This is a genomic window from Methylobacterium sp. B4, assembly GCF_003201865.1.
Classification (GTDB): domain Bacteria; phylum Pseudomonadota; class Alphaproteobacteria; order Rhizobiales; family Beijerinckiaceae; genus Methylobacterium.
The window spans coordinates 110006-225348 of sequence record NZ_QJJJ01000003.1 but is presented as its reverse complement, the minus strand read 5'-3'; the positions used below and the strand labels follow the sequence as shown (position 1 = coordinate 225348).

The window sequence follows — 115343 nt, the reverse complement described above, 5'->3', positions numbered from 1 at the left end:
CATCGACCCAGGTGGCGGGCAGGCCGAAGGTCGGCTCCAGGAGATGCTGGCCGGGCAGCTGCACTTGGCCGCCCATCGGGTCCATCGCCATGAACTGGCCGGGGAAGACCTGGCCCGTGCCGGCCTCGATCTCCTTGACCCGCACCACGTAGGTGTTGGCCTCCAGGCTCACGTTGTCGAGGATGCGCACCGAGGGCATGACGATGCCGAGTTCCGCCGCGAGCTGGCGGCGCAAGGCCTTGATCTGGTCGGTGAGCCGGTCCTGACCCTCGCCGTTGACCATCGCCAGCAGCGCGTATCCCATCTCCAGCTTGAGGTCGTCGAGCTTGAGCAGGTCGGTGACGGTCTCCTCCGCGGGTCCTGCGCCGGGGACGGCGCCGGCCTCGCCCTCCGCCGCGGCGGGAGGCGCCTCCCTCTGGGTCTTGGCGATGCGCCACGCGGCGTAGCCGGCCGCCGCGCCCAGCCCGACGAAGGGCAGCATCGGCATGCCGGGCAGGAGCGCGATCAGACCCATGACGGCGGCCGACATGCCGAGCGCCTTGGGGTAGTTCGCCATCTGCTTGCCGAGCGCCTTGTCGGCCGAGCCCTTCACGCCCGCCTTCGAGACGAGGATGCCGGCGGCGGTCGAGACGATCAGGGCCGGCACCTGGGAGGCCAGCCCGTCGCCGATGGTGAGCAGGGTGTAGGTCTTGGCCGCTTCCGCGAAGCCGAGCCCCTGCTGTGCGACGCCGATGATGATGCCGCCCACCACGTTGATGCCGGTGATGAGCAGCGCGGCCACCGCGTCGCCGCGCACGAATTTCGAGGCGCCGTCCATGGCGCCGAAGAACGAGGATTCCTCCTCGAGCGCCGAGCGCCGGGCCTTGGCCGCCTTCTCGTCGATCAGCCCCGCCGAGAGGTCGGCGTCGATCGCCATCTGCTTGCCGGGCATGGCGTCGAGGGTGAAGCGCGCGGCCACCTCGGCGATGCGGCCCGAGCCCTTCGTGATGACCACGAAGTTCACGATGATCAGGATCGCGAAGACGATGATCCCGATGACGAAGTTGCCGCCCATCACGAAGTGCCCGAAGGCCTCGATGACGTGCCCGGCCGCCGCCGTCCCCTCGTGGCCGTGGCCCAGGATCAGCCGGGTCGAGGCGAGGTTGAGCGCCAGCCGCAGCAGGGTCGCGACCAGCAGCAGCGTCGGGAAGACGGTGAATTCGAGCGGGTTGTCGATGAACAGCCCGGTCATCATGATCAGCACCGAGATGATGATCGAGACGGCGAGCAGCAGGTCGAGCAGAACCGCCGGCAGCGGGAAGATCAGCACCACGAGGATGCCCATCACCGCGGTCGCGAAGAAGAGATCCGAGCGCTTCGAGAATGCCTGGAGGCTCCCCCGGTCCGGCAGGCGCAGGGCCGAGAGCGCGCCGAAGCCACCCCCGCCCACCGGTACGGCCTTGGCCGTCTCGCTCATTTCGACCGATCCCCACGACGAATCGTGCGGTCTCTACCCGGAAGACCCCACCCGGCAGGATTTGCCGGGTTCAGGGTTAGCGAGACGTTAACGCGGCCCGTTGCCGGCGATGCCGGCCCTCCGTGCGGAACCTGAGCGGCGCGGAGGGCTTGGACAGGCAGACCCGTCCCATGAACCGCCGGGACGTCCGGGGAAGTCCGAGCGATGCGTGCCCATTCTCTCCTGATCCTCGCCCTGATGCTGCCCACGGCCGCCCGCGCCGCGCCCGAGCCCCCGGCGGCGCCCGCCGAGAAGGCGCACGGGGCGGTCGGCGCGCAGTTGAAGCCCGGCGCCAACAGCTTCACCGCCGCGCAGGTGCGGGCGCGGTTCTCCGAGATGGGCTTCTCGGACGTCGTCGATCTACGCCTCGACGATCAGGGCATCTGGCGCGGCCGCGCGGAGCATGCGGGCCGCAGCGTCGCGGTCGGCATGGATTACCGGGGCGAAGTCGCCGCCGAGTGAGCGGCGACAAAACGGCCGAGGCCACGGCCCGGACATTGAGATCGAAAGGAACAACCATGGCAGCACGTGCCGTCACCGCCCTGTTCGACAGTCACGAGGATGCCGCCCGCATCGTCGATCGGATCGAGGCGGCGGGCGTGCCGCAATCCGACATCTCCATCCTGTCCCCGGAGGACGCCGGCCGGCCCGCCGCGCAGAATGCGGGCGAGCCCGGGCCGGCGGCACAGGCACCGGAAGGAAGCGCCGCGGACGGGGCCGGGGCGGGGGCGACGGTCGGCACCGTGCTCGGCGGCGGCGCCGGCCTGCTCGCGAGCCTCGGGCTTCTGGCGATCCCCGGCGCCGGGCCGATCGTCGCCGCGGGCTGGCTCGTCGCCGCCCTGTCCGGCGCGGGCGTCGGCGCCGCCGCGGGCGGTCTGATCGGAGCCCTGACCGGAGCGGGCCTGAGTGGGGCCGATGCGGAGACCTACGCCGAGGGCGTCCGGCGCGGCGGTACGCTGGTGACGGTCCGGGCCGACGGAGACATCGCCGACCGCGTCATCGCCCTGATGCAGCGCGGTGGCGCGATCGACCTCGACGAGCGCGCGCAGGGCTGGCGGGCGCAGGGCTGGACCGGGGGAACCGGTGCGGCTGCCCCGGCGATGGCGACCGCGACGCCCTCGCCCCTTCCCGACCCGGCCCTGGCGCCCGAGCCGGGCACGCCGGCCGATCCCGATGCGGCCCCGCCGACCCGGCGGCCCCCCACCGAGATCGTCTGAGGCGCCCGACCCGCTCCGCCCGGAGCGGGTCGCGGGTTTTGTCGTCAGCTGTAGAGATACTTCCGGATCACGACGCTGAGGCCGAACAGGGCCATCGCCACGAGTGCGACGATGCTCGTGAAGAGGTGGCGGCGCGGCTCGATGGCCGAGGCCGGAACGACCGGATTGACCACGGGCGTGAAGAACTCGATCTGGCGGTTGGCCACGATGCGGGCCTGCTCGCTCGCCGCCAGCACCTTGTTGTAATAGAGCAGCGCGTTCTTGCGTTCGGCCTCGAGCGCCTCGAATTCCGTCATCGCCTCCGAGAGCAGGCGGCGCTGCTCCGGATCGGTGCTGGTCATCTGCCGCTCGATCTTCTCGATGTTGTCGTCGAGTTCCTGGATCTGCGCCTTCAGATCCTGGATCTGCCGCCGCTCGGGAGCGAGGTCGCGCAGGCTCAGGGTCAGCTGCACGGAGAGGTCGATGCGCTTCTTGCGCAGTTCCCCGATGACGGTGAGGTTGTTCTTGTTGGCCGATTGCGCGTCGAGCACCCCGGCCCGGTTGCGCAGGTCGCGCAGGGCGCGCTGCGTCGTCAGCAGGCGCGCCTCGGCATTCTTCAGCTCGCGGTTGCTCTCGGCGACGGCGTCGTTGCGCGCCCTGAGGCTGAGTTCGTTTACCATGCGCTCGCTCTCGTCGAGGAGCGCCCGGGTGAGATTGTAGGATTCCTGCGGATCGAAGGCGCTGACCTTCAGGGAGACGATGCCGCCGTTGCTATCGACATGGACGGCGACGCGCTTGCGCCAGTAGCGCATGAACTTCTCGATCGGATCGTCCGCCGTGGCGCGCGAGAAGTAATCGATCGAGTCGCGCGAGAACATCTCACGGACCGGCAGCTGCCGCTCCATGGTCTCGATCATCTGGCGGCTCTCGATGTAGTTCGTCGTGATCAGCGTGTCCTGCGCGATCATCTGCTTGGCGATGGAGCTGTTGGTGCCGGTCTCCTCGCTCTGGACCTTGTCGACCGTGCCGAGGGCGGGCCGCAGCGCGAAGCGCGCTTCGGTGACGTAGCGGTCCGAGGCGATCAGGTAGAAATAGCCGGCGGTGACCAGGGTCGGCAGCGCGAAGAGGAGCAGGAAGAGGACCGGAATCCAGGGATCGCGGCGGATATGCGTCTGGTAGGCGCGGATGCCCCTCTTGTGGTCCGACTGGCGGGCGAGACGGGCGAAGCGCTTGAGCGACTCCGTGACCGCCGTAGAGCGGTCGGCGGTGGTCAGCGGGGCGCCGGAGGGGCTGCTGATCTCGGTGCTCATGGTCTGCGTGCTCGCGCGCCCTTCGATCCGCTCCCCGTCGCCGGTCGTCCGCGGCGGATCGCACGCTGGCGTCTGTGCCGTGCCTCCACGGCGAAACCGTGTCCGAACCCCGGGAGGCGGCCCTCCGCTTCGCTGTGGAATGCGTGGGCGCTCAACTGTTCAGGCGGCGGTAGGCGGTGATGGCGTCGTTGACGTCGTCGTAGACCACGGCTTGACCGTTGATGAGGATGATCGCCTGACTGCAATACTCACGGATCTGTTCCATGCTGTGCGAGATCAGGATCACGTCCGCGGTCTCGCGCCGCATGTTGAAGATGTCCGCGCAACGCTTCTGGAAGCGCGCATCGCCCACCGAAAGCGTCTCGTCGATGAGGTAGCAGTCGAACGGGATCGCCATGCTCATGCCGAAGGCCAGCCGCGAGCCCATGCCGGACGAGTAGGTGTTGACCGGCATGTTCAGGTAGCTGCCGAGTTCGGAGAAGTCCTCGACGAATTCGAGCACGCGGCGCGGGTCTTCCCCGTAGATCCGGGCGACGAAGATGACGTTGTCGCGGCCGGTCATCTTGGGGTTGAAGCCGCCCGCGAAGCCGAGCGGCCACGAGACCCGGAGCTTGCGCACGATGCGCCCGCGGGTCGGCTCCTCGACGCCGGCAATGAGCTTCATCATGGTCGATTTGCCGGCGCCGTTGATCCCCATGATGCCGTAGCTGATGCCCGGCTTCAGGGTGAAGTTCACCCGGTCGAGGATGGTGCGACGGCGCCCGTAGGTGGAATAGATCTTGGTGACGTTCTCGAAGCGGATCACGGTTCGGCAGACTCCGCCGGCGGACGATGCGGGCCGGTTTCCGCAACCAGATCACGCCGGCCAGCCGCGGGCGTAGTGGACGGGCTCCGCGCCCTTCGCACGGGACAGGGCCCGGAAAAAGCGGCGAATCTGAGGATGGGCGCGCCTCACGAGCGCTTGGGAGAGGGTGCTCCGGCGCGGCGGAAGGCGTCGGCGAGCGCGCCGCCCTGCTGCGGGGCGGGCGGCGGCGCGCTCCGCGGCGGCCTCGCGTCCGGCCGGTCGCCGCGCGGGCCGGGCGCGGCGGAGCCGTCGATCGGATCGTCGAGACGCATCGAGAGTCCGATGCGCTTGCGCGCCACGTCCACGGAGAGCACCAGCACGCGCACCACGTCGCCGGTCTTCACCACCTCGGAGGGCGCGGCGATCCGCTTGCGCGCCATCGCCGAGATGTGGACGAGGCCGTCCTGATGGACGCCGACATCGACGAAAGCGCCGAAGGCCGCGACGTTGGTGACGACGCCCTCCAGCTGCATCCCAGGCTTGAGGTCGCCGATCGTCTCGACGCCCTCCTGGAAGCTCGCCGTTCTGAAGGCCGGGCGCGGGTCGCGGCCGGGCTTTTCCAACTCGGCGATGATGTCGCGCACGGTCGGCACGCCGAAGCGCTCGTCGGCGAAGGCGGCGGCCGAGAGCTGGCGCAGGGCGGCCCCGTTGCCGATCAGCACCCGGATGTCGCTCTTCGTCGCCTCCAGGATGCGCCGCACGACGGGATAGGCCTCCGGGTGGACGCCGGAGCGGTCGAGCGGGTCGCTGCCGTCGGGAATGCGCAGGAAGCCCGCGGCCAGCTCGAAGGTCTTGGGGCCGAGGCCCGGCACCTTCTTCAGCGCGGCGCGGGTGCGGAACGGGCCGTGGGCGTCGCGGTGGGCGACGATTTTTTCGGCCACCGCCTCGCCGAGGCCCGAGACCCGGGCGAGCAGCGGTCCGGAGGCCGTGTTCACATCGACGCCCACGGCGTTCACCGCATCCTCGACCACGGCCGAGAGCGAGCGCGACAGCTTCTGCTCGGTCACGTCGTGCTGGTACTGGCCGACACCGATCGATTTCGGGTCGATCTTCACGAGTTCGGCCAGCGGATCCTGCAGGCGCCGGGCGATGGAGACGGCGCCGCGATGCGACACGTCGAGGTCGGGCAGTTCCCGCGTGGCGATGGCCGAGGCCGAGTAGACCGAGGCGCCGGCCTCCGACACCGTGACCTTGGCGCATGTCAGGTCGGGGTTTGCGGACAGGATCTCGGCGGCGAGCCGGTCGGTCTCGCGCGAGGCGGTGCCGTTGCCCACCGCGATGAGTTCGACGCCGTGCTGGAGGCAGAGCCGGGAGAGCGAGGCGACCGCCTCCTTCCAGCGGCGCTGCGGCTCGTGCGGATAGGTGGTCTCCACCGCCACGACCTTACCGGTGCGGTCCACCACCGCCGCCTTGACGCCGTTGCGGTAGCCGGGATCGAGCCCGAGCGTCGCCCGCCCGCCCGCGGGGGCGGCGAGCAGCAGATCCTTGAGGTTGCCGGCGAACACCTTCACCGCGGCTTCCTCCGCACGCTCGAACAGGCGCGCGCGCAGGTCCGCCTTGATGCCGGTGCGGATCTTGGTGCGCCACGCGACCCGCACGGTGTCGAGGAGCCACGCATCCGCCGGCCTAGCCCGGGCCGCGACGCCGAAGCGGCGGCAGACGGCGAGTTCGAACGGCCCCGGCGTCCCGGCCGGCATATCCTCGCCCTCGGCGGCGAAGGCGATGTCGAGCACCTCCTCGCTCTCGCCGCGAAACAGGGCCAGCACCCGGTGCGAGGGCATCTTTTCGAGGCGCTCGCGCCAGTCGAAATAGTCGGAGAATTTCTGGCCCGTCTGCTCCTTGCCCTTGCGGACGCGCGAGACGGCGTCGCCGGATCGCCAAAAGTCCTCGCGCAGGCGGCCGATCAGGTCGGCCTCCTCGGCAAAGCGCTCGATCAGGATGGCCCGGGCGCCCTCGAGGGCCGCCTCGACGCTCGCGATGCCCTTGGCCGCATCCGCGAAGCCCTGCGCGGCGCGTTCCGGGACCGTCTCGGGCCGCGCGAGCAAGGTCTCGGCCAGGGGCGCGAGGCCGGCTTCGCGGGCGCTCTGCGCCTTGCTGCGCCGCTTGGGCTTGAAGGGGAGGTAGATGTCCTCCAGCCGCGCCTTGGTGTCGGCGGCGGCGATGGCGGCGGCCAGCTCCGGCGTCAGCTTGCCCTGGGCGCGGATGCTCTCGACGATGCTGGCGCGCCGGTCACGCAGCTCGCGCAGGTAGCCGAGCCGCTCCTCCAGGCTGCGCAGCTGCGCGTCGTCGAGGGAGCCGGTCGCCTCCTTGCGGTATCGGGCGACGAAGGGAACCGTGTAGCCGCCGTCGAGCAGGTCCACGGCGGCGGCCACCTGCCCCTCCCGCACACCGAGTTCTTCGGCGATCAGCAGGTTCACGCTCTTCACGGATGGGCCTCGGTCGCGGTGGGGCGGGAGGGGAACGAGCGCCAGTCCTTCTCCGATCGGGCCGGAGCGTGCAAGCCTCGCCGCGCGGATCGGTGCGAGCCCGGCTCGCCCGCGCGCCAAGCTGCACCATATGCTGGGCGAAACCCGCTAACCGGATGAGGCTTCTCGTGAGCGTCGGACTCCTGGCCCTTCTCGACGACGTGGTGGCGCTGACGAAGGTCGCGGCCGCCTCGCTCGACGACGTGGCCGCGCAGGCCGCCAAGGCGGGAGCGAAGGCGGCCGGCGTCGTGATCGACGACGCCGCCGTGACGCCGCGCTACGTGGTCGGCTTCTCGCCGGACCGGGAACTGCCCATCGTCTGGCGCATCGCCCGCGGCTCGCTGATCAACAAGCTGGTGTTCCTGCTTCCCGCGGGCCTGCTGCTCAGCGCCTTCGCCCCGTGGGCGATCACGCCGCTGCTGACGCTCGGTGGCCTCTACCTCGCCTACGAGGGCGCGGAAAAAATCTACGAGTCGATCGTGCCGCACAAGGCGCACGCGCACGAGGCGGCGGCCGGCGCCACCGCCCAGGACGCGCAGGTGCTGGAGAACCAGCGTGTCGCGGGCGCGATCAAGACCGATTTCATCCTCTCGGCCGAGATCATGGCCATCACCCTGTCGAGCCTCGATGCCGACACGGTCTGGGCGCGGGCCGTGATCATGGCCGTGGTCGCCATCGGCATCACGGTGGCGGTCTACGGCGCGGTCGCTCTGATCGTGAAGGCCGACGATGCCGGCCTCGCGCTCGCGCAGCGGCGCGCCGGTGTCCTGGCCGCGATCGGGCGCGGGCTCGTGCGCGGCATGCCCGTCTTCCTCAAGATGCTCGCCGTGGTCGGCACGGCCGCGATGGTCTGGGTCGGCGGCGGCATCATCGTCCACAGCCTTGCCCATTACGGCGTTTCCGGCCCCGAGCACCTGATCCACGAGGCGGCCGTCGCGGCGCGCGGTGCGGTCCCGGCGCTCGGCGGCCTCCTGGAATGGCTGGTGACGGCGGCCGGCGCGGGCGTGGTCGGCCTGATCGCGGGCTTCGCCCTGATCCCGCTGGCCGGCAGCGTGCTGGCCCCGGCCTGGAGGGCGATCGCGCGGGTCATCCCGATGCGGAGCAAGGAGGCCTGACAGGCCGACGGGCGAAGCCCAGTGTGCTCCACCCTTCGAAGGGCCGCTGCGGGTGGGACGCGGACGACCGGATTTGCATCGCGAGGGGCGCTATAAGTTTCCGCCTATGTCAGCCCTCAGCACCTCCCATCGGCAGAACGCGGCGTTCGGCGCCGGTGCAATCCTCGCGTCTCAAGCCTCGCAGAACGCCGGCGCCGCCTTCGGCAAGCACCTCTTCCCCATGGTCGGGGCCGAAGGCATGGCGACGCTTCGCATCGGCCTTGCGGCCGTCATGCTCCTCGCGATCCTGCGTCCCTGGCGGTTCCCGGTAGACCGAGCCCACGCCGTCAGTCTCGTGCTGTATGGCGCGACGATGGGGTTGATGAGCTTGCTGATCTACCTCGCCATCGCTCGCATCCCAATCGGGATCGCGGTGGCGATCGAGGTCACGGGGCCCTTGTCTATCGTGCTGCTCGGCGCGCGTCGGCCGCTCGACTTCCTATGGCTCGCGGCTGCCGTCGGCGGCCTGCTGCTGCTGTTGCCGTTGCACGCCACGATCACCCTCGATGCCCTCGGCGTGTTGTATGCCGCCGGGGCTGCCGTGTGTTGGGCGCTGTACGTCGTGTTCGGTCGCCGGGTGTCCGGCCCCGTGGGTCCCCGCGCCGTCGCCTGGGGGATGCTGGTCGCCGCGCTCATCGTTGCCCCGATCGGCTTCGGTCATGCCGGTACGGCCCTCCTCGCGCCCGGCATCCTGCTGGCTGGAGGTGCCGTAGCCGCCCTGTCCAGCGCCGTCCCCTACTCACTGGAGATGTCCGCGATGGGGCGCCTGCCAGCGAGTGTGGTCGGCATCCTACTGAGTACCGCCCCCGCCGTGGCTGCCCTCATGGGCTTCCTGATCCTGGGTGAGAGGTTGGCTATGGTCCAATGGCTCGCCATCGGCTGCATCGTCGCCGCGTCGGCCGGTAGCGCTTTGACCATCAAGCCGCCAGCACGCACGCCGTCCGAAGACGCTGCCCGCTGAGCCGTAACCCGCTCTGCTGCGGGTCCGTCCGACCCACCCCGAGGACGACGCCGCCATCCGGTCGATCATCGGCCCCGTCATCGAGGCCGGTGAAACCAACTCGACTCCGACATGGGCGAGGCGGCGGTATTGGCCTCCTGGCTTGGTGCCGACAAGGAGACGTTCGTGGTCGAGGAGGACGGTGCGATCCTTGGTGCCTACTCCATGCACCCGAACCAGGGCGGGGGGGGACGCCACGTCTGCAATGGCGGCTCCATACGGGTGCGTAAGCGACCGGAAGGAGATTGCCCGGCGAATGTGCGAGCACTCCCGGAAGCACGCCCGCGCTCGCGGCTACCGGGCCAGGCCGTTCAATGTCGTGGTGAGCACCGAATAGCGGGCGGTGCGCCTGCGGCGATTGATTGGGTTCGAGCTCGTTGGGCGGCTATTCCTCGCCTTCGCGCACCCTGACCACGGCGCGGTCGATGCGCCGGTCATGTTTCAGGCCCGTCTGAGGCGTCCCAGACGAAGGCCCGCTCGGGGTGGCAAGCCGGCGTCGTCCCTTCACCCGGCCGCGGACGCTCTGCTCCCGACCAGTTCCTTCACGCGTGCCGCCAGGGCGTCCATCGCGAAGGGCTTGGTAAGCACCTGCAAGCCTGGACCGAGCTGCCTGTCACCGATGGCGGCGCCCTCTGCGTAGCCGGTGATGAACAGCACCTTGAGGTCGCGCCGACGCTCGCGCGCAGCGTCCGCCATTTGCCGACCGTTCATCCCACCGGGTAAGCCGACATCGGTCACGACTAGATCGATCCGTGCATCCGACTGCAGCACCTTCAAGCCCGCCACACCGTCGGCGGCCTCGATGGTCGCATAGCCCATGTCCTCCAAGACCTCGACGACGAGCATCCGCACGGACGGTTCGTCGTCGACGACGAGGACGGTTTCGCCCCGCCCGACAGGTCGCAACGCGAAGGCCTCGCCCGCGATGTCGTCCGAGAGGGCTTCGCCGTGATGTCGAGGCAGGTAGAGGCAGACGCGGGTGCCGAGGCCAACCTCCGACTGGATGCGGACGTGACCGCCGGACTGCTGCGCAAAGCCGTAGATCATGGACAGGCCGAGACCCGTTCCTTTGCCGAGGGGCTTGGTCGTGAAGAAGGGCTCGAAGACGCGGGCGACCACCTCGGGCGGCATCCCGGTTCCGGTGTCCGTCACGCTGACGGACAGGTACTGGCCTTCGGGGAGGTCATACCGGGCTGCGTAGTTGCGGTCGACCCATCGGTTGCCGGTAGCGATGGTGATCCGCCCTCCGGTTGGCATCGCGTCGCGGGCGTTGATGCAGAGATTGAGGAGCGCGTTCTCCAGTTGGCCCGGATCGATCAGTGTCGGCCATAGCCCGGCGGCTCCGACGACCTCCAGATCGATCTGGGGGCCGATGGTTCGGCGCACCAGTTCCTCCATGTCGACCACGAGCCGGTTCACGTCGGTGGGCTTGGGGTCGAGGGTCTGGCGGCGGGAGAAGGCAAGCAGCCGATGCGTCAGTGCTGCCGCGCGCTTGGCCGCACCCTGCGCGACGTCCATGTAGCGCCCGACGTCGCCCAACCGGCCTTGACCCATCCGGATCTGCATCAGCTCCAGCGAGCCGGAGATGCCGGCGAGCAGGTTGTTGAAGTCGTGCGCCAAGCCGCCGGTGAGCTGCCCGATGGCCTCCATCTTCTGCGCTTGGCGCAACTGGCCCTCGGCGGCCAGGAGGTCGTCGGTGCGCGCCCGGACCCGCGCTTCAAGCGTCTCGTTCAGCTCCCGCAGCCGCGCCTCGGACAGCCGGAGGCGCTCCTCGCTCTGGCGCAGAGCGTCTTCCGCCATCGTCCGTTCGAGCAGGTCGGCGGCTTGCCGCGCCAGGATGTCGAGCAACCGAAGATCCCGTTCCGTGGGCTCGTGCGGTGCCTTCCAGTGCGTGGAGATCATTCCCAGCAGCCGGCCGCTGCGCGACATCAGGGGCGTCGTCTGGGCGGACCGGATGCCCGAGCGACGGAAGGCAAGCAGGTCGTCGGTGCCGGCGATGTCGTCCCATGCCTCGAAGTCGGGGATGACGGCTCGTTGCCCGCGCTTGAGCGCCGCCGTGCAACTCGTCACCGATGCGGGATGGACCCACTGCCAGCCCGCTTCAGCCTCGGACGTGAGCCCGCGCGAGTAGAGCATTTCGAGGTGGCCAGGGTGGGACGGATGGTCCGGCGGGCAGAGCCTCTGCATGGTCCCGAACTGAGAACCCGTGATCCGGACGGCGGCATCGACGATCTTCCCGCACAGCGCCCCGAGGTCCTGCTCGCCGATGAGATCGACGCAGATCCCGTGCAGCAAATCGAGGTCGGCTCGGCCGTCTTCCCTCGCCTCGGTGGAACGGCGGGACCATGCCGGAAAGGCGGTGACCGTGGCGGACATGAACGGGCCTCTGGCGCGTGAAGACGGCAATCTGCACCGGAACGAAGACGCCTCTCATGCCCAACGGGTTCCAGCGGCGGCTGGCACATCGCGCCGATCTCCGGCCGATGAGGCGCGACGGTTGCAAACGCGTCACAGACCATCGCCTCGTCACGGCGCTTGCCCCTCGCCAAGGCACCCCGGAAGCGGCCCCTCCCGGACTCCGCAAAAGGGTCGAAAGCCGACCCGCGCGGGCAAGCCTGTCGCGCCTCGATCCTACCGCTCCGCCTCCGGCTCTTCCGCCTCGCCGCGTCCTTCGTAGGGCCATTTCCAGCCCTGGATCACCGGCAAGTCCTCGCCGTGCTCGCGCACGTAGAGCTTGTGCGTGATCAGCTGGTCGCGAAACGCCTGCTTGGCCCGGGCCGCGCGCGTGACCAGCCCCGGCACCCGGTCGATCGCCTCGATGGCGAGGTGGAAGCGGTCGAGTTCGTTCAGCACCACCATGTCGAAGGGCGTCGTCGTGGTGCCCTCCTCGACGAAGCCGCGCACGTGCATGTTGGCGTGGTTGGCGCGGCTGTAGGTCAGCCGGTGAATCAGGGAGGGATAGCCGTGATAGGCGAAGATCACCGGCTTATCGCGCGTGAATAACGTGTCGAATTCGGCATCCGTCAGCCCGTGCGGATGATCCCGGTTCGACTGGAGCGTCATCAGGTCGACCACGTTCACGACGCGGATGCGAAGGCCCGGCACGGCGCGCTTCAACAGATCGACGGCCGCGAGCGTCTCCAGCGTCGGCACGTCGCCGGCGCAGGCCATGACGACGTCGGGCTCGAGCCCGTTCTGGTCCGTTCCGGCCCAGTGCCAGATCCCGATCCCGGCCTCGCAATGGAGCGCGGCCTCGCGTGCGGTGAGCCATTGCGGCTGCGGCTGCTTGCCGGCCACGATCACGTTGATGCGGTCGTAGGTCTGCAGGCAATGGTCGGCGACCCAGAGCAGGGTGTTGGCGTCCGGCGGCAGGTAGACGCGCACGATGTCGGACTTCTTGTTGGCCACGAGGTCGATGAAGCCGGGATCCTGGTGGCTGAAGCCGTTGTGGTCCTGGCGCCAGACATGGGAGGTCAGCAGGTAGTTGAGCGAGGAGATCGGCCGCCGCCAGCCGAGCGTGCGCGAGACCTTCAGCCACTTGGCATGCTGATTGAACATCGAATCGACGATGTGGATGAAGGCCTCGTAGCAGGAGAACAGGCCGTGGCGGCCGGTGAGCAGGTAGCCTTCGAGCCAGCCCTGGCAGAGATGCTCGCTCAGGACCTCCATCACCCGGCCCTCGTGGGCGAGGCTCACGTCGTAGGGCTCGATGTTCTCGATCCAGACGCGGTCGGTCGCCTCGAACACCGCGTCGAGCCGGTTCGAGGCGGTCTCGTCGGGGCCCATGATGCGGAAGTTGCGCGCCTCGGCGTTGAGCGTGAGCACGTCGCGCAGATACCGTCCGAGCGTGCGCGTGGCCTCGCCGACGGTCGCGCCGGGCTGCGGCACGTCGAGAGCGAAATCCTGCCAGCGGGGCAGCCGGAGTTCGCGGCGCAGCAGGCCGCCATTGGCGTGCGGGTTGGCGCTCATGCGCCGGTTGCCCTGCGGTGCCAGGGCGGCGAGTTCCGGCCGCAGCCGCCCGGCTTCGTCGAACAGGGTCTCGGGCGCGTAGCCGCGCATCCAGTCTTCGAGGACCCTGCGGTGCGCCTCGTCGGTGCGGGCGTTGCCGACCGGCACCTGATGCGCGCGCCAGAAGCCCTCCACGCGTTTGCCGTCGACGGTCTTCGGCCCGGTCCAGCCCTTGGGGCTGCGCAGCACGATCATGGGCCAGCGCGGACGCCGGAACCCCGTGCCGCCGCCCCGGGCCTCGGCCTGGATGTCCTTGATCCGGTCCACGGCCCGGTCGAGCGTCTGCGCCATCGCCCGGTGCATGGGCTCGGGATCCTCGCCCTCGACGAAGAAGGGCTCGTAGCCGAGGCCGGTGAACAGGGCCTCCAACTCGTCGTCGCGCATGCGGCCGAGCACGGTCGGGTTGGCGATCTTGTAGCCGTTGAGATGCAGGATCGGCAGCACCGCCCCGTCGGTCACCGGGCTCAGGAACGTGTTGGACTGCCAGGAGGCGGCCAGCGGCCCCGTCTCGGCCTCGCCGTCGCCGACCACGCAGGCGGCGATGAGATCGGGATTGTCGAACACCGCGCCGAAGGCGTGGACGAGGGCGTAGCCGAGTTCGCCGCCCTCGTGGATCGAGCCGGGGGTCTCGGGCGCGACGTGGCTCGGGATGCCGCCGGGGAACGAGAACTGCCGGAACAGCTTGCGCAGGCCCTCCGCATCCCGCGTGATGCCCGGATAGACCTCGCTATAGGTGCCCTCCAGATAGGTGTTGGCCACGATGCCGGGGCCGCCATGGCCGGGGCCGCAGATGTAGATCGCGTCGAGGTCGTGCGCCCGGATCAGCCGGTTCAGGTGCACGTAGATGAAGTTGAGGCCGGGCGTGGTGCCCCAGTGGCCGAGGAGCCGCGCCTTGATGTGCTGCGGCTTCAGGGGCTCGCGCAGCAGGGGATTGTCGAGCAGGTAGATCTGCCCGACCGAGAGGTAGTTGGCCGCCTGCCAGTAGCGGTCGATCAGGGCGAGTTCCTCGCCGCCGAGCGTCGAGGCCGGTCGCTGCGGAGTCGTCTGCTCGGTCACGGGGCTTCTCCTGGCTGACGGGCTTTGCGGGCGCGGCCCGTCGGGTGATGGCCGGAACGGGGCTAGGGGCGTGTCATCCGTTCAGGCTCCGAAGATCACGCGGCGGAAACGGGCGAGGGCGAAGACGAAGTAGACGCTGCCGAGCGCCACGAGCGCGACCAGTTGCGGCCAGACCACCGACGGGCCGGCGCCGCGATAGAGCACCGCCTGGGCCAGCGCGACGAAGTGCGGCGTCGGGCTCACGGTCTGCACCAGGATCTGGAGCCAGTACGGCATGCTCTCCATCGGCGTGCTGCTGCCCGAGAGCAGCTGCATGAGGAGCAGGATCGGGATCACCAGCAGGCCGAACTGGCCCATGGAGCTCGCGATGGTGCCGAGCAGGATGCCGAGCGCGGCCACCGCGAGGGCGTAGAGGCCCGCGCCCAGTAGGAAGAGGGCGATGGAGCCGGCGATCGGCACCCCGAGCCACCCTTCCACCACGACGACCAGCGACAGGCCGGCGCCCACGAGGATGACGAGCCCGTTGGCGATCACCTTGGCGAGCATGATCTCGACGGGCACGAGCGGCATCACCAGGAGGTGCTCCACCGTGCCCTGCTCGCGTTCGCGGATCAGCGCGGCGCCGGTGAGGATGACCGTGAGAAGGGTGATGTTGTTGATCACCTGCATCACGGAGGTGAACCAGCTCGTCTGGAGGTTCGGATTGAACTTGGCCCGCGTCACCACCTGCACGGGGGCGGTGTCGGTGAGGTCGCTGCGCGCGGCGAAGCGCGCGACCTCCTGGGCGATGATGGTCTGGATGTAGATCGAGCCGTTGCCGGCCTGGGTCATGGCCGTGGCGTCGACCCCGAGCTGGACCTCGGTCGGGCGGCCGGAGAGCACGTCCTTCTGCAGGCGCGGCGGCAACTCGACCACGAAGACGAGCCGCCCGGTATCCATGGCCGGGTCGATCTCGGCGGGCGTGATGGGCACAACGGTCTTGACCAGCGGCGGATTGAAGGCGCTCACGATCTGCCGCGAGAGGTCGGACCGGTCTTCGTCCACCACGCCGATGGTCAGGTTGCGCACCTCGGTCGAGGCGCCGGAGGCGACCGAGTGGACGGCGAAGGTGAAGGCGTAGACCACGAGGCACAGCATGACCGGGTCCGCCCGGATGCTGCGCAGCTCCTTCACGACGAGGCGGAATAGATTCGACGCATGCGTCCCGAGGCCGATGCGGAACGGCGCGAATGCGGTTCGGTCGGACGGGGCGGGGCCGCCCATCTCAGGCCTCCTGCTTGCGCAGGAGCAGCTGCGACAGGATCAGGAACAGCAGGGCGAATCCTGCCAGAACCAGGATGTTGAGCCCGAGTTCGGCGAAGGGCAGGCCCTTGGTGAAGGTGCCGGCGGTGACCGGCTGGTACCAGGCCGGCGGCAGCGAGAGCCCGATCAGCCGGGCGCTGCCGGAGAGCGACGAGATGGGGACGAGGAGACCTGAGAAGTTCACGGCCGGAATGATGGAGAGCAGCGCGGTGGCGAAGACGGCCGCGACCTGGGTCTTCATGAAGGTCGAGATGAACTGCCCGAAGCCGGTGGTGGCCGCGACGTAGAAGAGCGTGCCGAGGACCAGCGCGGCGAACGAGCCCTTCACGGGCACGTCGAACACGAACAGCGCGACCAGCACCAGCAGCCCGAAGCTGATCATGGCGATGCCGATATAGGGAAGCTGCTTGCCGAGCAGGAACTCGAACTTGGTCACCGGCGTCGAGCGGAAATTGGCGATCGACCCGGTCTCCTTCTCCCGCACCACCGCGATGGCCGACATGATCGCCGGGATCAGGATGAGCAGCAGCATCATCACGCTCGGCACCATGGCGTTGACGCTGCGGAAGGCCTGGTTGTAGCGGAAGCGCGTCTCTACGCTCACCCGCGTCGCGGACGGGTCGGTGCCTAGACGCTCCATCGCCAGCTGGTGGGCGTACTGGTTCGCCAGGCCCGTGACGTAGCCCCGGCTCGTCTCGGCCCGGAACGGCATCGCCCCGTCGAGCCAGACGGCGACCTCCGGGGCGCGGCCCGACTGGAGGTCGCGGCCGAAGCGCGGCGGAATCTCCAGGGCGATCTGCACGCTGCCGTTGCGGAAGCGCCGGTCGAGTTCGGGCGCCGAGCGGATGGGCGGCTGCTCGCTGAAGTAGCGCGAACTCGTGAAGGCATCGACGAGCTGGCGGCTCTCGGGACTGTTGTCTTGGTCGAAGGCCGAGAAGCGCAGGTTCTCCACGTCGAAGGAGATGCCGTAGCCGAAGGCGATCATCAGCAGGATCGGGCCGATGAAGGCGAAGGCGATGCGGATGGGATCGCGCAGGAGCTCCATCGTCTCGCGCCGGGCATAGGCCCAGAGCCGCCGCGGATCGAAGCGTTGCCGATGCGCGGTACCGCGGGGAGGGGCCGTGACGGTTGCAGGCTGGGCGGGGCTCTTCTCCGGTGCCGTCCCCTTCGCAGCCTTCTGCGCGACCTTGGCGTCGAGGCCGGCCGCCTCGGCGAGGTAGTCGATGAAGCACGTCTCCAGCGAGGTGCTGCCGCGCTCCCGAACCAGCTCGGCCGGGGTGCCGACCGCCAGAACCCTTCCGGCATGCATGAGCGAGATGCGGTCGCAGCGCTCCGCCTCGTTCATGAAGTGGGTGGAGAGGAAGATGGTGACGCCCTCGTCGCGCGAGAGGTCGATCAGGGTCCGCCAGAAGGCGTCGCGGGCGATCGGGTCGACGCCCGAGGTCGGCTCGTCGAGGATCAGCATGGCCGGGCGGTGCAGCACGGCCACCGCCAGCTGGAGCCGCTGCTTGATCCCGAGCGGCAGGCTGTCGGGGCGCGCGTCCTTGACCGGTTCGAGCTCGTAGCGTTCGAGCAACTCCTTGATCCGCACCGGCCGGTCGTGCGGCGGGAGGTGGTAGAGCTGGGCGTGCAGTTCGAGGTTCTGCAGCACCGTCAGCTCGCTGTAGAGCGAGAAGGCCTGCGACATGTAGCCGACGTTGCGGCGCGTCTCCATGTCGTTGTCGCCCACCGGACGGCAGAACAGCTTGGCCGTCCCTTCCGAGACCGGCAGCAGGCCGGTGAGCATCTTGATCGTCGTCGACTTGCCGCAGCCGTTCGAGCCGAGGAAGCCGAAAATCTCGCCGCGCGCGATGCGGAAACTGACGTCGTCGACCGCGATGAAGCGGCCGAAGCGCCGGGTCAGGTGCTCGGCCTCGATCGCCGGCACCGTATCGAGCCGGGGCGGCCGGGGGCGCAGCACCACGGGCCGGTGCTGCGCCTGCTTCTCCGGGGGGAGAAGGGCGATGAAGGCGGCCTCCATGTCGGGCTTGGCCGTCCGCTCCAGCAGCGCGGCGGGCGTGCCGTCGGCGATGACGTGGCCGTCATCCATGGCGACCAGCCACTCGAAGCGGGAGGCCTCGTCCATGTAGGCCGTGGCGACGACGACGCTCATGCCGGGCCGTCCGGCCCGGATCGATGCGATCAGCTCCCAGAACTGCCCCCGCGAGAGCGGGTCCACGCCCGTGGTCGGCTCGTCGAGGATCAGGAGATCGGGATCGTGGATCAGCGCGCAGCACAGGCTGAGCTTCTGTTTCATGCCGCCCGACAGCTTGCCCGCCGGCCGGTCCTCGAAAGGGTCGAGCCCGGTCGCGGTGAGCAGGTCCGTGATGCGGGCGCGCCGCTCCGACGCCCCCTGGCCGAACAGGCGGCCGTGGAAGTCGATGTTCTCGAACACGCTCAGCGTCGGGTAGAGATTGCGGCCGAGCCCCTGGGGCATGTAGGCGATGCGCGCACCCTCCCGCCTGCGGTGGCGCGGCTGCGCCATGTCGCCGCCGAACACCGTGACGCGGCCCGACTGCATTCGGCGCACGCCCGCGACGAGCGCGAGCAAGGTCGACTTGCCGACGCCGTCCGGCCCGATCACCCCCACTATGCGTCCGGCTGGAAGGTCGAGCGACACGTCGTCGAGCGCGGCGACCTTGCCGTAGCGGTGCGAGACGCGCTCGAGCCGCGCGACAGCCGGCGCCCCCGTCACGGCAGCTTCACGGCGAGGTCGTCGGGCCAGGCGACCTCGGGCTTGATGCGCACGAAGCCCAGGCCGCGCACGCCCGTCTTCACCCGCCGATGGTACTTCTTCAGCACCTTCGGATCGATCTGGAGCTTGATGCGGAAGGTCAGCTTCTCGCGCTCCTCCTGGGTCTCGACGCTTTTGGGCGTGAACTGCGCGTCGGCGGCCACGAAGCTGATCGTGGCCGGCACCACGTATTGCGGCACCGGATCGAGGATGATGCGGGCCTCGTCGTTGAGCGCCAGCGGCCCGGCCTGGGAGGCCGGCAGGTAGATCGTCATGTAGACGTCGGCGAGGTCGAGCAGCGTCAGCACGCGGGTGCCCGCCCCCACGACCTCGCCCTCCCGCGCCAGCCTGTACTGCACGCGCCCGTCGCGCGGCGCGCGCAGCACGAGATCGACCAGCATCGCCTGCAGCCGCTGCACGTCGGCCTGGGCGCTCTCGACCGCGAAGGCCGCCTGTTCCTGCTGCGCCTTGGCGGCGTCGAGGCCGGCCTTGGCCGCCTCCGCCTTGGCCTTGCGCTGGTCGAAGATCTGCTTGGTCATGTAGCCCTTGCCGACCAGCTCCTTGCCGCGGTTGTAGTCGGCATCGGCGAAGGTGAGGTCGCTGTTGCGCTGGGCGATCAGGGCCACGGCCTCGGCGAGGCTCTTCTTGGCCCGCAGCACCTGGGCCTGGGCGCCGCGCAGCTGCGCCTCGGTCTCCGGCGAGGAGATCGTGGCGACGACCTGACCCGCCTTCACCTCGTCCCCTTCCCGGACGAGGAGCTTGGTGATCCGGCCCGCATATTTGGCCGCGACATCGACCTGGGTCGCCTCGATGCGGCCGTTCGACTTGGCGATGCCGTCGGGCATGCGCTGCCCGCGCAGCCGGTCGATCAGCTCCCTCAGGGATGGCCGCGCCTGCGACGGTGCGGAGCCGGGAACCACCGCGACGACGGTGCCGGCGGCGACCAGGAGCGCGCAGAGACGGCCGGCCCGCCTCATGCGCCGGCTCCCGGCGCAGTTCGCCCCAACAGACGCATCGTGTGCTTGGCGATCATGAGCTCTTCGTCGGTGGGGATGACCCAGACCTGTGCCCGGCTCCCCGGCGCATCGAGTCGTGCCATGCCGGTCCCGTCGCTGTCGTTGCGCAGGATCAATCCGGCCCAATCGAGCGCGGCCACGATGCGCCGCCGGATCTCGGGCGCGTTCTCGCCGATGCCCGCCGTGAACACGAGGGCATCCAGGCCCCCCAGCGTCACGGCGCATCCCGCCACCGCCTGCGCCGCCCGGCGGCAGAAGAAGTCGAGAGCCATGGCGGCCTCGGGCCGGTCGCTGGCCAGAAGCGCCCGGACGTCGTTGCTGAGCCCCGACAGGCCGAGCAGCCCGCTCTCGTGATAGAGCATGTGGCCGACCTCGGCCGGCGCCATGCCCTTGTGCTCGATGAGGTGCAGCACCACGCCGGGATCGAGACCGCCCGAGCGGGTGCCCATCGGCAGCCCGTCGAGGGCGGTGAAGCCCATGGTCGCCTCCTGGCTGCGGCCCTCCCGCAGGGCGCAGAGCGAGGCGCCGGAGCCGAGATGCGCGATCACCACGCGCGCTCCCGCGACCTCCGGGGCGACCTCCCGCAGGCGCCCGGCGACGTACTCGTAGGACAGGCCGTGGAAGCCGTAGCGCCGCACGCCTTCGTCGTAGAGGTGGCGCGGCAGCGCGAAGCGGTCGGAGAGTTCGGGATGGCCGCGATGGAAGGCGGTGTCGAAGCAGGCGACTTGCGGCAGGTCCGGCCGGCGCTGCCGCAGCACCCGGATCGGATCGAGGTTGCTGAGCTGATGCAGCGGCGCCAGCGGAATGAAGCTTTCGAGCCGGCGCAGCACGGCGTCGTCCACCCGCACCGGCTCCGCGAAATCCGGCCCACCGTGGACCACCCGATGCCCGACGGCGACGATCTCGCGCCCGCCGAGATGCTCCAGCAGCCACTCGGCGAGATGATGCTGGGCGGCCGAGGCATCCGGCACCGCCGCGGCCTCGAACCGGCGTTCCGTTAGGCTGTCGCCGTTCCCGTCCGTGACCCGCAGCGTCGGCATGCCGCCGATGCCGCCGATCGCGCCGCCGAACACCAGGGCGAGCGCACCGCCCACCACGTCGTAGAGCTTGAACTTGATCGACGAACTGCCCGCGTTCACCACCAGGATCGCGTCGCTCATCGCCGACCCCCTCCGCAGCCGGCCCGCCCGCGTGCCCGGCCGTCCAGCCGCGAAGAGGACATTCGATGCCGCATCGTTGCTGCTCCTCGTCGCGATGGCGCGTCGGACTCAATGTTTCGGGTCTGGTTTTACTGATGTATCGGAATAAATCCTTGTTTATCTGCTGCATGTATGGCTGTGCCATCGCGCAAATCGATTGTTATAAAAATATAATCTTCGTTTGACGAAGACTGACACGCAAAACCGACACCGTCCGATTACGTCGCGGGTCGAAAATCGACGCTGCGTCATCCTGGGTGGCATCCCCGAGGACGGAACCGCCATCCCCGGCATACGTTCCTGCGGTTGTGCCGGACGTTGCGCGGGCGCTACCGGTTGATCTGCCCCGCGATGGGGGACGCTGCCTCGATCGAACGGATGCCCCATGCTGCGGCCGCGCCTGATCCCGCCCGACGACATCTTTCCCCCGAACCCCTGGGCGATCGAGGCGATCCGCTACGATGCGCGGCTCAGTCAGGAACTCACCGGACAGGCGGAGACGATGTTCGCCCTGTCGAACGGCACCCTCGGCGTGCGCGGAAGCGTGGAGGAGGGGGCGCCGGTCCGCGAAGTCGGGACCTATCTGAACGGCTTCTACGAGCATCGCCCGATCTCCTACGGAGAATCGGCCTACGGCTTTCCCAAGCTCGGCCAGAGCATCCTCAACTGTCCCGACGGAACGGTCCTCAAGCTGTCGATCGACGGCGAGCCGTTCAGCCTCCTGAAGGCCGAGATCCTGGCCTTCCGCAAGACGCTCGATTTCGCGAGCGGAACGCTGAGCCGGGACGTTCGATGGGCGAGTTCGGCGGGCAAGACCTTGCGCCTTCGGACCCGTCGCCTCGTCTCCCTCGCGAGCCGTCACCTCGTCGCGATCGAGTACGAACTGACGGCGGAGGATGCCGAGACGCAGGTGGTGATCTCCTCCCAGTTGCAGAACGACCAGCCCCTGGCCACCGACACGAGCGACCCCCGCCTGGCGGAGGGCTTCGTCGGACGGGTTCTGCATCCGGCGGGATCTCAGTTTGCGGGACTGCGCGCGCTCCTCAGCTACCGCACGCGCAGTTCAGGCCTCACCCTCGGCTGCGGCATGGATCACGTCGTCAGCGCCGACGGCGCCTTCGTCACGGATGGCGGCGGCGACGACGACTTCGCCGCACAGGTCTTTCGGGGCACGTTGCCGCCGGGAGGCACGATCCGCATCCACAAATATCTGAGCTACCACTATTCCGACGCGGCCAGCCCCGAGCAGGTCCGATCCGAAGTGAGCTGGACCCTGGACAACGCCATCGAGACGGGTCTTCCCTCGATCCTCGCCCGCCAGGAACAGGATGTCGGGCACTTCTGGGAGCGGGCCGACGTGGCGGTGACCAGCGTCAGCCCGCGCACGCAGCAGGCCATCCGCTGGAACCTGTTTCAGCTGATGCAGGCCTCGGAGCGGGTGGAGGGTCACGGTATCCCCGCCCGGGGGCTGACCGGGCGGACCTACGAGGGACATTACTTCTGGGACACCGAGATCTACGTCCTGCCGTTCCTGATCTACACCAATCCGCCGATCGCCCGCAGCCTGCTCAAGAATCGCTACGACGGGCTGGACAAGGCACGGGCGCGGGCGCGCGAACTCGGGCACCGCGGCGCGACCTTCCCCTGGCGGACCATCAACGGGGAGGAGGCCTCGGCCTATTACGCGGCGGGAACGGCGCAGTACCACATCAACGCCGACATCGCTTACGCCTTGCGCAAATATGTCGAGATCAGCGGAGACGACGATTTCTTGCGGCGTTTCGGTGCCGAGATCCTGGTGGAGACTGCGCGCCTGTGGTGCGATCTCGGCTTCTTCTCGGAGCGCCTGGACGGTCGCTTCTGCATCAACGGCGTGACCGGGCCGGACGAATACACGGCACTCGTCAACAACAACTGCTTCACCAACCTGATGGCGCGGGAGAACATGCGCTACGCCGCCCGCACCGTCCGCCGCCTGGAGCGCGACCATCCTGACGCCTTCGCCGCCCTGGTCCGGCGGACGAGCCTCGAACCGGCGGAGCCTTCCCATTGGGAGGCGGCGGCGGAACGGATGTACATTCCCTACGACGAGCGTCTGAAGGTGCATCCTCAGGACGACGATTTCCTCAACCTGCAGGAATGGGACTTTGCCGGCACGCCGGACGAGAATTATCCGCTCCTGCTGCATTATCACCCGCTGAACCTCTACCGCTCGCAGGTGATCAAGCAGGCCGACACGGTGCTCGCCATGTTCCTGCTGGGCGACCAGTTCACGGCGGAGGCCAAGCGGCGCAACTTCGAATACTACGATCCGCTCACCACCCACGATTCCTCGCTCTCGGTCTGCATCCAGAGCATCGTCGCCAACGAGATCGGCCTGCGGGACAAGGCGATCCACTACTTCAACTTCGCCCTGGCGATGGACCTGTCCGATCTCGGCGGGAACATGATGCACGGCGCGCACATCGCGGCCATCGGCGGCACCTGGCTCGCCCTGATCTACGGCTTCGCGGGCCTTCGCGACGGGCAGGGGCAACTGCGCTTCGATCCCTGCCTGCCCGACGCCTGGACGCGCCTGAGCTTCCCCCTGAGCGTCCGGGGGCAGAGGCTGCGCATCGCGATCGAGCACGGCACCGCGAGCTACCATCTCGCGCACGGCGCGGGGCTGAGCCTCTGGCACGGCGACGAACGCCTCGACCTGTCGCCGGCCACACCCACGATCACCCGCGCCGTCCGGCCGCCAGACGCGAGGATGCATGGCCGCTCGCCCAACTCGTAGGCGGCAATCCCGGGTGCCGAGCCTGCCGTCTCTCCGAAGCGCGCTGCGCGCAGGCGGCGCATCCACGGCAGGTAAGCCATGACGCGGAGCCTGCGTGCGGCGATCTTCGACGTGGACGGCGTGCTCGTGAACTCCCCGCACGAGCGGGCTTGGCGCGAGGCGCTGGCCGGCTTCGCCGACCCGGCCGGGTTCACGACCGCCTTCTATCAGGCCCATGTCGCGGGCAAGCGGCGCCTCGACGGGGCGCTGGCCGCACTGGAGGCGCTCGGCGGTGCCGCGACCGCCGCGCAGGCCGCGGCCTATGCCGAACGCAAGCAGGGGGTGATCGATCGCCTGATCGCCGAGAACCGCTTCGAGGCCTTTCCGGACGCGATGCATCTGGCCCTGGGCCTGAAGGGGGCGGGCCTGCGTCTGGCGCTCGCCTCCTCCTCGAAGAATGCGGACGCGATGCTGACCCGGGTGCTCTTGCCGGACGGGCGCACCCTGCGCGACCTGTTCGATGCCGATCTCAGCGGCCGCGAGGTGGCGCGGGGCAAACCCGACCCCGCCCTGTTCCTTCTCGCGGCCGAGGCCGTCGGCGCCCCGCCCGCCACATGTCTCGTGATCGAGGACGCGCCGTCCGGCATCGCCGCGGCACGGGCGGGCGGCATGGCCGCACTCGGGATCGCCCGCCTCGGCGACGAAGCCCTGCTGCGCGAGGCGGGCGCCGACCTCGTCCTGACGAGTCTCGACCGGCTCGACATCGCCGCCCTGAGGTGCGGCCTGCTCCGGGAGCAGCCCGCAACGGACGCGTCCCCGACGACCGAAGGATGAGCGCCGGGCAACAGACCGGGCGACGGCGCCCGCCGCCGTGCCCTTTCGGTGACAGGTCGATTTACCTTTTCCGGTTAAGGTCCGAGCTTCACAGCGACGGACCACCATTCCCCATGAAGCCTGTTGCAGCCGCGCTGGCGCAAAAGCCCGATTCGACCAAGCATCGCATCCCGGCCGCCTACGATCCGTATTTTCCCTCCCGGTCGGTGTCGACGGAAGCCAGCGGCGCGCCCGTCGCCACCGTGTTCAACCGCAGCAACAGTCCGGCCTTTCCGAACACCGCGCGCGAACCGCGCGGCCGGTGATCGCCCAAGCGCGCTAAGCCGGTAGCGCGATCGCCCTCGCGTCCAGGCTCGGCGGTAGCCGCGGGCGCGGCATCCGCGCCGCCGGACAAGGCGGCGGATCATCGTCGTCGTCCCGACGTCCGGGGCGGTTGTGGCGGCGAGGGCCCGGCAGGCGGCCCGGGCGCCGCCGCGGCAAGGCTCCGAGCGTTCGCCGCGCTTTCGTCGGCGCAGGCCCGAAATCGAGTTCGGCCAGGGCGTCGAGTACGGCGTCGACGCAGACCGGCTCGGCCCGGCAGCCGGGCAGACAGCGCAGGGCTGGCGCGTTCTCCAGCGCGCAGGCATCCGAGGCCCAAGAGGCCAGGATCCGGCGCTTCTCCTCCTCGGACAATCCGGGATGAGCCAGCACGTCCCGCGGATGGCGGAACACGTCGCCGGGCGCGACGAGCGCCTGCCACGCCTCGAACGAGACCGGCGGCGGCGCAGCCCCGTTCACGGGGCCGGAACGGAACGCTTGCATCTCCATCATCGACATGAGGCATCCTCCCTCAAGGCACACATTGGGGCGCGTAAGGGTGAGACCCTCGCGGGCCCAAAGGCCCCCGAGGGGTGCTGATCGTCGGCCGAAGCCGGATCGGCTCAGGCGGCCGCAGCGCGGCTTTCGATCGGGGCGGGCGCGTTGTCCTGACCGAGGGCGGCCTGCGCGCCTCCGATGGCGATGCGGCGGGGCTTCAGGGCCTCCGGAACCTCGCGGGTGAGGTTCACGGTGAGCAGGCCGTTCTCGAGGGTCGCGCCGGTGACCTTCACATGGTCGGCGAGATTGAAGGTCTGGCGGAAGCTGCGTGCGGCGATGCCGCGATGCAGGTACTGGCGCTCGCCCTCCTGGCTCGTCCTCTGGCCGACGACGTGGAGCGCCGTGTCGTGCTGCGTCAGTTCGATCTCGTCGGAAGAGAAGCCCGCCACCGCCATCGTGATGCGATAGGAATCCGCGGCCACCCGCTCGATGTTGTAGGGAGGCCAGGTGGCCGAGGGATCGGCCTGAGCCGATTGATCGAGAAGCGAGAAGAGGCGGTCGAAGCCGACCGTGGAGCGGTAGAGTGGGGCGAAATCGAACGTCCTCATGACCACATCCTCCTCGTGAGCAACGTGATGACGAGAGCCGCCGGACACCGTGTCCGGCGCCCAATCCGCGGGCCTCTATCGGGCCCCGCACGCGCGAAACGCGGGAGCCGAAGCCGGGTTCCGGCTTGGGAAACGATTTTCGTGCGCCATGCCGGTGGGGACACCGTGTGAGGCGGCGTGCTCGATCGGAAGGCTGCCCGCGTTCGATGACGCGTGCGCAACACGATTGTGGACCGGCACGCCTTCCCCCACCCATGATGGGGCCGAATTCGGCCTCAATGCGTTATCACCGACGCCGAGGCCGGGTTCGGGAGCCATGGGCAGCACGGCCATGCCAGATGCTTGAAGCGAGACAGGAGCCACGTCCGAGCCGATGACTGAGAGTGTGAGCGCAGCAGGGCCTCGATCCGGTCCCGGGGCCCGGATCTCGTTCGGCATACCGGGCCTGGACGAGGTTCTGGTCGGCGGCCTGACGCCGGATCGGCTCTACCTGCTGGAGGGCACGCCCGGCACCGGCAAGACGACGCTCGCCCTGCAGTTCCTGCTCGATGGTGCGGCCCGGGGCGAGCGCGGCCTCTATGTCACGCTGTCGGAGACGGAGGACGAGCTGCGCGCCGCGGCGGCGACGCACGGCTGGTCGCTCGACGACATCGATATCTACGAACTCGTCAACGAGTTGGGGCTCGACCCCGACAGCGAGCAGTCGATCCTGCATCCCTCCGAGATCGAGCTTGGCGAGACCGTTCGGGAGGTCATGGCCCGGGTCGAGGATTTTCAGCCGCGGCGGGTGGTGTTCGACAGCCTCTCGGAGTTGCGCCTCCTGGCCCAGAACCCGCTGCGCTACCGGCGCCAGATCCTGGCCCTCAAGCAGTTCTTCGCCAGGCGTTCCTGCACCGTCCTGCTGCTCGACGACCGCACTTCCGAGACCGGCGACGTCCAGCTCCACAGCATCGCCCACGGCGTGATCTCGCTCGACCAGCTGCCGCGCAACTTCGGCTCCGAGCGGCGCCGGCTGCGGATCGTGAAGATGCGCGGCATCAAGTTCCGGGGCGGTTACCACGACTTCCAGGTGGAGACCGGCGGCATTCAGGTCTTCCCGCGCCTGATCGCGGCCGACCATCACACGGCCTTCGACCCTTCGGCACGCCCGACCGGCTCGACGGAGCTGGACCTGTTGCTCGGGGGCGGCCTCGTGCCGGGCACCAACATGCTGCTGCTCGGCCCCTCCGGCGTGGGCAAGACGACGACCAGCCTGCGCTGCATGCTGACCGCGCTGGAGCGGGGCGAGACGGCGACCTATTACCTGTTCGACGAGGGTCTCGCGACCATGCTGGCCCGGGCGACCATGCTCAGCATGGACCTGAGGCCGCATATCGAGGCCGGGCGGCTCACGATCACGCAGATCGATCCCGCCGAGCTGTCGCCGGGTGAATTCGCCGCGATGGTGCGGCAGGCCGTCGAGGAGCGCGGCTCCACCTTCATCGCCGTCGACAGCCTGAACGCCTACCTGCACGCCATGCCGGGCGAGGAGTTCCTCGTCCTGCAGATGCACGAACTCCTGAGCTACCTGAACCAGCAGGGCGTGACCACGCTCCTCGTGCTCGGCCAGCACGGCGTCGTCGGCGAGGTCCGGTCCGACATCGACCTCAGCTATCTCAGCGATTGCATCCTGCTGTTCCGCTTCTTCGAGGCCAAGGGCCAGATCCGCACGGCACTGTCCGTGGTGAAGAGCCGCGTCAACGCGCATGAGCGCACGATCCGCGAGCTGCGCCTGTCGACGGAGGGCCTGCAGGTCGGAGAGGCGCTCACCGATTTCGAGGGCGTTCTCACGGGACTGCCGGCCTATCAAGGTCGGGTGGCCATGCTGGCGAACGGCGCGTGATGGCGGCCTCGGAGGAGTGCATTCTCATCCTGGCGCCCCGCGGGCGGGATGCCTCGGTGATCTCGGCAGTGCTGGACCGCTCGGTCCTCACCAACCGGATCTGCACGGATGTGGCGGGTTGGTTGGATTGCCTCCAGGCCGGCGCGGGGGCCGCACTGGTGACCGAGGAGGCGCTGGCCGATGGCGGCACCACGGACCTGTTCGCTTGGCTCGATGCGCAGCCGCCCTGGTCGGACTTCCCCTTCATCGTGCTGGCCACGCGCCAGGCCGGCCGCCGCACAGAACGCGCGGCGGAGCTGCTGAGGCGGCTGGGCAACGTCGTCCTGCTGGAGCGCCCCATCAATGCCGAGACGTTGACGAGCGCGGTCGCCTCGTCCCTGCGGGCGCGGCGGCGCCAGTATCAGGCGCGGGAGCACCTGCTGGAGCGGGAGCGGGCCCAGGAGCAGCTGCGCCTCGCGAACGAGGGGTTGGAGCGTCGCGTCGCGGAGCGGACGCGGGAGGTGGAGGCCGCGCACGAGACCCTGGCCTTCGCCCTCGACGCGGCCGGCATGACCTCTTGGGACATCGACATCGTCACCGGAGCCCACCGCCGCTCGCCCCGCTTCGATGCCGTCTTCGGCTACGAGGGCGCGGGGCGCGACTGGGATCGGAACAGCCTCCTCGCCCACGTGGTGGAGGAGGATCGGGAGTCCGCCGAGCACGCCTTCGCCGAGGTCTCGCAGACGGGCCGGCTCGACCTGGAATGCCGCATCCGGCGCGATGACGGGGCGGTGCGCTGGATCGCGATGCGCGGGCAGGTCAAGCGCGACGAGGCCGGTACGCCGCTGCGCATCGCCGGCATCCTGATGGACCGCACCGACCAGCATGTCACGGAGGAGGCTCTGCGGCAGGCCCAGAAGATGGAGGCCATCGGGCAATTGACCGGCGGCGTGGCGCACGACTTCAACAACCTGCTCACCGTGATCGTCGGCGGCCTCGATATGATGCTGCGCCGCCCCGAGCAGGTCGATCGGGTGAAGCGGCTGGCCGAGGCGGCCATGGGCGCGGCCCGGCGCGGCGAGCAGCTGACGCAGCAGCTCCTGGCCTTCTCGCGCCGTCAGATGCTGCGTCCGCAGACCCTCAACCCGAACCGGCTGCTCATCGACTTCAAGCCGCTCGCCGAGCGCGCGGCGACCGGCGCGGTCGAACTCGCCTTCGATCTCGACCCGGCCCTCGACCCGATCCGGATCGATCCGGCCCAGTTCGAGGCGGCGGTGCTCAACCTGATCGTCAACGCGCGCGATGCGCTGGAGGGCCGTAGCGGGCATGCCCGCATCGCGGTCACGAGCCGCAACGTCCGGCTCGGCACGGCGGCGGTCGCCGACAGGGGCGTGCCGCCGGGGGCCTACGTCGTGATCAGCGTGAGCGACACCGGCAGCGGCATTCCGGCGGACAAGATTCAGCGCGTGTTCGAGCCGTTCTTCACCACCAACGAGGTCGGCAAGGGGACCGGGCTCGGTCTCAGCCAGGTCTACGGCTTCACGCGCAGCGCCAAGGGCTTCGCGCAGATCGAATCGGAGGTCGGCGCGGGCACGACGGTCAGCCTCTACTTCCCGCGCTCGACCGATCCGGCCGGCGAGGAGACCGGGACCGGTCCGGTCGCCGCCATCCCCCTGCGCCGTGCCGGCGAGGGCGAGACGGTGCTCTTGGTCGAGGACGACGAGCCCGTGCTCGGCATGGCCGTCGAGAGCCTGGAGGAACTGCGCTACCGGGTGATCGTGGCGCGCAACGCCGCCGAGGCCCTGGAGCATCTGAGGGGCGTCGAGCGCATCGACATCCTGTTCTCCGACGTGGTCATGCCCGGTGGGATGAACGGCTCGCAGCTCGCCGCCGAAGCCCAGCGGGTCCGCCCCGGCATCAAGATCCTGCTGACCTCGGGCTACGTCGCCAATCTCGACGAAGGGCAGGTCATCGGCCACGGCGAACTCCCGGTGCTCAACAAGCCCTACCGGCGCGACGAACTCGCCCGCTCCCTGCGGCTCGTGCTCGGCGGCGAGCGGGCCTGAGGGGCGGGCCGCATCAGGCTCGCGAGAGGCCGGCGTTGCCGCCGCGTCGCGGCCGCCACACGCCGGGCGGGCGCTTCATTCGCGCTCGCGCCGGCTCCGTTCGAGCGGGGTGCGTGGCCGCGATTGATCGCGCCTTTTCCTCGAAACCTGCCTTGCCAGACGGCCCTTATCTTCGGACGCTCGGTCCAGCCGCAGAGAGCAGAGATTGATCCATGGCGCGCAAGCGTCTCCATCCCACGGTCGAGAGTCTGATCGAGTCCGTCGGGCGTCTCGGCCTCCCGGCCAAGGGCGTCGATTTCGAAGCCTTGCGCGCCCATCTCGAGCTGCCGGAATTCGGAGCCGCGGTCGAGGACGAGCGCGTGGCGCGGGCCCTGCAGGAGATGCGCACGGCGCGGGCCTTCGCCGAGACCGGCATTCCGGCGCTGAAGCAGACGGTTCCGGCGCTCAAGGCCGCGGTGACAAAGGATCACCGCGTCGCCTGGACCATCCGGGTCGGCATCCCGTTGCTCGATGCCGGCCGCCTGGACCTGCGCCTGGAAACCCTTCCGGATACGGGCACCGCCGAGATCCTGGCAGCCATGGCGGGGCGCAACGATCCGACCCACCGTCTGGACGCGTTGCGCGCGGCGGTGGCCGAGAGCGCGGTCCAGACCACGCGTGAACTGCGCAAGCCGGTCGAACGCCTGAGGGCGCAGATCCTGACCGACCTGCGGGAGGTGGGGGCCGATGCGGCGGCCTATCTCGAGCACATGGATCGCTCCCTGCGATCCCGCCAGTTCCGCTTCGGTCCCAAGCTCGCCCGCTCGCTGGCCGACGCCCTGACGCCGGTCCGCCAGCGGGCCAAGGCCGTGGCGCGCGAGGGCTCCCGCCTGCGGCGCCTGCGGGATCAGGTCGGGTTCGGGGCCTACATCGAGAAGTTCGGCGCAGCCCGGCGCCTGAACCGGCGCATCCTGTTCCACATGGGGCCGACGAATTCCGGCAAGACCTACGCGGCCCTGCAGGCGCTGACCGCCGCGCCGACGGGCGCCTATCTGGCCCCGTTGCGGCTCCTGGCGCTGGAGAATTACGAGGCCCTGCGCGAGCGCGGCCTGCGCGCCGGCATGGTCACGGGCGAGGAGGTGCTGGGCGAGGCCGATCCGAGCCACACGGCGCGCACGATCGAGACCGCCGACCTGACGCGCCCGATCGACGTCGCCGTGATCGACGAGATCCAGATGCTCGCCGACCCCGACCGCGGCTGGGCCTGGACCAACGCCCTGTTCGGGGTCCCGGCCCGGACCGTCATCGTCTGCGGCTCCGACGACGCCCTCTCCTATGTCCGGCGCGCGGCGGAGGCGGCGAACGAGTCGCTGGAAGTGATCCCCTTCGAGCGCAAGTCGCCGCTGCTGCTCCTGGACGCGGCCGTCCCGCTGGAGAAGGTCGAGCCGGGGGATGCCGTGGTCGCCTTCTCCCGCCGCGCCGTGCACGAGAACCGGGAAATCCTGGTCGCCCGCGGGCACCGGGTCGCGACCATCTACGGCGCCCTGTCGCCGGAGGTGCGCCGGGCGGAAGCCGCGCGCTTCCGCTCCGGCGAGGCCGACGTGCTGGTGACGACGGACGCGATCGGCATGGGCCTCAATCTCGGGCCGTTGAAGCGGATCGTCTTCTCGGCGGTGCGCAAGTGGGATGGCGTCGAGGAGCGCGCGCTCACCAATTCCGAGATCCGGCAGATCGCCGGCCGGGCCGGGCGCTACGGACATCACGAGGTCGGCTACGTCGCGGCGACGGAGGAGATCGCCCTCGATCCGATCCGCGCCGCGCTGGCGGGTGCGCCCACGGCGCCGGCGGCCGACACGCGCTTCTACGTCCGCCCGGACCTGACGGCGATCCGCTCGGTCGCCGAAGAGATGCGCACGCCGAGTCTCTTCGAGGTGATGACGCACTTTGCCCGCGCCACCTTCTACGCGGGTTCGCCGTTCCAGCCCTCGGCCCTGGAGGAGGTTCTGGAGATCGCCCGCACCATCGACCGCGCCCGCCTGCCGATCGAGGAAAAGTTCGCCTTCTCCGTCTGCCCGATCAACCGCCGCGACGAGATCGCGATGGCGATGCTGGAGCGCTGGAGCCAAGTACGGGCCGCGGGCGCGACGGTCCCGGCCCTGCGGGCCAGTCAGGCCGGGGAACTCGACTACCAGGAGCGGACGGTGAAGCTCGCGAGCGCCTATCTCTGGCTTTCGCGGCGCTTCCCCGACACGTTCGACGATGTCGAGGCGATCCGGCAGATGCGCGGGCGTGCCAACGACGCGATCGAGCATCACCTGCGCGAGACGGCGACCCGCAAGGCCGAGCGCCGGACTCGGCGGGCGACGAGCGGGCGGTAATCCCGCGAGCGGCCGGAGGGTTTCGGCTCAGCGCTCGATCAGCGCGGCGGTGCCGACGAGCGCGCCGCGTCCGGTGTTGATCAGCATCACGCCCCACCTCAAAGTAGCGCAGGTGTCGGGGCATCCCGGCAGCCGCGGTGGCCTCGTCGAGGACGCTTCGGTCATAGGCCTCGGTGCTGAAGATCGTGATGTCCATGAAGGCCTTTTCGCGTGCCCAGCCGGCCGACGACCGTGTCTGCGCGGTACCCTAGCACCGCCTGCGCGCGCAGGATCGGGCCCGGACCCGCTCACCGGCCGGCGCGGTGGCTCGCATCGCTGACTTCCACCACGAACTTGCGCCGCAGCGCCCGCGAGAAGTCGTCGTAGCCCGCTGCCGTCAGAAGGAAGGCCCCGGGGCCGCCCATGACATGGTCGCGGTACCATTGCACGAGCCCCATGCGCTCCTGCGGCAGCGGCGTCGCGCGAAGGCCGTAGCCGGGCGCGCGGTAGGCGCCGGCGCCGACCACGTCGTTCTCGCCCGGCACGAGGATCGGCAATCCGTTGATCGTCGCCTCGGTGGCGAGGAGCGCCGAGCGCTCGGCCTCCAGGCTATCGGGATCGGTGCAGTTGTCGATCCCGTCCCCGGAAACGTCGACGACGATCCGTCCGGCCGGCACCGGCATGGCAGGGATCACGCTGGCCGCGACCGTGCGGAACATCTGCCCGAGACAAGTGAACTCGCCCGATTGCCGGGGCGTGGCCCGGACCTGCGCCGCGGCGGCGAGCGCGTCGGAGCGGCTGGCGATCCGGCGCCAGCCGAGCGCCAGGCTCGCCCGATCGGCCCAGGTCACCATCGCGAACAGGGTGCCCCCCGGGCGCCCCGTCATCGTCGCGACGACCTCCGGATCCTCCAGGGCCGCGGCGATCCCCTCCATCTGCAGGGTGAAGCGCGCCTCGTCGACGGATTGCGACACGTCGACGGCGACCACGAGCGCGACGGCGGGCGCCGGTTCGGCTCTCGCGACCGAGCCGAGCACGGACAGCACCACCAGCGCCGCGAGCCCCCGACGGGCGAGACGACGCATCCCGCCGCCGTGCGGTCGAGCGCGAACCGGGTGACGTCTTCCCGCTCCGATCGGTGCGCCCGGTATCGAGAGACGGCTCTGGAGTCGGAGGGGCCACATCGTCGCCAACCCTGTGCCGCTCTCAACTCTTGCCGACGAAGCGGGCCGAGCAGCCCGGCCATCCGGCCATCAGTTCACGTCCGCGCGCCTCGCCCAGAACCATGCAGGCGGTGGAGAGCCCGTCGGCCAGAAGTCCGGACTCGGCCGTGACCGTCACGGACGACAGCCCCTTTGGGGAACGCCCCGTGGCGGGATCGAAGATGTGGTGGTCGGCGTGGTCCGACGAGAAGCTCATGTTGTAGTCTCCCGACGTCGCGGCGAAGCCCGCGAAGGGAGCGATCACCGCAGCGAGCGTCTCGGCCCCGCGCGGATCGGCGATGCCGAGCGTCCAGGGCGTCCCGTCCGCATGCGTCCCCAGCGCGCCGAACTCGCCCGTATCCACGAAGGCATCCGCGATCCCCCGCGCCCGGAGCACCGCCATCACCCGGTCGGCGGCGTAACCCTGGACCAGCGCGTTCAGCGTCACGGCGGTGCCGGGCTCCATCACGATGCGCTCCGGCGTGAGCAGCACCCGTCGCCAGCCGATTCGGGCGACCGCGGCGCGGAGCGCGGCCGCATCGGGCCGCGCTGCGCGCGCGGACGCCTCGGCCCATAACGGCCAGAACGGCTGCACGGTGGGGTCGAAGGCGCCCCCGGTTCGCGCCGCGAGGTCGAGGGCGAAGCCCAGCATCGTCGTCAGGTCAGCGGGGGCGGCGTCGAGCCGGCCCTGGCGGTTGAGGCGCGACAGGGCGCTGTCGGGGCGCAGCAGGCTTGCGGCGGCCTCCACTTCGCGGATCGCGGCAAAGCCGTCGCTCAGGGCCGCATCGAGCGCGAGGCTGTCCGGGCCGGCAACGGTGAGCGCCGCGACGGTCCCGAAGGCGAGCCCCGCGCGCGCGCGGGTCGCGAGGCCGTGCCCGTGCGCCAGAGCCCGGAATGCGGCCGGACCGCCGAAGGCCGCCGCGGCGAGGCCGGCGGCGCCGAGGAGGATGCGCCGCCGGGACGGGCCGGGTTTCAGCCGCATCGCGCTCATTCCGCCGCGACCGGCTGCGGCGCGATCCGCCGCCCGCGTCGGCGCGCCACCACCTGCGGCACGCATTGCCCGGGATCATGGATGATCGTGACGCAGTCCATGCACTGGAAGCACTCGGGGTAGTCGATCCGTCCGTTCGGATGGATCGCGCCGTAGCGGCAGCGCACCTTGCAGAGCTGGCACGGGCTGCCGCACTCGGAACGTCGGGGAATCCAGTCGAGCAGGCGCAGGCGCCCGAGCACGGCGAGGCTCGCGCCGAGCGGGCAGAGGTAGCGGCAGAAGCCTTTGTAGACGAAGAGGTTGAGGACCAGCAGGCCGAGCGCGTAGGCCACGAACGGCCAGGATCGCACGAAGTACAGGGTGATCGCCGTCTTGAACGGCTCGGCCTCGGACAGGCTGTCGGCAAGCGGCGAGCCCGCCGCGGCGGCCACGAGGATGCCGGCGAGCAGAGCGTACTTCACCTGCCGCAGTGCCCGATCGAGCCGGGGCGGCACCGCGATGGGTCGGATGCGCAGGGGCTTGGCCAGAAAGGCGAGAAACTCCTGAAGGGCACCGAAAGGACAGAGCCAGCCGCAGAAGGTGCCGCGGCCCCAGACCACGAGGCTGGCGATCACGAAGGCCCAGAGCAGCAGCGAGGGCGGGTCGTAGAGCAGGAAGGTGAGGTCGTGCGTGACGGTGGCTGCCCGCACGAGGCCGACCAGCGTGACGATCGAGAGCTGCGCCTGGGCGTACCACCCGACGAAGCCCAGCGTGAAGGCGAGGAAGGCAAGCCGGAAGATGCCGAAGCGGCGCCGATCGGCCACGAGGCCACGTTGACGGGCCAGCGCCGGCACCAGCCCGGCGAGCGCCAGGGCGATGAGGCCGAGTTCGGGGCCGCGCGCCCGCCACGGATCGGCCCAGCTCGGGCCCGCCTCCGCGGCCTCGCGCACGAACAGGTCCGCCGGCAGCGCGTACTCCGCCGAGAACTCCCGCGAGATCTTCTCCGAGAGGATCTGGCCGCGCTCGCGCACGATCCTCTGGCTGAGGGTCCAGGGGGAGGAGGGATCGAACCCGGCGGCGCCGGTGATCCGTAGAACCGTCCAGGGACCCTCTGGCAGGTCCGCGGCGGCCCCGCGCCGCTCGATCGCCATGTCCCGGGCGTTGACCGCGAGTCCCCCCTGCGCCACGGCGAGCCGGTCGGGAATCGAGCCCAGCACGAAGTCCTCGCCGAGCGGATTCTCGGGACCATGGCTCACCACCATCACCGCATGGTCGCCGGGGCCGAGTTCGCGCATCAGCGCCGCGTACCGCTCGGGCCCGAGCAGGGTGCGGCCGATCGCCGGCACGTTGAGATAGGCGAAGGTGAGGTCGGTGAAGGGCGCTTCGGCCGGTCCGTCGACGGACTCGGCCACGGCGGTGTCGCGGAAGGCGGCTTCGACCTGCCCGTTGGTCACCGTGAAGCGGCGCAGCCAACCGCGCGCGAGAAGGTCGGCGACGGTCAGGTGCTCGCCGGCATCGGGCTGGGCCTCCACCCGCAGGCCGACATTGGCCGCTCCGAAACCGAGCTTCGCCCGCGCGACGGCGAGTGCGGCGGCCAGGATCGACTCGTTGATCACCCGCGTCGAGGCGGTGGCCATGGAGATCCCGTCGACGGTGGTCTGGGGCGGGGCGCCGGAGCCGCGGGCATTCGGCCGGCCGACCCGGATCGCGCGCCGGGCCGAGAGCCCGACATACTGCTCCACGAAGGCGAAGAGCGGTTCCGAGCCCAGGCCTTCCAGGAAGACCGGCTCGTGGTGGGAGAGAACCTTCACGTCGCGGAACGAACCGTCGGGCGCGAGCGCGACGAGCAGGTTCGGGGGCGTGCCGCCGAAGCCGGGGATCGGCGCGAAGTCGACCGACGCGAAGGCGTAGGCGAAGACTTCGTAGCTGCCGGCCTCCTGCTTGAGGATCGGCCAGACCGGCAACGTCTCGTCGCGCTCGCCCACCACGAGGGGCGCGGGGAAGTGCTTTTCGAGCTGCGCCCGGTCGAGGGTTCCGGCTGCGGCTGGCAGGGCCGCGCAGAAGAGGGCCAGGACCGCGACGAGAAGCCGGCGCAGAGTCACGGGGCGCCACCGGCGGAAGCGGCGGCGCTGGGCGCGGGACGCACGGCGACGCCCCAGGGGAAGCGGCCGACCTTGACGCTGCGGACCGGACGCTGGGTCGCGACGTCGATCACGGTGACGTCGCCCGAGACGCCGTTGGTGGTGAACAGCCGCGACTCGTCGGGCGTCATGGCGAGCTGCCAGACACGGCGCCCGACGAGAATGTAGTTCAGCACCTTGTAGGTCTTGGCGTCGATGACGGCGACCCGGTCGGAGGGGCCGAGCGCCACGAAGGCGAAGCGCCCATCCCGGGTCAGGGTGACGCCCACGGGCTGGAGCCGGTCGGCGGCAATGCCCTTCACCGCAAATTCGATGGTCTCGATGACCTTGCGGGTAGCGGTGTCGATCACCGCGACGGTACCGCCGATCTCGGAGGTCGCCCACAGCACCCGCCCGTCCGCCGAGAAAGCGGCGGCGCGCGGACGCTGGCCCACCAGCGTCGCGTCGGTCGCGGTCAGCGTCGGCACGTCGATCCAGTGGACCATGTTGGTCGTTTCAGACGTCGTGACCGCGACCTTGCCGTCCGGGCTCACGGCCATGCCCTCGGGCTCGATGCCGACATCGATCTGCGCCAGGACCTTGCGCGTCTGCGCGTCCACGACGGTGGTGGTGGCGTTCTCCTCATTGGCGATGAAGAGGGTGCGGTCGTCCGGCGCCAGCGCGAACTGCTCCGGATCTTCGCCGGAGGGCAGGTTGTGGCGCACCGCGCCCGTATCGGGATCGATCACCTGCACCGCATCGGAATCGCTGGCGCAGACGTAGAGCGTGCGGCCGTCGCGGGAGAAGGTGAGCCCGCGCGGGCGCCGCCCGACGGGAAAGGTACGGATCACCTCGAGCGTGGTGCCGTCGATCACCGAGACGGTGTTGTCGCGCTCGTTCGAGACGAAGATCTCTTCCGCCGAGGCCGATCCTGCCGAGAGACCGAGCGCGAGGCAGAGCAGGACAGCGAGGCGTGCGGTCGCGGCGCGGCGCATGGGTCGGGCTCCCGGTGAGGTCGTCGCAGGATCGGATGCGCGCATCAGCCCGTCTTCCGGAAGGCGCGGCAGGCGCTCTCCGGCTCGTCCGAGCCGAGGGTATCGAGTTCGGTGCGCTGGTGCTGGAAGCCCTCGATCGGGGCGGTGGCCGTGACCGCACCCGGCCAGAGCAGGAAGACGGGCTGGCGCAGCTGCCCGTCCCAGGCACGGAAGCTCAGGGGCCGGCCCTTGAAGCCGCCGACCTCGAAGCCCGGCAGCAATACCAGCGCCGCGACCGCGGCGGGATCGGTGCTGCGGGCCTGGACTGCCGCTTCGCCGAGCGCGTGCACCGCCATCCAGCCGGCATAGTCGACCGGCCGCATCGCCCGGCCCGCCAGACGGCGGAACCGCCCCTGGAGCTGCACCGCGGCCCAGGCCTCGACCGGCCGGCCCCAGGCCGCGGGGCTCAAACCCTGCGTGCCGACCACGGGGCGGGCCGCGGCGGTGTTGTAGGGAAGGTTCGCCCCGAACGCCCCCGCCTCGTCGGCCACCGCGACCACGTCGTGCTCGGGGCCGCGGGTGGGCAGCACGAACTCGCGCAGGGCCGTGTCCCGGGTGTCGCCGCCCTGCGGGTCGAAGCGCTGCTCGGCCACGACCCGCGCGCCGAACTTCTTGGCGGAGCGCTTCAGCGCCTCGGCATAGAGCGCGTCGGCCGGCGCCGGTCCGGAGAGCAGCAGGATGCGGGTCCAGCGCTTGTAGGTGAGGAACTGCACCAGCGCATCGGCGAGCATCGCCCGCGAGGGCAGGACATGGAGCAGTCGGGGCCGGCAATCGGCCTCGCGCAGGCGCGTGTCGGGGGCGCCGACATTCAGGAACACCGTGTTCCGGGCTTCGGGCAGGTCGGAGACGGCCAGCACATCCTCGGCTGGCGCGTTCAGGACGACGAAGCGCGGCGCGCCGAGACTCAGGAACGCCGCGCGAATATCCTCGTCCGGTTCGACGATGCGGCTGTGGAGGGCGAAGCCCAGCGCGACGAAGCGGCCGGTGGCATTCGAATCCTTCAGCCCCAGCTCGGCCCCCTTCAGCCCCTCGTCGTCCGGGATCGGGTCCTCGTTGTTGAGGGGCGTCGGGCGCTCGACGCGCCGCTCCAGGTAGTGGATTGCCAGGAGCTCGGCCCGCGCGGGGGCGGGCAGCAGGGCGAGGAGCCAGAGCAAACTGAACAGGGCCGGCATGAGGCCGCGCGCGTCCGGTCCCGGGGCCGCAGGGCCCCGTACCGCGCCGTGCCGCTGCCGGAGCCGCGCCAGCATCGCCCTCTTCCCGCCTCCCGCCTTGTTCGTTGCGGCGAGCATAGGGGCGAAGGGGCCGGGATCGGTATTGGACCAAGGTGCACCCGGCCGCCGCGATCTCCACCGCCACCATCTCCCGTACCAAAGCACAATGGGTTCGGCCCGGTCCCCTTGCTAACCGTTCCCGTCAAGAACGGGAGGAACGACCATGAAGGCTGCCATCCGGGCTGGGGGATTCCTTGCCCTCGCCCTGTCCGCGTCCGCCGCCTTCGGGCACGGCGATGTTCAGCCGCAGCCCGTCGACACGGGCGGCCTCGCGACGCTGGGCGAGGCGTGGCGGGAGGAGAACCCCTATCGCGGCGACGCCAAGGCCATCACGATCGGCGATTCCGGCTACAATCAGAACTGCGCGCGCTGCCACGGCCTTCAGGTCGTCTCGGGCGGTCTCGCGCCGGATCTGCGCTACCTGCCGCTCGGCAAGGAGGGCGACGAGTACTTCGTGGAGCGCGTGCGCCACGGGGCGATCATCAATGGCATGACCAAGATGCCGGCCTTCGAGGGCGTGCTGTCGCAGGAGGCCCTGTGGGCGATCCGCACCTACATCGAGTCGAAGCACGAGGAGTGACGATGCCGCTCCCGACACGACGCGCTCTCGCGGCCGGCCTCGCCGCGCTGGCGGCTGCGGGCCTCATCGCCGGGGCCGCCGCGGCGCGGCCCTTCGACGAGGTCGTGGCATCGGGCGTGTTGCGCGTCGCGGTGTACGACGACAACCTTCCCTTCTCGAACGAGGCCGGGGGCGCCCCCCGCGGCATCGACGTGGACATCGCCCAGGCCCTGGCCGACCGCCTCAAGCTGCGCCTCGACCTGCGGGTGGTGGATGCGGGGGAGAACGTCGACGGCGACTTCCGGCTGAATCTCTGGCGCGGGGATCTCGCGGGCACGCCGCTCGCCGACCTGATGCTGCATGTGCCCCACGACCGCCTCCTCGCCACACGCAACGAGCAGATCTTCCTCACCACACCATATTTCGAGCAGCGCCTCGCCTTCGCCTACCGGCGCGGTGCGATCGAGGGCTTCGAGAGCCTGCGCGACCTGGAGGCGGGCACGGTCGCCGTCGAGGGCACCAGCGCCTCCGACAGCGTGCTCATGAGCGCCGAGGGCGGGCGCTTCCGCGCCAACGTCAAGCATTTCCGCAGCTTCGAGGCGGCCGCCAAGGCCTTCCTGGCGGGCGAGACCGCGATCCTCGCCGGCACGCGCGCGGGCATCGAGGCGGCGCTCGCCGAGGCCAAGGCCGCGCCGGAGGACGTCGTCGTGGTCGAGGTGCCGGTGCCGGGCCTCGTGCGGACGCGGTGGGATCTCGGCGGCGCGGTGCGCAGCGATTCCCGCGACCTCGCCTACGCGGTCGGCGAGGCGCTCGCTGCCCTCGCCAACGAGGGCCGCCTCAAGACGATCTGCGCCGGCTACGGCGTCAGTTACACCGCGCCTCAAGGCTATTGAGGCGGGTTCGTTCGCTCATCCTCGCCCGTCATCCCGTTTCGGGACGGAGGAGGGAGAAGAAACGCGCCTGTACATCAAGCTGAAACGAGCGGGGCGGCGACATCCCTCCGTCGAACGCGCGCCGCAACCCGCACGCCGCGAGGCGTGTGGGCCGGAAGACCAAGTCGCGAGCGCTCTGGACTGCTTTCGGGCAGCATTCGACCAAAGACGAATAAGACTTCTCTGAGAGACCCTCTAGGCTTCGGATCCAAGGGGCGTTCGGCCGACTCGATCGGGCAGCCGGCCCCGCGGGCAACGGAAACATCCGGGCCCGGCACGATCCACGGAGGACACGCCACATGAGAGTGCGGAACCAGTTCCTGACGGCGGTGGGGCTTTCCGCCCTCTGCCTCGGCTTCGCCCTGCCGGCCCTCGCCGAGGTGACCGAACAGGACATCCTCAACGACGCCAAGACCACCGACGACGTCGTCACCTACGGCCTCGGGCCGCAGGCCCAGCGCTTCAGCCCCCTGAAGGCGCTCAACCGCGACACCATCAAGGGCCTCGTCCCGGCCTGGTCGTTCTCCTTCGGCGGCGAGAAGCAGCGCGGCCAGGAGAGCCAGGCGCTGGTCAAGGACGGCGTGCTCTACGTCACCGGCTCCTACTCGCGGCTCTACGCCGTCGATGCGCGCACCGGCGAGAAGAAGTGGGAGTACAACGCCCGCCTTCCCGAGGGCATCCTGCCCTGCTGCGACGTGGTGAACCGCGGCGCCGCCCTCTACAAGGACAAGGTCTATTTCGGCACCCTCGACGCCAAGCTCGTCGCGCTCGACCAGAAGAGCGGCAAGGTGGTCTGGCGCAAGGACATCGACGACTTCAAGGCCGGCTACAGCTACACCGCCGCGCCGATCATCGTGAAGGGCAAGATCATCACGGGCGTGTCGGGCGGCGAGTTCGGCGTCGTCGGCCGGGTCGAGGCGCGCGATGCCGAGACCGGCGAGGTGGTGTGGAAGCGCCCCGTCATCGAGGGCCATGTGGGCGAGCTGAACGGCAAGCCCTCGACCATGACCGGCAAGGTGAACGAGACCTGGCCGGGCGACACCTGGAAGTTCGGCGGCGGCGCCACCTGGCTCGGCGGCACCTACGATCCCGAACTGAACCTGATCTATTTCGGCACCGGCAATCCCGGCCCGTGGAACTCGGCCCTGCGCCCAGGCGACAACAAGTGGTCGGCCTCGCGCCTCGCCCTCAACCCGGATAACGGCGAGATCGTCTGGGGCTTCCAGACCACGCCGCATGACGGCTGGGACTACGACGGCGTCAACGAGTTCGTGCCCTTCGACATGCAGAAGGACGGCAAGACCGTGAAGGCCGGCGCCACCGCCGATCGCAACGGCTTCTTCTACGTCCTCGACCGCACCAACGGGAAGTTCCTGTCGGCCACGCCGTTCGTGGCCAACATCAACTGGGCCAAGGGCATCGACGACAACGGACGCCCGATCTACGACGACGCCAACCGCCCCGGCGACCCGGCCAAGTCCGAGGACGGCAAGAAGGGCAAGTCCGTCTACGCGACCCCGGGCTTCCTCGGCGGCAAGAACTGGAACCCGATCGCCTACAGCCCCGACACCAAGCTGTTCTATGTTCCCGCCAACGAGTGGGGCATGGACATCTGGAACGAGCCGGTGAACTACAAGAAAGGCGCCGCCTATCTCGGTGCGGGCTTCACCATCAAGCCGACCTTCGACACCCATATCGGTTCGCTCAAGGCGATCGATCCGGCGACGAAAAAGGTGGTGTGGGAGTACAAGAACAAGGCCCCGCTCTGGGCCGGCGTGCTCACCACCGCGGGCAACCTCGTCTTCACCGGCACGCCGGAGGGCTTCCTCAAGGCCTTCGACGCGAAGACCGGCGAGGAAGTCTGGAAGTTCCAAGTCGGCACCGGCGTCGTCGCCTCGCCGATCACCTGGGAGCAGGACGGCGAGCAGTGGGTCGGCGTCGCGGCCGGCTGGGGCGGCGCGGTGCCGCTCTGGGGCGGCGAGGTCGCCAAGGCCACCACCGGCATCAACCAGGGCGGCAGCTTCTGGGCCTTCAAGCTGCCGAAGTCGCTGGCCTCGCGCTGAGGCGAAGAGGGGCGGGCGGCGGCTTCGGTCGCCGCCCGTTCTCTATCAGGACCTGCGAGCCCGCTGAGGGTCGGGCCGTGCCGGCCGTCGCCGTCTCGGCCGCTCAGGCCACCAAAGCCCGTTCCCTGCTTGTGACGATGACGCGAGGCGGCTTCCTATAGCCCGCCTGCGCGCTTCAGCATCCGGTGCAAATACCGCTCATCGTCCTTTTCATGCTCGCATCCCAGGCTGCATTGCGTCGCGCGATGAGTTTGTCCTGCTCGTTGCGTTTCTGATCCATGTCGGCAGTCCTTTGCCGACCTGCGACGTCCCCGTCATCCTTCCGTTCGACCGAGACCTTGGCTTTTGTGCCGGCTCGAGCTTTCGCTTTGACCGGCGCGTTCCCGATCTCGCGAGTGGGGATCGGATCGGAGGTGGTCGGCACGGCCGCGGATGGGTTGTCGGCAGGCTTTCCGGGTTCCGCGCAGACCGAGGCCGTGACGAGGCTGAGGCTCACGGCGAGGGCCGTGAAAAGGAGGCGGCTCATGACGGTACGAACCTATCTCTCGATTGAATGCCTCGATTAACTCCGAAAACCCAATCGATCGGGATCGTTCTCTCCGTACCAATTATTCAGGAGCCCCACTCACCAGAGTGGCAGGGTCGCCGAGATCGGCGGCCCCCAGATGGCTCACGCGTTCGCCGGTAGGATGAGGTCGGCGTCGGACGCCTCGGGCTTTCTCGATCTAGCCGCGTTACCTTCTCGGCGAACGCGCCACGTTTCAGCTGCGTCCGCATCGGCATCCGGACGTGCGCTCTCTTTGGACAGGCCTGAGGGGCACCAAGAAGAGAATTCCGACATCCGTCTATGCGTATAGCCATGCGCCACGGAGTAGCTGGAACGCGGCGCCAATCAGCGCTCAGTCGGTGACGGTTTCCTTCGAGACGCCGCGGCGGTGGGCGAACTCGGCTCGGCCGACGAAGGCATCGGGTTTCCGATCGGCCATGGCGAGCGTGACCCGTTATCCATCGCGTCACCCGGTTTCTTCGACCCTGGCGCTCGAAACGACCGGGGCCTCGACTGCCCGTCGATGTATGAGGGTGTCGGAGGCCGCGCCGATGAAGGTCGGTCCTGGCAACAGAAGGGCTGGCATGCGATATGGCGCTGATGACGAACGAAGTGCCGCACCCCTATTCGATCACGGTCGAGCCGCTGAAGAAGCCCGAAGGTCACTTCGGCTGGGCCCTCAGGAAGCACGGCAAGCTGGCCGAACGCTCCGACCGCGCCTTCACCAGCGAGGCCAAGGCGTTCGAGGCAGCCATGAAGGCGATCGAGCGCAACGAGACAGGGTTCGGGAGCCGGTAGCGACGGGCGTCATCCGCGCGGCGTCCAGAGCATAGCCCCTCGATCCGCTCCCTGCATCGAAGCGTCCTCGGCGACGGCGACCATGGCTGGGCTTCAAAGCGGGACCGCACCAGGAACCGGACCCGACGCTGACACTTGGCTCCTTGAGCCGGCGCGAGGTCGGCAGGGAGGTGTGCCATGTCGAGCGATACCGCCAAGCACCGCGAACTTCTACGCGCCCTGAAAGACGCTCAGGGCAAAGCCGACGGCTCCTTCGAACAGGCCGTGACATACGCCCTCGAACACGTGTTCGAGCACTTGGATCGGTTGAACTCTCACGTCTCTGTGGGCGGCCCCGAGGGAGAGGATCGTCCGCTCAAGCCCGACGAATCACCGACCCTGCGCTGAGCAGCGAGGGCGAAGCGCGCGTCTCACCTGGATCGAGACGCTTCGCCCTGACATCCGCCGTCTCGACGGTGCGGCACGATCCGCACCAGAGGCGGATGTTAGTCTCTTCGGTCTTGCACCACCAGCCTGAGGCTCCGCCAGGTGAATGCGGTCGAGGCCGAGTCCTGGTACGGCCGCGCTCTTCTCCGCGCTCGCCTTGCCGCTTCGACGCGATCCCGAATTTTCAACGAGATCCGCCAGGAGCTGACATTAGCGCCCTGCCCGAAACCGGAAACTCGGCTTCGCGCGCCATCCCGGGCGAGGCGGCCCGCTACGTATTCGAGAAGGCCCTCGTCGAGACGTGATTTTTTTAGGGGGGCGGCTGCGGAGCGGAACAAGGAGCCGCGGGGAGAAAAATTCTCCACCCAAACTCCGACTTGGAAGGACTCTCTCCGCCGCACTGCAAAAACGAAAAACGCGGCCATTGCGTTCGGGCTATGGTGAGCCGACATCCCGTTGCAGTTCCGAACCTTTCCGGTAGTCATGTCCCCCGTACAGTTCGACTCCTTCGGCGAGCCCATCCTGCCGGCGAGCGACAAGGAGCCCACCCCTGCCTCGCGGGCCGCCCTGCGCTCCGGCGTCGGCCTGTTCTGGGTGATGGTCGTCGCCATCGTCGCCGCGCGCGCGGCCTATTTCGACCCGGCCCTGACCGAGAAGTTCGCCAGCGTCGCCTCGCTGTTCGGTCAGCTCAGGACCGTCGTCGGGGTCTGAACCCGAACAGCCACGAGACAGCATCGAAGGCGCCGCGACGGCTCGCGGCGCCTTTTTCGTCGGCCGACGGCGTCAGGCCGGAAGCGCCCGGGCGGCCGGGTCCGACCGGCCCTGGCCAAGGCCGAGCAGGCCCGGAATCTCGGCCGGCGTGTCGGCGACAGAAACGCCCGCGGCTTCGAGCGCGCGGCGCTTGCCCTCGTAACTGCCGAAAGAGCCCGACACGATCGCGCCGGCATGGCCCATCTTCTTGCCAGGCGGCGAGGCGCGGCCGGCGATGAAGGACACGACCGGCTTCGACATTCCGGCCGCATAATCTGCGGCCGCCTCTTCCATCGCTCCGCCGATCTCGCCGACGAGCACGATCGCACGGGTGCGGGCATCCTCGTCGAGCGCCTGGAGCGCGTCGCGGGTCGTCGTGCCGATCATCGGGTCGCCCCCGATCCCGAGGAAGGCCGACTGGCCTAGGCCCGCGCGGGTGAGGTTGAGGCAGATCAGCGTCCCGAGGCTGCCCGAGCGCGAGATCACGCCGATCTCGCCCGGCTGGAAGATGTTCGAGTTGTGCCCCGGCATGATGCCGACGAACCCTTCGCCTGGCGTGACGATGCCGGCGGTGTTCGGCCCGACGATCCGGGTGCCGTGGCGCGAAGCCGCGTGGTGGATCGCCATCACGTCGCGGGCCGGGATGTGCTCCGTCAGGATCACGACGGTCCGCGCTCCGGCTTGAATCGCGTCGAGCGCTGCCTCGCGGGCCATGGCGGGGGGGATGAACATCACCGCCACATCGAACGGACTCTCGGCCATGGCGGCCTTGGCCGTGGCGTAGACCGGCACGCCGAGATGCCGCTCGCCCGCCCGCTTCGGATTGACGCCGGCCACGACCTGCGTGCCGCACTCCATCATCTTCTGCGTCCAGAAGGTGCCCTGCTTTCCCGTGATGCCCTGGACGAGCACGCGGGCGGATCGGCGATAGATGATCATCGGGCGGCTCCCCGGCTGGCTGCCGAATGCGCGGCGTCGACGGCGGCCTGCACCGCGTCCTCCATCAGGTCGAAGGGCTCGCAGCCGAGGCCTTCGCGCACGAGGCGCACCGCCTCGTCCTCTCCGGTCCCATGGATCGAGAAGAAGACCGGGATGTCCGGATCGAGCCGCTTCCAGGCGGCGACAACGCCTTCCGCCATCACGTCAGTGCGGGCGAACGCCCCGCAGAAGTTGACGACGAGGCTTTTGACGCCGGGATTGGACAGGACCAGCTTCAGCGCGGCCTCCGACTTGGTGTAGGCCTCGCCGCCGATCTCGAGGAAGTTCGCCGGGCGCCCGCCGCAATGGCTGATGACGTCCATGGTCGTCATCGTCAGCCCGGCGCCGTTGGCCAGCACGCCGACATCGCCGTCGAGCTGGATGAACTTGAGGCCGTTGGCGGCGCCTTCGCGCTCCAGGTCGGTCATCGGCTCTTCTGCCGCCTCGCCGGCCAGCTCGGCTTGGCGGAAGGCCGCGGAATCGTCGAGCGTCAGTTTGCAATCGAGGGCGACGACGCGGCCGTCGGCCAGCACCGCGAGCGGGTTGATCTCGATCAGCTCCGCATCGACCCGGCCGCTCGTTTCGTAGAGCGAGGCCACGATGTCGGCGACCGCGCCTTCCGCGCCCCCGAGGTCGAGGCCCGACAACAGCGCGCGGGCGGCCGTCGCGTCGAAGCCGGCTTCGGGCTCGACGCGGTGGCGGCGCAGCGCGTCGGGCTGGGTCGCGGCGACCTCCTCGATGTCCATCCCGCCTTCCGTGGAGAACAGAACCAGCGGGCACCGGCTTGCGGTGTCGATCAGCACCGCGGCGTAGAACTCGCGGACGATCCGGGCCTGCTCCTCCAAGAGCACCGCACCGACCGCGTGGCCGTCGATCGCCATGCCGAGGATGCGCTCGGCGACGCTGCGCGCCTCCTCCGCGGTGTTGGCCGGCTTGATGCCGCCGGCCTTGCCGCGTTTGCCGGTCGGCACCTGGGCCTTGACCATGCAGGGGCCGAGTTCGGCGAAGGCGGCGACCGCCTCCTCCGGGTTCCGGCACAGGACCGCGCGTGGGACAGGAATGCCGGCGGGGGCGAGAACCCGCGCCTTGGCGGCGTGCTCCAGAAAATTCATCGCGACGCCTCCCCACCGGCCGCGTAACCGATCCGCTGCCAGTGCGGCCCGAACAGTTCCTCCTCGCTCGGCTTGTCCTCGGGAATCGGCGTGACGAGGTGTGTGATGTTGAGCATGTGTCGGTAGCTGAGGTTCTCGGAGATCGAGTTCTTCTGCCAGGAGCCGCAGCCCATGCTGAGGGTGAAGCCGAGGCCGGAATTGAAGCCGCCGCCATTGCCGAAGGTGTGGGCGAAGTTCACCAGCACCCGCACGACTTCGAGGTCTTCCGCCAACTCGCGGGCGCGGTCCATGTCCTTCGTGTGCAGGCCGCAGGAATGGCCCTTGCCCTGGTGTTCGAGGATTTCGCGAACCCGTTCCTTAGCCGCCGCGAAGTCGCTTGCCCGGTAGACGGTGAGTACGAGGGCGAGCTTCTCGCCCGAGAGCGGATAGCTCTTGCCGACGCCCGTCTCCTCCACGAGGAAGAAGCTTTTCCCCCGGGCCTGCTCCGGCAACGCGAACGCGTCGGCCAGCACTGCCGCGTCGCGGGCGATGAGGTCGCGGTTGAGCTTGCCCTTGACCCAGAGGCGCTCGATCACGCGCTCCCGCTCCTGCGCCGTGCAGAGATAGGCGCCGGCCCGCTCCAGCGCGGCGAGTGCCGCGTCGTAGACCGAATCGACGATGACGACGGCGTTCTCCGACGAGCAGGAAGTGGAATTGTCGAAGATCTTCGAGTCGCGGATCCGCTCGGCCGCAGCATCGAGGTCGGCGGTCTCGTCGACGATCACCGGCACGTTGCCGGCGCCGACGCCGATGGCCGGCGTCCCGCTCGAATAGGCGCGGCGGACGTTGTCCTGCGAGCCCGTGACGACGATCAGATCGCAGGCCTTCATCAGCGCTTCGGTCGAATCCTTCGTCACCGGCGAGGGCAGGATCTGCACGAGGTCCTCGGGCAGTCCGATCTGCTTGAGTTCCGTGCGCATCAGGTCGACGATGCGGGCGGTGGTGCGGTAGCCCAGCGGCGACGGGGCGATGACGATGGCGTTGCGGCCCTTGACCGCCATCATCGCCTTGTTGACTGGGGTCGCGCCCGGATTGGTGGACGGCGTCACCGCGCCGATCACGCCCATCGGCTTGGCGTACTTGACGAGGCCCTTCGCCTCGTCGCGCTCGATCACGCCGACCGACGGCGCGCGAAGCAGGTCGCGCAGGGTGCCGAAGGTCTTGCGCTGCTTCTTGCGGATCTTGTCGGCGACGTTGCCGAGGCCGGTGTCCTGCACGGCGAGTTCGGCGAGTTCACGGGCGTGGTCCGGGTTGTAGAGCGACCACGCCAGCGCCCGCACGGCGGCGTCGGCGGTCTCCTGATCGACGTCGGCGAACGCCTTCTGTGCAGTTCTGGCCCGGAGCATGACGGCTTCGACGGAGTCCGGCCCCTCCGAAGGGGAGGCCGGTTCCGGCCGGCCGAGCGCCTCCGGGGCCTTGAGATTGACGACGGCCATCGCGGTGTCCTCTTGCGGCGATCGGATGGGAAGGATCGAAGGGGAAGCCAAGTCTCGCGGTCAGGCCTGCGGCCTGATCGCCGCCGGACCGGTCGCGACGGGCGGCCCCTCCTCGACCGCGTCGTCGAGGAACGGCTCGTCCGGCCGCATCCGCAGGGCGAGCACCGCGCCGAGCAGCAGCAGGCCCAGCGAGGCGACGAAGGGCAGATCCCACCGTCCGGTCGCGTCGATGACGGCGCCGAACACGACGGGCGAGATCATCCCGGCCAGCCCGAAACCGAAGTTCATGAAGCCGGAGGCGGTGCCGGAATGCTGGGGCGCGATGTCCATCGGCACGGCCCAGATCGGCGCGACGATCAACTCCGCGAAGAAGAAGGCGCCCGACAGGCACAGTGTGATCGTGACGAGTTCTGTCGCGAACAGCACCGGCAGCATGAACAGGAAGGCGCCGAGGAAGCCGACCACGATCACGCTCACCCGGGCCTTGGAGACGCTGCCGGTCTTCTTGAGGATGCGGTCGCTGACGACGCCGCCGACCGTGTCGCCGACCACGCCGGCAAAGAACACGCCCGAGGCGAAGATCGCCGACTTCTTGATGTCGAGTTGGTACTGGTGGAGGAAGTAGGACGGGATCCAGTTGAGGAACAGCCAAAGCGTCCAGCCGTAGCAGAAGTCGGTCATCGTCACCGGCAGCATGCGCTTGAGCAGGCGCCGCCACGGCACGGCCTTGCGCTCGCCCGCGATCTTCACCGTCGGCAGGACGGCGATCTCCTCCGGCGTCACGTGCTTGTGGTCGCGCGGATCGTCCCGAAAGTACCAGAACCAGAGCGCGACCCAGGCGAAGCTGATGATTCCGACGATGACGAACGAGTCGCGCCAGGACAGGGCAACGATCATGAATGCGATCAGCGGCGGCGTCAGCGCGTTGCCCAGGCGTGCGAAGGCATGGGTGATGCCCTGCGCGAAGCCGCGCCGGTCGGCGGCCATCCAGTTCGCCAGCGCCCGCGTCGCGGTCGGGAAGGCCGAGCCCTCGCCGACACCGAGGATGAAGCGGGCGATGACGAGCGAGACCGCTCCCTCGACGAAGCCGATCGCCACGGTGGCGGCCGACCAGATCGCGCCGCAGATCAGCAGCGTCATCCGCGGCCCGAGCCGATCGCCGAGCCAGCCGCCGGCGATCTGAAAGAATGCGTAAGGATAGGCGAAGGCCGAGAACGCGAGGCCGAGTTCGAAATTGCTGAGCCCAAGTTCCTTCTGCATCGCCGGTGCGGCGGTACCGATGTTGACCCGGTCGATATAGGTGACCAGATACATCAAGCAGATGATCAAAAGCACACGATCCGTGGCTTTGAAGCGGATAAGCCTCGACATTCCGGCCCTCCTGCTGCCTTCGGACGCCTTGCTTCGGCTGGGCGCAAGGCACGGCCGAAGAAGCATCCTGGCATGCGTTGAGCGTTTCCCATCGCCGAGACGGTGGGTCGTTCAGGGTCGTTGATTGCCCTGAATCGGTGTCGATCCATCGTCTCGACCTGATCCTAGCGAGCACTAGGGGATCGGAAAAATTCATTGTCTGCATCCGAAGCATGCAGAATATTGATCGATATCGATCCGGATTGCCCGGTTCCGCTCACGTGTACCGGTGTGGCGGTGGTCGAAACCGGTCGTATGACGATGACAGCAAAGGGGTCGGTCGCACCCTGCCGGCCATCAATCGCCAGCAGTAGAGTGGGCCCTCGCCGAACCGTTCCTTTCATAAAGACTGTCGCAGCCTGAAATTGAGGCGTGAAGGTGCGATGCTGTTTCGATCTGCGCATTCACGGCAGGGGTCGCATGAAGCGATCGCCGTTGCGCTGCAACACGCCGGGACGTAGATTATGTGCATTGCACCAATCAGCGTCCGATCATGCCGCCCGTCGAGCGTCTCCGCCAGATCCTGCCATTCGCCGCCGCTGTCTACCTCGCCGCCAGCGTGGCTCAATTGCAGCCGAACCACGCCGCACCGCGCGGCCCCACGGTCGAGGAGTTGGTCTCCGGACTGAAGTGGCACATGCTCGAAATGGCCAGGAACGAGCAGGCCGAGATGATCTTCGCGGCTTCGGACAACTGATCCATTTCAAAGAGATCCTTCGACGCTGGCTGGATACGGCCGCTGTCCGCGTCCCTCGGCCCTCCGTGCCATCGCTTCGGCTCCGCCGCGCAATGATGGCGTGTGTCCTTGGCGATCGACCAAGAACGGTATTCTCCGCTCCCCATCCTCGGACCGCCGGCGCCCCGCGCGGGGCCCATCCGATGCCGCATGGGTGATTGACACACCCAAGAATTCCTCATCTAATTGAACATAACGTTCCGTTTTATGAGATGTACCGCTCGAGACGGGCAAGACCTGAGGAAACGCAGTCGGCGAGGTGCAGGCGATGGTCGTCGCCCCCTACGACTTCATCATCATCGGCGGCGGGACGGCGGGCTGCGTACTCGCCAACCGCCTCTCGGCCGACGGCTGTCACCGCGTGCTGATGCTGGAGGCCGGCCCGCGCGACCGCTCGCCCTGGATTCATCTTCCCATCGGCTACGGGAAGACGATGTTCCACAAGACCCTGAACTGGGGCTTCTACACCGAGCCGGAGCCGACCATGGGGGATCGGCGCATCTACTGGCCGCGCGGCCGGACGCTGGGCGGCTCCTCCTCGATCAACGGCCTGATCTACGTGCGCGGGCAGCGCGAGGACTACGACCACTGGGCCGCGCTCGGCAACGACGGGTGGTCGTGGAAGGACGTGCTGCCGTACTTCATCCGCTCCGAGCACAACACCAAGGGTGCCGGGCCGGCCCATGGCGCCGACGGGCCGCTCTGGTGCTCCGACATCGGGCAGCGCCATGAGCTGATCGAAGCGATCATCGCGGGTGCCGGCGAACTCGGCGTGCCGCGCAGCGACGACTTCAACACCGGCGACCAGGAAGGCGTCGGCTATTACCAGCTCTTCACCCGCAACGGCCGGCGATGCAGCACCGCGGTCGCCTACCTGCGCCCGGCCCGCACGCGCCCGAACCTGCATGTCGAGACCGATGCGCAGGCGACCGGCCTGATCCTGGAGGGGCGCCGCGTCGTCGGCGTCCGGTATCGGCGTAACGGCCGGATGCAGGAGGCGCGCGCGGGCGCGGAGGTGATCCTCGCTGCGGGCGCGCTGCAGAGCCCGCAACTGCTGATGCTGTCGGGCATCGGGCCGCAGGAGGAACTGGCGCGCCACGGCATCCCGGTCGCCCACGCCTTGCCGGGCGTCGGCGCCAACCTTCAGGACCATCTCCAGATCCGTCTGATGTACCGGGTCGCCAAGCCGATCACCACCAACGACGAACTGCGCTCTCTGTGGGGCAAGGCCCGCATCGGGCTGCAATGGCTCCTGACCCGCAGCGGGCCGCTCGCGGTGGGGATCAACCAGGGCGGCCTGTTCACCCGCGTGATGCCCGGTCCCGGCACGCCGGACGTGCAGTTCCACTTCGCCACGCTCTCGGCCGACATGGCCGGGGGGGCGCCCCATCCCTGGTCCGGCTGCACCTTCTCGGTGTGCCAGCTGCGGCCGGAATCGCGCGGCAGCGTCACGCTTCGCAGCGCCGACCCGTTCGCGGCGCCGGTGATGCGGGCGAACTACCTCGCGACCGAGACCGACCGGCTTTGCACGGTCGAGGGCATCAAGTTCGCCCGCCGCCTCGCCGCGACCGGCCCCTTGCGCGATCTCCTCACCGAGGAGGTGAAGCCGGGCGCGGAGACGGAAGGAGACGCAGCGCTCCTCGCTTTCGCCCGCGCGTCCGGCGCTACGATCTTTCATCCCTCGGGCACCTGCCGGATGGGCACCGACCCGCTCGCCGTGACCGACGTGCGCCTGCGCGTCCACGGCGTCGGAGGCCTGCGCGTCGTCGATTGCTCGATCATGCCGACGCTCGTCTCCGGCAACACCAGCGCCCCCGTGGTGATGATCGCCGAGAAGGCCTCCGAGATGATCCTGTCGGACGCGCGGGCCGGATCGACCCCGATCTCCGTCGCCGCGCAGGGGCTTGGGACGTTCTCCGAGGCGGCACGCGAGGGAAGCCCGGTATGACGACGCGCCCGACGACACCCAAGGCGGGCGGCCTCGGCCGCGTCGTCACCGCCGCACTGATCGGCGCGACGATCGAGTGGTACGACTTCTTCCTCTACGGCGTCGTCGCCGGCATCGTCCTGAACAAGCTCTACTTCCCCGCCGACGATCCCCTCGTCTCGACGCTGCTGGCCTACGCGACCTTCGCGGTCGGCTTCGTCGCCCGGCCGCTCGGGGGCGTGATCTTCGGGCATTTCGGCGACCGGATCGGCCGCAAGAGCATGCTCGTCATCACGCTGATGCTGATGGGGGTCGCGACCTTCCTGATCGGCCTGGTGCCGACCTATGCGCAGATCGGCGCGGCCGCGCCGGTGCTCCTCCTCCTCCTGCGGATCGTCCAGGGCATCGGGCTCGGCGGCGAGTGGGGCGGAGCCGTGCTGATGGCCTTCGAGTACGCCCCGCCGCACAAGCGCGGCCTCTACGCCAGCATCCCGCAGATCGGGCTGGCACTCGGTCTCTGCCTCGCCTCGGGCGTCGTCGCGGGTCTCTCCTGGGGGCTCTCGGACGAGCAGTTCCTGACCTGGGGCTGGCGGCTCGCCTTCCTCCTGAGCGCGGTGCTCGTCGCGGTCGGCGCCTATATCCGTCTCAACGTGATGGAGACGCCGGAATTCTCCCGCGTGAAGGAGGCCAACCACGAGGCGGCGATCCCCTTCGTCTCGATGATCCGCGACTTTCCCGGCAACGTACTCGCCGGCATGGGCGCGCGCACCATCGACGGGGTGTTCTTCAACGTGTTCGCGGTGTTCTCGATCGGCTATCTCACCGGCACCGTGAAGATGCCGCGCACGGAAGCGCTGCTCGGCGTCACCGCCGCCGCACTCCTGCTCTGCCTCACCATTCCGATTGCCGGCTGGCTCTCCGACCGCCTCGGGCGCACCCGCGTCTATGCCTGGGGCTCGCTGCTGACCGGCTTCTCGGCCTTTCCGGCCTTCTGGGTGTTCCTCAATAGCGGCGGTGATACCGCGGCGGTCTGGCTCGCGCTGATCGTGCCGTTCGGCATCCTCTACGCCTCGGTCTACGGGCCGGAGGCGGCTCTGTTCTCGGAGTTGTTCCCGGCGCGGGTGCGCTACACCGGCATCTCCTTCGTCTACCAATTCTCCGGCATCTTCGCGAGCGGCTTGACCCCGATCGTCGCGACCGCGCTGCTGCAATACTCGGGCGCGGACCGGCCGTGGCTCGTCTGCGCCTACTGCGCCTTTGCCGGCCTCGTCAGCGCGGCCTCCGCGATGTGGATCGGCCGTCGGGCACGGGCGGCGGAGGGCCTGCCGGCCCAACCCTTGCCCGCCGCACCGATCGGCGCGGTGCGAAGGACGTTCCGCGATGCCGGCTCTACGTAGAAGATAGTTCTATTTCTCTCCCGCACGCGGATAAAGTTCTCTACGGAGGCGGTGTGAGGGCGACACCGGCATCCGGTGGCGAGGAGCGACGATGCTGCAGAAGAACCGCCTGATGAAGCCGCCCGAATCCCGCTCCCCGGTCGCCCGCCTGCGGGAGTTGGCGCCCGGCATCGCGCTCTGCGTCGCGGTCACGCTCGTCTCGATCGGCCTTCAGCATCTGGAGGAGGGCGCGTTCGAGCACCCCTATATCGAGGCGCTGGTCATCGCGATCCTGCTCGGCATGGCGATCCGCATCGTCTGGTCGCCGAGCCCACTTTGGCGCTCTGGTATCGCGTTCAGCGCCAAGCAACTCCTCGAAGTCGCCGTGATGCTGCTCGGCGCCTCGATCAGTTTCGCGGCGATCCTCGCCTCCGGGACGGTGCTTCTCGCGGCGATCGTCGCGACCGTGGTGGTGACGATGGCGGCGAGCTTCGCCATCTGCCGCCTGCTGGGGCTCGCGGTGCGGATCTCGATCCTGATCGCCTGCGGCAACGCGATCTGCGGCAACTCGGCCATCGCGGCGGTCGCGCCCGTCATTAATGCGAGCAGCGACGACGTCGCCTCCTCGATCTCCTTCACCGCGATCCTCGGCGTGCTGATGGTGCTCGGCCTGCCGCTACTGATCCCGCTCCTCGGCCTCGGCGCCGGCCAATACGGCATCCTCGCGGGGCTGACCGTCTACGCGGTGCCGCAGGTTCTCGCCGCCACCGTCCCGGCCGGACTCGTCGCCACCCAGATCGGCACGCTGGTCAAGCTCGTGCGCGTGCTGATGCTCGGCCCCGTCGTCGTCGGCCTCTCGCTGCTCGCTCCCCGGCTCAGCGGCGCCGCGCCCCAGGCCGGCCCACGCCGGTTCGATCCGTTCAAGCTGGTGCCGTGGTTCATCGTCGGCTTCCTCGTGCTGGCTGCCTGCCGCTCGCTCGGCCTCGTGCCCGATCTCGCGGTCGGACCGATCACCCGCGTCGCCGGGCTCCTCACCGTGGTGTCGATGGCCGCCCTCGGGCTCGGTGTCGATGTCCGGGTGATCGGGCGCGTCGGCGGGCGCGTCACCGCAGCGGTGACGCTCTCCCTCGTCCTGCTGCTGCTGATCAGCCTCGGGCTGATTCACCTGCTCCGGCTCGGCTGAAGCCCCGGCAAATCGAGACGGCGGGCCCGACACGAGGTCTGCTTGAAGGCGTAGGCCCACACAGTGGCGATCGCGAATGATCGGGCTGCGGCCTACTGCTCTCCGGCGAGAGCGAGGTACCATTGGGGCCGCGGGCGCCGCGGCGTCCGTCCGAGCGGCAGGAGGAGACGATGCGCGACGAAGCGGAACCGGGCGCGAACGGACGGACGGCGCGCTCGCGGCGGCAGATCCTGGCGGCGGGGACCGCCCTCGTCGGCGGCAGCCTCGCCGGAAGGGCGATGGCCGCCGAGACTGGTAGCGTTGACACGCCGCCCCAAGGACCGCCCCAAGGTCCGCCCGATGTGCCCCGCTGGATGAAGGAGCCGGGCGCCGATGTCGGAAGCGAGCCCTACGGCCAGCCCTCGCCCTACGAGAAGGACGTCATCCGCAACATTCCGAAGGGCGGCAAGCAATACACCTCGTCGGCCAGCCGCACGCCGTTGCAGGACCTCGACGGCATCATCACCCCGAACGGCCTGTTCTACGAGCGCCATCACGGCGGCATCCCGGCGATCGATCCGTCCGCGCACCGGCTGATGATCCACGGCCTAGTCGAGCGCCCCCTGCTGCTGACCATGGACGAGCTGCGCCGGTTTCCCACCGAGTCGCACATCTACTTCCTCGAATGCTCCGGCAATCCCGGCTTCGAGGTGATCAAGCAGGGCAGGACGGCTTCCGACCTCGTCGGCCTCGCCAGTTGCTGCGAGTGGACCGGCGTGCGGCTCAAGACGATCCTCGACGAGGTCGGCGTGAAGCCCGAGGCGCGCTGGGTCGTCGCGGAAGGGGCCGACGCCGCCGCGCTTACCCGCAGCGTCCCGCTCGAAAAGTGCCTGGACGACGCGCTCCTCGTCTTCAGCCAGAACGGCGAGCGGCTGCGCCCGCAGCAGGGCTATCCGGTGCGCCTGCTGCTGCCCGGCTTCGAGGGCAACATGAGCGTGAAATGGCTGCGCCGCCTCAACGTCGTGGCCGAACCCGCCTATTCCCGCGAGGAGACGGCCAAATACACCGACTCGATGCCCAACGGCACGGCGCGCCAGTTCACCTTCGTGATGGAGGCGAAATCGATCATCACCCGCCCCTCCGGCACGCAGAGGATCGCCAAGGGCTTCAACGAGATCACCGGGCTCGCCTGGAGCGGGCGCGGGCGCATCACCGGGGTCGAGGTGTCGGTCGATGGCGGCGCCACCTGGCAGGCGGCCCGGCTGCAGGAGCCGGTACTGAACCGGGCCTTCACCCGCTTCCGCCTGCCCTGGTCCTGGGACGGGCAGGCGGCGACGATCCTCAGCCGCGCCACCGACCAGACCGGCTACGTCCAGCCGAGCTTCGCCGACCTGACCGCGGTCCGTGGAATGAAGTCGTTCTACCACAACAACGCGATCGTCCCCTGGCGGATCGCCACCGACGGGGAGGTGTCGAATGGCTACGTCTAGGCTTCTCCGTCTCCTGTCGCTGCCCCTGGCGCTGCTCGCATCCTCGGCGCAAGCCGAGGGCCGCTTCGGCTTCGGGCGGGCGCCGAGTCCGGAAGAGATCGCGGGCTGGAACATCGACATCGACCGCGACGGCCGCAAGCTGCCGCCCGGTCGTGGCAGCGTCGCGCAGGGCAAGGCATTGTTCGAGGCACAATGCGCCGGATGCCACGGCACGAAGGGGGAGGGCGGCATCGGCGACCGGCTGGCCGGCGGCCAGGGCTCGCTGGCGACGCCGAAACCGGTCAAGACGGTCGGCAGCTTCTGGCCCTACGCGCCGACGCTCTACGACTACATCCACCGCGCCATGCCGATGAATGCGCCGCAATCGCTCAAACCCGACGAGGTCTACGCCCTAGTCGCCTACCTGCTCAACCTGAACGGCCTCGTGCCCGACGACGCGGTGATGGATGCCGCCACGCTTCCCAAGGTGACGATGCCCAACCGCGACGGGTTCGTGCCCGACCCCAGGCCCGACGCCCGCTGAAGAGGGCGCGGCGCGAGAAGCGCCGCGCCTTGAGGATCAGGCGACGCGCTGCGGCCGCATGTCGGCGCGGTCGATGCCGGCGACGACGACCGGCTTCTTCATCGCGTCGCGGCGGAAGGGCTCGCCGAGTTCCTGGTTCAGCATCACCTCGATGAAGGTGGTGACGCCCTCTCCTTGCGCCTCGCCCGCCTGTTGGATCGCTTCCGTCAACGCCCGCTGGGTCTCGACGCGCACGCCGCGGAAGCCGCACCCCTCGGCGATCTTGGCGTAGCTCAGCTTGGTGTCGAGTTCGGTGCCGACGAAGTTGTTGTCGTACCAGAGGATCGAGTTGCGCTTTTCGGCGCCCCACTGGAAATTGCGGAAGATCACCATGGTGATCGCCGGCCACTCGTCGCGGCCGATCGAGGTCATCTCGTTCATCGAGATGCCGAAGGCGCCGTCCCCGGCAAAGCCGAAGACCGGCACGTCCGGGCAGCCGATCTTGGCGCCGATGATCGCCGGGAAGCCGTAGCCGCAAGGGCCGAACATGCCCGGCGCGAGGTATTTCCGGCCCTGGTCGAAGGTCGGGTAGGCGTTGCCGATGGCGCAGTTGTTGCCGATGTCGGTCGAGAGGATCGCGTTCGCCGGCAGGCCCGCCTGGATCGCGCGCCACGCTTGGCGCGGCGACATCTTCTCGCTCTCACGCTCCCGCGCCTCGACGTTCCAGCTTGTGCCCGCGTCGTCGTCCTCGTGGTCGAGCGAGGTCAGCGCCTGGGCCCAGGCGGACTTGGTGCGGTGAATCAGAGCTTGGCGCTCCTCGCGGCCGTCATTGCCGGCGTCCGTCGAGAGTTGGTGCAGCAACTCCTGCGCGACGTGCTTGGCATCGCCGCAGATGCCGACGGTGATCGGCTTGGTCAGGCCGATCCGGTCCGGGTTGAGATCGACCTGGATGATCTTGGCGTCCTTGGGCCAGTAATCGATGCCGTAGCCCGGCAGGGTCGAGAACGGGTTGAGGCGGGTGCCGAGCGCCAGCACCACGTCGGCCTTGGCGATCAACTCCATCGCCGCCTTCGAGCCGTTGTAGCCGAGCGGGCCGACCGCGAGCGGATGCGAGCCGGGAAAGGAATCGTTGTGCTGGTAGCCGCAGGCCACCGGCGCATCGAGCCGCTCGGCGAGCGCCACGCTCTCCGGGATCGCGTCGCCGATGACGACGCCCGCGCCGTTCAGAATGACCGGGAACTTGGCCTTCGAGAGCAGTGCCGCGGCCTCCGCGATGGCTTGGCGCCCACCGGTCGGCCGCTCCAGCCGGACGATCTGCGGCAGGGCGATGTCGACTTGATGGGTCCAGAAATCGCGCGGGATGTTGATCTGGGCCGGCGCGCAGCCGCGCCACGCCTTCTCGATCACCCGGTTGAGCACCTCGGCGACGCGGCTCGGATCGCGCACCTCCTCCTGATAGCAGACCATGTCCTCGAACAGCGCCATCTGCTCGACTTCCTGGAAGCCGCCCTGGCCAATCGTCTTGTTGGCGGCCTGCGGCGTCACCAGCAGCATCGGCGTGTGGTTCCAGTAGGCGGTCTTGATCGCCGTGACGAAGCCGGTCACGCCCGGCCCGTTCTGGGCCACCGCCATCGCCATCTTGCCGGTCACCCGCGAATAGCCGTCGGCGATCAGCGCCGCGTTGCTCTCGTGTGCGCAGTCCCAGAAGGTGATGCCGGCCTTGGGAAATAAGTCGGAGACCGGCATCATCGCCGAGCCGATGATGCCGAAGGCATGCTCGATACCGTGCATCTGAAGGACTTTGATGAAGGCCTCCTCGGTCGTCATCTTCATGGCGCGCTCTCCCACCCTGATTGTGCTGGCTCGTTGCGATCGGCTGCTGGTCGGCTCGGGCGGACCCTTGTCCGCCGCATCTTCGCCTCGGCGAAACCTAACGCCCTGCCGCAACGAGGCGCAACAAAAATCTCGATTTTTTGCTTCTATCATTCAGGAAAACGGAATAGGAAGTCAGTCGCCATGGACGACACCGCCGAATCCTCACCCGCTCTCAAGGCGTTCAACCTGCTGGAGATCGTCGCTGGGATGGATCACCCGCCGACGCTGGCGGAACTGACGGAGGCCGCCGGCCTGCCGAAACCCACGCTGCATCGCTGGCTGACCATGCTGGAGGGGGCCGACCTGCTGCGGCGGATGCCGGACGGGCGCCGCTACGAGCTTGCTGCGCGCGCGACCGCGCTCGCCTTCGCGATCCTGTCGAACAATTCCGGCTCGACCCAGCGCCACCAGATCCTCGAGCGCGTGGTCCGCATCCTGGGAGAGTCCTGCAACCTCACGGTGCTGGAGGGCAGCGAGGTCATGTATCTCGACCGCGTCGAGGCTGCCGCCCCTCTGCGGGTCGCCTTCCAGAAGGGCTCGCGGGTGCCGGCTCACGCCTCGGCAAGCGGCAAGCTGTTCCTGGCGATGATGCCGCCGGCCAAGCGCGACCGGCTGATCGGGACGCTGACGCTGGAGCGCCACACCGCCAACACGCTGATGGATGCGGAGGCGCTGCGGAACGAACTCGGACGGATCCGGCGCGACGGCTACGCCTTCGACGACGAGGAATTCCTGTCCGGCCTGTTCTGCGTCGCGGTGCCGATCTTCGACCGCAACGGGCGCGACTGCATCGCCGCCCTCGCGCTCCAGGCGCCGGTGGTGCGGGTGTCGCGCGCGAACGCCGCCGAGCACTTGCCGACCCTGCGCGAGGCCGCCGAGGCCCTGGCCGTCACGCTGCAATAGGTGCCCGAGGGGCGCCGCGAAGAGGAGACACGCCCCTATGGCAACTCTGAAGGACGCCGCCATCCTGGTGCTGAACGCCGGCTCGTCGAGCGTGAAGTTCGCGCTGTTCGCGGCCGGCACGCTGGAGCCGCTCTGCCGCGGCGGCATCGAGGGCATCGGCAGCCGGGCGCGGTTCGGTGGTGCCGTGGGTGCGCAGGCACATCTGTTCGAGGGAAACCTGCCGGAGGCGAGCGACCATGCGGCGGCCACGCACTGGCTGCTCGATCGAATCCGCCGCGCCGACGGCATCGCGCTCGGCGCGGCCGGGCACCGAGTCGTCCACGGCGGTCCGGACTTTGCGGCGCCGGTGGTCATCGACGAGGCCGTGATGACGGCCCTCGACGCGCTGGTCCCGCTGGCCCCGGCGCATCAACCGCACAATCTCGCGGCGATCCGCGCCGTGAAGAGCGCGTGGCCGGACCTGCCGCAGGTCGCCTGCTTCGACACGGCGTTCCATCGCACGATGCCGCGGCTCGCCCAGATCTTCGCGATCCCGCACGATCTGACCGACCAAGGCCTCGTCCGCTACGGCTTCCACGGCCTGTCCTACCAGCATATCGCGGACGTGCTGCCGGACATCGCGGGCGAGCGGGCAAGGGCTAAGGTCATCGTCGCCCATCTCGGGCACGGGGCGAGTCTGTGCGCCCTGCGCGACGGGCGCAGCGTCGCCACCACGATGGGCTTCACGGCGCTCGACGGCCTGATGATGGGCATGCGCTGCGGCGCCATCGATGCCGGCCTCGTGCTCCACCTGATCGAGCAGCGCGGCATGGCGCCCGCGGAGGTTTCCGAGATCCTGAACCGGCGCTCGGGTTTGCTGGGCGTCTCCGGCATCAGCAACGACGTCCGCGCGCTGGTGGCGAGCGACGACCCTCGCGCCGCCGAGGCGCTCGACCTGTTCGCCTACCGCGTGGTGCGCGAGGCGGGCTCGATGATGGCGGCGCTCGGCGGGCTGGACGCCTTCGTCTTCACCGCCGGCATCGGCGAGCGCTCGGCCCGCATCCGCTCGGCCATCGCCGAGGGGCTGGCCTGGACCGGCATCCGCCTGGACACGGCGCGCAACGCGGCCAACGACACCCGGATCAGTGCCGACGATGCGACGGTTCCCGTCTACGTCGTTCCCGCCGACGAGGAATTGCCGATCGCCCGTGCCGTGCTCTCACGTTCGCCACCGCTCTGAGGGGCTCCGGCGGCGAGCCACCGAACAGGATGGCCCATGCCGCCGACGATGGCGCGAGGCCCGATCCAACGGCCGATTTCGAAGAATTTCGCACGTCTCGGATTTTGAAACTATAGTCTGTTGCTACTCCTTCCCGCCCGTCACTGTTTGCACATACAGCGAGACGGCTGCGACTTGTTCCTCGGTCAGGTCTTCGAAGGCCGGCATCACGCCGATCCCGTTGGTCACGGCGGTCGCGACGCGGCTCGCGCTCGGCTTGAGCGTATCGAGGACGGGTCCCAATTCCCCCTTGGTGCCGGCATCGGCGAGCGTGTGGCAGGCCCCGCAGCGCGGCTCGGCCAACTCGGTGAAGACGCGCTTGCCGAGTTCGAGCTTGGCCGGATCCGCCACGGCAGGGGTTGCCAAACACGCGAGCAGCACCGGAACGAGGGAGCATCGAAGGCTCATTGCGACCTCTCGGAGAGGTTCGTCGTTGCCGCTCGACATCAAGCCGCCTCGAACGGGACGGCCGGTCCGCGCCATCCGTTGTAGCTGTAGCCGCCGCCGTTCGGCGGCGTGTCCTCGGGCTGGACGGTGCCCAGCGCGTCGGTCGCCCGGCTGGCCAGGAGATGGCGCCCGGCGGGCAGGTCCATCCGCAAGGCGAAGAGCCGCCACGCGTAGCGGCCGAGGTCCGGACCGACGAGCGGCGCCTCGACCCAGGTCTTCCCGCCATCGGCGGTCACCTCGACGCGCGCGATCGCGTTCATGCCGCCGAAGGCCACGCCCGTGACGACCGTCGATCCGCCGGGGCCTGCCTCCAGGGGCGCGGTGATCCACGAGCGCACCGGCTGTTCCCAGATCGAGGGCTGACCGGGGGCGCCCTTCTCGCCGACCCCGTGCATCCGGTAGCTCGTGGCCTGGATCTTGGCGTCCGTCTCCCGCTCGGTCAGCGCGACGGACTTCACGTACTTGATGTTGTTCACCCCCGAGTAGCCCGGGACGATCATGCGAAGCGGGCCGCCATGGGCGAGCGGGATCGGCTCCCCGTTCAACTCCCAGGCGAGCAGCACCGTATCGAGGGTGGAGAGCGGCACCGAGCGCTCGACCATCACGTCCTTGGGCTTGAGGCCCGCGGGCAATTCCTCGCCACCCGTGCCGGTGACGAATTTCGATCCCTGGACCGGGCCGCCCAATGCGTCGACGACGGCCCGGAGCGGCACGCCGGTCCAGATCACGCAGCCCGCGGCGCCGACCGTCCAGGGTGTGCCGGAAATCTTCTGACCCGGCTGGAGGGCGTCCTGCATGTACTTCCGGCCGTTGCCCGAGCATTGCAGCACGGTCGCCACGCTCGTGAGACCCATTCGCTTCAACTCACCCAGCGTCAGTGTTCGAGGCTGCGTCACGCCCGCGATCTCGATGCGCCACGCATCGCGGTCGGCGACGATGGCGTCCGAGGGAGGATTGACGTTGTTGCGGATGAAGAGGCGCTCGGTCGGTGTTACGATCCCGCTGCCGATCCTGTCGCGCTTGGTCTCGAGCGTCTGATTGGAGTGGACGACGAAGGCGTTCGCGTCCTTCCAGGCGACGTAGCCGGGCAACGCCTTGGCCGCCGACGAGGCGCCTCCCTCGGCCGGGGCCTGGGCGGAAGCCGGGCCGGCAAACCCGAACGCGGCGGCGGTGCCGCCGGCCAGAAAATGGCGCCGATGCAGGGCGGACAGATCCGTTGTCATAGAACCACTCCTTTTCCGGGCCGGTCGATCTTGAACGAAAAACGGTTTGGGATGCGCGTCCTCAGTGGGCCGCCGGCTTCAGCGCTCCCGAAGCCTCGGCGCGGCGCTGGCGCAGCATGCCGACGAGGGGAAGCGCCATGGTCAGCAGAGCGAGCGCCATGATCGTCCCGGAGATCGGTCTCGTGAAGAACACGGTCCAGTCGTTCGAGAAGCTGATCATCGCGTTCATGAACGATTCTTCGGCGAGCGGCCCAAGGATGACGCCGAGCACCAGCGGGGCGATCGGGAACTTGAGGCGCTCGAACAGGTATCCGAGCACGCCGAACCCAAGCATGAGCCAGAGATCGACCGTGTTGCTGCGGATGGCGAGTGCGCCGACGAAGCAGAACAGCATCACGAAGGCCGATACGATTGCCTCCGGAAAGTCTAGGATCGCCACGAGCGGTCGGATCGCGAAGTATCCGAGCACGCACATCACGGCGATGCCGATGAAGATCGAGGCAAAGATGGTGTAAACCATGGCCGACGACGACACCATGATTTGCGGTCCCGGCTGGATGCCGTGCAGCATGAAGGCGCCGAGAATGACGGCGGTCGCCCCGCTGCCCGGAATTCCGAGGGCGAGCAACGGGATCAATCCGCCGCCGACGGAGGCCGTCGCGGCGCTCTGCGGCGCGACGATCCCCTCCGGTACGCCCGATCCCATCTCCCTGCGGCGGCGGCCGAACTGGGATTCGACCCCGTAGCAGACGAACGAGGCGATGGTCGCGCCGGCACCCGGGATGATGCCGATGACGTGTCCCAGCAGCGTCGAGCGCAGGAACATGCCCTTGAGGCGGTACATCTCTCCGAGGGACGGCAACTGCGTGCTCGTGTTCGCGACCTTGTCGAGCGGTTTGCTCGTGAAGCCGTATTCGAGCCGCGAGAGCACCTCGCCGACGCCGTAGGCTCCGACCATGACGACGAGGAATTCGATGCCGTCCGCCAGGATCGGCTGGTCGAAGGTGAAGCGGTAGGCCCCGTAGGTCGCGTCCGTCCCGACCGAGGCGATGAGCAGGCCGAGACAAAGGCTGATCAGGGCATTCGCGAGCGACCCCTTGCCGAGCGCGATCACGCTCATCAGGCCGAACAGCAGAATCGCGAAGTATTCCGGAGATGAGAATTGCAGCGCGAAGCTCGCCACGGGCTTCGTCAGCAGCACCATGGCGACCGCCGAGAGCATACCGCCGCCGAAGGCCGCGACCAGCGTCCAGCCGAGCGCGCGGGCCGGCTCTCCCTTTCGCGCCATCGCGTACCCGTCCCACAGCAGCGGCACGTGGATCGGTTCGCCCGGGATCCGGAACAGGATCGACGTAAAGGCGCCGCCGTAGGTGCCCGACACGTACATCGCGCTGAGCAGCACGATCGCGTTGGTCACCTCCATCTTGTAGGTGAAGGGCAGGAACAGGACGACGCCCATGACGAGCGTCAGCCCCGGCAGCACGCCGACCAGAAGTCCGACCACGATGCCGGCGACGAGCATCAGCAGCGTGACGGGGTGGAGACAGGCGAGGAAGCCTGCGCCGAGTTGGGTGAGGATGTCCCACATGATCCGCCTCCCGTCCGCTCAGAAGCCGGAGATGAGATCGATGACGCGGTCGAAGGGTGGCGCTCCCCTCGGCAGCGACACGTAGACGACCTTCGTCAGGAGCACCGTGACGAGTGCGACGCCGACCAGGCTCGAGACCCAGATCGCGAGATGGTGGCGCGACCCGCCGAGATACATGAACCCGATCAGGAACAGGGCGGTCGCGAGCGGGAAGCCGACCGTGTTCAGAACGAGGCCGTAGGCGAGGGTGAGCGCGATTCCGAGCCCGAGCAGGATCGGGCGGCGCGGGCCGGTCTCGTCCTCCTCCTCGTCGTCGCCCGTGATCGCCGCTCCGATGCCGCGGGCGGCCGCCCCGCCGGTCGCCAGGACGGTGGCGATCCGGATGAGGCAGAGCAATCCCATCAGGCCGATCGCGACCCGCGGCCAGAAATCCGGCCCGAGCGTGCCCGGTCGCTCCTGATAGTCGATGCGACCGGCTATGCCCCAGAGCCAGATCGTAAAGGCGAGCAACAGGAAATAGGGGATCGCGGGCACGATTCGCGCGCCGAACCCGTTCACGCGCCCGGCGCTCTCGCCCGCCATCTCAGGACGCCTGCTTGATGGCGGCCTTCATGTCGTCGAGCTGCTTGCGGACGAAATCGCCCGCCTGCGCGGCCGAGAGGAAGCTGTTCTCGTCCGCGAACTGCTCCTTGAGGAACGCCTTGTACTCGTCGCTTCCGGCGACCTTGGCGAGCGTGTCGGACAGCCGCTCGACGCGTTCCTGCGGGGTTCCAGCACGGACGACGAGCGAGCGGAACTGCGGAAGCGCGATGTCGAAGCCGACCTCCGTCGAGCACGGTGTGTCGGGAAAAGCCGGGAATCGTTGTCGCCCGAACACGAGGAGAGGCCGCATCTGCCGGCCCGAGAGGAAGGTCCCGACGTCCCCGGCCTGCTCATAGAGCGCATCCGCGTGACCACCGAGGATCGAGACGTAACGCTCGCCCGGCTTGGCGAAGGGCACCGGATTGACCTTGACGCCCTTGGCGCCCAGGAATTTCAGGGTGAAGTCGTCGACGCTGCCGAAGCCCAGGGTCGCGACCTTGAGCGTGCCCGGCTTCGACTGGGCCTCCTGCGCGAACTCGGCCCAGTTCTTGAACCGGCTGTCCTGTCCGACGAAGAGGAAAGACGGGGCCTGGATCAGCACCGCGGCCGGAACGATGTCCTCGATCTTCCAGCGCGCGCCCGTCCCGGCGAGCAGCGCGTGCGAGTCGGCGATGTAGATCGCCGCCGTCTGGCCATCGGCGGGGTTGGCGAGCAGCTTGGCCATTCCGGTCGCGCCCGTGCCGCCGGGTACGTTCACCACCGGGAGCCCCTGGCCGAGCATGGGCTCGGCGAGCTGCGCGATCTTGCGTGCGAGTTGGTCGGCGCCGCCGCCCGGACCCCACGGAACGACGAGCTCGATCGGGCGGCTCGGATAGGTCTGCGCGAAGGCCCTGCCCGCCGCCGTTAGCGCGACCGCGGCGGCGCCGCAGCCGAGAGCGTCCCGTCTCGTCCAACCCATGGCGCTTCTCCCGTTGCGCAGGTCTCTGTCGGTTTGTCTCGATCCGTCGCCGCGTCACCGGAGGGCAGATTAACGACGACAGGACCGGCAATAAAGTTCATAGTGTGCATTCCACGCATGAAATAAATTGATCGACATGAGCGATCTCGACCTCGCGCTTCTGCGGACCTTCGTCGCAATCGTAGATACCGGCGGGGTGACCTCGGCGGGCCGCGCGGTCGGACGCACGCAATCCGCGGTCACCCATCAGATCGGCCGCCTCGAAGCGCATCTTGGCCGTCCGGTGTTCGGCCCCGATCGGCGCCGAATCATGCTGACGGCGGACGGCGAGATCCTGCTCGAATATGCCCGCGCCATGCTGCGCCTGTCCGAGGAGGCGAAGGCCCGCTTCGCTCTCCCCGGCGTCGCCGGGCGGGTGACGCTCGGGACGCCCGACCTCTACGCCGCATACCTGCTGCCCGAGGTGCTCGGCCGCTTCTCGCGTGCCTATCCTGAGATCGAGATCCAGCTGCACTGCCGCCGAAGCGTGTATCTGCACGCCGAACTGATGCGCGACAAACTGGATATCGCGATCCTGACGGAGCAACCGGATCTGCATCGCGGCGAAGCGGTGCGCACGGAACCGCTTTCCTGGGTCGCGGGGCGCGGCGGTCGGCCGGAGACCGACGACCCGATCCCGCTGGCCGTGCTGCCTGCCGGCAGCATCTATCGCCAACGCGCGCTCGAAGCGCTCGGCACGGCCGGGCGCCGTTGGACGATCCGCTCGGTGAGCGACACGATCGCGGGTCTGCAAGCCGCAGTCTTCGCGCGGCTTGCCGTCTCGGTGTTTCCGCATTGCGCGATGTCGAGCGGCATGCGGCGGCTCGGCGAGGAGGACGGCATGCCGAAGCTGCCGAACATCGACCTCGTGCTGGTGCGTCGCCCGACCGGAATCTCGGACGCCGCGGAGCACCTCGCGCATTACATCTCGCGCGAGTTGCGGGCGGCGGCGCCGTTCCGTCCGATGCGCGATATCTGATGGGCCAAAGTCGAGCAGAGCGCCGCGATCAAGGCGCGAGAGGTCGAACTCCAGCTCGCAGCGTGATGCGCGTCAGCTCGGAGGGCGGGCCCAGTCGAAGGGCGAAGCCCGGCCACAGCGCCGTGCCGTTGTTGACGTAGAGCGTCATGCCGCCGACCGCGTAGGCGCCCGAGACGAAGCCGCCATTCGCCCGTGCGACCAGCCGGTCGAGACCCACGACCATCCCTCCATGCGTATGACCGGAGAGCTGCAGGGCCACGCCCTTCGCGGCCGCCTTGGCCGCATCCCTCGGCTGATGGTCGAGGAGGAGGATGGGGGCACGGGCGGGAGCACCGGCCAACGCCGCATCGAGGTCGTGGGCCGGCTGCCCCGCATGCGCGGCCGAAAGGTCGGTCACACCGGCCAGGACGAGCGCGTCGTCACCGCGTTTCAGGACCGTGTGCCGGTTGGCGAGCACGGCCAGCCCCAACTCGGCATAGTGGCGCATCCAGGCCGCGTACGCGAAGAAATACTCGTGGTTGCCGGGGATCAGCCAGACCCCGTCGCGGGCCCGCAGGTCGCGCAAGGGTTCGACGTCGGCCCGACGGGCCGCGAGGGATCCGTCGATCAGGTCGCCGGTGATCACGATGAGATCGACGCCGAGGGCGTTGGATCGCGCCACGACCTCGCGCGCCCAGCGCGCCGGGAACAGGCGGCTGAGATGCAGGTCGGTCAGTTGGAGGAGCGTGTAACCTTCGAAGGCGGGCGGGAGGTTCTCGATCTCGACGGTGACATCCTTCAGCGGGGGCACCCGCACCGCCTGCACCACCGCGACCGCCGATAGAAGCATGGCCAGACCGGCCTCGGCGTAGCGCCCCGCCGCGGGTATCGACCAGCCTCCGCCCGGCATGAGTTTGCTGGCCAACGCGACGACATCGAGCGCCACCTGCATGGCCGCCAGCAAGAAAATGGCGCCGAACGCCCAGTTGAACAGGATGACCAGCACGCGCGGAAATTCGGGCGAGAACACCGAGCCCGACGAGAGGCGGCTCCACAGGTGGTACTGGGACGCGACGAGCAGGAGGATCGCGACGCAGGCCTTCAAGGCGAACGGCCAAGGCAGAGGCCACAGCACCCGGACGATGACGTAGAGGCAGGGCAGACCGAAGATCAGGTGGAACATGGACCGTCCGGGCGGAGCGAAGGTTGGCGCGGCTGCTACGAGCGGGGCCGAGATCGGCGGGTTGAATGCCTGGACGGTTCGGTGGCTCGGTAAGGTATTGGCGCCACGGCGAGGATCGGTCGCCACGTCTCGCTCCACGACGCCAAGGGTGAGGCGTCGCCCCGGAAGACCAAGTCGAGGAAGGCCAGAGCGCCTTCCGCGGTCGCCTGCTTCACCTGCGGGTTGAGCCTCGCCCCGCCCGTCAGCGCCCGATCGGTAAAGATGCTGTGCGACCCGCCCTGGAAGACTGCCAACGCTTTCCGCGAGGTCCCGACCGCCTCGTAGACGTCGAGACGATCCTGCACCGGCGACCGACGACCCGGCAGCGCGATCAGGTCCTCCGTTGCGGTCACGTGGAAGGTCGGCATGGCGACGGCCGCCAGTACGGCCTGCAGATCGCGCTCGCCGTAGAAGGGCGGCGCCGAGATGACGATGCCGGCCTTGAAGCGCGGATCCCTACGGTCGAGCGTCCGCCCTTCGCGAACGACGCGCGCGCCGCCGAGGAGCAAGGTCGTGTTGGCGCCGTAGGAATGCCCGGCGGCGATGACCCGCGCCGGGTCGATGAACGCGGCGAAGGCGCTGCTCCTGTCGAGGATGCGGTCGAGGGCAAAGCTCACGTCGGCGGCCCGAGCGATGGCCTCGCGCTCATCCGCCGCCACGTTCACGCGGTCGAGAATCTCGAACGGATTGCCGGCCCACACGCTGCCGTCGCTGCCGACGTGCTGCACGTGCAGGCTGGCGTAACCGCTGCCCGCCCAGTGGCGCCCGAGATAACTGTACCCCAGCCGCGACTGGCCGAGGCCATGCGAGAAGACGATCAAGGGCAGAGGCCTCGCCGATGCCGCTATGACCCCTTGGGAGGGCCAGTACAGGCGCGCCGGCACCCGGCGGTCGCGCCGGGCATCGACCCAATCCAGGTCGGCGATGCGGACATCCTCGGAGGCCGCTTCCGCCGGCTGGATCGCGCGTGACGCCACCCCGGCCGCGAAACCGCCGACGAGCATGGTCCCGAAACGACGCCGGCTGAAGCCGGAGCGCGGGCGTTCCCGATCCCTCAAGGGGCATGCCTTCTCAAGACGGTGGCGACAGCCACGCACACCGATGGCTAGGGCACTTGCCGACCCGCACGCGGTGAGCAGGCGCACACCGCGTGCGGCGACGCCATCCGCCGGCTTGTCGAAGCAGTCTGCTCCGCTGCTGGTGTCGATCGGCGCGGCGAGCCCGTCGTCTCTTCGAGATCCAGCCGAAAGCCGTACCGTGCCGAACGTCGTCAGCTTCCGCTTCAACGGCGCTGACGAAACTGCCTTGGCCTTCCCATGGGTTCTGCGAGCCGATGCACACCCATAGCAGTGAGAGCGCGATCCAGCGGCGCTCGCGAGCTACCGCTTCGCTCGCTGTGTCTAGGGCTCTGACGAGATGCTGCTGGCCGAACGTGGCGACGAGATGGCTGGAACCCGCAGGCGGACGTATCAGCGACCACGGCGATATTGCAGATACTCGGCACGGCGCACCGTTGACTTCGCTCCCAAATGCCACGGTGACACAGTGTCAGCACGTGTGTTGGGAGCGAAAGCCAAAAACCGTTCATTTTCAGCGGTTTATAGATGCCTGGCGGAGGGAGCGGGATTCGAACCCGCGATACCGTTTCCGGTATACACACTTTCCAGGCGTGCGCCTTCAACCACTCGGCCACCCCTCCGGGACCGGCCGGGGACGACGCGGGCGCTTGGGGCGCGGGACGTGGTCGCGTGCGGCAGGTGGCGGGTCTGTAGCCGGGGCTTCGGCTTCTGGCAAGGCGCAGTTTGCCGAAGTTTGCACGGCCTGCAGCGCCGCCCGGTGGGGCCGGGCGGCGCGGCGGCGTCAGGCGATGCGGCGGGACCGCTCGGTGTTCGTCGGCGCGGGAGCGGTCGGGGCGTTGGCGGGCGCCGGCGTCGGCGCGACGGCGGGCGTGCCGGCGCCGGTTTCGAGGAAGCCCGGCGTCGACGGAGCAGGGCTGTCGCTGGTCACCGGGGCGGGCATGGACTCGATCCGAGCCGGAACCGCCGGCTCCGGCGTGGCCGGGGCGGGGACCTCGTCCTCGTCCGGTCCCGCCAGGATCTCCGGCGGGGTCTTCCAGACGAAGGCATCGAGGCGGCCGCTGACCGGGGAGACGGGCGCCCACCGCTCCGAAATCACGCCGTCGGCGACCCAGGCCGGATCGCGCGGGGCGCGGGCGGCGCGGGAGAGCCATTCGCGGGCGCGTCCGCTGTCAGGGCCGTGCTCGGCGGTCTCGATCCGCGCCATCATGCGGCAGACGCGGGCCGTGGGACGGTCGTCGAGCAGCGGCGCCAGCGCCTCGCGGGCGCGGCCGAACTCCTTGGCCTCGCTCGCGGCTTGGGCGATGACGAGGCGCGATTCGGGGTCCCAGGACGAGATCTTGGCCAGCGTCTCGGCGCGGACCATCCGGTCGCGGGCGGAATCACCGCTGCGCAGGTTGAGATAGACTTTGGCCAGCTCCGGATGCGGCGTCGATTTCCAGGCGGCCTCGATGATCTTGGCGGCCTTGCGCAGGTCGTTGCGGCGGGCGAGCAGGCGGCCGGCGATGACCGCGGCCGGCACCAGTTCGGGGGCCAGCTTGATGGCCTTGAGCGCCTGCTCGGTCGCCGTCTCCGGCTCGCCGGCCTCGCGGCTCTGTGCGGCGGCGGTCAGCAGCACCGCGCGCTGGCGGCGGGCCGCGTTCTTGTCCATCAGGCCGAGCGCTGCACGCCGCTCCACCGTCTCCTGCGCCGCCGACCACTCCCCGTCGGCGCACTGGGCCTCCAGCACCGCCTCGTTGGCCCAGGTGACGCTGGGTGCGAGCCGGGCGGCCTCCGTGGCGTAGGCGCGGGCGGCACCCTCGTCCTCGCGGCGGCGGGCCTCCACGAACAGGCCGCGTAGGCCCAACACCCGCGTCTCGGGATCGTCGGCCATGCGCTTGAAGGCCTGCTCGGCCGCGTCGCGGTCGCCCGAAATCTGGGCGGCCTGGGCCTTGAGGAGCAGCGTCAGCGGCTGGCTGCCGAGCAGGCGCTCGGCATCGCCCGCGTGGCGGCGGGCGGCGAGCGGATCGCCGGAGCCGACCGCGATCATGCCCCGCGAGAGCGAGGCGAGACCCTTGTTGCGGCGCCGCTCGCGGGTGGAGCGGCTGATGCTGGCCGGCAGGCCGATCACGCCGGTCACGATCGCCCAGATCAGGCCGATGACGATCGCGGCCACCAGCACGCCCGTGAGCGCGATGGCGAGGCTCATGCCGATCTCGTAGCCGTTCCAGACGACGGTCACGGAGCCCGGATGGTCGGCGATCCACACCGCGGCGTAGGCCGCAACGGCGAGGAGGGCCAGGAAGACGAGGGCGCGCCACATGGGTCAGGGCCTCCTTGGAAGCACGGGGAGCGGGCGCTCGCGGCCCGGGCAGAGTGGGATGAGGGAAGGCCGAGCCGGGCGCGGCCTGAGGGTCGAGGGCATGCCGGAACGCCCGTCAGCGCGCGGGGGGCAAGCCGGTGAAGGCATCCGCCAGCAGGGCCTGCGCGGCGCGGCCGGCCTCGGCCCGCGCCGTGAGCCGCGCGCCGAAATCCCCGCCCTGGGCCTGTGCCTCCTGCGGCAGCGCCGCGTAGGCCTTGGCCGCCTCGGCGATGTCGCCGCGGTCGAGCGCCGCCTGCACCTGCGCCGTCGAGCCGGTGCCCTCCTGCGCCGTCCCGCCGCTCGCGGCGGGGGCGTCGGCCCGTTTCACCTGCACCAGTGAGCTTGCCATGTTCATCAGCCGATCGCCGACGCTGCCGGACTCGGCCACCTGCTTGGCCTGGGCCGCGCGCTTGGCCTCGGCGATCTTGTCGGCGATGCCGCGGAACTCCGCCGCGAAGCGCGCGGCGGTCGGAGCGCCCTTGTCGGCGAAGGGGGTGAGCGCGTCGAGGCGCTTGGAATCGGGCGCTTCGAGGGTGCGCAGGCTGGCGAGCGCCTCCGGATAGGGCTGGCCGGCCTCCAGGGCGCTGACGATCCGGTCGGCGGAGACGATGCGCAGGGTGGATTGCACCGTGGCCTGTTTGGCGCTCTGATCGAGCGCCTTGTCGAGGCTGGCGATCCGGTCGGCCTGCTCCTGCAGCCGGCGCTCGACGCCGCGCACGGCCTCGTCCGCCCGGCCCTGGGCGGCTTCCGCCGCCTGCTTGCTGGCCTGGGTCGCCTCCTGCACCGCCTGGCTTGCTGCGGTGACGCGTCCCTCCAGCGTCTTCTGCACCTCGTCGAGGCGCTTGGCCAAGGCGGCCTCGGCCTCCTGATCTGCCTTGCTGCGGGATTCGACCTCGCCCTGGAGCGCGGCGAGCTTGCCCGAGAGATCCGGTGCCGCCTCCTTCGCTCCGTTCGCTTCGAGCGCCTTGATCCGCTCGTCGAGGGCGGCGAGCGCCGCCGGATCGGCGCCGGGCACCGTCTTCACCTCGGCGTTGCCGTCGCGGCCCGGCTCCTCCTGAAGCGCCGAGACGCGCTGGTCGAGGGCATCGAGGCGGGCGACGAGATCGGCGGGCGCCGCCGCGGCCACGGGGGCCGAACCGTCGGCGGCCGGGGTGGCGGGGGCCGCGCCCGCCTTCTGCAGGGCCTCGTCGGCCCGGGCGGTCGCCGCCTTGGCGGCGGCCTCGGCCCTTCCTACGGACTCGGGCAGCGCCTTCAGCGCCTGCTCGTTGGCCGCGAGGCGCTTGTCGAGCGCCCCGAGCGCATCCTTCGTGGCGAGGCCCGCCAGGGTCCGATCGAGGGCGGCCAGCCGCGGGTCGGCTCCGCGCTGGTAGGTGGTGACGCCGTAGAGCAGGCCGGCGCCGATGAGGCCGCCGAGCAGGCCCGAGGCGGCCACGGTGCCGAAGCCCGCGCCCCCGCGGGCCGGTGCGGCCGCCTTCGGGGCTGCCGTCGTCGCGCCGGGCGCCCCCGGAGCGGCCTTCGCGGCTTCGGGATTCGTGCCGGACTTCGCCGTCTCCCCGGCGTCGGACAGCCGCTTGGCCTTGAGGTCGAGGATCGGGCCGTCGGTCAGCGAGGCGGTTTCCGTCACCCGGGTCGTCCCAGACGCCGTGCCCGGCGTCGCTCCCGGCTTGGCCTCGGGCTTCCCGTCCGACTTCGGGTCGGTCTTAGTATCGGTTTTGGGATCGGTTTTGGCGGCCTCGGAAGCCGGGGGCTCGGACTTCAGCGCGCTGCTGCCGATGGCGCCAGCCTTGGCGGGAGCCTCGGGCTTCAACTCGTTCGCCTTGGGATCGCCGGGCTTGCTCCCCGCGGTGCCCGGCGGGATGGCACTGCTGCCGGTCGCGGCCGGCTTCAAGGGGGCGCTGCCCGGCAAAGGTGCACTGCCCGAGACGGGAGCGGAGGATGCGGAGGAGGGGCCTGAGAGCGGCTTGCCGGGCCCGGAGGTCGGACCGGACCCGGAGGGAATGGCGCTGCTGCCGGTCGGACCCGGCTTTGCCGGCGAATCCGTCCTGGCCTGCGGGGTGGCGTCCTGCGACCGGCCGACTGTGCCGGGCGCGTTTCCTCCGGGGAGGGCGCTGCTGCCGGTCGGACCGGGTTTCACCGGCTCGGACTTAACCGGCTCAGGCTTGCTCGCATCGGGTTTGGAGGCGGACGGCGACGGGCCGGACGGCGTTGCGCTCGCCTTCGGATCGGACGTGCCGGACTGCGCCCTGCTCAGGTCCTTGGACTGATCCCTGGCCTGATCCTTGGCCGGCCCCTTGGCCTGCTCCGTAGGCTTGGCACCATCCCTGGTGCCGTCCTTGGGTGAAGTCACGGGCGTTCGCTCCATTCAGCCGCCGCACCGGCGCAACACTTCCCATAGAAGAGCCGACCGGTGCCGTCATCCGTCGGAACCGACCCGCGATTCCGGCTTTCAACACTTCGCACGCCCGCGCGGCCCGATCCCCTGAGGGAGCGGTCGCTCAGATCGGCGCCCCGAGACCGGCGAGGAGAGCCTCCTCGGTCGGTCGCGCCGCCACAAAATGGGCCGCGAAGCCGAACTCGACCAGTCCCGCGGCCACGTCGGCGGACAGGCAGTAATGCGCCAGCGCGCGAAACGCTCCGCTCAAACCGGCTGCCGCGCTCAAGACGGCGGCGGTTTCGGCGCTGCGGCGGGAATAGTGCAGGGCTCCCGAGAGTGGCGGGCCGCCATCCGTCCCGCCGAGTGCCCGCGCCGCCGGCTCGGGAAGCGCGTCGAGCGCCTGGGCGGCGTAGGCGTTCCAGGCGGTGACGCGGTAGCCCGCCCCCTCCAGGCTCGCCGCGGGCTCGGCCTTGCGGTCCTCTCCGGCGGCGTGGAGCAGGGTGCATCCCGGTCTCAAATGGTGTGCGACGAGGCGGGCCAGGGCGGCGGCGTCCCCGTCCGCGCACTGCACGCTGGCGAGGCCCGCGGCCCGGGCCTTCTCCGCGGTGCGCGCGCCGACGGCGAAGACCGGAAGACCGGTGAGCCCGGCCGCGGCCAGCGGGCCGGCGGCGTTGGCGCTCGTGAGAATCAGGCCGTCGAACGGGCCGGCGGGCGGCGGCGCGTCCGTGGGCGCGATGCGCAGCACCGGGGCCACGAGCCCGCGATGGCCGAGCGCAGCGAGCCGTTCGGCCGTGCGCTGCGCCCCTGGTTCGGGCCGCGACACCCAGATGCGCATCAGCCTGCCCCCATTCCCCGCTCCGCCCTCAGCCCCGTCCACAGGTGCGGGCCCGCGGCGGCCTTCCCTGTTTCGTCCCCGGTTTTCGTCGTAGATGATGCGGGCGCGGCGCGCATGCGCCCCGCACCCGATGGAGTAGGCGCGCCGGCCCCCGGTGCGCAACGGTGCCTGGACCCCCGCGTGACGCCCATGAAGATTCTCGGCATCGAGACGACCTGCGACGAGACCGCCGCCGCCGTGGTGACGCTCGACGACGGTGAGCGCGGGAAGATCCTCGCCAACGAGGTGCTGAGCCAGATCGCCGAGCACGCGGCTTATGGCGGCGTCGTGCCCGAGATCGCCGCCCGCGCCCATGTCGAGGTGCTCGACCGGCTGATCGCCCGGGCTCTTCAGCGGGCGGGGACGACGCTCCCCGCGATCGACGGGATCGCGGTCGCGGCCGGTCCGGGCCTGATCGGCGGCGTGCTGATCGGCCTCGTCACCGCCAAGACCCTCTCCCTCGTGGCACGCAAGCCCCTGCTCGCGGTCAACCACTTGGAAGCCCATGCGCTGACCCCGCGCCTGACGGACGGGCTCGCCTTCCCCTACCTGCTGCTGCTGGCCTCGGGCGGCCACACCCAGCTCGTCGCGGTCAAGGGCGTCGGCGACTACGTCCGGCTCGGAACGACCATCGACGACGCCATCGGCGAGGCCTTCGATAAGGTCGCCAAGCTCCTGGGCCTCGGCTATCCCGGCGGTCCCGAGGTGGAGCGGCAGGCGCAGAAGGGCGACCCGGAGCGCTTCGCGCTGCCCCGCCCGATGCTGGGGCGCCGGGAGGCGAACTTCTCCCTGTCGGGCCTGAAGACCGCCCTGCGCATCGAGGCCGAGCGGCTGGAACCCTTGGCCTCGCAGGACGTGGCCGATCTCTGCGCCAGCTTCCAGGCGGCGGTGGTGGACGTGGTGGTGGACCGGGTGCGCGTGGGCCTGCGCGCCTTCTCGGCCATCGCCGGTCATCCGACGGCGCTGGTGGCGGCGGGCGGTGTTGCGGCCAACGGCGCGATCCGGCGGGCGCTGGCCTCGCAAGCCGGCGAGGTGGGCTTGAGCTTCGTGGCGCCGCCGCTGCCGCTGTGCGGCGACAACGGGGCGATGATCGCCTGGGCGGGGCTGGAGCGCCTGCGCCTCGGCCTCGTGGACGATCTCACCGTGCCGGCCCGCGCCCGCTGGCCCTTCGCCGAGGCTGCGCCGACGGCCTGACGCAGGCGAATGCGCCGAACGCCCTTTCGCGCGTTCGGCTCCGGCTGCGGCCGGGTGTCAGGCGATCGCCCGGGCGGTGGCGGTGACCTTCCGGACGGAGAGATCGACCTCGTTGGCCGCCTGCGCGATGCCGTCGGCGTTGAGGCGGACGGCCTCCACGCTGCGCGCGGCGGTCTGCATGTTGTTCGAGATTTCCTGCGTGACCGCCGCCTGCTCCGTCACGGCGGAGGAGACGCTCATCGAGATCTCGCTCAGGTTCGTGATGGTCGAGACGATGGCCCGGATCGCTTCCACGGCCTTGGCCGAGGAATCCTGCACCGCCGCGATCTGATGGCCGATATCCTCCGTGGCGCGGGAGGATTGGCTGGCCAGCGCCTTCACCTCGGTGGCGACCACCGCGAAGCCGCGTCCCGCGGCGCCGGCCCGGGCCGCTTCGATCGTGGCGTTCAGCGCGAGCAGGTTGGTCTGGTCGGCGATCGAGCGAATTACCGACACCACCTCGCCGATGCGCTCGGCGGCGGAGGTGAGCCCCGCGACGATCCCGCCGGCCTCCTCCGCCCGGGCCACGGCCGCGTCGGAGGCGGATCTCGCCTGGGTGGCGTGGCGGCTCAGCTCGGCGATCGAGGCCGCGAATTCCTCGGTGCCCGCCGCGACCGCCTGGACGTTGTCGGAGGTGAGCGCCACCGCCGCCGCCGTCTCGTTGGCCTGCCGGCTCACGTCCGACATGGCGCCGGTGATGACGTCGAGGTCGGCCTCGATCGAGCGCTGGCCCTCGCTGCGACGCAGGCGGTCGGCGACCGCCTGTGTCACGTCGCTGGCGAACTTCACCACCGCGTGGGGGCGTCCCTCGCTGTCGAAGACCGGGTTGTAGGAGCCGTAGATCCAGATCTCTCGCCCCCCCTTGGCGAGCCGGCGGAACTCGCCCGACTGGAAGGTCCCCGTCGCCAGCGTCTTCCAGAAATCGGAGTAGGCGGGAGCGCGCGCCTCCTCGGGATCGACGAACAGGCGGTGATGCCGGCCCCGCACCTCTTCGAGGCGGTAGCCCATCGCCTCCAGGAAGTTCTCGTTGGCGTCGGTGATCGTGCCGTCGAGGTCGAAATGGATCACCGCCTGCGAGCGGTTGATCGTCGTGAAATGGCCCTCGTAGCGCTCGTTGCGCCGGGCCTGTTCGGTAATGTCGGTAGCGAGAGTGACCACCTTGCAGGGCCGCCCGCGCCGGTCGAGAACCGGATTGTAGGCGCCCTGGACGTGGACCGAGCGGTCGTTCTTGCCGACCCAGCGGAACGTGCCCGACTGGAACTCGCCGCGGCGCAACGTCTCCCAGACCGTCCTGTACTGGGCGCTCTCACGCCCGTCCGAGGGCACGAGCACCGCGTGCGAGCGGCCGCGCAGCTCTCCCAGCGTGTAGCCCAGCAGTCCCAGGACGGTCGCGTTTGCGTTCGTGATGGTGCCGTCCAGGGCGAATTCGATCCGTCCTTGCGAGCGGTCGATGGCTTCGAGAATGGATTCGGATTCGGAGCGAAACAGCGTCACGGTATCCACTCTCACGTACGAGAAGTTGCGATCGCCCTCAGCTTGCCAGCAGAATATTGAACATATGTTAATATGAAAAATCACTCCGACCACTTCGGCAGAAATAGATAGTCGAAGGAGAGTTTTTATCAGCATTCGAATGTATTGTTCACCGTCTGATTTGTTTGGAGCCTATTGTTTTCCTGCCATTGAGTTCCAGAGTCACCATATTTCCGCTGTAAAAAATGAGTTCATTGCTTGTCTCCCGGATCCTGCGTTGCATCGTGATTTGATGTTCGCGGCGAATCCAGGGGTCCCGATCTGACCTTGAAAACACTGCGCCGGTCCTCCGGTGTGCTGTTGATGTGACGTGTCGGAGCCCACCGGGCGGCTCTACTCTCCGCGTTCGAACACCCGCCAGGCATGGTGAGCGAGTGCGGCCCGCCCGCAGACCCTGGTGCGGGCGCCGGCTTGCGCGGGAGGCCGCCTGCGCGCGATGTGCGTCAGGTTTCGACGGAGGCGGTGATGAGCGCAGGAGCGAGCGGGCAGGACGACGCCGTCGCGGTGGTCGGCGGCGGATCCTGGGGCACGGCGCTTGCCAACGCCGCGGCCGGGGCGGGGCGGGGCGTCACGCTCTGGACGCGCGATCCCGCTGCCGCGTCGCGGATGGAGGTGGAGCGGGTCAACGAGCGCTACCTTCCGGGCGTCGGCCTGCATCCACAGGTGCGGGTGACGGCCGAGGCCGGGGCTCTGGGGCAGGCCGGGACCGTCCTGCTGGTGGTGCCGGCCCAGACCCAGCGCAGCGTACTGAGCGCCCTCGCGCCGTCGCTCGCGCCCGGCGCGGCCGTGGTCCTGTGCGCCAAGGGAATCGAGCGGGGCAGCGACAGCTTCATGAGCGCGGTGGCCGCCGAGTGCCTGCCGGCCGGCACGCCGGTGGCGGTGCTGTCGGGACCGAGCTTCGCCGCCGACGTCGCCCGCGGCCTTCCCACGGCCGTTACGCTCGCCGCATTGGACGGAGCGCGCGCTGCGCGGCTGGCGGGGCTGCTGTCGGGGCCGGCCTTTCGACTCTACCACACCGACGACGTGCGCGGCGTCGAGATCGGCGGAGCGGGCAAGAACGTGCTCGCCATCGCCTCGGGCATCGTCTCGGGCCGCGGCCTCGGCGAGAGTGCGCGGGCCGCGCTGATCGCCCGCGCCTTCGCCGAATTGATGCGCTTCGCCCGCGCCTATGGCGGCCGGGCGGAGACGCTGATGGGTCTGTCGGGCCTCGGCGACCTCGTTCTCACCGCCTCTTCCTCGCAGTCGCGCAACTTCGCCTTCGGCGAGCGTCTGGGCGGCGGCGCGACGCCGGAGCAGGCCTCGGGCGGCAAGCTCGCGGAAGGCGCTTTCACTGCAGCCGCCCTGGTCGACCTCGCGAAGGCGCGGGCGGTCGAGATGCCCGTGGCCGAGGCCGTCGCCGCGGTGATCGCCGGCGACCTCACGGTCGATGGCGCGATGGCCCGCCTGCTCTCGCGGCCGCTCAAGGGCGAGGTCGACTGACCCCGCCCTTCAAGCTCGGCCGGATTTTGGATAAGCGGAGGCGTCGCATCGACGGAGCCGCCCCGCACCATGGCCTACTGGCTGTTCAAGTCCGAACCTTCGACCTGGTCCTGGGACCAACAGGTCGCGGCGGGGGAGGGGGGCACCTTCTGGAACGGCGTGCGCAACCACCTCGCCAAGAAGCAGATGCAGGCGATGCAGGTCGGCGAGCGCGGCTTCTTCTACCATTCCAACGAGGGCAAGGCCGTCGTCGGCATCGTCGAGGTCATCCGACCCTATTATCCCGACCACACCGACGAGAGCGGACGCTTCGGCATGGTCGACGTGCGGGCGGTGGCCGCGATGCCGCGCCCGGTCGCCCTCGACGCGATCAAGGTGGAGCCGGCGCTCAAGGACATGGCCCTGGTGACGAATTCGCGCCTCTCGGTGCAGCCGGTCACGCCCGAAGAGTGGGCCCGGGTCTGCGCCATGGGAGGCTACGAGGAGCGCTGACGGACGGGGATCGCCAGGTCGTCGATCGGCCCGCTCGCGAATCCGCGGGTGGCCCGTCCGGGCTCGGTCGGCGCGATCATCCGCTTGAGCCGGGTGCGAAAGATTGGTTCGACCCGGCGTGAGACGAGCAGGGCCGCCGCGATTGCCGTCGCGAACCCGCCCGCGAGGCAGAGTGCCGGCGGCAGGCCGAGGTCGTGCAGCAGCCGCATCGCCAGGGCGCCGATGAAGGTGTGCAGCAGGTAGAGCGGGTAGGTGGCGAGACCGAGATGGCGGACCTTCGCGGCGAGCGCGGGAAGGGCATCGGTCAGCGCGACGTTCGTTCGGATCGAAAGGCAGAACAGGCCCAGGAAGGCGGCGTAGAGCAGCCAGGCCGTCTTGGGATCGCGGTCGAGGCCGAGCGAGGCGCCGGCGAATCCGGCATCGTAGCGAATCTGCAGCAGGCCGCCGACGGTGCAGGCGGCGATGCCGAGAAGGCGCAGGCGCGTAAAGCCCCGGCTCGCTCCGCTCCACAGCAGCACGCCGAGTGCGAAGTGGCAGCCGTGGGTGACCAGGATGAGCTTGGCGATGCGCGTGCTGATGATCCGGCCGAGATCGGGCCAGACCGACATCGCGGCCAGGCACCACATCAACGTGCTCGCGAGGCCGACCGCCAGGACGACCGATTCCAGACGATCGAACCGCCGCAGGGCGAGCAGCGCGAAGACGAGGCCGTAGAAGATGATCTCGATGCCGAGCGTCCAGTAGACCCCGTCGATCCAGCGGGGAGCCGGGAACAGAACCAGGGTCCGGGCATACCAAGCCAAGAGGACGGTGACCGGCTCCGGCATGAAGATCAGGGCGAGCACGAAGGACAGCGTGGCACAGAACCAGATGCCGGGCATCAGACGCAGGACGCGGTTGACGAGGAAGCGCGACGCGCTCGCCTGCGACGCGGAATAGGCGATGACATAGCCCGATATGACGAAGAACATCTGCACGCCGATCCAGCCCTGACTGCTGAGCGGCAGCAGGGCCGGGAAGGGAATCGGCGTCCCGACGAGGGCGGCGGCTTCGCTCGATGGATCGAGCCACTCGGTGCAGGCCAGGTGGAAGACCATGACGAGAGCCGCCGCGCCGAAGCGCAGTAGATCGAGGCCGATCAGCGGGCGTGACGCCTGGGCCTGTGCCGGAGGTGCGGCGTGCAGCGAAACGGGTGACATGAGGGTGACCGGCTGCCGCAGAATCGCAGGACGAGCATTCGGCAAGGAAATGCTTGGCGATGCAGTCGTCCGGGATACCGTCGTCGGTCGCAATCAGATGAGAGTACTGAGTTTGACCGGCGATCCTCCGCCGATCATCGACATTGGTCGGTATCGCCTCACGCCGACGGCAGCCGCGCACCCGGCGCTCGCGCGAACGTGAAGCGGGGCCGCTTGTGCGGAGTAGCGCTCAGGCGCTGCCCTCCCGCACTTCGAACAGCCGGAGACGATCGAAGATGGCAGCGCGCGAACCCCTGCTCACCCCCGTGCCGATCGCGGAGCTGCGCCCGACCCAGGTGACGGTGGGCTACCGGGAAGTCGAGGAGAAGCGGCGCCGCTGGCGGGCACGATGCCGACACGAAGGCCGCCTTCCTCGGCACCCACATGATTCCGGTGCTGCTCGGCCCCAAGAAGCGGCACTACGTGATCGACCACCACCATCTCGCCCGCGCGCTGCAAGAGGAGGGCGTCGAGAGCGTGCTGGTGACCGTGGTGGCTGACCTGCACAAGCTCGACAAGGACGCGTTCTGGACGGTGGCCGACCACAAGTCCTGGGTCCATCCCTACGACGCGAGCGGCGTGCGGGTCGGCTTCGACGCCGTGCCGAAGCGGATCGAGGACCTCGCCGACGATCCCTTCCGCAGCCTCGCGGGCGAGCTGCGCCGGGCGGGAGGATTTGCCAAGGACACCACGCCCTTCAGCGAGTTCCTCTGGGCCGATTTCCTGCGGCGCAACCTCAAGCGCAAGTCGATCGAGCGCGACTTCACGCAGAGCCTGGAGGGCGCCCTGCGCCTCGCGAAGTCGCCCGAGGCCGGTTACCTGCCCGGTTGGTGCGGCCCGATCGAGAACTGACCGAGCGCGGCCGCCGCGGCCAGCAGGCCGAGGACGGCCGCGATCAGCGCATTCCAGCCGGCGAGCGAGATCCCGAGGAAGCGCCACGCGGCGGCCGTGCAATCGACCGGCCGCACGCTGTCCAGGCTCTTCAGGAAGTCGCCGACATCCGCCGGCCCCGCACCCAACCCGCCGCCGCAATCGCTCGGGCCCGGCCAGAAGCCCCATTCGGCTCCCGCATGGTAGGCGCCGAGTCCCGCCCCGTAGAGCAGCACCAGGGCGACGAGCCCGAGCAGGAAGCGGGCGGGCCGGGACGGCAGCAGGGCCGCGACGAGCGCGAGCGGGGCTGCGAGGTAGTAGGGCACCCGCTCGGTCAGGCAGAGCTTGCACGGCACGTAGCCGAGGCCGTGCTCGAACACGAGCGCGCCGCCCACCGTCAGCGCCGCGCCGAGCGCCACCGCGAGCGCCACCGTCCGAACGGTGAGCGTGCGGCTCACAGCATCACCTTAAAGGCGACGAAGCCGAGGATCACCACCGCCGCGAACAGGCCCGCCACGACGTTGAGGTGCCGGTCGAGCACCGCGCGGATGCTGACGCCGTAGCGACCTAGCAATCCGGCGAGCAGGAAGAAGCGCGCCCCGCGGGTCACGACCGAGAGGACGGTGAACCAGAACAGGGAGTAATGGGCAAAGCCCGAAGTGATGGTGACGAGCTTGTAGGGGATCGGGGTGAGGCCCTTGAGCAGGATCACCCAGTGCCCGTAGGTGGCGTAGGAGGCCTGGAAGGTTCCGGCCTTGTCGGCAAGCCCGTAGAGATTGAACAGCCACTGCCCGACCGAGTCGAACAGCAGCGCGCCGATGGCGTAGCCGAGCAGGCCGCCCGCGACGGAAGCCACGGTGGCGATGGTGGCGTAGAGCCAGACCCGATCGGGCCGGCTCACGGCCATCGGCACCAGCATCGCGTCCGGCGGAACCGGGAAGAACGAACTCTCGGCGAACGCCACCGCCCCGAGCGCCCACGGGGCTGAGGGCTTGGCGGCGAGCGCGAGTATCCACTCGTAGAGCCGGCGGATCATGGAGCCTCGTTGGGGTCGGGAAAGCGCTGCCCTTTCAGCATAGATGCGCCACCGAGGCGAGAGCGTGGCCCCTCCCAACCGAACGCGGGCGCGGCGAACGGTGGTCTGCCTCCGACCCTGTGCTCCCCATGCCAGCCGCCTCGATGGTGAGGCTGCGTTCGGCTTCCGCTGGGGCTCCGCGATCAGCGATCTGACTCAATCGTCGGTGCCAGGGACGGCCGGACGAGAGTCGTGATGATGGTGCGCGACCCCGGACTCGAACCGGGACGCTCTCACGAGCACGAGATTTTGAGTCTCGCGTGGCTACCGTTTCACCAGTCGCGCGCCTGGATGGCGGAGTAAGGGAATGGGTTCGCGGACGCAAGCGAATGAGGTGCGGTCCGAGCAATGTGAACGGCCCTGGTGCGGCTGCGAGCGGAAGCAAATTCCGCCGCTCCGGCCACCCATCGAGAAGCGGCCGAAGCGCTCAGAAATCCATCGATGCCGAGAGCAGGAACGTGCGTGGGGTGCCCTGGCTGAGAATGCCGCGACCGGTCGAGGCCCAGTAATTGTTGCCCGTCACGTTGACGACGTTCGCCCGCAGGGTCAGGGGGCGATCCTGGAACGTGCCGGCGTAGCGCAGGCCGAGGTCCAGCGTCGCCCAATCGGGGATCTTCTGGCTGTTGGCGAGGTCGTAGTACTGCGCCGCGGTGTAGATCACGCGCCCGGTGAGGGTCAGGCCCGGGACGAAGCCCGGCGGCAGGTCGTACTCGCCGTAGAGGTTGACCTGCGCCTCCGGCACGCCGACGGCGACCCGTCCGACATTGCGCGGATCCTGGGACTGCACCTGGATGCCGTCGAGCAGGCTGACGCCGCCGAGCAGGCGGATGCCCGGTGCCGGCTCGCCGAAGACGGTCAGCTCGACGCCGCTGTTGCGCTGGCGCCCGTCGACCGAGAACACGAGAGTGCTCGTGTCGAGGAAGCCGAAGGGCTGCTCGATCTCGAAGGCGGCGAAGCCGACGCCGACGCTGCCGAAATCGTACTTGGCGCCGACTTCGGTCTGCCGCGACACCGCGGCCGGGAAGGCGGCGTTGGCGTTGACCGCGTTCACCGGCGGGGCCGGCGAGGTCAGACCCTCGATGTAGTTGGCGTAGAGCGAGAGCCGCTCCCACGGTTTCACCACGAGGCCGACGCCCGGCGAGAAGGCGCCGCTGCTGCTCTCACCGGTGCGGAAGCCCGTGACCGCGTTGTAGGCGTTCACGTCGAGGCTCTGCCAGCGTCCCCCGACGGTGAGCAGCACCCGGTCGTCGAAGAGCGACATCGTATCCGCGATCGCGATGGAGCGGTTGATCCGGCTGGAGGTGCGCGGCGTCGCGTTCGACAGCCCGACCGTCGAGCGCGGCGCGACGGTGACCGGGTCGTAGAGGTTCGAGACGATGGGCGCGCCGACATTCTGGGCCGGAGGCTGGGCGAGATCCTGCCAGAAGCCGACCGCGGCGAGGCCGAAGCTGTGCTTGATCGGACCGGTCTCCACGCTGCCGCGCAGACCCGCCTCGGCCGTCCGATTGACGATGTGGAACGGCAGGTAGCTGATCGGATCGCGGTAGTCGCCGCGCGTGTTGAAGATCGTCAGGACGCCGCCGAAATACTCCTGCCGGAAGTTCGAGCGGCCGTAGGCGCCGTACACGGTCAGGTCCGGGGTGAGATCGTACTCGACCCGGGTCGCGAGCTGCTGGTTCGCGCTGTCGCGGTACTCCCAGGGCTGATGCTGGTTCAGGGTCAGGTTCGGCGCGCGCGGGATGCGGACGCCCGCCGCCACGTTGCGGTTGCGCAGGGGCGCGGTGAAATCGAGCTCCTGATAGCCGAGGTCGAGGCTCGCCCGCAGGCGCTCGCCGCGATAATCCAGGGCGAGGGCGGCCACGCCGAAATGGAGACTCTGGTTGTCGATCGGCGTGCGGCCATTGTTGAACGCGCCGTTGAAGCGGATGCCCCACTCCTTCGCGTCGCCGAAGCGCCGGCTGATGTCGATGGCCTTGTAGATCTGGGCATCGGAGCCGTAGCCGAGCGTGACGCGGTTGAGCGGCTCCTCGGTCGCGCGTTTCGGGATCAGGTTGATGACGCCGCCGATATTGCCGAAAGGCGGAACCCCGGAGAGCAGGGTCGAGGGGCCGCGCAGGACCTCGACGCGCTCGATCGGCTCGATTGCCGGATTGAACGCGTCGGCGACGCCGAACAGGCCGTTGAAGGCGATGTCCTGGGCAAAGACCGGAAAGCCGCGGATGAAGAAGCCGAGAATGCCGGAGAAAGCCGGGACGTTGGTGCGGATCGACGGGTCGTTGTTGACCACGTCCTGCACGTTGCGCGCCTGCTGGTCGCGAATCAGCTTCTCGGTATAGCTGGTCGAACTGAAGGGCTGATCGAAGACGTTGCGGTTGCCGAGTAATCCGAGCCGCGAGCCCGAGCCGACCACGCCGCCCGGATAGGCCGGTGGCGGCGGACCGACGACCGCGTTCCGGTTCGTGGGTACGGGCGTCGGCCGGCCGCCTCTACCGCCGCCGCGCCCCTCGACGCTCAGCTCGTCGAGGCGGACTTCGTCCTGCGCGAGCGCAGCGGGCGCCAAGCAGGGGACCGCCAGCGCGGCGAGACCCAGGCGCGCCCCGACCCGGCGGCAGATCCTCACGCGAGAGTGTCGGCGATGCGCCATGCGAATGCAGCTCCGGAGTGCGTCTGCGGCGATCCGGCGATATTCTGCACAGACCGACCCATCTCGATAGCTCTCATTCGTGATTGTGGTCGCAGACGCAATACAGCCGCGGACGATGCTGCCCGTTGTCCTCATATTTGTTGCTGTAATGATACAGATTAGAACGATACTATTTCCAAAACTTCTAGATTCGTAAGCTCCCACGGTCCGCGGCGTTGTTTTCTCCCGCGACCGACACCCTTGCGGCGATTTTTCAATTCCCATTGACGGTGCCCGGAATCCGGTCCGGCCGGTGGCCCGAACGCGCAACCCACTGAGGCGAAGTCTTGATTTCTCTTCATTTGAATTATTACAGAAATAATACCAAGTTGTCTGGGACGATCCAACCCTTAAATGGATTTATTATAAATAATTGTATCGATAAAAGGCTTGAATCAAGCTTCCATTCGCATATGTAAGGCGAGCGTTATCGCTGCATCCTTCCGAATGAACGAGTGAATACTCTGGCTCGCTCTTGACGATGCTCTCAACGATCCATTGCTCTATGGGGAGTTGCACATGAATCTATCCGCCGAGGCGCATATCGGTGACACGCCGCTCGTCGCTCTCGACAGGATGTTCCCTCCGGACATCGTCCCCGTTTTCGCGAAATTGGAGATGCTCAATATCGGCGGCAGCGTGAAGGACCGCACCGCGCATTACATGGTCTCGCAGGCCATGGCCGCCGGTCGCCTCACGCCGGAGAGCCATCTCGTCGAGAGCTCGTCGGGAAACCTCGCGATCGCGCTCGCGATGATCGCACAGCGCTTTCGCATTCCCTTCACGGCCGTCGTCGATCCGAACCTCGCTCCGACCAACCGCCGCCTCATCGAAGCCTTCGGCGCCACCATCGATCTGGTGCGGGACAAGGACGAGGAAGGCGGCTACCTGCACACCCGGGTGCGACGGGTGGCGGAGTTGTCCCGCACCATCCCCGGTGCCGTCTGGCTCAACCAGTATGCCAACCCCGACAATTGGCGCGCGCATTACAACGGCATCGGCGCCGAGATCGTGCGCGACATGCCCGTCGAACCGACCCACGTCGTGGCCGCCGTCTCGACCTGCGGCACCCTCATGGGACTCGCGCGCCGCCTGCGGGAGCGCTGGCCCCGGATCACGGTCGTCGCCGTCGATCTCGACGGGTCGGTGATCTTCGGTGCGCCGGGCGGGCGGCGGGATATTCCGGGCATCGGCGCGAGCCGCGTGCCGGAGCAGCTCTGCCTCTCCGAAGTCGATGCGGTCATCTACGCGACGGACTGGGAATCCGCGCTCGGCTGCCGCCGGTTGGTGGAGACCCAGGGCATTCTTGCCGGCGGCTCCTCCGGGACCGTCGTCGCGGCGATCACCAAGCTGATCCCGCAGCTCGACCGCGGCGCGCGCATCGTCACGCTGCTTCCCGATCGCGGCGAGCGCTACCTCGACACGGTCTACGATCCGGCCTGGCCGGCCTCGGAGCGGCGCGTGACCAAACCCTTCGGCGCCTCCTACCGACGCCTCCGCTCCCGGCCCGAAGCGGCCTGACACCGCCTGACGCCGGGTTGCCGCGCTCAACCGGCGCCCTCCGCACGGATGACCGTGCCGGAGCGCGCCCGCTGCCCTGTGCCGAACGACCATCCAGGGATTAACGCCATGGCCTCGACCAGCCTGCGCTATCTGTCGCGCTCCGACGTCGCCGCGATCGGAGGCGACCACTCCGACCTCTACATGGCGGCGATCGAGGAGGGCTTCCGATTGCACGCCGCGGGAGACTTCATTCAGCCCTTGAAGCCGTACCTGCGCAGTCCGCGCGCGCCCCACATCGCCGACCGCATCATCGCCATGCCGGCCTGGATCGGCGGCGAACGCCCCGCAGCCGGCCTCAAGTGGATCGGCTCGAAGCACGACAACCCGGCGGCGCGCGGCCTCGAACGCGCCAGCGCCCTGATCGTGCTCAACGATCCGGAAACCAACTATCCGGTCGCGATCATGGAGGCCGGCCTCCTCAGTGCCATGCGCACCGCGGCGGTCACCGGCATTGCCGTCCGCCATCTCGCGAGATCGGGCTTCTCGGAAGCCGCGCTCATCGGCTGCGGTCCGATCGCCGAACGGCAGGCCCAGACTCTGGCCGAGCAGTTCCCGAGCCTGACCCGGCTGCGTCTGTTCGACCTGCGCGAGGCGGCGGCCGAGGATCTGTCTGCGCGCCTGCGCGACGCCTTCCCCCACCTGGAGACCGTCATCGCGGCGAGCGCCGAGGCGGCGGTGCGCGAATGCCCCGTCGTCGTCACCTGCACCGTGACCGACAGGCCTTACCTGTCCTTCCGCTGGCTCAGTCCCGGAACGCTGCTCGCCAACGTCTCGATCATGGATGTCGAGCGCGACGTGTTCCTCAAGGCGGACAAGGTGGTCGTGGACGACTGGGATCAGTGCAACCGCGAGAAGAAGATCATCAACCTCCTCGTCGAAGCCGGTGAGTTTTCGCGCGAGAAGCTGCACGCCGAACTCGGTGAGATCGTGGTCGGACGCAAGCCGGGGCGGGAGAACGGCGACGAGATCATCCTGCTCAACCCGATGGGCATGGCGATCGACGACATCGCCTGCGCCCGCGCCATCCTGCGCCGTGCCGAGGAGGCAGGCGCCGGCACCGTCCTGCCCCTGTTCTGAGGGCCGGCATCATGTCCGGACCGATGGCCGAGGCACCCGCGTCCCCGAACCTCGCGGGGGACCTGCTGGCGGAACTCTTCGACGCGCTCTGGATCGAGGATGTCGCAGGCTTCCGTAGCCGCGGGGTTCTCGGGCCGCCGGCCGAGGATGGAACGCGCGACTATGCGCTGGTTCTGGGGCGCGGGCATCTCCGGGCTCGGGTGCGGGCGGACGGCTGGCGCGACGGGATCCGCTTTGCCGGTTCCGCCCGCTTCGAGACGGCCTGTTCGCGCGAGGACCTCGATGCGTCGGCGCTGCTGGAACGGGCGCTCGACGGCCTGAGCGAACTGTCACCCGCCATCCGCGAGCGCACCCTGGACGAGCTGAGGCGCATCGTCGACGAGCTTCCCCCGAGGGAGGCGCTGATCGATTCCCTCGTGACGCGAGCCCGCGCGGACGATCCGATCCTCTGGGAGCGGCTCGCGGCATGGCGGGACCGGCCCTTCCATCCCTTGTCCCGCTCGCGCCGCGGCCTCGACCGCGCGCAGGCGCTCGCCTACGGCGCGGAGGCGGGCCGCTTCTTCGCCTTGTCCTGGTGTGCGGTCGCGCGCGATCGTCTCGCCCGTTCGCTGCGCGCCGGCCAGGCGGAGCCGGACGCCGCGATCCTCGACCCGCGGCAACGGGCACTGCTGGCGCGGGAGATGGAGACGCGCGGCCTCGCCCGCTCGCACGTCGCTCTCCCCCTCCATCCCTGGCAGGCGGCCCATGTGCTCCCCGAGCGCTTCGCCCCCGACATCGCGGAGGGAGGCGTCGTCCTCCTCGACTTCCGAGGCCCCCTCGTCGCGGCAACCTCGTCGCTGCGCACGGTGGCGTTCCCAGCGCGGCCCGGCCTGCACCTGAAGCTGCCCCTCGACGTGAGCACCCTCGGCGTGCGCCGTCTGCTGCCGCCGCAATCGCTTCACAACGGCCTGCACGGCGGCGATCTCCTCGCCGCCGGTCTGGCGCGCGATCCGTGGATGACCCGGTTCGTCGCCCTCGCGGACGAGACCGCCTTTTGGCATTTCGCCGAACCGGACGGCGATCTCTACGCCGAGCGTCCGGCTCTCCTGGGCTGTGCCCTTCGAGGCCTGCCGGTGAACGGCGGCCCCGTGATTCCGCTCGCGAGCCTGGCGGTGGCGCCGCGCGGCGGCCTGCCACCCGCCGCCCGGGTGGTTGCCGGCGAGGCGCCCGATCTGGCGAGGCTGTTTGCCGGGATCGCCGGCCTCGTCCTCGGAACGGTGCTCCGCAGCGCCTGTCTCGGCTTCGTTCCGGAACTCCACGGCCAGAACGCCCTCGTCGCGTTCGACGGGGCCGGACCCGGCCGCCTGATCCTGCGCGACCACGACACCGTGCGCTGCGCCCCCGAATGGCTGGCGGGCGCCGGGCTTCCCGTCCCCTCCTACCTGATCACCGATCCCCGGCGGAATTCGCTGCTGCTGCCTCGGCCGGACGACCTCCTCGCCTACGCCCAGACGCTTGCGATCGACGTCGCCCTGCGCGCCATCGCCGAAGCCTTCGCGGCGGCGGATGCGGGGTTCACCCTGGACGAGGCCCGCCGGATCCTCGTCGCCACGATCCGCGGCGTGCTCGCCTCGGCCGAGGTCCCGGCCGAGCGCAAGGCTCTGGTCGCCGCCTGTCTGCTGGAGCGCCCGACGGCGCCCTTCAAGCAGGTGCTGACGCCGCTTCTCGACATGGCGACGCTCACCACCTCGATGCCGAGCCGGCTCGGCCATGCGCCCAACCCGCTCTTCCTGAGGCCCGGCCCGTGATGGCGACCGAGCGCCGGCCGATCGGGGGCGGGGGCCTTGCCGTCCTGCTGTTGCTGCAGGTCGCGGTGACGGCAGCGCCCCTGGCCCTGCTCCCCTTCCTCGGCCTGCACGTCGCGCAGATGGGTGCCGCATCGGTCTTCTGGACCGCCGCGATCCTCGCCGCGCCCGCCGTGACCACGCTGGCGATGACGCCGGCCTGGACCGGCCTCGCGCGCCTGCTCTCCCTGTCGGCTCTGATCGGCTGGGCGGGGGGCATGAGTGCGGCGAGCTGCGTACTGATCGCACTCGCATCCGATCCGCGGATGCTGCTCGCCGGTCGCCTCGTCCAGGGACTTGCGGGAGGCGGTGTCGTGTTGGCGCTCGCTTTCCGCGCCGCCAGCCCCAGCGCCGGCCGCGGCTTCGCCCTGATGCAGCAGGCCGTGTCGGCGGGGTGTCTGCTCGGTCCTCTCGCCGGCGGGCTCGCCTTCGAGCAGGGACGGATCGGTGCCCTGATGCTCGGTTGCGGTGGCGTGATCCTGGCCGCGACGCTCGCCACCGTCGCCGCCAGCCGCGACCTCGCGACCGAGCCGGCCGGTGAGCCTCGGTCCGAGCCAAGCCGGTTCCGGGACCTTCCCCTGCTCGGGGCCGGGATGTGCGGGAGTGCCGGGGCCTTCGCCTTCGTCGCCTTCTTTCCCGCCTGGGCGAGCGCGCACGATCCCGCGCTCTACACGCCCGGCCTGATCGGTCTGCTGCACAGCCTGAGCTGGCTCGTCGCCATGCTGGTTCTGCCCCTCTGGGCGCGCGGCATGGACGGCCTCTCACCGATGATCGCCCTCGTCCTGTCGCTCCTCGGATGCGGCCTGGCCTTCGCGGCCGTCCCGCTCGGCGCCGGCCTCGTCGGCATCGTCGCGTTCCGTCTGCTTCAAGGGGCGCTCTTCGCCGGCCAGGCGCCCGCCCTCTTCGCGGCGGTCGAGACGCTCGGTCCGAGCCGGACCGTCGCCGTGGCCCGCGCTCGCGCCAGCCTGACGGTGGGCCAACTCGTCGGTCCCTTCACCGCCGGGGTCGTCCTCGTGCCCCTGGGCCCGTCCGGCCCCCTCTTCGCGGCGGCCGGGCTGTCGCTCGCCGGCGCCGTCACGCTCGCTGCCACGACCCATCGTCCTCGGAGAACCCGGAGCCGCGCCCCATGACGAGTTCGCCAGCCATCCGACCCCTCGAGGAGGGCCTTGCCGCCGTTCATGCCGAGTGGGCCGTCGAGCGCCTGCTCAATACCTGGCTTCGTGAGTACGCTCCGGATCTTCAGCCGATCGAGGGGGAGACCTGCACGATACCGCTCGCCGCGGAGAGCCTGACCGCCCTCTGCCTGCGCCACTCGCCCGGTGGGTTCCATGCGTGGGGACCTTCCGTCCGGCTGCGGAGCGCCGACGGTCGCGTTCTGGATCTGGACGATCCCGCCGAGCTGGCCCGCCGGATGATCGACGCGGCGGCTCCCGAAGCGACGCCGGTGCGCGAGGCGACGAAGCGGCGCCTTCTCGACGGCCTCCATCGCTCGCGCGACCATGCTCGTGCGCGCGTTGCCCGGCCCTTCGATCCGACGCCGATGGAGCTGGAGCGCAGTCTCTGGCACGGCCACCCGTTCCATCCCCTCGCCAAGAGCGTCGACGGCTTCTCGGAGGCCGACACGGACAGCTACGCACCCGAGCGCGCGGCGGCGTTCCGCCTGCGCTGGCTGATCGCGGATCCCGATCTCGCCGCCACACTTTGGCGCGACCCCGACGGCGAGCGGCGCGTGGGGGCCGCCCTGGCCCGCCTGTCGGGACTGCCCGGCGATCGGATCGCGGGCCGCATCCTGATCCCGTGCCATCCCTGGCAGGCGGCCCGGCTCGAGGCCGACCCGGCGCTCGCCGCCCTCGTCGCCGAGGGCCGTCTGACCCTCACGCCGCCCTCCGGCGCTCTCGTGGCGCCGACCTCTTCCGTGCGCACCGTCTTCGCAGAGCAGGAAAACCTGTTCCTCAAGCTGCCGCTCGCCGCCCGCATCACCAATTTCGCCCGCACCAACAGCCGCACGCACCTCGCCCGCAGCATGGCCGCGTCCCGGGCGCTCGCAGCCCTGCGGGATACGGTCTCCGCCTGCGGCCTCGACATCCTGAGCGAGCCCGGTGCCCTTCGGCTCGATCACGGCGACCTCGACGCGGTAACGGGCGTGCTGGTGCGGGAGGGACCCTCCCGATCCGCCTTCGTGGTCGCGGGCCTGCTCGAACCCGCCCCGCACGACGGCCTGCCGATCCTGGCAGCGATAGGCTGTCCGCTCTCGCGCCCCGGGGAAGCCGAGCGATGGCTGCGCGCCTATACCCGGAGCGCCCTCCTGCCGCCGCTGCGCCTGTTCGCGCGGACCGGCATCAGTCTCGAGGCCCACGCGCAGAACAGTCTCCTCGTCCTCGAGGACGGGCTGCCGGTGCGCCTCGTCGTGCGCGATCTCGAAGGGGCCAGCATCGACCCCGAGCGCTTCAAAGGCCTCGTTCCCGGACTCGAACTCGACCCGGCGGTATTCTACGGCGCGCAGGAGGCTTGGGAGCGCCTGCTCTACTACCTCGTCGTCAATCAGGTCGCCCACGTGGTCGCGACCGTGGCTCGGGCGGCACGCATCGGCGAAGCGCCCCTGTGGCGTGCGGTGGCCGAAGCCCTGGCGGGGGCGGTCGAGGATGACGCGACCGCGGAGCTCGTCGCAAAGCTTCTGAGCGCCCCGACCCTTCCGGCCAAGGCCAACCTCGCGAGCTGCCTCGCCGGCCGCGGGGAGCGGCCCACCTACGTCGCGCTCGCCAATCCGCTGCGAGGCGCGGACGACCGGGCCGGGCTGCGAGCCTGGAACGCGGCGGGCCGCCGCGTCGCCTCGCAACTGCTCGGCGCCCTGCTGCACGAGCATCTTCTGCCCGGGGATGTCGTCCGCCTCGACGGCCCCGACGAGCGTCTGGACATCACGCTCACGCCCTCGAACCGGCGGACGACCTACCGCGCCCGGGCAAGGCGCATGGCCGCCTACGGCCGCATCCTGATCGAGCCCGGCAGCCTCGTCGAGGGTGTCGAGCCCGTCACGGACGCCTCAGCCTTCCTGGCCGACCTGCTGCCGGATCTCCCGGGCCGGGCTGAGGACCACGGGCGTTTCGCGGAGGAACTGGCGCGCACGCAGGCGAACCACGCCGCGTCCCTGGCTCACGGGACGGGCGCGGGACTCGGCCGCCTGACCTACGAGGCGCTGGAGGGCGCGCTGCCGGATGGGCACCGCTACCATCCCTGCTTCAAGTCCCGCATCGGCTTCACGCCGACGGACAACCGCGCCTACGGGCCGGAATTCGGAGAGTCGATCCGTCCGATCTGGATCGCGGTCCACCACGCCATCGCCGTCGCCGGCTCCATCGCGGCGGCCGGCCGGCAGGATCGGGACCTGATCGCGCGCAGCCTCGATCCGCGCACGCGCTCGGCCTTCGAGGCCCGCCTCGGCGGCCGGCCGGACGACTTCCTCCTTCTGCCGGTCCATCCCTGGCAGTGGCGCCAAGTGGCCGAAGGCGCCACCGAGGAGCACCGGAACGCGGGGCGCCTCGTCCTGCTCGGCCCGTCGCCGCACGCCTACGGTGCCCAGCAATCGATCCGCACCCTTGCGGATCGCTCGGCGCCGGACGCTCCCTCGCTGAAGCTGGCGCTCTCGATCCGCAACACCTCGACGGCGCGCACGCTGGCCCCTCACACGGTGCTCAACGCGCCGATCATCAGTGCTTGGCTCGCGCGGATCGCGGCGGACGATGCCTATCTGCAGGCGAGCGGCACGGTGCTCCTCGCCGAGCGGATGGGTGTCGCGGTCACGGCCCTGCCGAGCTGGGATCGGAGTGGTGCGATGCGCGGAGCCCTCTCGGCGATCTGGCGCGATCCGGTGACGCCGCACCTGCGCGCCGGAGAGGGCGCCGTGCCGTTCACGGCCCTGACGCACCGCGATGGGCAGAGGCCCTTCGTCGCCGACTGGATCGGGCGCTACGGGGTCGAGCCCTGGCTCGACCGGCTTCTCGCGGTCGCGATGCTGCCGGTGGTGCATCTCCTCCTGGCGAACGGTGTCGCGGTCGAGAGCCACCAGCAGAACATGGTGCTCTTCCACCACGACGGCTGGCCGAGCCGCGTGGCCCTCAAGGACTTCCACGACGGGGTCCGCTTCATTCCAGAACTCCTGCCCGAACCCCTGCCCGAGCACCTGCCCCAGCACTTGGCCCAGCACTTGGCCCAGCACTTGGATCGGCGCCCGGTCCTGTCGCCGACGCCGCCCGACCATGCCCGGGTCAATGCCAATTCCTACGTCGAGGCGCGGGATGTCGAGGACGTGCGCGACTTCATGGTCGATGCCCTTTTCGGCGTGAACCTCGCCGAACTCGGCTACTGCCTCGACCACGGGTTCGACTACCCGGAACGCCGCTTCTGGGAGCGCGTGGTCGCGGCGCTCGCAGGGCATTGCGCGGCGCATCCCGCCGCCCGGGCCGGCGCCCTGCGCTACCGGCTCGCCGCCGACACCCTGGTGGTCGAGGAACTCGCCCGGCGGCGCATCGATCCGGCCAACGCCCCTGGCCGCCGCGTCGCCAACCCGCTGGCGCCGCTCGCGCGGGCTCTCGCATGAGCGCCCGCCTGCGCCTGAAGTCGCTGCTCGATGCCGGGCAGGCGGCCGGCGGCCTGTTCGTCTCGATCCCGGCCCCGGAGATCGTCGAGATCGCCGCCGTCGCACAGTTCGACTACGTGCTGATCGATCTGGAGCACACCCTGATCGATGGGGCCGTGCTGGAGCACATGCTCGCGGCGGCCGACCGGGCCGGCGTGAGCGCCCTCGTCCGGGTGCCGGACGCGGATTCCGAGAGGATCCTGCAAAGCCTCGACGCGGGCGCTGCCGGGATCGTCGTGCCGCGGGTGTCGACGCCCGCGCAGGCGGAGGCGGCGGTGCGCCGCGCCCGCTTCGCGCCCCGCGGGGTGCGCGGCCTCAATGCCGGGCGCCTCGGTCGCTACGGCGCCTGCGACCTGCCCGGCATGCCGGCCCGCCTCGACGGGGAGACCCTGGTGATCGCGATGATCGAGGATCCCGCCGGCCTGGAGGCCGTGGCCGCGATCGCCGGTCTCGATGGGATCGACGGGCTCCTGTTCGGCGCGGCGGACTATTCCCAGGCGATCGGCATGCCCTGGCAGACCTCCGCGCCCGAGGTGACGCAGGCGGGCTCGGCCGTGGCGCGCGCCTGCCGCGAGGCCGGCATCCACGGCTTCGCCATTCCGCGCGCGGACACGGATCTGCCCCGTCTGCTGGCCGAGGGCGTGCGCGGCCTCCTCGCCGCCAACGACCGCGGCCTCCTGCGCCGCGCTCTCAGCGACGCCGACCGCGCCTGGCGCAACGCTGCCGGAGACCTGTGATGACCCTGTTCCGACCCTCGGCCGAGCAGGTCGCGCTCGTTGCTTCCGCGGAGCGGCCGGTCTGTGCCTTCGTCCACGACCTCGACGCGTTGCGGCGTCAGGTCCGCGATCTCACCGCGCCGCTGCCGCCGGGCACGGAGTTCTTCTACGCCGTCAAGGCCAACAACGATCCCCGGCTGCTGCGCGCGCTCGCGCCCTGGGTCAGCGGCTTCGAGGTCGCCTCCTCGGGCGAGGTGCTGCGGGTGCGCGAGGCCGTCGGGCCCTCGGTCCGGATCGTGATGGGCGGGCCGGCGCGGACGGAGGACGATATCCGGGTGATCCTCGCCCACCGGGTCGAGCGCCTGCATGTCGAGAGCCTGCACGCCCTGCGATTGGCGAACGCGGTGGCGGCTCGTGCCGGAGCGATCCTCCCGATCCTGCTGCGCGTCAATCTCGCCGGGCCGGTGCCGGGCGCGACCCTGACGATGGGGGGCGGCGCCACCCAGTTCGGGATCGAGCAGGCCTCGATCCCCGATGCGATCGCGGTGCTCGACGAGTGCGGAGCCCTGCGCTTCGAGGGCTTCCACTTCCACACGGTTTCGAACAACCGGGACGCGGCCGGCCACGCGGCGCTCTGTGCCGCCGAACTGAGGCTGGCGCGAGGATGGGCGCAGGAGCATGGCCTCGATCTGCGCACCGTCAATCTCGGTGGCGGCTGGGGGGTCGATTACGCCGATCCCGACTGGCGCTTCGACGTGGCGGGTTTCGCGCGCGCGCTCGCTCCCGAACTCGGGCAGGGCCCGCGCATCCAGTTCGAGTGCGGGCGGATCGTGGCGGCCTATCACGCGGCCTATCTCTGCGAAGTGCTCGACCTGAAGCTCAGCCATGGTCGCGCCTTCGCGCTCCTGCGCGGCGGCACGCATCACTTCCGGCTGCCGAGTTCCTGGTCGCACGACCACCCCTTCCGGATCATCCCCCGGGACAGGTGGCCCCATCCCTGGCCGCGGCCCGAGTTCACGGATCGGGAGATCACGCTGGCGGGCGAACTCTGCACGCCGAAGGACGTGCTTGCGCGCGAGGTGACGGTGCAGCGGGTGCGGGTGGGCGATCTCGTCTGCTTCCAGATGGCCGGAGCCTATGGCTGGGACATCTCCCACCACGACTTCCTCTGCCACGCCCATCCGGACCGGCTCTTCCTGAGCGAGGGCGAGAGGGTGGCGGCATGAGCCACGCGACGCTACGGCTCGTTCCTCCCTCGGTGCTGCGCCCGACGGAAGAGATCGCTCCCGCCCGGGTCGGCGAGGTGATCGCCCTCATCCTGGATCGGCAGGGCTGGACACAGCCGATCTGCGTGGAGTGCGACACCCTCGCGGTGCTGGACGGGCACCACCGCCTGACCGCCGCGATCCAGCTCGGCCTCGCCCGCGTGCCGGTGCGCCTGTACGATTACGCGGCCGTGCACCTCACCTCGTGGCGTCCCGAGATCACGCCGACACGGGAGGAGGTTCTGCGCCGCGCCCTGAGCGGCCGCCTCTATCCACCCAAGACGACGCGGCACAGTTTCGGACCGCTCGAACCGATGGCCGTCGATCTCGCGCAACTCGTTTGAATCCTGCGGCCGGACGAGGCCGCCCTCGATTGGGCGAACCTCTCCGGCGCCGGCCAGCAGGCCGCCCGCTGCGCCGGATGGGAGGATCGGTGCGCACACCTCACCGGCAGGAGCCGTCCTGGGCAAGGCAGGACAGGATGGTCTCCTGGGGAGCCGGCAACGCGACCGTCTTCGTCTCGATCGTCGAGAGCGCCCAGTCGGTCTTGCTGCCCGCGACGGGTTCCAGCAGCCAGCGGATGGTGGCGGGCTGCGTGCGCCGGGGATCGTCCGGCAGGCGGAGTTCCATGAACTGCTTGGACCACCACAGCATCCCGGAGGCCGGGAAGGTGACCGAAACCTTCTGCCGGGCGGCGCCGCAGACGATCCGGCGAACCGGCGGGCCGGCCTGCACGCTCGCCGACGACCGGATCGTCCCCGCCAACAGGCCGTCGCCGGCGCCGGATGCCTCGAGCGCCTGCTTGCAGCGGGCCTCCCCGCGGCGGGCATCGAAGGTGCGGGTCCCCGCCCGGCACGCCTCGACGACGGGCCGCAGCGTCTCGTCCGACGGCAGCAGGCCGCGTCCGCATTGCAGGATCGGCGCCTCCGGCGCTTCCGCCAGAGGATCGGCCGCGGCGAAGGCCCGTTCGACCTCCTCCCTGGCCGTGCGGGCGGCCTCGGCCCGGGCGGCGGCGACCTTGCCGTTGAACTCGGCCGAGATCGCGGCCGAGGGATAGGCGCCGGCGAGATCGCTCGTGTCCATCTGGAACCAGTTATGGCTGCGCAGACCCTCGAACGTCTTCGGTGCCGCCTCGATCCGTTCGACCTGCGCCTGGAAGGACCGGCGGATCGCTCCGTCGACATAGGCGTCGGCGAGGTTCGTGCAGGTTTTGTAGAGCCGGGCCAGCGCGTCGTTGCCCCATTGCCGGCCCACCCACTGCTCGCAGCGGGACCGCGCCTGCCCGAGGGGAAGGCTCGCGACCGTCTCCCCGGCGAAGGCCGCCCGGATCTCTCCGGCGGCAGCCTCCTCCATCGCGCTGCGGCGCGGCTCCAGCGCGGCGCCGACGAAGCGCTCGTAGGCGACCCGCGTGACGTCGTTCCGGCGAAGCTCCTCGTGGCTCAGGCTCAATCCGTTCGATTCGCGGAAGCTCGCCAGCGACAACGGCAGGGCGAGAAGGCGATCCCGCTGCTCCCGCAGCCAAGCGGCCACCTTCCGGCGTTTCTCGATCTCCGGATAGGCATGGGTCAGAAGCTGCACGACGGTCCGGCCGTTCCTGCAGGATTGCACCCGCCGGATCAGATCCTCGGCGAAGGCACGGTCCCAGTATTCCGTCGGCAGGCCGACGGCGAGTTCGAGGCGATCGGTGTCGACATAGGTGAAGCCCGACAGCCGCTCGCACAGGCCCTCGGCCGGAAGGGTTTCCAGGGGGCTGCCTCCCGCCGCGAGGCGATCGGCGACGATGCGCAGAAAGTCGAGGGCGGCCTCGCGGGCGGCGCCGTCGCCGTCCAGCGAGCCCCGGGGCGTCGCCTCGGCCGCGGTTGCCGCGCGCATCTCCGCCACGACCCGTGCGCGATCGGCCGGTGTCTCGATGGCGCCTTCCGCGAGCCGCTTGCGCTGAGCCTCGTAGAAGCGCTTCCAGAAGGCCGGGGCGGCCTCGCCATAGCGTCGGCGATCGGTCTGCTGGTCCAGCTGGGGCAGCAGGTCGATCGGCGGCAGCCTCTGCTGCTCGGCCGCTGCCTTTCGCGCCGTCTCGACGGTCGGGTCGGCCGTGCCCAGGAGCGACAGGAGGCTGTCCATGCGCGCCTTGGCACTCGCCGTGCGTTCGAGCGTGAACGGCTCGCATTCGCTCTGAGGTCGGCCCTGAGAGGTCAGCCAGCGGCCCCGTAGCTGCTCGCCGTTCGGTGCGATCCGCGCCGCGACCCAGGGCCGGCCGCTGCGGTCGGACAGGATGAGATCCTCTCCCGCCGACGCCGCGGTGAGGTCGAGAACCTGGAACGATGTCCCCTCGGTCTTTCGATAATAGATCCTGAACCGCGCCTCGCTCGGCTGGAATTCCCAGTCGTCGAGCAACCGATCGCCGTTGCAGAAATGCGTGCCGCGATAGAACGTCGCCTCGTCCGCCTGCGCCGGAGCCGCCATGACGCTCGCAAAGAGCAATCCGACGAGGGCCTTTGCACGAAAATGCATTGATAACCTAAGCGATCTAATATGGATTCCGGTCGTCCGGCGCCGGGATATGCCGATCGATCCTTGAGCTAAACTGAATTTGGCGCCGTTGTGCAGATCGCGCCGGACTTGCCGGCATACGCCTCAGCCTCTTTGAAACCTTTCTTTTTCCGGAAACACCGAGGCCCGCCCGACGGTGTAGCGAGCGCTGCGGCGTTGGGATCGTCGCCGGTCGATGTCAGATCGCCGGATCCGGCACCGGAACCGCCGGGACGGTCGATCGACCCACGCGCCGCCCGAGCAGGACGGCGCCCGCCATCACCGCGGCGAAGATCGCGAAGATCAGCGGGTTGTAGACCACGAGCGCCGCGAGGCAGACCGAGGCCATGACGAGGGCGAAGGCCGGCGCGACGGGGTAGAGCGGGGCCCGGTAGGGCCGGGGGAGATCCGGCTCGCTGCGGCGCAGGCGGAACAGGGCGGCCATGCTGGTGACGTACATGGTCAGCGCGCCGAACACTGCCATGGTCACGATGCTGGCGGTGAGCGACTGCCCGGCGACACGCACGAGGCTGTCGCTGTAGATCGCGGCGATGCCGACGCCGCCGCCGGCCAGCGTGGCGAGATGGGGCGTCTGGAAGCGCGGATGCACCCGGGCGAAGACGGAGGGCAGGAAGCCGGCCCGGGCGAGCGCGAAGATCTGGCGGGCATAGCCCATGATGATGCCGTGGAAGGAGGCGACCAGCCCGAACAGGCCCAGCCAGACCAGCATGTGCAGCCAGCCGCTCGACTCGCCCACCACCCGCTTCATCGCCTGGGGCAGGGGATCGTTGAGGTCGGAGAGCGACTTCCAGTCACCGGCGCCGCCGGCGAACAGCATCACGCCGAAGGCGAGCACGGTCAGCGTCAGGACGCTGGTGATGTAGGCCATGGGAATCGCGCGCCTGGGGTCCTTGGCCTCCTCCGCGGCCATGGCGACGCCCTCGATGGCGAGGAAGAACCAGATCGCGAAGGGAATCGCCGCGAAGATGCCGCTGATGGCTGCCGGACCGAAGCTGTCCTGCCCCGCCCAGCCCCCGGCCGCGAAGTTGTCGAGGCTGAAGGCCGGGGCGACGACGCCCATGAAGACCAGAAGCTCGGCCACCGCCAGCACGGTGACGAACAACTCGAAGGTGGCGGCGATGCGCACGCCGACGATGTTGAGGCCCATGAACAGCAGGTAGGCGCCGAGCGCGACGTGCTTCGGGTCGAGCCCCGGATGCTGCACGTTGAGATAGGCACCGATGGCGAGCGCGATCGCGGGCGGCGCGAACACGAATTCGATCAGCGTCGCGTAGCCCGCGATCGCCGCCCCCGTGGGGCCGAAGGCGCGCAGCGCGTAGGCGAAGGGGCCGCCCGCCTGCGGGATCGCGGTGGTGAGTTCGGTGAAGCTGAAGATGAAGGCCACGTACATCGCAGCCACGCACAGCGTCGTGACGAGGAAGCCGAGGGTGCCGGCCTGCGCCCAGCCGTAGCTCCACCCGAAATACTCGCCCGAGATGACGAGCCCGACGGCGATGCCCCAGAGGTGGAAGGCGTTCAGGCTCCTGTCGAGCGCGACCGAAGGCGTCGTCATCGTGCGTCCCCGCTTCCGGCCCCGATCGGAGGCCGTCGGGAGACGCCAAGCAAGAGCGCTGCCGCCCGAGTTCAGGCCGCGCTCGGTCCCGTTCCGAGCGGGGCGGCGGATTCGCGCGTGCGGATATCCATGGTGTTGCCGCGCCAGACGATGGCCGTGCGGGCCCAGGCGCTCGCCCAGATCGCCGGCAGAAGGGCGTCGCGCACGAGGAAGGCCAGCAGCAGCCGCGGCGAGCGGTGCCAGCCTGCGCGGTGGGCCAGCGCCATTTCGGCCCCGTACCAGACAGCCCCGGCCGCGCCGAGCCAGAGGACGGCCTCCGCGGTGCCGACCACGAGACCCGTCAGCACCAGCGGCAGGAGGGCGCCGATGCCGATCTCGGGGGCGAAGAACAGCGGAAAGGTCACCCGCCGCAGGCGGGCCCAGCGCACTTGGCGCGACCAGACCTCGGCGAAGTCGCGGCGCCCGAGCGGCTGGCGGAAGGGGGAGGCGACGAGATGCACCCGCCGGCCCGCCGCGCGCACGAGCTTGGTGGCGGCGGCGTCCTCGGCGATCTCGGCGTTGAGCGCGCGGATGCCGCCCTGCGCTTCCAGGAAGGGCTTGTGCCAGAGCATGCTCTTGCCCTGCGCGAAGCCGAGGCCGAGCGCTTCGCCCGCATATTGCCAGCGCGCCTGGAGGGTGTTGAGGAAGGCGCACTCCACCTCGGCGAAGAAGTTTTCCGGCCGCGCGCCGATCGGCGTCGAGCAGACGAGCCCCGTCTCGGCGCGCCACGCGGCCTGCATCTGCTGGATGTAGTCGGGCGCCATCAGCACGTTCGAATCGGCCAGGATCACCCAGTCGTGGCGGGCGGCGTCCCAGCCGCGCACACAGTTGTTGAGCTTCGGGTTACCGCCGATGCGCTCGTCCCCGAGGATCAGGCGCGAGGGAATGTGCGGGTGCGCCGCCCGGATCCGCTCCAGCATCGGCAGGACGGGATCGCCCGCATCCGCCACGCAGAAGATGAGTTCGTAGGCCGGATAGTCGAGCCGGAAACTCGCCAGCAGCGTCTCCTCGCTGAACGCCTCCAGGCCCCGCAAGGGACGCACCACGGAGACGGGCGCGCCGGCCGGGAAGGCGGAGGGCTTGCCTTTTCGTCCGATGCGCAGGCCCGCCACGGTCAGGCTCGCGAGGTTGACGAGGACGAGCAGGGTGCAGAGCGCGAGGGCGGCGAGCGCGCCGCTCTCCGGCGTGGCGATCATGCGCGGCGTCTCCCGGCGATGGTCTGCGATCGGGCGCGACGGCGCGCCCCATCACGCCCCTAGCAGCGCCGCCTTATCAGGCGTGTGACACCGCGCCTCCTCCAGCCCGCGAAGCCGAACCGTGCCGCCGATCGTGTTCCACCCGGCCTACGAGGCCCCCCTGCCGGAGGGGCACCGCTTCCCGATGGGCAAGTACGGCCGCCTTGCCGAGACCCTGCGCGCCAGGGGGCTCGTCCCCGACGGCTTCGTCCGCCCCGAGCCGGCCGACGCGGCGCTCCTGTCGGGCGCGCACGAGGCAGCTTACGTCGAGGCGGTGCTCGCCGGCCGGGTATCCGCCGCGATCGAGCGGGCGATCGGCCTGCCGGTGACGGAGGCGGTCGCCGCCCGTTCCCGGGCCTCGGCCGGGGGCACGCTCTGCGCCGCCCGCTTGGCGCTCCACCACGGGCTTGCCGGCAGCACGGCGGGGGGAAGTCACCATGCCCGGCGGGCCGGCGGCGCGGGTTTCTGCGTGTTCAACGACGTGGCGGTCGCCGCCCTCGCGCTCCGGCGCTCCGGTGAGATCGCCCGCGCCCTGGTGATCGACCTCGACGTGCACCAGGGCGACGGCACCGCCGATTGCCTCGTCCGCGAGCCCGACCTGTTCACGCTCTCGATCCATTGCGAGCGCAACTATCCCCACGACAAGGTGCCGGGCGATCTCGATATCGGCCTGCCCGACGGGCTGGACGACGCGGCGTATCTCGCCGTCCTCGAAGCACGGCTGCCCGCACTGGTGCGGAATTTTGCGCCCGACCTCATCTTCTACAATGCCGGCGTCGATCCCCACCGCGACGACCGGCTCGGCCGCCTCTGCCTCACCGATGACGGCCTTGCCGCCCGCGACCGCTTCGTCGTCGGTCTCGCGCGGGCGGAAAAAACGCCGCTCTGCGCCGTGATCGGCGGCGGCTACGGCAGCGACGTGGCGGCGCTCGCCGCGCGCCATGCCCTCGTCTTCGAGGCGATGGCGGCGCTCGCCTGAGGAACGCCGCGCGCTGATGCGGGTTTGCCTCGCCTCGGGCCGGATCCGCTCCGGCACGAGGCACGCTTGCTCCCATCGGACCGCGAACGGGAGCGCTCGAACGATCCCGACGGGGGAGAGGGCGATGGACGACGCCGATGCGCTGAACCGCTTTGTCGAAGCCCAGTCGGGCGCCTACGAGCAGGCGCTCACCGAGCTTCGCGAGGGGCGCAAGCGGAGCCACTGGATGTGGTTCGTCTTCCCGCAGATCGCCGGGCTCGGCTCCAGCCCCATGGCCCGGCTTTACGCGATCCGTTCGCTGGCCGAGGCGCGGGCCTATCTCGCCCATCCGCTGCTGGGCGAGCGGCTGCTGACCTGCACCCGCGCCGTGAACGCCTGGGAGGGACGCTCGGCGAACGCGATCTTCGGCGCGCCCGACGACGTGAAGTTCCGCTCCTGCATGACGCTGTTCGGGCGCGCCGACCCCGGCCGGCCGGACTTCGCGCAGGCGCTCGCCGCCTTCTTCGAGGGCCGGCCGGACCCGCTGACCCTGGAGCGGCTCGGCGAGGGGTGATCGCTCCGAATTTCAACGAGGGACGCGTTCGGCGCGACGGTGCGAGAGCGTGCGTTCGATCCGTTGCGGACCCATCGATTACGTGGAGTTTCGCTGCCAAGTCAGAAATTTTGAGAGGAGTTCATCAAATCGGCCGACTGAGCAAGCGCCAAGAAACCGTGTCCTTCCGCGTGCTCGTTGTCGATGCGGCACCAAAGATAGGATCCATCTTTACTAGGGCGTTCCACCATTCCAAAATTTTTAACTCGCCCATTTGGAGGCATGACGCTATTTCGCGCCTCCGATTGACTGTCTGCTCTCTACCCACAAAGGCTCTTCGTAAGGTCAAGCCGATCGTGTCTTCCGCGCCGCCGCTGCGCCGGCCCGGTCGTGGCGGTGCGGGATGCGCACGAGCAGGTCGGCGAGGTCCTGCGGCGGTCGCGCCGGGCTGTAGAGGAAGCCCTGCGCGTTGTCGCAGCGCTTGAGCCGGAGCAGGTCGGCCTGTTCGCGCGTCTCCACACCCTCGGCCGTCACTTCGATCCCGAGGGTTCGGGCGATCACCATGATCGCGTCGATCACGGCCTGGCCCTCGCGCCGGCGTCCGAGATCCCGCACGAAGGCCCGGTCGACCTTGATCTTGTCGACGGGAAAGCGCGTCAGGTAGCTCAGCGAGGAGAAGCCGGTCCCGAAATCGTCGAGTGCGATGCGCACGCCCAGGGCGTGCAGCCGCTCGAGATTGTCGAGGACGGTCGGGGTGCTGCCGAGGAAGACCGACTCCGTGATCTCGATTTCCAGCCGCTCCGGGGCGAGACCGGACCGGGCCAGCGCCGCGCGCACGTCGTCGAGGAAATCGGGCAGGCGCAGATGGGTCGAGGAGATGTTGACCGCGACCCGCACGAGAGCGGGCCAGTTCGCTGCCTCGGTGCAGGCCCGGACGAGGGCCCAGCGTCCGATCTCGACGACGAAGCCGGTGCTTTCGGCGATCGGGATGATCTCGGCCGGCGAGACCGGGCCGTCGCCCGGCCTGACCCAGCGCAGCAGCGCCTCGAAGCCGACGACCCGGCCGTCGCATAGGCTCACCAGCGGCTGGTAGTGGAGCGCCATCTCTCCCGCGGCCAGCGCCGGCCGCATTGCGGCGTCGAGGTCGCGCCGGCGTCGTGCGCGCTGTGCCTGGAGCGCGTCGAAGCTCCGGCCGCCTTCCTCGGCGGACGCGCTCGCCGGCAAGGGCGGCGCCTCGGCGCCGGCCGCAACCTCGTTGATCAGCCGGCCGATGGTCCGGCTCTGGTGCTCGACGCGGACCCGGTCGAGGATGCGCTGGAGGGAGAGGCGGGCCATCCGCGTCACGCTGGTGAGGACGAAGGCCGCGTAGACGGTGAGCAGGATCGCGAGGCTCAGCGCCACCGGCTCGGCGCAGCGGGCGAGCCCGAGGAAGCTCCCCACCACGACGGGAATGGCGAAGAGGTAGGACACCGACAGCAGCGGCCCGAGGGCGTAGGCGTCCGCGATCAGGCCGGCGGCCACCCCCACCACGATGAGGCGCCGGTCGCCGTCCGCCGGGGCGAACAGGACGACGGGCATGGTCGCCCAGGCGAGGCCGAGGGTCAGCGCGAGGGCGTTGGCGAGGCGGATGCCGCGGTCGATGGCGGGCTCGCTCGGTCCCTGGGCGGCGGTCTGCCGGAAGCGCCTCCTGGTGAAGAGGCCCAGGCCGACCAGGGCAGCGATGGCGGCAAGAAGTCCCAGCAGATAGGCCGGCCCCGCGGTGTCCCAGAAGAAGACCGTGAGCAGGAGCGCGGTCGTCAGATGCAGCAGGGCGGAGTAGCCGGCGAGCGTCAGCGTCTCGTCGAGGAGGTCGGTGCGCGCCTGAAATCCGCAGACCTCCGGCAGATCCCGCAGGATGCCGGCACGCCGGAATCTGGCGGGAGAACGGTTCACCCGGGCGGCCCGGATCTCGGCTTCAGCGGCCATGGCAGCCGCAGGCCGCCGGCCCCCCCATCCGGAGCCGCGATCCTCGCGAGGGCCGAGCGGACGCATCCGGGCCGCCGGCCGCACGGCAAAGCAGCGAATGCGGCGCTGCGCCCTCGGGCGTCCGCGATCTCGAGGCCGTCGCAGAATAAGACATGATCACCATCCAGGGTGATCGGTAGATTTAATCCGTGAAGGCTTGCTTAAGCCGATGGGTATCCCCTGGCTCTGGACCGGCCAGATCTGCTGCTGCATCACCTCTGTTGTTCGACCAGCGGTGAAAAAATCTTTTCGATGGATCGACTGATCCAGACTATCCAGCCGACGTTTCCGCTGGGCCCGGAGAAGTACACGCCGCCGCCCGGTCCTGCGTGCCGGCGCGATCGACCCGGGCTCCGGGCCGGCTGTCGGTCGAGGCGTAGTAGGGCTTGATGTCGAGCAACGGCGTCCCGTCGATGCAGTCGAGGCCCCGCACGCTGATGGTTCCGTCGGCCATGCCGAGCCGCTCGACCACCGAGACGGCGATCGGGTTCGGGCGGGCGGGCGAACGCAGGGAGAAGGTGCCGCGGCTGCCCTCGGCGTGGCGCGGCCTCTGGCGTACGAGGTCGCGGGCGGCTTGGTTCATCCAGTAGAGCACGATCAGGTGGGTGGCGCCCTCCACGTTCTGGAGCCCTGGCCGGTAGGGCGCATCGATCTCGAGGGTGCAGACCGCGTCGGTCTGCGTGCCGTTCTTCGGGCATTCGGCGCGGGTTCCCCAGGGCGTGCGCACCCGGCCGATGAAGTAGAGCCCGGCGTCGTAGGCTTCGGGTAGCGGGATCGTCTCCTCGCCCGGCCGCCGCTCGACATCCTCGTTCATCCGCCACCGCTCCCGCTCGCCTGATCCGTCCGCTTGTCGCCGCCGCGCGCCGCCGCCGCAAGGCAGCCCGGCGGGGCGCTTGCTCGTCTCCGGGCCGGCGCCGATGTAGAGATCAGGGCGGTTGCGGGGGAGGATGCATGGTCATCGACGAGTTGCGGCCGATGGAGGCCATCGCCGACGCGGAGAGCGCGGTCGAGCGGCTGGAGGCGTTGCATGCGGGCGCGATCCGCTCACTCCAGGCGGCGCTGACGCGCTATCTCGAGGAGCGGGTTCCGCCCAGCGAGACCGAGCGGCTGCAATTCCGCTATCCCGAACTGCGCCTGACCTACCAGCCGAGCGGGCCGCTGCCGCGGCTGAACCGGGCCACCGCCAAGTTCCAGGCGCCGGGCCTCTACGCCACCACGGTGACCCAGCCGGGCTATTTCCGGGCCTACCTGCTGGAGCAGCTGCGGCCCCTCGTGCGCGATTACGGAGCGAGCATCGAAGTCGGCCTCTCGGCCCAGGAGATCCCCTATCCCTACGTGGTGGAGCCGGGCACCGATCTCGGCGGCAGCGGGGTCAGCGCGAGCGACCTCGCCACGCTGTTTCCGACGCCGCTCCTCTCCGTCGTCGGCGACGAGGTGGCCGACGGGCTCTGGCTCGAAAAGCCGGGCGACCCGCGCCCGCTGGCCCTGTTCGATGGCGTGCGCACCGACTACTCCCTGCGCCGGCTGGTGCATTACACCGGCTCGGATTGGCGCGAGATCCAGCCCTGGATCCTGCTCACCAACTACCATCGCTACGTCGACGGCTTCGTCCGCCACGGGCTGGAGCGGCTGGCGGCGGGGGAGGGGGAGCGGCTCGTCCTGCCCGGCGGCATCGTGGTGTCGCGGGAGGAGGCGGCCTCGGCCGACCCGGCGGCGCTGATCGCCGCCTCGCCCTGGCACAAGTACCAGATGCCGGCCTACCACCTCGTCGGCCACGGCCCGGACGGGGCGCCCCAGGGCACGACGCTCGTCAACATCGGCGTCGGGCCCGCCAACGCCAAGACCATCACCGACCACCTTGCGGTGCTGCGCCCGCATTGCTGGCTCATGGTCGGCCATTGCGGGGGCCTGCGCCAGTCGCAGACCATCGGCGACTATGTGCTCGCCCACGGATACCTGCGCCGCGACCGCATCCTCGACGACCTCGTGCCGCCGGAGATCCCGGTGCCGGCGCTGGCCGAGGTGCAGATCGCCCTGCAATCGGCCGCCGCCTCCGTCACCGGCGAGCGGGCCGACGCCTTGAAGCGCCGCCTGCGCACCGGCACCGTGGTGACCTACGACGACCGCAACTGGGAGCTTCGCTTCAGCCAGGAGCGGCGGCGCATCAACCTCTCGCGGGCCATCGCCGTCGACATGGAGAGCGGCACCATCGCCGCGCAGGGCTACCGCCTGCGGGTGCCCTACGGCACGCTGCTCTGCGTCTCCGACAAGCCGCTTCATGGCGAGATCAAGCTGCCGGGCGCGGCCAACGCCTTCTACGAGCGCGCGGTGGCCGAGCATCTCCGGATCGGGCTCGCCACCCTCGACATGCTGCGCACCGACCGGGCGGGACTGCATTCGCGCAAGCTGAGGAGTTTCGACGAGCCGCCCTTCCGGTAGGATTTTCCCCCGCATCTCTTACGGCGTACCCTCATCGAGGCAGGCGAGCAGCCCGGGATCGGGAGTTTCGCGAGCGGCGCGAAGGCCTGCCGCTTGCGCTCGGCGGAGCGGCATCATGGATCAGGCTGCGGAAGCACGCCCCTCCAGGTCGAAGTACAGGATCGGGCGCTCGCCGCTCGAGCGACCGAAAGCACGCAGCCGCCGGGCGGCATCGGCGAGGAAGTCCGTGATGGAGGGTGCCAGCACCCGGCGCAGGTCTTCGTCGGGGCCGATGACGATCACTTGGCCGATCGTGCCGCCGGGCGCGGGCGCGAGGTCCACGGCGTAGGCGTTTCCGTTGTCATCGGAGAAGGGCAGCCAGCCGGGTCGCCAGTACTCGCGGTGAACAGGGTCATCCCCTCGACGCTGCACATGCGCCTCGCCGTTGAAGCTCTCGTCGAAGTCCGGGCCGCCGCCGTCCCAGATATCCAGCCAGCCCTGATACGTCGTCAGCGCATCCTGCACGGAGAGGAAGCTGTAGGTCCCGAACAAGGGACAGAGGACGCGGCCGGGTGCAGGGTCTGCGATCGTGAAGATGTCCTGCTGGCCGTCGGCCCGCAGCCAGAGCCGGCGCAGGTCGGCGGGCAGGGCAAAGCCGATCCGCGCTTCCGCCGCATCCAGCACCGATGGATCTGCCGGCGGGTTCAGGAAATGGGCAGCAGCGGAGCCGTTCTCGGCGTGCCGATCCAGCCAGCGATCGAAAGCTACGTCGAAATCCACGTCGCCCTCCGGTGATTGCGATAAACCTGCCCGATGAGGCGACCGGCCCGCTCCGCCGCGGTCGATGCCCGGCGTAGGGGCGGGCGAACATCCCGGCTACTCACCGCTCCCGCTGCCACAGCCCCGCGCGCTCGGCCCGGGCCTGATCCTCGGCCTCGATCAGGTCGCTCGGAGCGTCGTCGCTCGCCCGCGCGCCGCCGGCGGTGACGATGAGGGAAGCGAGGTCGTCGCCGTCGAGGCGGCAGCGCGAGGAAGCCGGATCGCCGGAGCAGATGATCTCCCGGCGGCGCAGGTAGCGCGCGAGCTGGCGAGCGAGCGCGCCGCCCTCGCCGACGACGCCGAGGAGGCGCACCGTGCGCCCGCGGATCGTCAGCGTGCCGGTGTCGACGATCTCGGGCACGCCGCGCAGCTCGCCCGCGGCCGGGGCGGGCGGAGGGGGCGCCACGGCGGCGGCGGGGATCGGCTCGGCCCGGGCTGCGGACGGTGCCGGGCGCTTGCGGCCCTTGAGCACCTTCTGCGCCCGCTCGACGAAGTCGTGGAAGACGCGGGCCGGAATGTCGCCGCCGGTCACCTTGTTCATCGGGGCGTTGTCGTCGTTACCGACCCAGACACCGACGATCATGTCCGGTGTCAGCCCGACGAACCACGCGTCGCGGTAATCCTGGCTGGTGCCGGTCTTGCCGCCGACCGCGAGGCCGGAGACGCGCGCGGCCTTGCCGGTCCCGGATTCGACCACGGCCTGGAGCGAGTCGAGCATCATGCTCTGGACCTGCGCATCCATCGCCGCGCCGGGCTTCTGCGCCGGGCGCTGGTAGAGCGGCTGGGCGGTGTTGCCGCGAATGCCGCGCACGAGGAAGGGTTCGACCGGCACGCCGGGGCCGAGCACGCCGGCATAGGCGCGGGTCATCTCCAGGAGCGACACGTCCGCCGAGCCGAGGGCGAGGCTCGGCACCGCGGGCAGGTCCGATTGCACGCCGAGCCGTCGCGCCTCGGCGATGATGGCGGGCACCCCCACCTCCTCGCCGAGCTGGGCGGCGATGGTGTTGACCGAGAGCGCGAAGGCCGAGCGCAGGGGCAGCGCGCCGCGGAAGCGGTTGTTGGAGTTCTGCGGCTCCCACTCGCCGATCTGGGTCGGGCGGTCGACGAGCACGCTGTCGGGGAAGAAGCCCTTGCTGCCGTAGGCCGCGAGGTAGACGAACAGCTTGAACAGCGAGCCGGCCTGCCGCTTGGCCTGGACCGCGCGGTTGAACTGGCTGTCCTCGTAGTCGCGCCCCCCCACCATGGCGAGGATCGCCCCGTCGGGCGCCATCGCGATCAGCGCCCCCTGGCCGACCTTCTTCTTCGTCCCTTCCGCGTCGAGGCGGCGGGCCAGCACGCCCTCGGCGAGGCTTTGTAGGTCGAGGTTGAGGGTCGAGCGCACGGTGACGTCGCCCGTCTCCTGCGTCAGCCGCTTCACGTCGCCGGCCACCGCGTCGAGGAAGTAGTTCGTGCCCGGCGGCGTCTCGGGGGGCGTGTGCAGCGTCAGCTTCTGCGCCCGGGCCTTGTCCGCCTCCGCCTGGCTGATCGCTCCGGTCTCGACCATGGCCTGGAGCACGAGGTCGGCCCGCTCCTTGGCGCCGCCGAAATTGCGGGTCGGGGCGAGCTGCGAGGGCGCGCGCACGAGTCCGGCCAGCATCGCCGCCTCGGCCAGCGTCAGCCCCTGCGCGTCGTGTCCGAAATAGCGCCGGGCCGCCGCATCCGCTCCGTAGGCACCCGCGCCGAAATAGGCGGTGTTGAGGTAGCCGACGAGGATCTCGGGCTTCGAGAGCGTGCTCTCCAGGCGCAGCGCCAGGAACGCTTCCTGGATCTTGCGGCGCAGGGTCTTTTCCTGGCTGAGCGAGGTCAGCCGGGCGTATTGCTGCGTGATGGTCGAGCCGCCCTCGCGCACGCCGCCGCCGGTCGCGTTGCGCCACAGCGCCCGCATCATGCCGCGCAGGTCGATGCCCCAGTGGCTGAAGAAGCGCCGGTCCTCGATCGCGACGATGGCCTGGGCGAGCCGGGGCGGCAGGGTCTTCTCAGTGAGCTTCTCGCCCTGGAAGGCGCCGCGGTTGGCGAAGGATCGGCCGTCCTCGGCCTCCACGACGAGGGCGCGCTGCGTGGCCTCCGGCGCGGCCCCGCCGAGCGGCGGCAGGGTGGCGAAGGCGGTCAAGACGTAGCCCGCGAGGATCACCAGCGGGATGCCGACCAGGGCCGCGAGGCCGAGCAGCCAGGGCCGGCGCCGCCGGACGGCGGATGGGCGATGGTCGGACCGCACGGTCGGGGCGGCCTCGGCGCGCGCGACGGGGTCGACCTGCGGCGCGGCGGTCCCGTCCGGGCGCAGCCGGCCCGCCGCCCGGGCGAGAACCGGCGTGGTCTTGCGCGCGGCGTCGCGGCCGCTGCGCCACGCGCTGCGGCCGGCGCTGCCGGCGAGGCGTCCGAGCTGGCGCGCGAGCAAGGCTGCCGCCCGTGCCGCCTCGCGCGCTGCGGCCCGCGTCTCGGTCCCTTCGCGCGCGCCGCCGCTCTCCGGCCTGTCCGGTCCCTGCGCCGTCATCGCGAGCCGTTCGCCGTCCGTCGGAGATCACGCGTCATGGGCGGACCTTAGCGGAGCGCGGGCCGGCAAGGCTACGCGCGCGAGGACCCCGACCGCGAGGAACGCGACCGGGTGACACGTCGGCCACGCTCCGATCTCGCGTCAGCGCGCGATGGCGCGGATGAAGTAGACGAGTGCCGTGAAGGCGACGAGGCTCAGACCGTAGAGGGCCACGAACCAGAGAACGCGCTTGGCCTTCAATGGTAGCTCGCCGCGTTCGGGTTCTCCTCGATCTTCCCCCGGAAGACCCAGTAGGCGTAGGCCGTGTAGGCCAGCGTCAGCGGCATCACCACGGCGTAGCCGACGAGCGCGAATTGCAGCGCCGAGGTCGCGTTGGCTGCCTCCCAGATCGTGATCTTGGGCGGCACGACGTAGGGGAAGAGGCTGATCGCCAACCCGACGAAACCGAGCAGGAACAGCGCGATCGAGAGGAGGAACGGCGCCACCGTGCGCCCGTCGTCGATCGCCCTGAGGATGCGCCAGCAGACGAAGGCCGTCAGGATCGGCACGGGCGCCACGAACAGGATGTTCGGCCAGGAGAACCAGCGCCACTGGATCTCGAGCCCGAGGAAGGGCACCCAGGCGCTGACGATCGCCATCGAGACGACGGTGCCGGCCAGGAACTGCTTGGCCTTGATCCGCGACCAGATCTCCAATTCGCCCGATGTCTTCATCACGCACCAGGTCGCGCCGAGCAGGCCGTAGCCGCAGACGAGGCCGATGCCGGTCATGACGCTGAAAGGGGTGAGCCAGTCGAAGGTGCCGCCTGCAAAGCCCCGCCCCTCGGTCCGGAAGCCTTGGACGAAGGCGCCGAGCACCATGCCCTGCGCGAAGGTGGCGATCAGCGAACCGTAGTGGAAGGCGTTGTCCCACACGATCTGCGAGCGCTCGGCCTTGAAGCGGAACTCGAAGGCGACGCCGCGGAAGATCAGGGCGATCAGCATCAGGATCAGCGGCAGGTAGAGCGCCGGGAGCAGGATCGCGTAGGCGAGCGAGAAGACCGCGAACAGCCCGCCGCCGCCGAGCACGAGCCACGTCTCGTTGCCGTCCCAGATCGGCGCCACCGAGAGCATCATCCGGTCGCGCCAGTTTCCCGGACGGGCGGCGGTGAAGAGGATGCCGACCCCGAGGTCGAATCCGTCGATGACGACGTACATCGCCACCGCGAGCGCCAGCAGCCCCGCCCAGACCAGCGGCAGCCAGAACGCCAGGCCCTCGTAGGATTCCCCGAAGCCGAACATCGACGCTTCCTCCCGGCCCGCCGCACCCCTTCGTTATAGGGGCGCCGCCTCATGGGGCCAGAACCGCGCTCAGGGCGCGATGGGTCCCCGCCAGGACGGCTTGCGGTCGCTCGCCGAGAGGGTGTCGGCGGAGGGCCGCGGGGTCGCGGTCTGTCCCGCGAGGTGCCGGGCCAGCGCCGCGGTCCCGGCCCGGGTCATGCTCTCCCGCGTTTCGGGCGGCAGCGCCTCGACCAACGCGCCGATCCCGCCGGTGGTGAGGCGGTCCACCGCCTCGAGGGCGAGGCCGCCGGCCGGGAGAGCCTCCGCGCGGTCCGGTGCCCGCCCGTCCTGGCGCAGGGTCGCGAGGTAGGAAAGGACGCCGATCACCAGGGCGGCGCGCAGGAGGAACGACATCGGTCCGGTCTCGCCGAGCTTCGCCCGCCCGGTCATTGGCCGGGCGAGGGTCTAGGATGGTCTGGTCCGGCGATCCTGCCATCCCCGCGACACCGCCGGGTGAACCCGCCGGAGCCAAACGGCGGACGTGGTGAACGAAGACTTGCCGCCTGTCCTTCACCCCTCGCCGCGGCCCCCTCACGCTCTGCGCAGGGCCATGGCGGGCGCCGTCCGGAGCTTGTGAAGAGCGGGGATCGAGGCGGGGCCGGGACCGTTCCGGCGCTCGGGTCCGCGGCAAGCGAGCGACCCTTTTCATCCTCGCTTAAACCGCCTCTGCGACGCTTTCCCTCAAGTTCGAAACAAGCAGTCGAGGGGCGCGGGACACCTGAAGTATCGAAGGTGTCTCCGCGCTGTGCGTGGTGGTGTTGCGTAAAGACGGTGCCCTTGCCTCCCTCTTCGACTCCCGCCTCGCCGGGCTGGTCCATGCCTCCGTGCTGGCCGAGCCGGGCGTGCGCTTCCGCCACGAGCGCTTCCTCGTCTCGCGGCTCGCCACCGGCGCGGTGATGATGGCGGCCCTGCCGCCCTACCTCGTCTGGCGCGGGGTTCCGAGCGGCATCGAGGCCATCGCCATCGCGAGCCTGTTCCTCCCGGTCCTGGCCGCCGTGGTCCTGTCGCGCACGGGCTCCCTCTGGGTCGCCCATGCCCTGTCCTCGGCCGGCCTGACCGGCCTCGTCGTCTGCCTCGCCGCGCTGACCGGCGGCCCGAATTCGGCCGCCGGCATCTGGCTCGTGGCGGTGCCGCTTGAGGCGATGATCTCCGGCTCGCGCCGGGCGACGATCGCCGCCTCGGCCATCGCGGTCGCGGGCGCCTTCGCCGTGGCGCTGAGCGGCTATCTTCCCGTCGGCGCGCTGGCGCTGGATTGGCCCAGCGCGGTCGCCATGCCCGTCTTCGCCGTGACCGCCATCGGCCACATCGCGGCGCAGGCGATGGAGCACATGCGCCGCGAGGGCGAGTGGCGCGCGCGCATGCAGGACAACGAGGCCCGCGACCGCCTTCTGCTCTCGGCCATCGACGACCTCGTGACTTGGCACGACGCCAACGGCCGCGTGCTGGAGGCGAGCGGCTCGGCGGCCCGCTTCGTCGGCGCCGATGCGGGCCGCCTGCGCGGCCACGGCCTGCTCGACCGGGTGCATATCGGCGACCGGCCGGCCCTGCTCCAGGCGATCAGCGACGTGGCCGCCCGCGGCGTGCCCGCGACCGTGCCCTTCCGCCTGCATCTCGACGCGCCCCGCAGTGACGGCACCCGCACGATCTTCGCCGAGATGCGCGCCCACCGGATCCAGGCGGGGCTGGCCGGCGCCAACGGCTCGACCGTGGTCGCCGTGACCCGCGACGTCTCCGAGCACCGCCGCCACGCCCAGGAACTCGACCGCGCCCGCGCCGAGGCCGAGCGCGCCGACGAGATGAAGACCCACTTCCTCGCCACCGTCAGCCACGAGCTGCGCACGCCGCTCAACGCCATCATCGGCTTCTCCGAGGTGCTGGGCGGGGAGGGTGCGGTCGGCCTCTCGCCGGAGCGGGCCCGCGAATATGCGGGCATCATCGCCCAGTCGGGGCGGCACCTGCTCGATGTGGTCAACACGCTGCTCGACATCTCGCGCATCCGCGGCGGCCATTTCGACTTCCAGCCCGAGCCCGTCGACGTCGAGGCGCTGATCCGCAGCTGCTGCGACCTGATGCGGCTCAAGGCCGACGCCTCCGGCGTCACGCTGGTGAGCGCCCCCGTTCCCGCGGGCTGCGGCCTCGTGGCCGATGCCCGCGCCTGCCGGCAGATGCTGATCAATCTGATCTCGAATGCGGTGAAGTTCACGCCCCGCGGCGGGCGCGTCGAGGTTCTGGTGCGCCGGGGCGGGGCCTATCTCGACCTCGTGGTCAGCGACGACGGCATCGGCATCACCGAGGCCGACCTGCCGCGGCTCGGCGATCCCTTCTTCCAGGTCGGCGGCGGTTACGGCCGCAGCCACGAGGGCACGGGTCTCGGCCTGTCGGTGGTGCGCGGCCTGGCCGGCCTGCACGGCGGCGCCGTCTCCGTCGAGAGCGCCCCGGGGCAGGGGACGGCCGTCACCGTGACGCTGCCGCTCGATTGCAGCCGCGCCAAGGGCGCAGCCCCTTCGGGCGCCACGGGCTCGGCCGCGCCGGCCGGCACCGGCAAGGCCGTCGTCCAGCCCGCGCCGATCCGGACGATGGTCCGGCCGGCCGCCGCCTCCGAGCCGGCGCCCGCGCCGATCCGTGTGCCGGTCGGCCTGTTCGATCCCGCCCCCCGCCCAGCCTCGGGCAGCCATGCCGGGCCGATGCGTCGGGCCGGATGAGCCGACCCGTCTCTCGACCCGGAACGTCACGCCACCCGTAAGGAGTTCATGAATGCGCGAGCCGCCCGCCAGACGGGACCAGCGCGAGATCGTCGTCCCCGGCGACATGCGCGTCGCCGGTACCCCCGCTCGCTCGCCGCGTCGCCGGCCCGTCCCGCGCGGCCCCGCCCCCGGGGGCTGGAAGGCCGCGGCGCTGGCGGCGGCCGCGACGGCCGGGCGGTTCTGCCTGCGCCATCCCGGCGGTGTGCTCGGCAGCGCGGCGGGCGCGGCCGCGGCGATCTATGTCTGCGTCAATGCGGTCGGACTCCAGGTTGGGCCGCATCCCGCTCCGATCCTGCCGAGTGTCGAGCCGA

The 115343-nt window shown here is 69.9% G+C and carries 92 protein-coding genes, 2 tRNA genes and 2 pseudogenes (2 of these 96 running past the window's edge); 46 read left to right on the top strand and 50 right to left on the bottom strand.

Features of this window, described 5'->3' with window-relative positions:
• A protein-coding gene (gene flhA / locus BY998_RS06620; protein ID WP_110350828.1) for a flagellar biosynthesis protein FlhA crosses the window boundary here: on the bottom strand, nucleotides 1-1456 show its 5' portion. Its footprint begins 683 nt before the window's first position; only the first 1456 of its 2139 coding nucleotides appear in the window; the start codon lies at nucleotides 1454-1456; the stop codon falls past the left edge of the window.
• Nucleotides 1457-1660: 204 nt separating this feature from the next.
• On the opposite strand from flhA, the gene BY998_RS06615 reads away from it, so the two are divergent.
• Nucleotides 1661-1957 (top strand): hypothetical protein, encoded by a 297-nt coding sequence (locus BY998_RS06615; RefSeq protein WP_110350827.1) that lies wholly within the window; start codon nucleotides 1661-1663, stop codon nucleotides 1955-1957.
• A 56-nt stretch (nucleotides 1958-2013) separates the two neighbouring features.
• The gene (locus BY998_RS06610; RefSeq protein ID WP_110350826.1) at nucleotides 2014-2712 is read left to right on the top strand and encodes a hypothetical protein; all 699 of its coding nucleotides are present in this window, start codon (nucleotides 2014-2016) and stop codon (nucleotides 2710-2712) included.
• Nucleotides 2713-2756: 44 nt separating this feature from the next.
• On the opposite strand, the gene BY998_RS06605 is transcribed toward BY998_RS06610, so the two are convergent.
• The 3 genes from BY998_RS06605 to BY998_RS06595 form a co-directional block, all read right to left on the bottom strand.
• Entirely contained in the window at nucleotides 2757-4001 is a 1245-nt protein-coding gene (locus BY998_RS06605; protein WP_110350825.1) for a capsule biosynthesis protein, read from the bottom strand.
• 151 nt (nucleotides 4002-4152) lie between these two features.
• Nucleotides 4153-4806, bottom strand: a complete 654-nt coding sequence (locus BY998_RS06600; protein ID WP_110350824.1) for an ABC transporter ATP-binding protein — start codon at nucleotides 4804-4806, stop codon at nucleotides 4153-4155.
• A gap of 146 nt (nucleotides 4807-4952) precedes the next feature.
• Nucleotides 4953-7271, bottom strand: a complete 2319-nt coding sequence (locus tag BY998_RS06595) for a Tex family protein (protein ID WP_110350823.1) — start codon at nucleotides 7269-7271, stop codon at nucleotides 4953-4955.
• Nucleotides 7272-7438: 167 nt separating this feature from the next.
• Between BY998_RS06595 and BY998_RS06590 the strand changes: the two genes are divergently transcribed.
• The 3 genes and pseudogenes from BY998_RS06590 to BY998_RS24695 all read left to right on the top strand — a co-directional run.
• The gene (locus tag BY998_RS06590) at nucleotides 7439-8425 is read left to right on the top strand and encodes a DUF808 domain-containing protein (protein ID WP_110350967.1); all 987 of its coding nucleotides are present in this window, start codon (nucleotides 7439-7441) and stop codon (nucleotides 8423-8425) included.
• A gap of 106 nt (nucleotides 8426-8531) precedes the next feature.
• Nucleotides 8532-9425: an EamA family transporter gene (locus tag BY998_RS06585; protein WP_110350822.1), complete on the top strand. Its 894-nt coding sequence runs from the start codon at nucleotides 8532-8534 to the stop codon at nucleotides 9423-9425.
• Nucleotides 9426-9441: 16 nt separating this feature from the next.
• Nucleotides 9442-9909, top strand: a pseudogene (locus tag BY998_RS24695) (GNAT family N-acetyltransferase); the annotation flags it as partial.
• A gap of 59 nt (nucleotides 9910-9968) precedes the next feature.
• On the opposite strand, the gene BY998_RS06575 reads toward BY998_RS24695, so the two are convergent.
• The 6 genes from BY998_RS06575 to BY998_RS06550 form a co-directional block, all read right to left on the bottom strand.
• Entirely contained in the window at nucleotides 9969-11840 is a 1872-nt protein-coding gene (locus tag BY998_RS06575; RefSeq protein WP_110350821.1) for an ATP-binding protein, read from the bottom strand.
• A gap of 255 nt (nucleotides 11841-12095) precedes the next feature.
• On the bottom strand, nucleotides 12096-14528 hold the full coding sequence (locus BY998_RS06570; RefSeq protein WP_110350820.1) for a phosphoketolase family protein: 2433 nt from the start codon (nucleotides 14526-14528) through the stop codon (nucleotides 12096-12098).
• 81 nt (nucleotides 14529-14609) lie between these two features.
• Nucleotides 14610-15791 (bottom strand): ABC transporter permease, encoded by a 1182-nt coding sequence (locus BY998_RS06565; protein ID WP_110350819.1) that lies wholly within the window; start codon nucleotides 15789-15791, stop codon nucleotides 14610-14612.
• A gap of 1 nt (nucleotide 15792) precedes the next feature.
• Entirely contained in the window at nucleotides 15793-18564 is a 2772-nt protein-coding gene (gene rbbA, locus BY998_RS06560) for a ribosome-associated ATPase/putative transporter RbbA (protein ID WP_110350818.1), read from the bottom strand.
• Nucleotides 18561-19580, bottom strand: coding sequence for an HlyD family efflux transporter periplasmic adaptor subunit (locus BY998_RS06555; protein ID WP_110350817.1), 1020 nt, complete (start codon nucleotides 19578-19580; stop codon nucleotides 18561-18563). The genes rbbA and BY998_RS06555 overlap by 4 nt, the downstream gene beginning before the upstream one ends.
• Entirely contained in the window at nucleotides 19577-20779 is a 1203-nt protein-coding gene (locus BY998_RS06550; protein ID WP_110350816.1) for an acetate/propionate family kinase, read from the bottom strand. The genes BY998_RS06555 and BY998_RS06550 overlap by 4 nt, the downstream gene beginning before the upstream one ends.
• A gap of 424 nt (nucleotides 20780-21203) precedes the next feature.
• Here BY998_RS06550 and BY998_RS06545 point away from each other — a divergent pair, with 424 nt between their 5' ends.
• From BY998_RS06545 to BY998_RS06535, 3 genes are all read left to right on the top strand, one after another.
• Entirely contained in the window at nucleotides 21204-23597 is a 2394-nt protein-coding gene (locus tag BY998_RS06545; RefSeq protein WP_110350815.1) for a glycosyl hydrolase family 65 protein, read from the top strand.
• Nucleotides 23598-23675: 78 nt separating this feature from the next.
• Nucleotides 23676-24410 carry an HAD-IA family hydrolase gene (locus BY998_RS06540; RefSeq protein WP_110350814.1) on the top strand — a complete coding sequence of 245 codons (735 nt, stop codon included), beginning with the start codon at nucleotides 23676-23678 and terminating at the stop codon, nucleotides 24408-24410.
• 113 nt (nucleotides 24411-24523) lie between these two features.
• Complete coding sequence (locus BY998_RS06535; RefSeq protein WP_110350813.1) at nucleotides 24524-24715, top strand: hypothetical protein; 192 nt, start codon at nucleotides 24524-24526, stop codon at nucleotides 24713-24715.
• 13 nt (nucleotides 24716-24728) lie between these two features.
• Here the strand turns inward: BY998_RS06535 and BY998_RS06530 are convergent, their stop codons facing one another.
• Nucleotides 24729-25226 (bottom strand): hypothetical protein, encoded by a 498-nt coding sequence (locus BY998_RS06530; protein WP_110350812.1) that lies wholly within the window; start codon nucleotides 25224-25226, stop codon nucleotides 24729-24731.
• A gap of 104 nt (nucleotides 25227-25330) precedes the next feature.
• Complete coding sequence (locus tag BY998_RS06525) at nucleotides 25331-25813, bottom strand: Hsp20 family protein (RefSeq protein ID WP_110350811.1); 483 nt, start codon at nucleotides 25811-25813, stop codon at nucleotides 25331-25333.
• Between the two features lie 373 nt (nucleotides 25814-26186).
• Between BY998_RS06525 and BY998_RS06520 the strand changes: the two genes are divergently transcribed.
• The 3 genes from BY998_RS06520 (at nucleotide 26187) to BY998_RS06510 (ending at nucleotide 32097) form a co-directional block, all read left to right on the top strand.
• Entirely contained in the window at nucleotides 26187-27695 is a 1509-nt protein-coding gene (locus tag BY998_RS06520) for an ATPase domain-containing protein (RefSeq protein ID WP_110350810.1), read from the top strand.
• Nucleotides 27695-29740: a PAS domain-containing hybrid sensor histidine kinase/response regulator gene (locus BY998_RS06515; protein ID WP_110350809.1), complete on the top strand. Its 2046-nt coding sequence runs from the start codon at nucleotides 27695-27697 to the stop codon at nucleotides 29738-29740. The genes BY998_RS06520 and BY998_RS06515 overlap by 1 nt, the downstream gene beginning before the upstream one ends.
• A 212-nt stretch (nucleotides 29741-29952) precedes the next feature.
• Nucleotides 29953-32097, top strand: a complete 2145-nt coding sequence (locus tag BY998_RS06510; protein ID WP_110350808.1) for a helicase-related protein — start codon at nucleotides 29953-29955, stop codon at nucleotides 32095-32097.
• Nucleotides 32098-32124: 27 nt separating this feature from the next.
• Here the strand turns inward: BY998_RS06510 and BY998_RS24245 are convergent, their stop codons facing one another.
• The 6 genes from BY998_RS24245 to BY998_RS06485 form a co-directional block, all read right to left on the bottom strand.
• On the bottom strand, nucleotides 32125-32262 hold the full coding sequence (locus BY998_RS24245) for a hypothetical protein (protein WP_181425446.1): 138 nt from the start codon (nucleotides 32260-32262) through the stop codon (nucleotides 32125-32127).
• Between the two features lie 122 nt (nucleotides 32263-32384).
• Nucleotides 32385-33161, bottom strand: coding sequence for a DUF1194 domain-containing protein (locus tag BY998_RS06505; RefSeq protein ID WP_110350807.1), 777 nt, complete (start codon nucleotides 33159-33161; stop codon nucleotides 32385-32387).
• A 121-nt stretch (nucleotides 33162-33282) separates the two neighbouring features.
• On the bottom strand, nucleotides 33283-34269 hold the full coding sequence (locus BY998_RS06500; RefSeq protein WP_110350966.1) for an FAD:protein FMN transferase: 987 nt from the start codon (nucleotides 34267-34269) through the stop codon (nucleotides 33283-33285).
• On the bottom strand, nucleotides 34266-36350 hold the full coding sequence (locus tag BY998_RS06495; RefSeq protein WP_110350806.1) for a 4Fe-4S binding protein: 2085 nt from the start codon (nucleotides 36348-36350) through the stop codon (nucleotides 34266-34268). The genes BY998_RS06500 and BY998_RS06495 overlap by 4 nt, the downstream gene beginning before the upstream one ends.
• Nucleotides 36347-37363, bottom strand: coding sequence for a YVTN family beta-propeller repeat protein (locus tag BY998_RS06490; RefSeq protein ID WP_110350805.1), 1017 nt, complete (start codon nucleotides 37361-37363; stop codon nucleotides 36347-36349). Before BY998_RS06490 ends, BY998_RS06495 begins: the two co-directional genes overlap by 4 nt.
• Nucleotides 37364-37407: 44 nt before the next feature.
• Nucleotides 37408-38574, bottom strand: a complete 1167-nt coding sequence (locus BY998_RS06485; RefSeq protein ID WP_245421512.1) for an ABC transporter substrate-binding protein — start codon at nucleotides 38572-38574, stop codon at nucleotides 37408-37410.
• Between the two features lie 262 nt (nucleotides 38575-38836).
• Between BY998_RS06485 and pedF the strand changes: the two genes are divergently transcribed.
• The 3 genes from pedF (at nucleotide 38837) to BY998_RS06470 (ending at nucleotide 42227) form a co-directional block, all read left to right on the top strand.
• A complete protein-coding gene (pedF, locus tag BY998_RS06480; RefSeq protein ID WP_110350803.1) occupies nucleotides 38837-39253 on the top strand; it encodes a cytochrome c-550 PedF in 417 nt (138 codons plus the stop codon).
• 2 nt (nucleotides 39254-39255) lie between these two features.
• Nucleotides 39256-40125: a transporter substrate-binding domain-containing protein gene (locus BY998_RS06475; protein WP_110350802.1), complete on the top strand. Its 870-nt coding sequence runs from the start codon at nucleotides 39256-39258 to the stop codon at nucleotides 40123-40125.
• A gap of 338 nt (nucleotides 40126-40463) precedes the next feature.
• A complete protein-coding gene (locus tag BY998_RS06470; protein WP_110350801.1) occupies nucleotides 40464-42227 on the top strand; it encodes a PQQ-dependent methanol/ethanol family dehydrogenase in 1764 nt (587 codons plus the stop codon).
• A 175-nt stretch (nucleotides 42228-42402) separates the two neighbouring features.
• Here BY998_RS06470 and BY998_RS23915 read toward each other — a convergent pair whose 3' ends face one another.
• Nucleotides 42403-42753, bottom strand: a complete 351-nt coding sequence (locus BY998_RS23915) for a hypothetical protein (protein ID WP_146221751.1) — start codon at nucleotides 42751-42753, stop codon at nucleotides 42403-42405.
• A gap of 409 nt (nucleotides 42754-43162) precedes the next feature.
• Here BY998_RS23915 and BY998_RS24240 point away from each other — a divergent pair, with 409 nt between their 5' ends.
• The 4 genes from BY998_RS24240 to BY998_RS06450 all read left to right on the top strand — a co-directional run bounded on the left by BY998_RS24240 (nucleotide 43163) and on the right by BY998_RS06450 (nucleotide 44709).
• A complete protein-coding gene (locus tag BY998_RS24240; protein ID WP_181425444.1) occupies nucleotides 43163-43375 on the top strand; it encodes a hypothetical protein in 213 nt (70 codons plus the stop codon).
• On the top strand, nucleotides 43375-43572 hold the full coding sequence (locus tag BY998_RS06460) for a hypothetical protein (RefSeq protein ID WP_110350965.1): 198 nt from the start codon (nucleotides 43375-43377) through the stop codon (nucleotides 43570-43572). Before BY998_RS24240 ends, BY998_RS06460 begins: the two co-directional genes overlap by 1 nt.
• Before the next feature lie 177 nt (nucleotides 43573-43749).
• Nucleotides 43750-43959 carry a hypothetical protein gene (locus BY998_RS06455; protein WP_110350799.1) on the top strand — a complete coding sequence of 70 codons (210 nt, stop codon included), beginning with the start codon at nucleotides 43750-43752 and terminating at the stop codon, nucleotides 43957-43959.
• 522 nt (nucleotides 43960-44481) lie between these two features.
• A complete protein-coding gene (locus BY998_RS06450; protein ID WP_110350798.1) occupies nucleotides 44482-44709 on the top strand; it encodes a hypothetical protein in 228 nt (75 codons plus the stop codon).
• A 72-nt stretch (nucleotides 44710-44781) separates the two neighbouring features.
• Here BY998_RS06450 and sucD read toward each other — a convergent pair whose 3' ends face one another.
• The 4 genes from sucD to BY998_RS06430 are packed head-to-tail and all read right to left on the bottom strand — an operon-like array spanning nucleotide 44782 to nucleotide 49684.
• Complete coding sequence (sucD, locus tag BY998_RS06445) at nucleotides 44782-45687, bottom strand: succinate--CoA ligase subunit alpha (RefSeq protein ID WP_181425443.1); 906 nt, start codon at nucleotides 45685-45687, stop codon at nucleotides 44782-44784.
• Complete coding sequence (locus BY998_RS06440) at nucleotides 45684-46838, bottom strand: ATP-grasp domain-containing protein (RefSeq protein WP_110350797.1); 1155 nt, start codon at nucleotides 46836-46838, stop codon at nucleotides 45684-45686. The genes sucD and BY998_RS06440 overlap by 4 nt, the downstream gene beginning before the upstream one ends.
• On the bottom strand, nucleotides 46835-48313 hold the full coding sequence (locus BY998_RS06435; protein WP_110350796.1) for an aldehyde dehydrogenase family protein: 1479 nt from the start codon (nucleotides 48311-48313) through the stop codon (nucleotides 46835-46837). The genes BY998_RS06440 and BY998_RS06435 overlap by 4 nt, the downstream gene beginning before the upstream one ends.
• 60 nt (nucleotides 48314-48373) lie before the next feature.
• A complete protein-coding gene (locus tag BY998_RS06430; RefSeq protein WP_110350795.1) occupies nucleotides 48374-49684 on the bottom strand; it encodes an MFS transporter in 1311 nt (436 codons plus the stop codon).
• A gap of 532 nt (nucleotides 49685-50216) precedes the next feature.
• On the opposite strand from BY998_RS06430, the gene BY998_RS06425 reads away from it, so the two are divergent.
• From BY998_RS06425 to BY998_RS06400, 6 genes are all read left to right on the top strand, one after another.
• Nucleotides 50217-50420 (top strand): hypothetical protein, encoded by a 204-nt coding sequence (locus BY998_RS06425; protein WP_110350963.1) that lies wholly within the window; start codon nucleotides 50217-50219, stop codon nucleotides 50418-50420.
• Nucleotides 50421-50727: 307 nt separating this feature from the next.
• Entirely contained in the window at nucleotides 50728-52407 is a 1680-nt protein-coding gene (locus BY998_RS06420; protein WP_110350794.1) for a GMC family oxidoreductase N-terminal domain-containing protein, read from the top strand.
• A complete protein-coding gene (locus BY998_RS06415) occupies nucleotides 52404-53783 on the top strand; it encodes an MFS transporter (protein ID WP_110350793.1) in 1380 nt (459 codons plus the stop codon). The genes BY998_RS06420 and BY998_RS06415 overlap by 4 nt, the downstream gene beginning before the upstream one ends.
• 94 nt (nucleotides 53784-53877) lie before the next feature.
• On the top strand, nucleotides 53878-54945 hold the full coding sequence (locus BY998_RS06410; protein ID WP_181425453.1) for a putative sulfate exporter family transporter: 1068 nt from the start codon (nucleotides 53878-53880) through the stop codon (nucleotides 54943-54945).
• Between the two features lie 170 nt (nucleotides 54946-55115).
• The gene (gene soxC / locus BY998_RS06405; RefSeq protein WP_110350791.1) at nucleotides 55116-56414 is read left to right on the top strand and encodes a sulfite dehydrogenase; all 1299 of its coding nucleotides are present in this window, start codon (nucleotides 55116-55118) and stop codon (nucleotides 56412-56414) included.
• Complete coding sequence (locus BY998_RS06400; RefSeq protein ID WP_110350790.1) at nucleotides 56401-56937, top strand: cytochrome c; 537 nt, start codon at nucleotides 56401-56403, stop codon at nucleotides 56935-56937. Before soxC ends, BY998_RS06400 begins: the two co-directional genes overlap by 14 nt.
• 36 nt (nucleotides 56938-56973) lie before the next feature.
• On the opposite strand, the gene xsc is transcribed toward BY998_RS06400, so the two are convergent.
• On the bottom strand, nucleotides 56974-58749 hold the full coding sequence (gene xsc / locus BY998_RS06395) for a sulfoacetaldehyde acetyltransferase (protein WP_110350789.1): 1776 nt from the start codon (nucleotides 58747-58749) through the stop codon (nucleotides 56974-56976).
• Between the two features lie 183 nt (nucleotides 58750-58932).
• Between xsc and BY998_RS06390 the strand changes: the two genes are divergently transcribed.
• Nucleotides 58933-59694 (top strand): IclR family transcriptional regulator, encoded by a 762-nt coding sequence (locus tag BY998_RS06390; protein WP_110350788.1) that lies wholly within the window; start codon nucleotides 58933-58935, stop codon nucleotides 59692-59694.
• Nucleotides 59695-59731: 37 nt separating this feature from the next.
• Entirely contained in the window at nucleotides 59732-60913 is a 1182-nt protein-coding gene (locus tag BY998_RS06385) for an acetate/propionate family kinase (RefSeq protein ID WP_110350787.1), read from the top strand.
• A gap of 123 nt (nucleotides 60914-61036) precedes the next feature.
• Here BY998_RS06385 and BY998_RS06380 read toward each other — a convergent pair whose 3' ends face one another.
• The 5 genes from BY998_RS06380 to BY998_RS06360 form a co-directional block, all read right to left on the bottom strand.
• On the bottom strand, nucleotides 61037-61360 hold the full coding sequence (locus BY998_RS06380) for a cytochrome c (protein WP_245421499.1): 324 nt from the start codon (nucleotides 61358-61360) through the stop codon (nucleotides 61037-61039).
• Between the two features lie 38 nt (nucleotides 61361-61398).
• The gene (locus BY998_RS06375) at nucleotides 61399-62622 is read right to left on the bottom strand and encodes a sulfite oxidase (RefSeq protein ID WP_110350785.1); all 1224 of its coding nucleotides are present in this window, start codon (nucleotides 62620-62622) and stop codon (nucleotides 61399-61401) included.
• Between the two features lie 61 nt (nucleotides 62623-62683).
• Nucleotides 62684-64210 carry a tripartite tricarboxylate transporter permease gene (locus tag BY998_RS06370; RefSeq protein WP_110350784.1) on the bottom strand — a complete coding sequence of 509 codons (1527 nt, stop codon included), beginning with the start codon at nucleotides 64208-64210 and terminating at the stop codon, nucleotides 62684-62686.
• A gap of 18 nt (nucleotides 64211-64228) precedes the next feature.
• The gene (locus tag BY998_RS06365) at nucleotides 64229-64792 is read right to left on the bottom strand and encodes a tripartite tricarboxylate transporter TctB family protein (protein WP_110350783.1); all 564 of its coding nucleotides are present in this window, start codon (nucleotides 64790-64792) and stop codon (nucleotides 64229-64231) included.
• A gap of 1 nt (nucleotide 64793) precedes the next feature.
• Nucleotides 64794-65750 carry a tripartite tricarboxylate transporter substrate binding protein gene (locus BY998_RS06360; protein WP_110350782.1) on the bottom strand — a complete coding sequence of 319 codons (957 nt, stop codon included), beginning with the start codon at nucleotides 65748-65750 and terminating at the stop codon, nucleotides 64794-64796.
• A gap of 136 nt (nucleotides 65751-65886) precedes the next feature.
• On the opposite strand from BY998_RS06360, the gene BY998_RS06355 reads away from it, so the two are divergent.
• The gene (locus BY998_RS06355) at nucleotides 65887-66768 is read left to right on the top strand and encodes a LysR substrate-binding domain-containing protein (RefSeq protein WP_110350962.1); all 882 of its coding nucleotides are present in this window, start codon (nucleotides 65887-65889) and stop codon (nucleotides 66766-66768) included.
• Between the two features lie 28 nt (nucleotides 66769-66796).
• On the opposite strand, the gene BY998_RS06350 is transcribed toward BY998_RS06355, so the two are convergent.
• The 5 genes from BY998_RS06350 to BY998_RS06330 all read right to left on the bottom strand — a co-directional run bounded on the left by BY998_RS06350 (nucleotide 66797) and on the right by BY998_RS06330 (nucleotide 73274).
• Entirely contained in the window at nucleotides 66797-67930 is a 1134-nt protein-coding gene (locus tag BY998_RS06350) for a metallophosphoesterase (protein ID WP_110350781.1), read from the bottom strand.
• A 35-nt stretch (nucleotides 67931-67965) separates the two neighbouring features.
• A complete protein-coding gene (locus tag BY998_RS06345; protein WP_110350780.1) occupies nucleotides 67966-69027 on the bottom strand; it encodes an acetylhydrolase in 1062 nt (353 codons plus the stop codon).
• Nucleotides 69028-69578: 551 nt separating this feature from the next.
• Nucleotides 69579-69668: transfer RNA gene (locus BY998_RS06340), tRNA-Ser, on the bottom strand.
• Nucleotides 69669-69829: 161 nt separating this feature from the next.
• The gene (locus BY998_RS06335) at nucleotides 69830-71347 is read right to left on the bottom strand and encodes a heme biosynthesis HemY N-terminal domain-containing protein (protein WP_110350779.1); all 1518 of its coding nucleotides are present in this window, start codon (nucleotides 71345-71347) and stop codon (nucleotides 69830-69832) included.
• A 115-nt stretch (nucleotides 71348-71462) separates the two neighbouring features.
• Nucleotides 71463-73274, bottom strand: coding sequence for a hypothetical protein (locus BY998_RS06330; RefSeq protein WP_245421497.1), 1812 nt, complete (start codon nucleotides 73272-73274; stop codon nucleotides 71463-71465).
• Between BY998_RS06330 and BY998_RS24690 the strand changes: the two genes are divergently transcribed.
• Nucleotides 73243-73650 carry a hypothetical protein gene (locus BY998_RS24690; RefSeq protein WP_245421496.1) on the top strand — a complete coding sequence of 136 codons (408 nt, stop codon included), beginning with the start codon at nucleotides 73243-73245 and terminating at the stop codon, nucleotides 73648-73650. The genes BY998_RS06330 and BY998_RS24690 overlap by 32 nt on opposite strands.
• A 231-nt stretch (nucleotides 73651-73881) precedes the next feature.
• Here the strand turns inward: BY998_RS24690 and BY998_RS06325 are convergent, their stop codons facing one another.
• A complete protein-coding gene (locus tag BY998_RS06325; protein WP_110350777.1) occupies nucleotides 73882-74595 on the bottom strand; it encodes a uroporphyrinogen-III synthase in 714 nt (237 codons plus the stop codon).
• 189 nt (nucleotides 74596-74784) lie between these two features.
• On the opposite strand from BY998_RS06325, the gene tsaD reads away from it, so the two are divergent.
• Nucleotides 74785-75828, top strand: a complete 1044-nt coding sequence (gene tsaD / locus BY998_RS06320; RefSeq protein WP_110350776.1) for a tRNA (adenosine(37)-N6)-threonylcarbamoyltransferase complex transferase subunit TsaD — start codon at nucleotides 74785-74787, stop codon at nucleotides 75826-75828.
• A gap of 57 nt (nucleotides 75829-75885) precedes the next feature.
• Here the strand turns inward: tsaD and BY998_RS06315 are convergent, their stop codons facing one another.
• A complete protein-coding gene (locus BY998_RS06315) occupies nucleotides 75886-77361 on the bottom strand; it encodes a PAS domain-containing methyl-accepting chemotaxis protein (RefSeq protein WP_110350961.1) in 1476 nt (491 codons plus the stop codon).
• A gap of 504 nt (nucleotides 77362-77865) precedes the next feature.
• Here BY998_RS06315 and BY998_RS06310 point away from each other — a divergent pair.
• Nucleotides 77866-78879, top strand: a complete 1014-nt coding sequence (locus BY998_RS06310) for an NAD(P)H-dependent glycerol-3-phosphate dehydrogenase (RefSeq protein WP_110350775.1) — start codon at nucleotides 77866-77868, stop codon at nucleotides 78877-78879.
• Nucleotides 78880-78948: 69 nt separating this feature from the next.
• Complete coding sequence (locus BY998_RS06305; protein WP_110350774.1) at nucleotides 78949-79371, top strand: EVE domain-containing protein; 423 nt, start codon at nucleotides 78949-78951, stop codon at nucleotides 79369-79371.
• Here BY998_RS06305 and BY998_RS06300 read toward each other — a convergent pair.
• Nucleotides 79356-80570 (bottom strand): acyltransferase, encoded by a 1215-nt coding sequence (locus tag BY998_RS06300; RefSeq protein ID WP_110350773.1) that lies wholly within the window; start codon nucleotides 80568-80570, stop codon nucleotides 79356-79358. The genes BY998_RS06305 and BY998_RS06300 overlap by 16 nt on opposite strands.
• Between BY998_RS06300 and BY998_RS23910 the strand changes: the two genes are divergently transcribed.
• Nucleotides 80569-80772: a hypothetical protein gene (locus BY998_RS23910; protein WP_146221750.1), complete on the top strand. Its 204-nt coding sequence runs from the start codon at nucleotides 80569-80571 to the stop codon at nucleotides 80770-80772. The genes BY998_RS06300 and BY998_RS23910 overlap by 2 nt on opposite strands.
• Before the next feature lie 73 nt (nucleotides 80773-80845).
• Nucleotides 80846-81461 (top strand): annotated as a pseudogene (locus BY998_RS06295) (ParB-like protein).
• Here the strand turns inward: BY998_RS06295 and BY998_RS06290 are convergent.
• The 4 genes from BY998_RS06290 to BY998_RS06275 form a co-directional block, all read right to left on the bottom strand.
• Entirely contained in the window at nucleotides 81425-81937 is a 513-nt protein-coding gene (locus BY998_RS06290; protein WP_110350772.1) for a disulfide bond formation protein B, read from the bottom strand. The pseudogene BY998_RS06295 and the gene BY998_RS06290 sit on opposite strands and share 37 nt — an antisense overlap.
• On the bottom strand, nucleotides 81934-82515 hold the full coding sequence (locus BY998_RS06285; RefSeq protein ID WP_110350771.1) for a YqaA family protein: 582 nt from the start codon (nucleotides 82513-82515) through the stop codon (nucleotides 81934-81936). Before BY998_RS06285 ends, BY998_RS06290 begins: the two co-directional genes overlap by 4 nt.
• Before the next feature lie 238 nt (nucleotides 82516-82753).
• Nucleotides 82754-82839, bottom strand: a tRNA-Leu gene (locus BY998_RS06280).
• Between the two features lie 142 nt (nucleotides 82840-82981).
• Nucleotides 82982-85174 carry a TonB-dependent siderophore receptor gene (locus BY998_RS06275; protein ID WP_245421495.1) on the bottom strand — a complete coding sequence of 731 codons (2193 nt, stop codon included), beginning with the start codon at nucleotides 85172-85174 and terminating at the stop codon, nucleotides 82982-82984.
• Nucleotides 85175-85756: 582 nt separating this feature from the next.
• Between BY998_RS06275 and sbnA the strand changes: the two genes are divergently transcribed.
• The 8 genes from sbnA (at nucleotide 85757) to BY998_RS06240 (ending at nucleotide 96658) form a co-directional block, all read left to right on the top strand.
• The gene (gene sbnA / locus BY998_RS06270) at nucleotides 85757-86758 is read left to right on the top strand and encodes a 2,3-diaminopropionate biosynthesis protein SbnA (RefSeq protein WP_110350770.1); all 1002 of its coding nucleotides are present in this window, start codon (nucleotides 85757-85759) and stop codon (nucleotides 86756-86758) included.
• A 108-nt stretch (nucleotides 86759-86866) separates the two neighbouring features.
• Entirely contained in the window at nucleotides 86867-87877 is a 1011-nt protein-coding gene (gene sbnB / locus BY998_RS06265; protein WP_110350769.1) for a 2,3-diaminopropionate biosynthesis protein SbnB, read from the top strand.
• An 11-nt stretch (nucleotides 87878-87888) separates the two neighbouring features.
• Nucleotides 87889-89664, top strand: coding sequence for an IucA/IucC family protein (locus BY998_RS06260; RefSeq protein WP_110350768.1), 1776 nt, complete (start codon nucleotides 87889-87891; stop codon nucleotides 89662-89664).
• A complete protein-coding gene (locus BY998_RS24235; protein ID WP_181425442.1) occupies nucleotides 89664-90830 on the top strand; it encodes an MFS transporter in 1167 nt (388 codons plus the stop codon). The genes BY998_RS06260 and BY998_RS24235 overlap by 1 nt, the downstream gene beginning before the upstream one ends.
• Nucleotides 90827-94294, top strand: a complete 3468-nt coding sequence (locus tag BY998_RS06255) for an IucA/IucC family protein (protein WP_181425441.1) — start codon at nucleotides 90827-90829, stop codon at nucleotides 94292-94294. The genes BY998_RS24235 and BY998_RS06255 overlap by 4 nt, the downstream gene beginning before the upstream one ends.
• A complete protein-coding gene (locus BY998_RS06250; protein WP_110350766.1) occupies nucleotides 94291-95070 on the top strand; it encodes an aldolase/citrate lyase family protein in 780 nt (259 codons plus the stop codon). The genes BY998_RS06255 and BY998_RS06250 overlap by 4 nt, the downstream gene beginning before the upstream one ends.
• Nucleotides 95070-96275, top strand: a complete 1206-nt coding sequence (locus BY998_RS06245) for a type III PLP-dependent enzyme (RefSeq protein ID WP_110350765.1) — start codon at nucleotides 95070-95072, stop codon at nucleotides 96273-96275. The genes BY998_RS06250 and BY998_RS06245 overlap by 1 nt, the downstream gene beginning before the upstream one ends.
• Entirely contained in the window at nucleotides 96272-96658 is a 387-nt protein-coding gene (locus BY998_RS06240; protein ID WP_110350764.1) for a ParB N-terminal domain-containing protein, read from the top strand. Before BY998_RS06245 ends, BY998_RS06240 begins: the two co-directional genes overlap by 4 nt.
• A 100-nt stretch (nucleotides 96659-96758) precedes the next feature.
• Here the strand turns inward: BY998_RS06240 and BY998_RS06235 are convergent, their stop codons facing one another.
• The 3 genes from BY998_RS06235 to BY998_RS06225 all read right to left on the bottom strand — a co-directional run bounded on the left by BY998_RS06235 (nucleotide 96759) and on the right by BY998_RS06225 (nucleotide 101648).
• Nucleotides 96759-98774 carry a hypothetical protein gene (locus BY998_RS06235; RefSeq protein ID WP_245421494.1) on the bottom strand — a complete coding sequence of 672 codons (2016 nt, stop codon included), beginning with the start codon at nucleotides 98772-98774 and terminating at the stop codon, nucleotides 96759-96761.
• A gap of 265 nt (nucleotides 98775-99039) precedes the next feature.
• Nucleotides 99040-100413 carry an ethanolamine permease gene (eat, locus tag BY998_RS06230; RefSeq protein ID WP_110350763.1) on the bottom strand — a complete coding sequence of 458 codons (1374 nt, stop codon included), beginning with the start codon at nucleotides 100411-100413 and terminating at the stop codon, nucleotides 99040-99042.
• 71 nt (nucleotides 100414-100484) lie between these two features.
• Nucleotides 100485-101648, bottom strand: a complete 1164-nt coding sequence (locus tag BY998_RS06225; RefSeq protein ID WP_110350762.1) for a ceramide glucosyltransferase — start codon at nucleotides 101646-101648, stop codon at nucleotides 100485-100487.
• 121 nt (nucleotides 101649-101769) lie between these two features.
• Here BY998_RS06225 and BY998_RS06220 point away from each other — a divergent pair, with 121 nt between their 5' ends.
• Nucleotides 101770-102666, top strand: coding sequence for a histone deacetylase (locus BY998_RS06220; protein WP_110350761.1), 897 nt, complete (start codon nucleotides 101770-101772; stop codon nucleotides 102664-102666).
• Nucleotides 102667-102790: 124 nt separating this feature from the next.
• Nucleotides 102791-103219 carry a DUF1810 domain-containing protein gene (locus tag BY998_RS06215; RefSeq protein ID WP_110350760.1) on the top strand — a complete coding sequence of 143 codons (429 nt, stop codon included), beginning with the start codon at nucleotides 102791-102793 and terminating at the stop codon, nucleotides 103217-103219.
• Between the two features lie 324 nt (nucleotides 103220-103543).
• Here BY998_RS06215 and BY998_RS06210 read toward each other — a convergent pair whose 3' ends face one another.
• A complete protein-coding gene (locus BY998_RS06210; protein WP_110350759.1) occupies nucleotides 103544-105163 on the bottom strand; it encodes an EAL domain-containing protein in 1620 nt (539 codons plus the stop codon).
• 310 nt (nucleotides 105164-105473) lie between these two features.
• A complete protein-coding gene (gene tsaA / locus BY998_RS06205; protein WP_110350758.1) occupies nucleotides 105474-106016 on the bottom strand; it encodes a tRNA (N6-threonylcarbamoyladenosine(37)-N6)-methyltransferase TrmO in 543 nt (180 codons plus the stop codon).
• A gap of 137 nt (nucleotides 106017-106153) precedes the next feature.
• On the opposite strand from tsaA, the gene BY998_RS06200 reads away from it, so the two are divergent.
• A complete protein-coding gene (locus tag BY998_RS06200; protein WP_110350757.1) occupies nucleotides 106154-107641 on the top strand; it encodes an AMP nucleosidase in 1488 nt (495 codons plus the stop codon).
• A gap of 120 nt (nucleotides 107642-107761) precedes the next feature.
• Here BY998_RS06200 and BY998_RS06195 read toward each other — a convergent pair whose 3' ends face one another.
• From BY998_RS06195 to BY998_RS06180, 4 genes are all read right to left on the bottom strand, one after another.
• The gene (locus tag BY998_RS06195) at nucleotides 107762-108400 is read right to left on the bottom strand and encodes an SMI1/KNR4 family protein (protein WP_181425440.1); all 639 of its coding nucleotides are present in this window, start codon (nucleotides 108398-108400) and stop codon (nucleotides 107762-107764) included.
• A 100-nt stretch (nucleotides 108401-108500) separates the two neighbouring features.
• Nucleotides 108501-110969 (bottom strand): PBP1A family penicillin-binding protein, encoded by a 2469-nt coding sequence (locus BY998_RS06190; protein ID WP_110350755.1) that lies wholly within the window; start codon nucleotides 110967-110969, stop codon nucleotides 108501-108503.
• A 236-nt stretch (nucleotides 110970-111205) separates the two neighbouring features.
• Nucleotides 111206-112249: a cytochrome d ubiquinol oxidase subunit II gene (cydB, locus tag BY998_RS06185; protein WP_110350754.1), complete on the bottom strand. Its 1044-nt coding sequence runs from the start codon at nucleotides 112247-112249 to the stop codon at nucleotides 111206-111208.
• A gap of 69 nt (nucleotides 112250-112318) precedes the next feature.
• Nucleotides 112319-112642, bottom strand: a complete 324-nt coding sequence (locus tag BY998_RS06180; protein WP_110350958.1) for a hypothetical protein — start codon at nucleotides 112640-112642, stop codon at nucleotides 112319-112321.
• A gap of 395 nt (nucleotides 112643-113037) precedes the next feature.
• On the opposite strand from BY998_RS06180, the gene BY998_RS06175 reads away from it, so the two are divergent.
• Together BY998_RS06175 and BY998_RS06170 are read left to right on the top strand one after the other, a co-directional pair.
• The gene (locus tag BY998_RS06175) at nucleotides 113038-114990 is read left to right on the top strand and encodes a PAS domain-containing sensor histidine kinase (protein WP_110350753.1); all 1953 of its coding nucleotides are present in this window, start codon (nucleotides 113038-113040) and stop codon (nucleotides 114988-114990) included.
• 52 nt (nucleotides 114991-115042) lie between these two features.
• Nucleotides 115043-115343, top strand: partial view of a peptidoglycan-binding domain-containing protein gene (locus tag BY998_RS06170; RefSeq protein WP_110350752.1) — the 5' portion only. It continues 473 nt past the right edge of the window; 301 of the gene's 774 nt are visible here — the first part of the coding sequence; it begins with the start codon at nucleotides 115043-115045; the stop codon falls past the right edge of the window.

Excerpts from the sequence above, each read along its gene's own strand:
- BY998_RS06615 (WP_110350827.1), top strand. The coding sequence starts at position 1,661 with ATGCGTGCCCATTCTCTCCTGATCCTCGCCCTGATGCTGCCCACGGCC.
- BY998_RS06610 (WP_110350826.1), top strand. The coding sequence starts at position 2,014 with ATGGCAGCACGTGCCGTCACCGCCCTGTTCGACAGTCACGAGGATGCC.
- BY998_RS06605 (WP_110350825.1), bottom strand. The coding sequence starts at position 4,001 with ATGAGCACCGAGATCAGCAGCCCCTCCGGCGCCCCGCTGACCACCGCC.
- BY998_RS06585 (WP_110350822.1), top strand. The coding sequence starts at position 8,532 with ATGTCAGCCCTCAGCACCTCCCATCGGCAGAACGCGGCGTTCGGCGCC.
- BY998_RS06575 (WP_110350821.1), bottom strand. The coding sequence starts at position 11,840 with ATGTCCGCCACGGTCACCGCCTTTCCGGCATGGTCCCGCCGTTCCACC.
- BY998_RS06565 (WP_110350819.1), bottom strand. The coding sequence starts at position 15,791 with ATGGGCGGCCCCGCCCCGTCCGACCGAACCGCATTCGCGCCGTTCCGC.
- BY998_RS06555 (WP_110350817.1), bottom strand. The coding sequence starts at position 19,580 with ATGAGGCGGGCCGGCCGTCTCTGCGCGCTCCTGGTCGCCGCCGGCACC.
- BY998_RS06550 (WP_110350816.1), bottom strand. The coding sequence starts at position 20,779 with ATGAGCGACGCGATCCTGGTGGTGAACGCGGGCAGTTCGTCGATCAAG.
- BY998_RS06545 (WP_110350815.1), top strand. The coding sequence starts at position 21,204 with ATGCTGCGGCCGCGCCTGATCCCGCCCGACGACATCTTTCCCCCGAAC.
- BY998_RS06540 (WP_110350814.1), top strand. The coding sequence starts at position 23,676 with ATGACGCGGAGCCTGCGTGCGGCGATCTTCGACGTGGACGGCGTGCTC.
- BY998_RS06535 (WP_110350813.1), top strand. The coding sequence starts at position 24,524 with ATGAAGCCTGTTGCAGCCGCGCTGGCGCAAAAGCCCGATTCGACCAAG.
- BY998_RS06530 (WP_110350812.1), bottom strand. The coding sequence starts at position 25,226 with ATGTCGATGATGGAGATGCAAGCGTTCCGTTCCGGCCCCGTGAACGGG.
- BY998_RS06525 (WP_110350811.1), bottom strand. The coding sequence starts at position 25,813 with ATGAGGACGTTCGATTTCGCCCCACTCTACCGCTCCACGGTCGGCTTC.
- BY998_RS06520 (WP_110350810.1), top strand. The coding sequence starts at position 26,187 with ATGACTGAGAGTGTGAGCGCAGCAGGGCCTCGATCCGGTCCCGGGGCC.
- BY998_RS06515 (WP_110350809.1), top strand. The coding sequence starts at position 27,695 with ATGGCGGCCTCGGAGGAGTGCATTCTCATCCTGGCGCCCCGCGGGCGG.
- BY998_RS06510 (WP_110350808.1), top strand. The coding sequence starts at position 29,953 with ATGGCGCGCAAGCGTCTCCATCCCACGGTCGAGAGTCTGATCGAGTCC.
- BY998_RS24245 (WP_181425446.1), bottom strand. The coding sequence starts at position 32,262 with ATGACCGAAGCGTCCTCGACGAGGCCACCGCGGCTGCCGGGATGCCCC.
- BY998_RS06505 (WP_110350807.1), bottom strand. The coding sequence starts at position 33,161 with ATGCGTCGTCTCGCCCGTCGGGGGCTCGCGGCGCTGGTGGTGCTGTCC.
- BY998_RS06500 (WP_110350966.1), bottom strand. The coding sequence starts at position 34,269 with ATGAGCGCGATGCGGCTGAAACCCGGCCCGTCCCGGCGGCGCATCCTC.
- BY998_RS06490 (WP_110350805.1), bottom strand. The coding sequence starts at position 37,363 with ATGCGCCGCGCCGCGACCGCACGCCTCGCTGTCCTGCTCTGCCTCGCG.
- BY998_RS06485 (WP_245421512.1), bottom strand. The coding sequence starts at position 38,574 with ATGCCGGCCCTGTTCAGTTTGCTCTGGCTCCTCGCCCTGCTGCCCGCC.
- pedF (WP_110350803.1), top strand. The coding sequence starts at position 38,837 with ATGAAGGCTGCCATCCGGGCTGGGGGATTCCTTGCCCTCGCCCTGTCC.
- BY998_RS06475 (WP_110350802.1), top strand. The coding sequence starts at position 39,256 with ATGCCGCTCCCGACACGACGCGCTCTCGCGGCCGGCCTCGCCGCGCTG.
- BY998_RS06470 (WP_110350801.1), top strand. The coding sequence starts at position 40,464 with ATGAGAGTGCGGAACCAGTTCCTGACGGCGGTGGGGCTTTCCGCCCTC.
- BY998_RS23915 (WP_146221751.1), bottom strand. The coding sequence starts at position 42,753 with ATGAGCCGCCTCCTTTTCACGGCCCTCGCCGTGAGCCTCAGCCTCGTC.
- BY998_RS06460 (WP_110350965.1), top strand. The coding sequence starts at position 43,375 with ATGACGAACGAAGTGCCGCACCCCTATTCGATCACGGTCGAGCCGCTG.
- BY998_RS06455 (WP_110350799.1), top strand. The coding sequence starts at position 43,750 with ATGTCGAGCGATACCGCCAAGCACCGCGAACTTCTACGCGCCCTGAAA.
- BY998_RS06450 (WP_110350798.1), top strand. The coding sequence starts at position 44,482 with ATGTCCCCCGTACAGTTCGACTCCTTCGGCGAGCCCATCCTGCCGGCG.
- sucD (WP_181425443.1), bottom strand. The coding sequence starts at position 45,687 with ATGATCATCTATCGCCGATCCGCCCGCGTGCTCGTCCAGGGCATCACG.
- BY998_RS06440 (WP_110350797.1), bottom strand. The coding sequence starts at position 46,838 with ATGAATTTTCTGGAGCACGCCGCCAAGGCGCGGGTTCTCGCCCCCGCC.
- BY998_RS06435 (WP_110350796.1), bottom strand. The coding sequence starts at position 48,313 with ATGGCCGTCGTCAATCTCAAGGCCCCGGAGGCGCTCGGCCGGCCGGAA.
- BY998_RS06430 (WP_110350795.1), bottom strand. The coding sequence starts at position 49,684 with ATGTCGAGGCTTATCCGCTTCAAAGCCACGGATCGTGTGCTTTTGATC.
- BY998_RS06425 (WP_110350963.1), top strand. The coding sequence starts at position 50,217 with ATGCCGCCCGTCGAGCGTCTCCGCCAGATCCTGCCATTCGCCGCCGCT.
- BY998_RS06420 (WP_110350794.1), top strand. The coding sequence starts at position 50,728 with ATGGTCGTCGCCCCCTACGACTTCATCATCATCGGCGGCGGGACGGCG.
- BY998_RS06415 (WP_110350793.1), top strand. The coding sequence starts at position 52,404 with ATGACGACGCGCCCGACGACACCCAAGGCGGGCGGCCTCGGCCGCGTC.
- soxC (WP_110350791.1), top strand. The coding sequence starts at position 55,116 with ATGCGCGACGAAGCGGAACCGGGCGCGAACGGACGGACGGCGCGCTCG.
- BY998_RS06400 (WP_110350790.1), top strand. The coding sequence starts at position 56,401 with ATGGCTACGTCTAGGCTTCTCCGTCTCCTGTCGCTGCCCCTGGCGCTG.
- xsc (WP_110350789.1), bottom strand. The coding sequence starts at position 58,749 with ATGAAGATGACGACCGAGGAGGCCTTCATCAAAGTCCTTCAGATGCAC.
- BY998_RS06390 (WP_110350788.1), top strand. The coding sequence starts at position 58,933 with ATGGACGACACCGCCGAATCCTCACCCGCTCTCAAGGCGTTCAACCTG.
- BY998_RS06385 (WP_110350787.1), top strand. The coding sequence starts at position 59,732 with ATGGCAACTCTGAAGGACGCCGCCATCCTGGTGCTGAACGCCGGCTCG.
- BY998_RS06380 (WP_245421499.1), bottom strand. The coding sequence starts at position 61,360 with ATGAGCCTTCGATGCTCCCTCGTTCCGGTGCTGCTCGCGTGTTTGGCA.
- BY998_RS06375 (WP_110350785.1), bottom strand. The coding sequence starts at position 62,622 with ATGACAACGGATCTGTCCGCCCTGCATCGGCGCCATTTTCTGGCCGGC.
- BY998_RS06370 (WP_110350784.1), bottom strand. The coding sequence starts at position 64,210 with ATGTGGGACATCCTCACCCAACTCGGCGCAGGCTTCCTCGCCTGTCTC.
- BY998_RS06365 (WP_110350783.1), bottom strand. The coding sequence starts at position 64,792 with ATGGCGGGCGAGAGCGCCGGGCGCGTGAACGGGTTCGGCGCGCGAATC.
- BY998_RS06360 (WP_110350782.1), bottom strand. The coding sequence starts at position 65,750 with ATGGGTTGGACGAGACGGGACGCTCTCGGCTGCGGCGCCGCCGCGGTC.
- BY998_RS06355 (WP_110350962.1), top strand. The coding sequence starts at position 65,887 with ATGAGCGATCTCGACCTCGCGCTTCTGCGGACCTTCGTCGCAATCGTA.
- BY998_RS06350 (WP_110350781.1), bottom strand. The coding sequence starts at position 67,930 with ATGTTCCACCTGATCTTCGGTCTGCCCTGCCTCTACGTCATCGTCCGG.
- BY998_RS06335 (WP_110350779.1), bottom strand. The coding sequence starts at position 71,347 with ATGTGGCGCGCCCTCGTCTTCCTGGCCCTCCTCGCCGTTGCGGCCTAC.
- BY998_RS24690 (WP_245421496.1), top strand. The coding sequence starts at position 73,243 with ATGGCACTGCTGCCGGTCGCGGCCGGCTTCAAGGGGGCGCTGCCCGGC.
- BY998_RS06325 (WP_110350777.1), bottom strand. The coding sequence starts at position 74,595 with ATGCGCATCTGGGTGTCGCGGCCCGAACCAGGGGCGCAGCGCACGGCC.
- tsaD (WP_110350776.1), top strand. The coding sequence starts at position 74,785 with ATGAAGATTCTCGGCATCGAGACGACCTGCGACGAGACCGCCGCCGCC.
- BY998_RS06310 (WP_110350775.1), top strand. The coding sequence starts at position 77,866 with ATGAGCGCAGGAGCGAGCGGGCAGGACGACGCCGTCGCGGTGGTCGGC.
- BY998_RS06305 (WP_110350774.1), top strand. The coding sequence starts at position 78,949 with ATGGCCTACTGGCTGTTCAAGTCCGAACCTTCGACCTGGTCCTGGGAC.
- BY998_RS23910 (WP_146221750.1), top strand. The coding sequence starts at position 80,569 with ATGAGGGTGACCGGCTGCCGCAGAATCGCAGGACGAGCATTCGGCAAG.
- BY998_RS06300 (WP_110350773.1), bottom strand. The coding sequence starts at position 80,570 with ATGTCACCCGTTTCGCTGCACGCCGCACCTCCGGCACAGGCCCAGGCG.
- BY998_RS06285 (WP_110350771.1), bottom strand. The coding sequence starts at position 82,515 with ATGATCCGCCGGCTCTACGAGTGGATACTCGCGCTCGCCGCCAAGCCC.
- sbnA (WP_110350770.1), top strand. The coding sequence starts at position 85,757 with ATGAATCTATCCGCCGAGGCGCATATCGGTGACACGCCGCTCGTCGCT.
- sbnB (WP_110350769.1), top strand. The coding sequence starts at position 86,867 with ATGGCCTCGACCAGCCTGCGCTATCTGTCGCGCTCCGACGTCGCCGCG.
- BY998_RS06260 (WP_110350768.1), top strand. The coding sequence starts at position 87,889 with ATGTCCGGACCGATGGCCGAGGCACCCGCGTCCCCGAACCTCGCGGGG.
- BY998_RS24235 (WP_181425442.1), top strand. The coding sequence starts at position 89,664 with ATGGCGACCGAGCGCCGGCCGATCGGGGGCGGGGGCCTTGCCGTCCTG.
- BY998_RS06255 (WP_181425441.1), top strand. The coding sequence starts at position 90,827 with ATGACGAGTTCGCCAGCCATCCGACCCCTCGAGGAGGGCCTTGCCGCC.
- BY998_RS06250 (WP_110350766.1), top strand. The coding sequence starts at position 94,291 with ATGAGCGCCCGCCTGCGCCTGAAGTCGCTGCTCGATGCCGGGCAGGCG.
- BY998_RS06245 (WP_110350765.1), top strand. The coding sequence starts at position 95,070 with ATGACCCTGTTCCGACCCTCGGCCGAGCAGGTCGCGCTCGTTGCTTCC.
- BY998_RS06240 (WP_110350764.1), top strand. The coding sequence starts at position 96,272 with ATGAGCCACGCGACGCTACGGCTCGTTCCTCCCTCGGTGCTGCGCCCG.
- BY998_RS06235 (WP_245421494.1), bottom strand. The coding sequence starts at position 98,774 with ATGGCGGCTCCGGCGCAGGCGGACGAGGCGACGTTCTATCGCGGCACG.
- eat (WP_110350763.1), bottom strand. The coding sequence starts at position 100,413 with ATGACGACGCCTTCGGTCGCGCTCGACAGGAGCCTGAACGCCTTCCAC.
- BY998_RS06225 (WP_110350762.1), bottom strand. The coding sequence starts at position 101,648 with ATGATCGCCACGCCGGAGAGCGGCGCGCTCGCCGCCCTCGCGCTCTGC.
- BY998_RS06215 (WP_110350760.1), top strand. The coding sequence starts at position 102,791 with ATGGACGACGCCGATGCGCTGAACCGCTTTGTCGAAGCCCAGTCGGGC.
- BY998_RS06210 (WP_110350759.1), bottom strand. The coding sequence starts at position 105,163 with ATGGCCGCTGAAGCCGAGATCCGGGCCGCCCGGGTGAACCGTTCTCCC.
- tsaA (WP_110350758.1), bottom strand. The coding sequence starts at position 106,016 with ATGAACGAGGATGTCGAGCGGCGGCCGGGCGAGGAGACGATCCCGCTA.
- BY998_RS06200 (WP_110350757.1), top strand. The coding sequence starts at position 106,154 with ATGGTCATCGACGAGTTGCGGCCGATGGAGGCCATCGCCGACGCGGAG.
- BY998_RS06190 (WP_110350755.1), bottom strand. The coding sequence starts at position 110,969 with ATGACGGCGCAGGGACCGGACAGGCCGGAGAGCGGCGGCGCGCGCGAA.
- cydB (WP_110350754.1), bottom strand. The coding sequence starts at position 112,249 with ATGTTCGGCTTCGGGGAATCCTACGAGGGCCTGGCGTTCTGGCTGCCG.
- BY998_RS06180 (WP_110350958.1), bottom strand. The coding sequence starts at position 112,642 with ATGTCGTTCCTCCTGCGCGCCGCCCTGGTGATCGGCGTCCTTTCCTAC.